We start from the raw sequence: 115,343 nt of genomic DNA on the forward strand, positions 1-115,343 counted from the left end.
AGTAATTATTTGTCTAAATGATTGCGTATAATGATACCAAAATAATAAATCTGACCCTAATTGAAATTCACTAGCATTGTACAGGGCTAAAAAATGAATATCTTTGAGTAATTTAATAATATTAATTGCTATCACTGCTTTCACAGAAGTAACAGTTTCATAACAAGTTACCTGCCAATATTGAAAATTTTCATACTCTTCAGGAACTTCTACTTCTAAATATTTGACTAACTCTGGTGAAGGTAATGGCTCATTATTAGCAGTTGGTAGGGCAAAATATTTAGAACATATCCGTTGTTTTAATTGCGCTTCAGTTTCTTTAATCCCCAAAGTTTGAGTCAGAAAATTGAGTAATTCAAGAGAAGATAGATGTCCGGGATGAACTTGTGTATGAGTACGCTTTTTGTTATTAATCGGAGTTTCTACCCATAGATAAAATGCTCCAGACTGCACAAAATCGCTATATTGGTTTGGTATCCACGAGCCATGAAGGACTTTCATCAGAACCTCCGTTGAGTCCTACCTTTGAAACAAGAGTGCCAGAATGGCGTTTCCAAAAAAGGTGACGTTTGTTGATTACTTTACCAAAAACCGTGTTCTGTGCTGCTAAAGTTAGGAAGTTTTTTACATATAGACTAGTTTTTGACTGCTATCAAGGCTCAACAGTATTCCTTAATCGCTTTTTAAGATCGCGGACGGCAGCACTTGAGTTACGTTCGTAAGCAATCTGCACACAACGAACTATGGTTTGTGCTAAATCAAAGTTAGGAAAATAACAACTATGAGTTTGCAGTTGGTAATTTTCACCTTGTAGTTGATGAATTAGTAACTGCTGATTTCTGAATAACCAAACTTCTCTTACACGATAGGGCAGATAGTCTTGCACATCAGAATAACTGGTGACATCAATTTCGATAACTAAATCAGGTGGTGGGTCTTGTCCCCAGTCGATGCGTTTTTTCCCTGAGACTGCCTGCCAATTATCAATATAAAAGCAGTAATCTGGCTCAATGCCGCTTTCTTGGGGTAAGCTCATGGTTACAGGTGTAAACGCATCATATTCTCGCTCATCGTGATCTAATAAAGCCATCACAATGTTAGCCAGTAAATGAGCATCTCGACCGTGTACTGGTAATGGCGACATCAGCAATACTTCTCCATCACGGTATTTTATACGCGGTATTGACCCATCTCCTCGTTGACTGCATAAATGCTGATATTCTTGCCAACTGGCAGGCAAACGTACTACAGCACCAGGAGGTAATTCAGTTTTGTCTGGAGAAACAAGAGCAAACATGACTTATTTCCTATTACTGCTTCATACTGCAATCTTAACAAGGATTTTCCCAACCACCTTTGTGATCGCAGATGGCAGACTTTTGTGGGCAACTGTTTTGGCTGCTTTGCGAGGTTACAGTTGGTGAAAAGACAAACGAGCGATCGCCCTTGGCTTCACTCCGCCTAACTGTGCGGCTTGCTGGTGTCGCACACTTTACTCTCTAGTCCTGAAACATTGTAGTTTGCAATACCCCTTCAATCGGGTACTGGCATTGATACATGAGCAGAGTATTTCTCTGGTATTCTCTGGTATTCACCTACTCCCGCAAGGAGTAGGTGAAGTTGACTCTGCTCTAGTTGCCCTGGAGGGTACAGAGATAGAAGTAAAAGAAATACCTCGACTACCAAGGACTAAAGTAGCTATCGCCTTCGCTCTGGGCATATGAAATTTGGAAGTGATTAAGAATATGTGCTTTATATGCTGTTGTTGGAAATCCTCTACCAAGCTTGTAAAATTAGTCACTGTGTCTGTAGCACGGTAATCAAGATGAAACTGACTATCTGTGATACCTGCGGCATGAAAAATTGCTCGTGCTTGTTGCGGCTCAATCCCAGATGAAACCCAAATTTTTATATCTGGATAAAATTGGGCAAATAGAGCCGTAAATTCTTCTTTGTCTGCACCACCACCGAGAGTAAGAATAGCTTGAGGTTGAGGAGCTTGATGATTAGCAATTGCCAAGCGTACAGGAATAGTTAGCCCTAAAACGAGGAGCAAACCCACTAGCCACAACATCAATATAGTTTTAATTCGATATGAACTAGCGTGGCAAAACTTACTAGAGAAGACGACTCTCTAGATTAGCCAAGTAAGCCTTGGGGTCTCTGCGAAATCGATACTGTTCAATTCTGGCTTTGTGGTGTTTTTGCAATTGAGAGCGTAATTCGAGCCAAGTATGAATATCAACTTGTGCTAAATCAGATGCGGTAAAAGAATGAAGCTTAGTAGCTATCGCACAGGCAAGTTTGACAGAACCACGAATAACGAGAGATGAGGGGGCAACCTTACGACCGGTACAACGACGTTGATGATAACGTAGCATACCAAAAGCGTGTTCTAAGTCATTATTAGTTCTAGGAAAATCTTCAATTTCATAACAATGAAAAAGTCCAGACCAGTAGCTGTGGGTGGTTTTTATAAAGTTATCGATTGCAGTGTTCAGGGTACCAGCTTTCTGCTTTTGTTGAGACATTTCTGTCAACAGTTGCTGATAACTTTGTTTGACCCCAGCAGCATCAAGACCTATTTTATTGTTGAGAATATTACTAGCTTTATCAACCCACTGATATGCAACCCTCACAGGTGAAAATAAAGATGCAGTAGCAGATAATCCCTTAGCTAGAAGGTGTTTTAGGTTAACTAAAGGTGGTGGTAAAGCACTTCTTTTTTCCATCCTTTCTAAGCTTTGTTCTATCAAAGTCAAATTTTCTTGTAACTTTAATCCAGATGCCTCTAACGGTGGATGTCCATCATTGGTTATAGAACTACGGACTGCCGAGCAATAATCTTCAATAATAGTCACCAAATCCTTATCTTCATTGGTAACACTACGTTCAATTTCTCGTAATCCTCTAACTTTTTTTTTTCAATTCCTTTTTTGCATTTCTATCCGCCTCATATATGGGTTTAATTGCTTCTTTCAGGTAATGGTAATGACATAAACCATGAGCAATTTTAGGTAATGCTAACCCAACAGCTTTACGAATTGATTGTTGTCCATCACTAACAACTCCATCAATTGGTACATCCAGTGTATTAGCCACTTCTAATAATAACGCTACTAAATCTTCATTCCTTGATGATAATAAAGTTTTAGCAAGTAAAATTTCTCCTGATAGACAATCTCGAATTACCCATAATACCTCATGTCCAATTTCTGGCTGCATCCCATCAATGGCTAATATCACCCGTCCTTGATTAGCCACTATTGCTTTTAATCTTTTATGGTCTTTTAGCCATAAAGAAAGTAACTCGTCATATCTGTCAATTAAGTGTGTGACCGTTCGTTTACTTATACATATACCTTTTAATTCAAGGTGAGTATGTATTTGAGGAACACTTCTATGTTCCTGGTAGCGTAATGCTCCTATATAAGCAATCACATCCAAACCAAATTCGTTCTGTGGTAGAGCGAGTGACCCTTCTTGCTCTGGTCGATATGCTTTTTTATACCGCATACATGACTTATTTTGACATCGCCGAATTTTTAGCTGTAGTTCTACTACCCCATTTAGCGTTCTTATATGTCGAGGATTATTGTATTCATTCCACATTGCTTGACCACACGAAGGGCATTTTTTTTGAACACAATCGAGTACTTCAAACGATGTTGCTTCTGGTTTTAAACTTTTTCTTACCAAGTTTTTGTACCATTATTTCGTTACAAGCTCAAGATTACAGGATCTCTGCTCCTCTCTAGTAAGTTTTGCCACGCTAGGAAATATCCCTTAAACCTTACATCAATACGTATATATTTTCCTGAATAATGCTGTTCAGCATAAGCTAATATTCGTTGTTTCGTTCTTTGCTTGACGTTATCAGGAATCTTAACTCCTCCCGAATGTGGATCATTGACCCATGTTCTCATGACTAACTCCCTACTTGTCTAAAATTTATCCCTTCTGGCTCCTGAATTCTGACTCAAGAAGTTAGATACTGCCCAATCGATGGCTGTTGACGACGCAGAGCAGTCATTGCTTTTTGCTGGATTTGGCGCACTCGCTCTCGGCTGAGATTTAGCTTTTCACCAATTTGGGCTAAACTTTGCTCTTGGTTATCCAACAGTCCAAAACGTAGGATTAATACTTCGCGTTGCATCGGTTTGAGTGATGCTAACAAATCACTTAAGTCTTGGCGCAACATTTCGTGAGTAATGTTTTCGTCTGGCGAAACGCCCTCAGAGGCTAAAAGTTCGCTTAGTTCTGTTTCTTTGTTATCCCCTATTTTCAAATCTAAAGAAATTGTCCCACTGGCAACCTTGAGGTATTCTCTAATTTGGCTAGGTTCTAACTCCAATTTTTGGGCAATTTCTGCCACAGTAGCACGACGACCCAAGGTTTGAAAAAATTCGCGCTGTACCTTTTTGATTTGATTGAGTTTTTCGTTAACGTGAATCGGTAGCCTGACTGTGCGAGATTTTTCGGCGATCGCCCTGGTGATTGCTTGCGTTACCCACCAATATGCGTAGGTTGACAGCTTGTAACCTCGGTTGGGGTCAAACTTTTCTATTCCCCTTTGCAACCCGATTGCTCCCTCTTGAACCAAATCTAAGAACTCTAAGTTACGGCGCTGATATTTTTTGGCGATAGAAACTACCAGCCTCAAATTTGCGGTGATCATCTTTTGCTTGGCTCGTTGACCAAGCTCAAGTATTTGATTGACTTGGGCTTCAGTTTTATTGAGGAAATTAGCTAATTCTAACGTTGTTGGTTCTCGCTCCAGTTTTTGAGTAAGTTCATGCTGTTGCTCTTGGAGGGCAATCATTTGCTGTACAAGCCTGGCATAAGTTATTTCTTGGTCAGAGGTTAACAAAGGGAACTGACCAATCTCTTGCAAATAGATGCGTACCAAATCCGAACTCAGGCTAGGCATACAAATATAGAACTGCTACACAACCAGGGCGAACTTAAAAGTATAAATCAACTAGCTCCATTAACAATACCAACCGAGGAATGCAATTTTGTACTTCGGTTTTCCCCACCTTATATCCCGCCACTAATTTGGAGTACCAAATTCAGTGGGGGACGAGGGCGTAATAGTTAAATTTGATAACAAGCGCTCATCATAAGCATTAACGATACTAATGTTATTATTCTTAATATTTATTCATATATTGTTAGGATTAGGCTAAATAGCAATCTAAATAAAGGTTGCAAGGAAAGTAACGCCTCATGCTCAAGCAAGGTATTTCACTGGCAGAAGCCGCAAAACGTTTAGGCGTAAGTCAGAGCGATTTGTATGTGGCTGTACAGAAAGGACAAATTCCTACCTTTAGAACCGATAGAAGAACTGTTGTTCTTCCTGGAGCTTTAAAAGATTATCAAGTTAGGCGAAGTTTGACTGGTGACTACAAGCTTTAAGTAGCAAAATTGCTTATGTTTCTACTTCCCTAGAGAAGAAAGTAACTTAACATCCCAAGTATAAACACCTTTTTCCCCTGGCACTCTGGAGAATATCCCTGTGCGATTTTCTCCCGTTAACCTGACGGTATAACGGGAGAGAACGTCACTTCCAGCCAGAATGGTATGGAGCTTACTTTGATTGCCATCAGTTTCTATTGTGACTTTCTCTTGTAAGAATTGTGTGAGCAAATAAAATAATAAAATAGCTATTCATATCTAAACTACGGCTCTATTCCTTCATCAATCCAAGTATCAATTGCTGTTTTTACGTTTAATTCAGTCACGGCACACCATTCTTTTTCGTTGATAGTTGTTTTAAATACCGCTCTTTTACCGTGACCAACTTTTTCTATTGAGTGTCCACGATACAAATTTTTAGACTTAATCATTTTTCTTAATCATCTTTAGAGAATGGTCTGCTGAATAATTCTTGGGGTTATGCTTTTGGTAGTACGTTATTTTTGGGTTGGGTATTAGCTTCTGCTTTTCCCTTATCAAGTTAGTTCCTCTGATACAAACTATATTAATGCAACATACTCACCTTGAAATTTGGCAGCACAAATACCACTTGATGTAATCTCTGCATCTAAAATAATTCTTCCCTTCCCTTTTTCATCTAAATTAGTCACAAAACTGCTCCAGCTATCTTCAACTGGAGCTATGCAATGAGCTTGAAAATCTCCTTGGAGTGGTTGGAAATAATCGACAGTATTTCTTCTGATCACAATGCGACTATTAATGAATAATTCTTGAAGTCTTACATATACTAAAGTCCAGGCTGATAAAATTGCTAAATTTGATATACTGCCACCAAATACTGTGCCGTGATGATTAATATTTGGTAATAACGGAGCAGCTAAGATTACTCCTTTTTCGTCAATAGATACTACTGACACTGCCATTTGTTGCGAAATCGGTATATTCTGATGGAGATATTGTTCTACTTGTAAACTATTCATGGTAATTTTTTATCTCCACTAATTATCAAGATTTTCTGAAGGTTAGCATTTTCCTAAAATTTACTATGTTTGAGATAAAAAATTAGTTGTATAAGGCTTTTGTGTCCAAACTATCTGGGGCATGGACGTTCTTTATCTGTTCCTAAAAAATCTGCCCATTCACGCACACGCTCATGTGCTAATCCTGCGCCTGTCCTACCGTATGCTTCCAGAGCTTGACGACTTTTCTCAACCATTTGGGCTTGGGTGAGTGGTTGGAAATTTAATGTTGTATCTATTTCACCGTAATCATCAATTTCTTCTATACTTTGAGTAGATTCATGACTGAGTAACTGCTCAAAATCTTCTAAGTCTCCATCAGTTACACTCAACCATGTTTTGAGCAGACTTTTTACCTGCTCTCCTGGCAATACCTCAAGATGCTCTAAAATTTGCTGTTTAATATTGTTGATTGTCATAGGTATTCGATTTCTAGCACGATTTCATTAAAATTCAATGTTTCACCAACATATCTAATTTTAACTTATTGGCATTGCTGATGGTGAGCCAAGCCTGAAACGCATAGCTGGGGCAGTGGCTCCTTTGGGTTGATTTTGCTTCGGGGTGTATCTCTGTAGTCTGTGATTGGCTCAAAGCGTTATAGCTCGTTAACTATAGGAAATAAATCATGTCAAAAAGATTGTTATTACTCAGTAATTCCACAAATATCGGTGAAGAATACTTATTTTATGCTCGTCAGGAAATTAAAAATTTTTTAGGAAGTTCTGTCAAGAAAATAGCGTTTATCCCTTTTGCAGCCGTTACTTCAACTTATCAGCACTATAGCGAAAAAGTTAGAAAAGTATTTCAAGATATAGGTTATGAATTTGATGCTATTCATTTAGTTGAAAGTTCTCATGAATTAATTAAAAATGCAGAAGCTGTAGTAGTCGGAGGCGGAAACACTTTTCATTTAATACATTGCTTACACGAAACTAAATTACTTGATGATATCAGAAATAAAGTTAGTAATGGAACTCCTTATATCGGATGGAGCGCAGGCTCTAATGTTGCTTGTCCTACTATCAAAACAAGTAATGATATGCCAATAATTGAACCGATAAGTTTTCAAGGATTGAATTTAGTTCCTTTTCAAATCAACCCCCACTATACAAATGCAGTAATCCCCAATCACAATGGAGAGACAAGAGAACAAAGACTGGAAGATTTTTAGTTTTAAATCCCGATATTTATGTTGTAGGATTGCCAGAAGGAACCATGTTAAAAATTGAAGATTCATCAATTAGATTGATTGGCAACAAAACGATATATTTATTCAAGTTTGGAGAAGAAAAACAAGAGTATTATCCTCATGATAATTTAGATTTTCTTCTTGAAAGAGCTTCTTTTACCTAATGATCATTTTTCAATGACTTATGGTGGGTGAGTGTCAAACCCTTCGGGGAATTCAAAAAATGGTCAATTTTCACCTACTACTTCCCTGGAGAAAGTAGCTTAACATCCCAAGTGTAAACACCTTTTTCCCCTGGCACTCTGGAGAATATCCCTGTGCGATGACCCCGTGACAATTCATTGAGTACACTGGTTTTTACTTCCTTGATTTCATCCGGGTCTAGTTCTCCATATAATGCTTCTATCACTTGCGCGACATTAAACACTTTCCCTGGGTTTTGTTGCAGCATAGTAGTCAGCGCATCAATTACAAACTTGCCTTCAAATTCCCCCACCATTGGCACAGCATTCGCTTTGGATTGAAGAGACGGTTTTTTCTTGTTTTCTGGCTGGGAAGAACTACTTTTACGATTCGACTTAAGCAATTTTAAATTTATGGTGTAATAACCCGACTTCCCAGGAACCAAAAACCATCTGCCGCTATTTTTTCCCTGAGTTAATGTTGATTGGACTCTACCTCTAACTATCTTCCAAATACTTGGCTCTAACTCACCATACAACGCACGCGCCACAAAATCCACATGACATATATTGCCTGGATGTTTTTGGAGTAGCTTTTCTACTGCTTCTATGCGGCTGAGTCCAAAGTATTCCTCCAGCATAGGAATCTCTCCCAAAGAACGCTGTTTGTCCTGAGTTTGCTGTGCGTTCTCTTGTTCGCTAGATATTGATTGTGGCTGTTGATGTTCGTTTTCGGTGGCTGTTGATGAACTCTCGGTTTCTATAATGTCTGTGGCTGCCTCGGAGACATCCTCAGTTTCTACAATGTTATTGTTATTGTCTGAGGATAAGTCCTCTTGGACAACTGTAGCTGATTCATCAATAACTAACTCTTCATTATCTTCCTGGCTTACAGATGATATGTCAGTTTCTATCGTGTCTGCGACTGGCTGCTGTATATCATTAGTTTCTTCTTGCTCTCCCTGTGTTTCTAAAGTGTCTTCCCCAGAATCTAAAGATGAGTTTTCTTGAGTCGGGTTAGATTTTACTGCGGTGGTTTCAGCTTCACTAATCGCATTGCTATTGTATGAGGATGTGGTTTCCACAGCAATAACATCTAACTGTGGGATCTCTAGCTGGACATTACTATCTTCCTGGGCTAGGGATAAATGCTCTGTTTCTACATTGTCAGTTGCGTTTAAATCGGTATTAGTTTGGCTTAACTTAGTCTCAGTTTCTGAAACTGTCTGGCTACTGTTTAAAGTGTCCTTCCCTTTTTCATTCGCAATGACCGCAGCAACCACCTGCGCTGGTGTTAAGCGATTAGTCTGTTCGCTTGACTTTGCAGGCCAGTTTGCTAGTAACGCTTCTACATGATTGAGATTATCCTTCGCTTGTGTGTACAACTTTTCATACTCTTCTACGAGGGATGCGTAATAATCACGTAATGCTAACAGTGTGGAGAGTATGTTTTGCGGCGGAGTTTTTAATTGCATCTAAGTATCATTCTAGTTGGTTATTTTATAACAAACTCCAAAAAAATCGGCTATGTTATTTAAACATCCGAATTGAATAACTGTGTTTCCAAAATATATCTGCCTTCTATCTATCGACCTATCACTTTTAGCTAAAACCGACAGAAGCCCCACTCCCTGATCAACCTGATGGTTGATCAGGGAGTGGGGTCGATGTTAGCGCAGCGTTAGCGAGTCCGCGAGCGTCGGAATCACCATTTTCTGCTTTTGGTAGTCGGTCAATCCAATCTTCTATTATCTGGGTTACAGGAGCTTTTGTTTCTGCATTCGCAATGCCAAATTGATGCGTTGTCGCAATTTTGCCATCTTGAATCAGAATGAGAGCGGCACTGCCGAGTTCTCGATCACTCGCCTGACTGAGTTTGCGAACAAGATGAGTTTCGATCGCTGTTAAATTTTCAGGCTGCACGGCTGGACGTGCAAACCAAAATGCTTCGGCGAGAACAACCGCGATCACTAAAACTGACCAAAGGATGATCAATGCTATTGTGGTCATAACTTTGCGACGCATTCTTTGAAAAAAGAGTTGTGAATGGAATTGAGGATGTTTGAACTTAGCAAATCGCTTGAATCAACACTTCGCTCTCTAAAACTGAAATGCAATGTCTCAGTCCTGATAACAGCGTAAGCGTTGCAGTAATTGTTCGCGTTCTGGCGATGGTGTGACATTCTGAGCAATGGCGATCGCAGTTTTAGTATCTCCTGTATGCACTAGATTTAAAGCAATCCTTCCCCAAAAACGGGAACGTTCTGCAATTGGTGGTAAGGAAGACTCTGAGCCATTGCGGAGGGTTTGGATGGGAATATTGAGGAGCGATCGCGCTTTGGTAAAATTGCCTTGAGTCAGATTCAGTTCCACAACTCGTAAAGCAAAGTCAAACTTTTCGCTAGGATTTCTCCCGGCGTAACCAATGAAACGGGATGCTTCTTCTGGCTGACGATTGGCGATCGCTTGATTACCTGCTAAGGCAGCAAAGTCTACTTGCTGAAGTAACTTTAATCTTTCTGCCAGTGTAAAGTAAGCCGATCGCGTTGCGTTAAATTCTGCACTGATTGATAGCAATAATTGTGCTTGCTGTGGCGATGCTTTTTCTGTTTGTATGAGTGTAACAATTCGATTCAATACCTTATCAGCTGGACGATTGGTGGAAATCAAAGCATTGGCGATCGCAGCATGAGTTGTGATGGCGGTAGGTAAAGCAGAAATGCTATTAGCTATTACTTGGCTACGAGTAAATAATTGATCGGCAAGGCTACGATTACCACGGCGATGGAAAGCTTGAGCAAACCGTAGCAATCGCCGCACATCGGTTTTTTCCCCAGCAATTCGGGCTTCTGCATCCTTGGTTTGTCCGGCTTCAAGGGCGGCTATGGCAATATTATCCAGCCAGCGATCAGTTTCATCGAAATAGCCTGCATCTATCTGTACGATCATCGGACGTGGTACCATTTGCCGAGCAGTTGTAAACTGCTTATTAGCAATCAAATCCCTTAGGACAATAGCCAAAACATTCACCGCACGCAGTTTAGCAATCAGGGCTTTAAGTTCAGGCTGATAGGCGCGAGTTTGAGATAAATTTGACATCTCGCCATACCATTCATTATCGAAGCGTCCGCCAAACTGATCATCTATTTTAGCGGCTTTGGCATCAGCAACTAAACGGGCGAGCGCAGATTCGCGGATTTCTGGCTGGTTAAATTTGCGACCTTCTGCGGCGATTGTCAACCAACTTCTAGCCCGGAAGGAATTAGGGCGTTTCATTAAAGAAACAATTTGCTGCGATCGCCTTAAATCTCCACTGGGTGCATAGTGCAGCACCAAAGTCATTAATTTAATTTCCCGTTGTTCAACATCTTTAATTGCTAGTGCGGCTTTGAGCAATGGATCGAGTAATTGCTTTGCTTTTACTGGGTCTCTAGCTTTAAAGTAGGTAGCAGCAATCTGAGTGATGGTAATATCAGGATCGTAATCTTCAGGAGAAAGTTGCTTTAGCACCTCTAAAGCTTTTGTGGGTTGGTAAATTTGGAGATATAAATTAACTATTTGTGACAAAAACTCACGTTTGGCGTAGGGATCTTTCAGATTTTTGATAGTTTGCTCAAACCCATAGTTGAGGGAAGATGCAGCTTCCGCCGGTTGGTCGAGAGCAATCCACCCTTCTGCAAGACGAATGTGCGCCGCAACTAAATCTTTAGGAGTATTGCGAATTCCTGATACCGACTCAGCCGCAAGCTGTAGCGTTTGTTGTCCTATGGTGAAGTGGCCAATTTTTCCATAGGCGATCGCAGATTCTGTCAAGATATGAGTTTTGCCTAAGCTATACCCACTCGGTAAAGGTTTAGCTAAGACCACGATTTGATCGAGAATGGTAGGAAGTTTTGGATTATCCTTATATGTCAGTGATTGTACTTGAGTAGCAATTGCCTTGAGCGCAAAATCTAATGTCTGGGTTGTAAAAGTTGTATCTCCTCGCCGTTCAGCATTTTCTAGCTCTCTGATAATTGCGGGGAGCCTATCAGTCGGGGACATTCCAGAAATTTCGTTCCAGCGTCGGGTACTTTCACCAGTTAGCTCTACACGGCAAGCTTTAGAAATTGTTATCCTAGCATCTGCCGCATAAATGGGAACAGAGTAAATTAGTTGAGAAGCAATAATCAAAGCAAGCGATAGCTTCGCTCGCCGCAGGCATTGTGTGAGCATCATAAGCTGATTTTGTATATTCGTATTCAGTTAAATTAAAGCGGTTTTAATTACTAAAAGCCTTGTATCTAATTCACTAGGACTTACACACCCCCTAACAATTCTTGGCGTTCTTCTCTACGAGACGCTGCGCGAAGGCGTTCTTGGCGGTTAGATAAATTAAGACTTTTGGTAATTTTTGCGTAAGTCCTGTTGATTTATACTCAGCACTCAGCTATTTTTTGCTAAGAATCTTGCCACTGAGATTAACAGTGTAAGTCAGTGATTTCTGAAAATTTGTCACCGTGACATTCCAACCGTCAAGGCGCTGCGTTGGTATGCAAGGTTCATTGGGTGCAGCCGTAGGACTGCGGAAACAATAGAATCTTGGTGCAACTTGGGTAATGCTGAGATTAGCAATAGGTTGCTTCAAGTCTGATTGGGCGGCGTTGAATACTGTGCGAGCGATCTCCGTTGGTAACTCATCAGTGCGGGTGGGAAGTCCGGCGATCGCTTCGGTGCGAAGATAAACTTTATCATTGCTAATCCTGTATATTTGCCGTACTTGGGACTTTCCCACCACCGTCACCCGATAGCCCCGGATTGTTTGTTGAGCGCAGGATTCGGCTAAATTCCCCAATCCTAGACAGCTATCAGTAAAGGTTTGAGGCTCAATTTTAGTAATCAGAACAACTGAGGGTAAAATTTGCAAGTGTTTGCTGGCAATACTCTTGATTTCGTTAACCACCGGAATCGGTAAGCCGCGTTCAATCACAGGATTACTACGTGCAATCAATTGTAAATCGTCGGCTGTTTCACCTTGAAATACCCAACTTTGGCGTTGGTGGGGAATGGTAATTTTCCAGCCTTGGTTAATAATCGGATCGCAAGCATAAGGGAAAGAAATATTTTCACAACCACTTACCCAAGTTGTCTTTTCAGATGAAATATCAGTTAATAGGGGTTGTCCAGGATAGCCCCACTCTTTCGCCTGTTGAATCGCTGCTGTTATCATTGCCGTTGGTGGAATTTCTTCGGCAGGTTTTCCCAGAGAATGGGTGTTTTGTCCGTTCATTTGCATCAAGACTCTAAATTTACCATTATCAGTGGTGAAATAGACCAAACTTTTATGCTGATCAGCGATCGCAATTTTCCAGTAAGGTACAGGATTGTACATCCAGATATCCCCCTTACCAATTCGAGCAACTTGAACTACTTTTGCAGTATTATCAAGTTTCTCATTGGCGATCGCATCTTGAAGCACTTGTTGAGCGATCGTCTTTGCTTGTGGTGTAGTCAAAATTTGCGGATTAGCAACGGTAGACTGTAAGGGAATTAGGGAACTAGAAAAAAGCAGGCCTCCGATAATAGTTGATTTTAATAAACCTTTGTGGGAAAAGTGTTGCAGCATATAATAATATTGATTGAAAAATATCAGTAAATCTTGCAATCTCAAGTTAGCTAATAAATACTCAGACTCAGGATTGAGTTACAGATTTGGAAACAAAATACGGATGATTTATCTCACGCAGAGACGCAGAGACGCGGAGAGAATAAGGAAAGGAGTGTAAATTTTCAATAGCTCAAAATTCATCCCCTAATTCAGCAAGCACTACATATTTCAGTAGTTGCAGTCATATTTGTATGATGCTTGACGCTTACTGCCATTGTCAGCCGGAAGAAATCTGGTTATTTCAGGCGGTAAATTCCGGTTTTTTCCGGAAAAACCCTGCTAATTATTCCCCATCACTAAGTGATAACGGTTTCTTCTGGTTCTTTGGGTATTAGGGGGAATTATTGAGAAATCCTATGTTAGAAGATAAACATCGCTTTCTAATTTAGGGTTATGAGCTTAGACGCTGGATTTCAATGGAATGCTGCTCAACAACTCGTTGATCAGTTGATGCTACAGACTACGCAAAAGCATCTGAGTGATGTTGAAATCCAAGTTTTGCAGGGTGCATGGGAAGGTAAAACCTATGAAGCGATCGCAACTGAATCTTATCTTACCGTGAAGTATGTTAGTGAAGTCGGCGGGCGGTTGTGGCAATTGCTTTCAGAAGCACTCCAAGAAGAGGTGAAAAAAACCAATTTTCGCCAAGCCCTTCAGCGACGATGGCAAACCCTTCAGCCCCAATCTTACCAGGGAATTCAGCATCAACCATCTCGATGGGAATTTTGCTGTGCAGAGATTGATAAACCGGGGGCATTACTCCGCATTAAAGCACCGATTCAGTTTGGTAAAACCACACTTATGGCGCAAGTTCTCAAGTATGCTCAAAAACAAGGGTATCGAGCGATCGCTATCAATCTCCGCGATGCGGTTGCTGATGACTTTGATAGCTTAGATAGTTTCTTACAGTGGTTTATTGCTAGTGTCACCTATGCGCTGAATTTAACGGTTGATATGGAAACTCATTGGCGCAAAAGTTTAGGCAATAGCAAAATCAAGTGTAGAACTTATTTACAAAAATATCTCTTAACTGATGATATCCCCTTAGTCATTGCCTTAGATGAAGTGGATCGCCTATTTACTCATCAATTAATTGCCGGTGAATTTCTGGGAATGCTGAGAACTTGGCATGAAGATGCTAAAACAAAATTGCTTTGGACTCAGTTACGTTTGATAGTTCTACACACTGAAGTTTACACCCAAATTGACATTAACCAATCACCATTTAACGCAGGTACAGTAATTCAACTGACAGAACTAAATTCCACAGAAATCCTCACTTTACTAAATCAGTATCAATTGCACTGGAGTCAGCAAGAGATGAAAAAATTAACTGCAATTGTTGGCGGACATCCTTACCTTGTTACCTTGACTTTAAAATTTCTGGCTCAAAATCCAACTTCCCTTGAGCAATTGCTCAATACAGCAGCAACTCCCAATAGTATCTACCGCAGCCATCTAGAAAGACAATGGCATAAGCTACAAACTCATTCTCATTTACTTGCACCATTGAAAGCGATCGCTTTAGCTGATGCTGCTATTTCCATTCAACCACATTTCCATCTCGATGATGTGGTGAAACTCTATGACTTGGGATTAATCCAGCTACAGCAACACCAAGTATCTATACGCTACGAACTTTACCGTCAATATTTTCGTGAACGTTTGGGAATTCAAACATGAACAATTACAACCATTATCAAGTCGGTGGTAGTTTACGAGAAGGTACAGAAATTTACGTTCATCGTCAAGCCGATAGTGATTTGTATACAGGACTAAAAGCGGGAATATTTTGCTATGTTCTCAACTCTAGACAGATGGGTAAATCAAGTTTAAGAGTGCGTACCATGTCGCGCTTACAGTCAGAAGGATTTGTTTGTATTGCCTTTGAAATGCGTGAACTCTGCGTTTATCAAGTGAGTGCAGATGAATTTTATGGAGGATTTGTCAGCCATTTTGCTAGTGAACTCAACATTGAAATTGATTTAGAATCTTGGTGGTCTCAAAATGCTTTGCTACATCCATTTTTACGGTTGAGTAAATTTGTGGAAGAAGTTTTACTAGCAAATATATCTCAGCAAATTATCGTTTTTGTAGATGAAATTGACAGTATTCTCAATCTAGAATTTAAGGATGATTTTTTTGCTTTTGTAAGAGCCTGCTACAACAAACGCGCTGATAAACCCCAATTTCAGAGGTTAACTTTTGCCCTATTTGGTGTGGCGACACCCACTGATTTAATCGCCGATAATAAATTTACACCACTGAATGTAGATAGTAGCGCCATCGAACTTACAGGTTTTCAATTGTCCGAAGCCAAACCCCTGGAACAAGGCTTAATTGAGGTGGCTGCAAATCCTACCAAGGTGATGGCAGAAATTTTAGCTTGGACTGGTGGACAACCATTTTTAACTCAATGGTTATGTCAACTAATTAATACAGCAAATACTTTTATTGCATCGGGATGGGAAAATTCAGCAGTAGAAGCGATTGTGCGATCGCAAATGATCGAACATTGGTTAGCAAATGACCGACAGCAGCATTTTCAAACAATTCGCGATCGCATTCTTCACAATAAATCTTTGGCTTGTTGGTCATTAGGACTTTATCAGCAATTGCTCAATAAAGGGGAACTTTCGGCTGAAGATAGCTGGGAGTTGATGCAGTTGTGTCTTTCTGGTTTGGTTGTCAAACGTCAAGGTAAATTGAGTATCTATAACCGCATCTACGCCACTGTTTTTGATTATACCTGGACAGAAAAAGCTTTGCGTGCTATCCGTCCCTATGGTGCAGAACTCGCCGCTTGGGAAATTTCTCAAGATGCTCAATATTTGCTGCAAAATGAAGCATTGCAGTGGGCGTTGGTTTGGGCAAAAGGATTGAGTTTAAGTCATAGTGATTATCAATTTTTATCTGCTAGCCAAGCCCAAGAACTAGCGATCGCCCAATCCAAAACCCAAACAGCGATACAACAAGAAACTCAAGCAATTCAGCGATTGAAAACCGTACAACATCAAACCAAAAAACGATTGCGAATTGGGGCGATCGCGCTTTCTGCGGCTGTAATTAGCACCATCGGCACGTTTTTCTACTTCCAGCAATCAGAACAGCAACTCAGAACTAATGCAGATATCTTAAATTTAGAACGCGAAGGAAGCCGAATTTTGCAAGTGCGTGCAGATGGCAATCAACTGAAGGATTTGCTAGGGGCGATGAAATTAGCGCAAAGACTCAAACAATTGACCAAACAGCATTCTTTTAAACATTTACCCACCCACACGCCTTTATTTGCCCTACAAGCTGTTCTTGCCACGATTAATGAGCAGAATCGTTGGCATTTAGATAGTCCGGCGGTAGCGATCGCCTTTAGCCGTGATGGACAAAAACTAGCAACTGGAGGAGAAGACGGGGCGATAACTCTTTGGACACTACAGGGAAAGAAAATTCAGACAATCAAAACTCACAAAACTAAAACTCTCCAAGGCTTCCCGATTTCCATTACTTCTTTGAGTTTTAGTCCTGATGGTCAGTATATTTTATCTGCTGACTCCGACTATGAAATCCAGGTTTGGCATCTCAAAACAGGTACTCTTGTCAATAAGCTAAAACTCGATCAAGAAACTCTTAGCGATGTCCAATTCACAAATGACAACAATATTGTGTTAGTCAACGACTTTGGCAGAGTTGCAGTCTTGAATTTGCAATGGAAATTACTTTACACTAGGCAGATTGCTCCACCTCAACAGGGTATTGACCTTACTATTAGTTTAGAAGGTGATGCAATTGTCTTTATCAATGCCCAAGGAAAACCGGAAGTTAGAGACATTAAAACTGGTACGTTGATCAAAACCTATCCTAACATCACCCATAATTTAGGCGATCGCCTTTGGCACAGTTTCCACACAAAAGATGGTGCTTACATTTCTGCCAATCTCAACACCCTCAAATTGTGGCATCCAGACGGAACTTTACAAGCAGAAATCAAAACTCATCAATTGCTGGTTTCTGGTTTTAGTTCTAGCTTTGATGGTTCTGTCATCGCCACGAGTCACCCAGATGGAATGCTGAAACTCTGGAAAATCCATCCTCAAAAAATCTCCACTACATTAACACCACCAATACAAACTCCCCGTGTGGTTGTGGGAAATCAACAACGCATCAACCGCATACAACTACCGGGTGAAAAACTAAAAATTGCTGGGGCAAAATCTGATGCTCAAAATAGAATTATGGATGCCACTCTGAGTCCTGATGGACAGATAATTGCTGCCACAAAATTCAATGGAGAAATGACGTTATATAAGGCAGATGGCAGCGAACTCAGAACAATACAAACTAATCTTCCGGAAAGTATGATTAAAGTTAGTCCCGATGGTTCGCGTTTAGTTTTGTTATCAATTCGTCAGCAAAAAATACAATTCAGGTTAGCAAATGGGGATTTAATTCAAGAAATGGATGCTGCTCATTATAAACCAGGAATCGAATTTAGTCCCGATGGCAAAGAGTTGGCAATCGCTGGTAATGAACCCGATAAAATTCAACTTTGGAGTAGTGAAGGTAAATTTTTAAAGACTATCAAAGATGCAGATTCGCTCTACTTTAGCCCCAACAATCAAACCTATATCACAGTAACTTCTGCCAATAACCCCATACCCACCCTGCGCCTATGGAGAAGAGACGGAAAACTGCTCAAAACCCTATCAGGACAACCCCATGAAATCACAGCAATGGGATTTTCCCCCAGTGGTCAGTTTATGGTTGGCGATCGCTTTGGTAAACTGGTAGTCTGGTCGGCTGAAGGTAATCTTATACAAACCCTCAATCATGGCGCAGCAATTATTGATATCGCTCTCCGTAACGACGGACAGCAGTTGGCGACGGTGGGAATTAATCAAAATATCAAACTTTGGCGTTCTGATGGTACATTCATTCGCACACTTGAAACCAATCAAATTGGTCGCTTTGAATTTAGCCCAGACGGGCAATTGTTGATTGCCAAGACTATTGATAGCACAATCCATATCTGGCAAGCCGACGGCACACCTATTACTCGCATCCCTATGGGTGGTGCATTTAATACATTCCTCAATTTTACCCCAGATGGCAACCGTTTGATTTCTAGCAGTGGGTCAATGCTCTATTCTTTGAACCTGAATCTTGACGATCTCCTCACCCAAGGTTGCAATTGGCTGGGCGACTATTTCCAGAACCATCCCCAGGAGTTGCAGCAACTTCCATCTTGTCATAACCAATAGCTGAAAAGGTTTCATCAAACTTTTCAGCCATGTACAGTAGGGACTTGCAGAAAATAAATTATCCAAATTTAGTCAGGGTCATCGGGTGATGATTTATGTGACTTAAAAGCTTGAAATTACGTTAACTTTTGGTCACGTTATGGTTCAAAATTTGGTCACGCAGGGGGTAAAATCACACAAAATTATTTAAACTTTTAATGCTGCATCTCTACATCTCGTTTATTCAAGATTGCCTCAACTTTAGTATTCGCATTCTCAAAAGTCTCTAACAGTTGGGGGGTTATTTTGTTGACTGTTATCTTGCCAGTCTCAACTTTCAAAAGTACATCTCCATCTTTTTGAGCAATGACTAAATCTTTGCGATCTCCGTTATAAGCCAAATCGTAAACTTTGCCCCTAACCACAGTAAAACCATCTTGGGCAGGCTGTCCCCAGACCATGCCAATCCTTTGCGCCATTTCGGTGAGCCGACTGATGTTGTGCAAGTCTTGCTTATCCTGTTGCATTGCCGCATAAGCTTTATCCGATAACGCCTGACCTGCTTTGAAAGCATTGCCTATTTCCACAATGCGTTTTTTGTATTCATCAGGCTTGCCTAAGTTATGAGCATTGTCATACCAATTCCTCAAGTCTTCAATAGTGACGGGAGGATTTGGCGAAGTCTTTTGTTGAGAATCTACAACTTGATTGTTAACTGTTGGCTCTCGATTTGATGCAATTTGATTGACTATTGACGGCTGTGACGGTTGTAAAGACTGAGGGCGGTTCGGCAGCGATCGCACCATATCCTGATACTCCTGTTGCGACTCAATCACTGCACCAAACTTCTTAGTCATCGCCGCACTAACCGACTCAGGTATAGATGAATTGACCAAGTTGAAAACCGCTAGTCCTTTTTTAGTTTCTAGGGGAACTTCGTCTGGTAGTATTTGGGCGATCGCCACATTCTTCTGCTGCAACCATTGACAGACGGTCGCCACCTTGTGATTGTCCACGGCCATGCGCGTGATGCCAAGCATTTTATCTTCAGGACTAGCGAACAATATGGTGGGACGCTCTTTGATTTTTTGCAATATCGGTGCAGTCTTTTCTAAGAGAAGTTGCTGTTCTTGGTTGAGTGCTTGAGTGCCAAAAGCCTGAGATTCCTTTGTCCAACTTTTGGGATACTTAATACTCTCTGGGTCTACTTTCAGTACAGTGGTCGAGAAATTACTTTGGAGGGTTGCTTGCACCTGTGTCAACTTTCCCGGTTGTAAAGCGCCTAGTTCTTTAAGAGCTTCCTTGTCTTTTTTGAAAAACAACACACCCAACGGCTGACCATTGAGAAACACTGCATCTTTGACCTGAGTTTGTGATACTTCTAACGTCAGCTTGCGATAGTTTTCATCATTAAATGTTTGCCCTTTGTAGTCATACTGTCCAATATTATTGATTCTTAGTAGATTTCCGTTTGGCGATTCAGCCAGCACAAATCCCAGATTTTCTTTGTCAGAAATTGTTTTTAACTTGAGGTTGAAGGGTTGACCATCTTTAACAAGATTAAATGGTTGCAGCTGTTTGATTGAATCAGCATCTAATTCCCCTAGAGTTTTACCGTCTAGTTTGATTTTCACCGTTTGACTAGGTACTGATTTTGTGCCAATCTCTAATTTCACCGACTCAGCATTGAAGGTTTGTCCTGCATAAGCGAACTTGCCAATTTCTCTGATAGTGAAATTTACCTCCGGCTTTCCTGGAACTGCAATCGTGGCATTGGCTGTGTATGTTTCACCAGGGATAATATTAGCCAGAGCTTGAGTACCAATTGGTAGCTGTCCGGTTCTTGGTTCGAGCGATGCGTATTCCTTGTACTCGCCATTAGTATCCTGTACGAATACTAATCTTGAAGCGTGGCGCTCATGTCCTCTTGGATGGTGAGATGCCCTGATTTCAATCGGGTATTTCTCGTCGGGATGCCAAACTTTATCTTTGAAATTGTTCGCCTCGCTGCCCAATGTCCCTAATGTCATTTCATCAAATTGCAATTGTCTCAGTCGGGAAACAATTTCTTCTCCAAATGCAGCAAACACAAAGTTGGGTATTTTCTTTTGGATTGCAGTTTGAGACTGTTTATTTTCCTCCTCTCCATCATTTTTACGTTCCAGTTCATCCTGTCTTGCCGCACCAACACTCCATGCGGCGGCGGCGGCTCCTAATCTCTGCTCTGATGGTATACTTTCTCGGAACTTCTGGGCGTACTGGTTTGCCTTATCAAACATCAGCTTTGTCTGACTACGGCTTAGTTCTGGCTTCAATTCCACAAGTAGAGCATTATTGGTAGCCATTCCTGGCTTGAGGTTGTAATCAGCCACTGACTGCTGACTCACTGTCCCCAGCTTGCGGTACAAGGGTTTGCCATCATCTGTCAGTTCATTATCAATTTGCGCTCTTGCTAATAATTTATGCGGTCGTTCTTTGCTGGGGTCGCTGTCTATCGTTTCCAGTTTCAGGTTTATCGTATGTGCCTTCCAAATACCGGGATGCCCATAGCGCGTGAGGTTCGTCACCTCGATTTGGGTTCCTTGACTCGTTTGGATCACCGCAGACGGCCCTTGCTCAGTTTCGCGCTTTATATCTATCCGCACTGCCGCATTGAACAGTCGGTCATACTCGAATTTGGTGGCGATCGCTTCTAATCTCTGCTGCGATGTGAACTCTACTCCTTTAAATAAATCTTGAAACTGAACGATAGGACGTGATTCTAATTGTGATTGCTGAAAATATTTATTAGTTTGGATAATTAATAATTCTACTGGGGAATAGCCTTTAGTTTTGATACCCTCGTCTAAATAAATTGTTTTTAATTTCTTATCTTTAATGTAATTAACATCTCGATATAAGTAGCGATTATTCTCCTTAATTAACCCCATTTCTGGTGTTTTAGAGCTTTTAAACAGGTCTACCGCTATCTGGTTTTGAAAACAACCTTCTTCAATCATCTTCCGGTACATTTGGCGATTAACTTTCATCGCCTGAAGTATGATTTGGGGCGCTCTCTCGGTCTGGGCTAGAGCTACAAAATCTTCCATGTATGATTTGTACTCTTGCCTAATTGGTTTAGGGCGTTCTTGGTTTTCTTGGGAGAATAATTCTTGATAGTGAGATGACACCTTATCTAAATATTCAGACTTCTGTTCTGGTGTCCCATAAGTTTTTAAGATTTCAATTTCTGATTCTAGGGCTTCCAGTGCGGTAACTTGATTATTAATTACCCCAACACTGATACTATCGCTCATGTGGATAGCTATTTCTTCAAAGGGTGGTTGTGTGCCATCGGGTAGATAAAACGATTGTTTTTTCAGTTTGACTGTGGGAGCATAAGCATTTTCAACTTGGTTCTTGTACTCGGCTTCTGCCGTAAAATTAGGGTATAAGCTTGCTAGGGCTACACCAATACAGTCACCGTCAAAGTCTCTACCCTGGCGTTCTGACTCGGTTTCTAATGGGTCTAATTCGTCGGTATCTATTCCTTGCGCTTCCAGAGTAGCAATTCTAGCCTTGATGCGAGAGTGGTCTTCATCATTTACGACAATAACACCTTTTAAATTCGCACCGTCTGGTGCAAGTCTATCTTTAACAAGTTTATTAGCTGAAACGCACAAACCGTTAGAATTGAGAAAAGGTGAACGGAAGTTTAAAACTTTTTCCCCATCATCTAACCAAGGTACGCATATTTCACCGTTTTTCAGTTCCTTTGATGGGATTATCATCCCTCGGTCAAATGTTAAAGTGCGCCCGATTGCAATATCTTTCCATTCATTCTGTACAAATCGACTCAGTTCCTTCCTTACTTTCTCAGTTTCTAAAAGCTGATTATGTCCTCCAATTAAGTCAGCTTTAATAATTCTGTACATTAACAAATCTTCTTTCGGAGATTCGTCAAGTTCATCGCTTACTTCAAATTCTTCTGATTCTTTATTCCGGGTTAGTAGTTCTAATTGTTTTGCTAATTTTCCATCAGTATTTTGTTCAGTAATTTGTTGCTGTATAGCAGCTTTTTGTTCCTCAGTGAAAGCCTTACGTTTTTCATACTTTTCACAGTAAAGTTCTGCTACTTTCCTGGGGTCTGACTGCATTTCGGCTAATTTCAGGGCTTGTGCCTCTAGTTCCTCAGCGAAGTCCTTAATCCCTTGAGTAAATGAGGCTAATAACTGAGATATCGCTGTTTTACCGCGCTCGGATTGAGACTTTTCGCCTAGCCATATTTTTTGTTTGTATAACCCTGGTCGGATCTGTGGCTTGCTTGCTCCATCAGGGCGATCCTTATCTGTGCCTTTGAAGCTGGATAGAGGGAGGATTAAATCTATTTTGGGTTCATTATTTGGGTTGGCATATTCTATTTTATCTAATCTATAGGGTCGTAGTGTCCCTTTCCCAAACCTGTATTTAGTATCTGTTCCATCAGCATCTTTCCATCCAAAGCGATGCTGAATCACATGATAACTTTTATCTGGTTGTTCTTCGTGTTTAGTTAACTTTTCATAAAGTTGGGTTGATATTTGTCCATAGCAATCTCCCACCATTTTATAGGCTAAATCATTTGATAATATATTTCCATTATCACCATTAGAATCATCAACAATTAAAATATTTAATTGTTGATGAATTGAATTTTTACAACCACCTAGAAAGATGGAGCCGTAAGCTCCTCTGTCTTTCCTATCAGGGCATAATTTATCAATTATTTCCAGGCATTCAGGTGAACCATATAGTAATCTAGTTTTGGATGATAATAACAATATATGTCCATCTGGGTGATTTTTTAAATCTTCTGGTGTACTATGTTCATCTATATGTCCAAAAGAGAATTGTTTATCTGGAAAGTAAAACTCTAGTAGAGTATTATCTAATTTTTCAGTTAAAATTGAGTCAGGATTCTTATTATCTCCGTCAGTATGAATCCATTGGTTTAGTCTGGTATCAAAATGCTTAAACTCAAGAGACATATTTTTATTTAAGTATTCAAAAATTTTCAGGAGTTTAATATGTCAGGAACAAGAATTAAACGTTGGCTAAATATGCACGGCAAAGAATTTAATCCAGATGGAACAATAAAGGATGAGGTTAGACAGCAAAAAATATCTCAAGGGAGAAATCCCGCCGCAGTTGATAGTTATGCTCAAAGATTGAAAGAAGAATTTGACGAATGGAAAAGGTTGGACGAAACAGATCCCGAACCCTGGCCCATCTTCACCGCCTACGATTTCTTTACCCCCACAGAAAAACAACAGTTCAACCCAGATGGCTCTCTCAAGCCCGAATATAGGGAGTCTGAACTGGCACGAGGAACTAGCGAAAGTTGGTTAGATGAAATGGAGCGACGTAAAAAGCTGGAGGTTGATAGCTACAACAAGGTATCTGCAAGAGATGCCGAAATAGGGATCAATTTTGGCGAACAGGAAATGAACCGATTACTTGCAACGAGCCTCACATATTTAGAACGCCACAAACAGATGGAAATCGACTTGCGAAACTGTGAAGAACCAAGCTCACTACCTTTCGACAAAGATACGCCTTGGTAGCTCATCCACACATATTTTATGCAAGCTGAAAGTGTTATTTTCCCAATACTTTCAGCATTTTTAATATTCATGTATTTTTAAGGAGCCTGCCGTTCAATAGCAGGCGGGTTCACCAGGGGCGTTGGCGATGAGCTTCGCTCCACCATAGGTGAACGCACAACGGACTTATTGGAAACGGCGGCGAGGAACGCAAACATCCCCAGAATAGCAAAAGATAAAATAACAACTTGCTGTACAGAGGCAAATACTGACCTTTCTTTTTCTTTTTGGACAGCAATGCGATTGAGTTTGTCCTGAAGTGTTGAAAAATACAAGTAGTCTAATACTTTCTCACACAAGGTTGGGTCTTCGCCAAGTTGTACTTTTTGGCACAGGAGAGTTTCTAACTTCTCTCGCCGGCGATCGCTGGTCAATAAATCGCGCTCATCCCACAGTTTTGCTTGGTTTGTATCTGAAGGTCTATCAATATTCAATAAAGTCATAATTATCGCCTCATTTAATTGTTGAGTTAGTTGAGAGAACAGGTGTAATTGATTTCTCAACTACACCAACTTCTGGAAAATCTACCTAACTCAAGAAGTTTAAATGTGCTTTCAAAAAAGAACTAGCAACTTTGGTACTGAAAAAATCGGTACTGGAGTTGCTAGTAAAATCAGCGAGTTTATGCTATTGAGAACTGGGGAAAGGAGAAGGATTTTAAATCTCCCATTCCAAGTCAGGTTCTTGAGATTGGGATGGAGATACAACCTGTGTCTTGGGTGTATCTGGCTCCAGAGGATTTGTGCCGTCCTGAAAGATTTCCTGAGCCAAAGTCCGCCCATCACCATCAATATCACTGGCTAAAAAATACTCCAGAACCTGCGGTGGCGCACCAGAAACAGCCGCTTGTGCCAGCAAAGATTTGACAAATTGAGGGGATGCCTCACTATCTGCCAGTATCTTCAAGGTCTGTTCGGCATCAGAGACAGTCATTTTGGAAATGTCTTTAACTCCGGCTTCGTCCCAAACATCCCCAAAATACTGTCGATATTGCTGATTGAAGTCTTGCTCTTGGGCAAATCTTGCTAATTCTTGTACCTGCAATTGGGTCGTTTCGGTCATATTAATTTGCTAATGTTAATTGTTCGCGTTTGTTGTTTGAGTCAACCATTTTGAGTAACTGTTGATTCAGGTAACTCTGAGCCGAAACGTAGAGGTTATCCCAAATAACTGGGTTACGACAGATTTTGCTACCAACAGTATTGAGAGCCAGTTTCTCTGACACCAAATATTTACGGTAGTAGTTATTCCACAAATGTTGTAGAAAATCCTCCGCGAAATCATCAAAAGGGATAATCCAGTTGTACTGTTCATCCAAAAACACCCGGTAGGCAGCAACAATGGGCATAGCAATATCAGCCGGCGCACTAAAACCGAACGAATATCTGCTATCGGGCAATAGTGTATTCTTGCGTGGGTCAATTGAGGCGAGGTCAACTACTCCCTTTCTTTTAGGCTTGGTGATATGCTCCTCGATTACCTGAAATAGTCGTTGCTCAATCCATAACCCCTTGGACAATAACGGTAATAGTTTCGACAGCCGTTGTCTTTCAGCCTCGCTCAATGACGGCGTATTGCTAACAGGTGGGTGTTTGGTTCTGCTTTTAGAGTCTGGATTGTATTTATTCCTATCCAAACAATTCATTAATTTGATGAGATGGTTGACGTTACACTGTGGACTCTTGGGCGCACCGCTTTGGTTCTGGTAGTATGCAACTCTGAACTTTGTTTTTTGCTCACGTTCTAGTTGTGCTAAGAACTGCTTGAGGAATTTATAGTCACCCTTGGCATTTACTTTTGAACGGGCATCCACTGGGGCAGATGTATTTGATGCCAAGGCTATATCCTTAGCCTCATCTTCAGTTAAACCAATATGAATTGTGACTTTGACTCTAGCTTCGGTTAGGTCATATTTATAATTTCTTGCTTGCTCAAAAGCTAAAACTGTATGCCCACCATTAATGATGCCATCACTACCACCCTCATTAGCTTCTAATACCTCTAACTCTAGCTGTGTCTTTTTGCTGTTGGGTTTGACTTTATTGGCACACAATACGATACCACTATGACGCTCAAAGAATTTTTCTGGTTGAGTCGTCACCGAGTCAAATATTTGTCTGTATGTTGCACTTTTCTTGTTCGGCTCACGAATATTCGGCTCTAGGGGTAGGTCGGCTGGAAATGTGTCTACATGAGCAGTAGCAATAATACAGTTAGGATTTGCATTGAAATACTGGTCTACTATTAAAGTCCAATTCTTGGGCATCTTCTTCCTTGATTGACAATAAAAATTGTTGGTTTGCTAATCATAAGGTAGCAATAATTACGAAGACATTGATTTGATTATTTTATATTTTTTACTGAAAGATATTTAGAGATTTTTCTGAGAAAATTACTAAATATTGTGAAATAATTCAATTATTAATCAATAAATTATATCTCTCAAATAGTTATTTAAAATCTTGATTAATATTTGCATCAAAAACAGCTATTTTGCCATTATCTCGTAGTACAATAGTTCTAGTAAACGGTGGAATCGTCTACTGCCAAAAGTCAAAACACACCAATTGCTTCTGGAATATTCCAGAAGCTTTTTGTCGCTAACCTCTAAAAAGCAGAATCATAAATAATATCGATATCATGACCCCGATTAAATAAATTAGATTCCAATTATTTCGGGATACATCAGTGTATATAAGCCGTTCATAACCATCTAGAATGCTTTGAATCAACAGATTGGCTTTTAATAAATCATTATTCAGTGACGAGGTTCTTTTTATCTTCCCTAGACCGGGAAATTCGCACTTGGTAAACACATTTTTGTTGTAACAGTTACATTGGGCTATCAATGCAGTTGGTAATGTTTTCCTTTGGCTTTCAGACTTCTGCCAACAGAAATCATCAGCTATGTCTGCCCCCATTTTTGATAGAAATACTAAATTTTCAAATGAGTATTTGGAAAGCATTAATTGGCTAAAAGCCTTGGCATCGGGATTACTATTGAGGTTCTCGGTTGGTTGTATTCCACCGCCAAAGACGATTTGAAAAACTAACAAGACCAGTATTATTAAGGGGGCTACACTTTGATTGGGAGCAACGGCACTTACAATCAAACCCAACACCATACTACCAAAGGATGCCAGAAACAAGGTCAAGTACATTGCTGCTGTATTAGTATCCGCGCCAGGAACATCAACTGCACCCAGCATTAGATAAAATAGCACCGCCGATTGGTATAAAGCGAGTACCCAAGCTAGAAGCAGCTTAGATATCAGATAAGGTGCTAGTCCCAAGCCGACGCTTCTTTCTCTTTTGTAGATTGGTCTTTCCTTTGCTATCTCCGGCATCATTGCCAGTGAACCAGACATTATTGCCATCACCACCACAACAAACAGCATAGAGATGGATTGCCCTGCATTCCCAGTTTTGGTACTGAACAGGTCGGATTTCCACAGTACAAAATTGAGTGACCCCAGAATGGGCGCTCCCAACAGCATTAATGCCAAGCTCAACTTATTTTTGAGCAGAATAGACAGATTACGCTGGCACAACACCACCAGTTGTTCTCTCAAATTAGGTTTATCTGCTGTAGGTGCTTGCTTCTGTTGCGGTAGCGATTGCAGGCGCTCGCTCACAAACTTTTTGTAGTAGCCCGATGATTTAAACCGTTCTTCCCATTGTGCCGGGGAGAGTTGATGTTCTACTTTATGATAGATTGCATCAAAATCTTGTACCCCGAAATAGTCTAATGCCAACTTGGGCGGCCCCACGTATGCCAGTCGTCCACCTTTGGCAAGGAAAACTACTTGATCGGCGATCCCTACATTCTTAGTTGCATGAGTAATTAAGACTACGGTACTGGCCTGATCACAAAAAGAACGCAACAACGACATGATTTGTAATTCTGTTCCTGGGTCTAGTCCAGATGTCGCCTCATCTAGAAAAAACAAACTGGGGCTGCTGATGAGTTCCACTCCTATGCTGACTCGTTTACGTTGTCCTCCACTGAGTTGCTTAACTGGGACATTCTTTCGCTCCACCAGATGCAAACGTTGTAGTATTGCTTCTACCCATTGCTGCTGTTCGCTAATTGATAGAAAGGGTACTCGAAGCTGGGCAGCAAACATGAATGCTTCCCAGACAGTCAAGTCAAGATGGACTATATCATCCTGGGGAACATAACCGATGAGGTTCTTGAATGCGTGATAGTTCTTGTACAGGTCAACCCCATCAATTAATACTTTCCCCCTGGCTTTTCGTTGCCCATTGAGTGCATCAATCAATGTAGATTTTCCGCCACCACTCACCCCAGCGATGACAATAAACTCGTTCGGCAAGAACGACAGCGAGATTTCGTTAAGTAACGTTGTTGAGGCAAGTATAGGGTGGCTATATTTTCGCAAGTCGATGGCATCTAATCTTAGTCCGGCTCTTCGCCTGGTTAACATACTGTGTGGTAAAAGGATTGTGAATTATTAGATTAAATATAGATATTAAATCTCCATAAGTTTAGGAGATTTAATCTTGTTATTTTCACACTGGGCAGATAATACAGCAATTAGCTATATAAATCATCTACCGCTATGAAAATTCATTGAACTGATAGAGTTAGCGACAATGCTCCGCCATGCTGTAGGGCGATTTCACTGGTGAGTTTATCAATACCTTTATGCAGCATAACCCTTACAGGCAAACAATTTGGGGATGTTAGACAGAGATTCTGTCTAACATCAGCAACATCTTAAACAAGAGTTTTTACTCAATTGCCAGCCAAGAGTTTAATATAACTTCTTGCTAGTTAAATATCCATTTTTCACCCTCACCTGGGCTAACGAGGAAGGAGCGGGTGGCTGAACATAATAATCAGGGACTAAAGGTTTATCTTGGCGGTCATATCTTAGATTCAAATCCAGCATTTTGATATGACTAATGTGAGATCCCCAAACATCACATACTCTATCTCCTAATCCCATTGTGTCCAGATATTTAGGAAGTTCCATCCCACCATTCCAGCACATGGGAATACCTTCATTGTCAAAATGTTGGGTTAGCTCGTGACGCACAAAACTTGCTGTTCCCCCGCAAATTAAAACCTCATCCATCGCAGCTATCCCTTTTAGCCATCGTAGTAGAGCGCGAGTGTATTCTTCACGGACTAGCGGTAATATTTTCTCAAATAACTCTACATCCAAATTTATGTCTTGTTGTTTATTTTTCCGTGATAATCGGCGCAATGAATCAAAATCTCCTTCTCCCGCTTCTACTATTGCCTTAATTAAACGTGAATCTTCTTTAGATAAGCCTACAGCAGTTCTCTCAACAAATTGACTGACTATCCAATTCATCCCTAAATCTGTCGATTCCGCTTTTGATGAGTTACCTTTCATTGAAAGTGTAAAACTAGCATTCCTATACCCCAACATCAACATTCCTATGTTCTTTTGAAAATAGTTGACGTTGACATTACGACTGCGATACGCCAATAGCCCAGACCCCTCCAAAGCCCCGTTAAAACTTCGGATTTTGCATTTGAACTTCCCTGTTGGGGTTTGTACACCTATCTTAAATACCTGTAAGAGTTGTCTGCCTAAATGATTAGCATCTGCTATTTCCCCTGGTGGCAGCAATATCTGTAAATAAATCTCCAAATCGTCTTTTATCCCCAATCCCAACCGACGACAAGCTAACCACATCAATGCGGCTATCTTTGGCATGGCATACTTGTATTTCAAGTCTTTTATCGCTGATGACCCAGCAAACATACTTTTCGACAGCGCTCCTAAGACATAGTATTCTTCACCAATACCTATCCACACTGTGTTGTCTTGCACTGAGGATTGGCTTGATAAAAACTCAATGGAACCGTAGCCTACATCTGCTATCTCCGGTTCCATTGGTATTACTATTGGCACTCCATCTGGATACACCTGTGCTAAAGCTTTAGCTGTACTCGCCCCTAAATCAAGTGTTAATGCAACTTTTGTGTACTCTTTGGAGTCCGAGTTGCTTTTTCTATTCATCTTTCTATCCCTTATTTAACAAAACTTAAGATTTTCCTAGTGTTGGTTGTTTCAACCATGCCAACCCAACATCTGATTAGCTTGTTTTAGTTCTTCTGGAATTTCCATCTGCATCAATTCATCTTCTTGGTCATTATCAGAGTTGAACTGACTTGTTTGGGATATACTTCCTAAGACGGATGCCTTTTCAGGTGATGTTGTAATGGCTATATGAGGTTTAATTAGAGAATTTATTGCCACTGGGTCATTATCAATTTCACACATTCGCCGTATAGAGCTAATTTGTGCTTCCAAATGTCCGATTACCCAAATTCCCGTTTGCTTAAGTCTTTCACCTCTGATTCCTAAAGAGATCAGTGTCATGGGCAGCCAGTACACTTTGAGCGTAAACATAACTAATTCGGGAAGATCCATTCCAAATTCAAATGGATGAGATTGTAAGTAGTTAATTACTTTTCCGTCGGTACTATCATTTGGTCTTTTAATGGAAATTACTTTCTGTTTTGGATCACTCATAGTTTTTCAAACTCTAACTATAGCAACACAGATATCTGACAATTATTACATTTTTTATTCTTTAGCTTGGTTAGGATTGAATATTTAATTATTAAAAGTTCTCATTTCTCTTCTTTTACTCACCATTAGTTCTCAAAATTGCTCTAAATATTCAAAAAAACTTTTATCGAACAATTGTTATATATTATTTAGCAGTATCAATTGAAAATTACTCCACCAAACTCTCGACAATCTTCGCTTACTCATAACTTTTTTCGCCAACTTTTATAATTATTAGCAAACCCTACTAAATAAGTGGGGTTACTGTTGTTTTACGTGTGGAAAATGTAGCGTAAATTACTATGCAAAAAGAGTCATAAATAGCTCCTAAAAAGGTGTTATCCACCACCTTTTTTGGACTAAAAATGCAGGTTTGTTATCTTTTTCTGACATTCTTGTACGTCCAAAATAGGTGTCAGACGACAGTTGTTCAACACCTTTTTTGGACTCCCTTTTTTAGGGATTAAATCGATACAGCCCTTGTCAATACTAGCCTTGAGTCTTCTTTTAGCCTCTTTTTCATTCTCAATAACTTCAAAATTATTGAGAATGCGTACTACAAAAATGTTGCAAATGAACTTCAAAAATAACTGTTTTTTCTTGTTGTGCTACAAAACACTACTAAAAATTACAAATTAGCACTGGTTAACCTTGAATCGCCGTTCAAAAATTCTGTTATCAACCATTTTATTCTGGAGTCATCCGTGAAAAATTATGTAAGCAGTCCATAAATTCTCATTAATTTAGAGTTGTTGACAATAAAATAGCCCCAAAGCCTTGATATTACGTGGTTTTTTAGCCAAAAACCCAGAAAATCAGGTGTTATGTACTTAGGCTTTAATTGTGATTATAGTGACTGTATTACTGGCAAAATCTTGTAGATAGCGGGAGAACTGCCCCAGAAGTGCTGTAGGATCGACTAAAATAGTCGTACTCACTACGTTTATCTACCCATTTTCGCATTTGAGCGATTAGGCTTCAAAAGTGGCGTAAAATCGGGGAAAAACAGCAATAATTTGCGTGATATTTGTTTCTCCCTCAGCCAGTCCAAAAACTCGTATTTCCAAATTTTAGCGTAAAGAAAAAATGGCATACGCGATCGCCCGATTAAAAAAATTAAAGCGGGGCAATATATCAGGGAGTGCATCTCACACCGCACGAGAACGTGAAACTCCTAACGCAGATCCCACCCAAAAAAATATTAGGTTCATCGGTAGCCTTGACCCGGATGAACGATTAGAGGATTTAGTCTTAGCCAAGATAGGGGACTCGGAGCAGAGGCGAAAAATTCGCACTGATGCAGTTTACTGTGTAGAGTTTTTGCTAAGTGCCTCCCCCAGTTATTTCCGTCCTGATTGCCCAACCAATGCTGGTTACTATAAACCCCAAAAATTGGATGATTGGGTAGAAGCGACTCACCAGTGGTTGGCGGATGAATATGGCGATCGCATTGTCAGAGCCGAGTTACACCTGGATGAAGCCACCCCCCATATTCACGCTTACTTTGTGCCAATTGATGATCAAGGGCAATTGCGCTGTAATCATTTCTTTGACGGCAGGCAAAAAATCCACGCCTTTCAAGATTCTTACTACAACACGATGCACCTGATTGGGCTGGAGCGTGGCATCAAGGGCAGTAAAGCCAAGCACCAGGACATCAAGGATTTTTACCGCATTGTGGAGGAGGGGCGAGATTTAGAGGTTGATGAGCTAAGTGCAGCGCAATTAAAGGCTAAAGCGGCTGACCGAGACAGAGCGACTGAGCGTAAACAGGAGATGGAAGCTACAGCCAAAGCTCTAGCGAGTGAAAATGAAGAGCTACGGCGACGAATTGAGCAATTAGAGCAAGATAATCAGCAATTACGACTCAAGAGCGAATGGTCAACTGATTTAGCTTTGGATGATGTTGCTTGGGAGTTGGGACTGTGGCGTAAAGGCAATGAGTGGGTGGGAAGAAACCACATCATTAATATAGATGGCTCTGGATTTACTGACTTTGGCAATGGTTTAGTATTGTCGGGTTATGGGGCGCTCGACTTGGTGAAACACGTTAATCAATGCAACCAAACCAGTGCCATCGCATGGTTGGGGGAACGATTTGGGAAAGCTGGCGCAGAACGTACAGCGATCGCTCATGCTAAAAAAGTTGCGGCTGACATTATCCAGACTCAAAGCGCACCCCAATTTACCCTACCCGTTGAGGAAAAATCTAACTGGTCAAGAGTTGAAAATTACCTTACCCAAAAACGGGGAATCCCCTCTGATTGCGTACAGATGCTACATAACCAAGGGCTAATTTATGCCGACTCAAAAGCAAATGCCGTGTTTGTCATGCGGGATCTCGACGGGAATACCAAAGGCGCATTTTTACAAGGGACAGCTAATACATTCTCTGGTTATGAATTAGGTACTAAGCGCCGCTCTTGTTGGTTTTACTTTTCTTTAGGTGGCAAAGCAACTGATAAAAGCTCTCAAGCAGTGCTGTGTGAATCTCCCATTGATGCTATTTCACTGTTTGTACTGGAATATCACGTTAAAGGAATACCAGACAACAGAACACTTTACATGGCAGTAGACGACACCTCAAGTTTACCTTTTGAACGATTACGTCATGTTCCTCATGTACAAGTAGCTTTTATTCAACCAAATATGGCACGGACTGTTAAAGAACTACTGCCAAAATCGAAGTTACTCAAGTGTGAAACTCTTGATTGGAATACGCAGTTAGTCAATTCCTCTCGTCAATTACAACAACGGCGTTTACAACAAAACAATCAAGAATTAGAGCTATAGTTGCGTAAAAGTCAAGCAACTCTAGTACTGTTTTTTTCAGTACCAAAGTAGCTAGTAAAGAATTTTGGGTGTCTCTATTATCAGGATGAAATTCATACAAAAGCCTGATGAATAATGAGTTAATCAAGCAAATCTTCTCTCTAATCAAACTTAACAATAAGCTGATAGCTGTCGAGTCTCCATTACAAGAAAGACTCAAACTTTTGACAAATCTTGCCAGTCAATGCCAGCAACATAACATTAACTGTTACCTATGGACGCTGGAAGATGACGCGCTACACCAGTTAGAGACTAATAAGGAGGGATTAACTTTACATCCAATTAACCAGTATCAGGCGATCGCCAAAAACCGACGCGAAAATTACTTTGAAATTCTCCAATTCTGGAAAACTACCAATTTACAAGGCATTCTCATACTTGAGGGTATATTTCCCTGGCTGGGAGAATCTACCACTGACCCTGATTTTTTCTTAACTGCCGAGTGGATCAAGTCAGCCCTAATTAACCTGAAGTTGTACAATTGCAATGCCCAAAAGACAGCAATACTTTTAGGCCCTAACGCTAGTCTGTCATCTGATATTGCACCCTATATTCCGACACTCATTCAACAACTGCCAATTATCGAGGAAATTAAAACTCACTTACCCCAAGTATTACCTGATTACAGCGCAGACGAAATTCATGCGACTGCGATCGCCTCAGTAGGAATGTACTTAGCAGATATCGACTATGGCATTCGACAGGCGATTGCGCCTGAAGTTACACCACTGGAGTTAAGACAAAAGCTTTCGGCTTACAAAATAGAACTGTTCAAGCGGATTTATAATATTCAATTTCTCCAACCCCCTAGCACTCCTATCGGTGGACTGGAACTGATGCAGCAGGCATTTAAAACTTACAAGCGCCTGTTAACGACACTGGCGAAAGCTTACAATCTGCGCTTACCCAAGGGGATTTTACTTATCGGCCCACCGGGAACTGGAAAATCATACTCGGCTAAAGCAAGTTCGGCACAGTTAGGACTGCCTCTGATTATCTTGGAGTGGGGGAATTTCCGCAGCTACGGCAATCTTGCTGAGTACAAATTAAAAAACTTACTCGCACTGGTAGACCGAATCAATCGTGTCATCCTCTATCTTGATGACTTTGATAAGGGATTCGCTGGGGATGATGATTTATCCAAACGCCTAGCTGGTATGCTTTTGACCTGGATGCAAGAGCGCACTAGTGAGGTTTTAATTATCGCTTCGGCTAACAATATTGAATGGCTACCACCAGAGTTAACCAGAAGTGGTCGCTTTGACGAGATTTTCAAAGTCGATTTACCCAATTATGGAGAACGGCACGAAATATTCAAGATTCACTTAGCCCGTTTTGATGCTCGGTTCCGCAATGGAGGTGATGGGTACACCGAACCTGAATGGAAAAGGTTGCTCAAAGCCACACAACGCTGTGTTGGTGCGGAGATTGGGGCAATTGTCGAACGTGCCGCCGTCTTTACTTTCTGTCAAATGTTCAGTGAAGATGTTTTGTCAGTTAGTGAACTTCCACCGTTAGAAATTACGCTCTCAGCATTGTTAACTGCAAGGCAGAACATGAATCCTCTGGCCATCCGTGAGGCTGACCGGGTTGAAAGTATGCGGAATAAAGCGGCTTTGCAAGGTCAAGCATCTAGTCCGGTCGATTCATCTATATATAGTCTCGGCAATATCGATATTTTTGGATAATTATGCAAATTAAGATCATTAATTCCGAGAAGGATTTATACGTTGCTGCTTTTAAGCTACTGAATATACTGGGGCCTGTCGCTGGAGTATCAATCATCATTGCTACTGTGGCGATCAGTTACGTCGAAACTCGTCCCCAGCAGTTACCCCTCACTCACATCCTCACCCAAAACAACCAGACATTTAAGCTAGAAGTCGCCTCTACGCCAGAGCAATTAGAGAAGGGGCTGAAATTTCGAGCATCCTTATCCAGAGATCGCGGAATGTTATTTAATCTGGGGGGCGAAATTTACAATGTACCTTTCTGGATGTACAAGGTAAATTTTCCATTGGACATCTTTTACATCAAGGACAATGTGGTGACAACGGTGGTTTACAACGCCCAACCTTGTCACAAACTTCCATGCCCCATTTATAAAGGTCGGGTGGACAATCAGGTGCTTGAGCTTCCAAACGGCGTTGCCAATATCAAGGTAGGGGATAGGCTCAAAATCCAGCCGTTATCAACTTTGCCCAAAAATGATATCGGTTTTGATAGCGGCGATTCTTTGAGAAGTAAGTAGATTGTCAAAGTATTGCTATCTATTTGATATCAGTGGTGCTGTCAGTGAATCAACTAATCATAATTTTCATACTAGCTCTGATTTTGGCTTGCTTGTTGTTGCTCGGAAGCAAGAAAAGCCGATATCTGCCAAAAAACATCAGGCATCAAAGACGGATTACAAAAGGTGAAGCTGTACTAGAGAGAATCAACAAAATCATTGCAGAACACCAAGAATCACTACCTGCTGTACTAGCATATCTCCGCAAGATAGATCCGCTTGTTTTTGAAGAATTGCTTCTGTCTAGTTTTCAGCGTCAGGGTTACAAAATAAAACGTAACCAACGTTACACCGGGGATGGTGGGATAGATGGTCATGTTTGGCTGCATGGTCAAATGTATCTGGTGCAAGCAAAACGTTATAAAGATTCTATTAAAGCCGAACATTTAGAGGAATTTGCTCAAGTTATTGTTCGTCACAAGGCGAGTGGTGGGTTCTTTGTTCACACTGGCACGACTCTGGCTAAGTCTAAATCTGTTTTGCAGCAGCATCCAGAAATCAAGTTGCTGAGTGGACAAAGGTTGGTGGATTTTCTTAGATGTTTATAGATGTCCGTTGCTGACTCTATTAAAAACTAGCAGTAAAATGTATGTCAATTCAGATACGTAAATAAACAACTTGCTACGTATAATCCTAACTTTAGTAGAAATTTTACCAAAATAGGTAAAAAAATTGATGTTTTACCAAACCCAATGTTAGATAAGGGTTTAGGAAAATATCTGAAAAAATAGTTTATGAAAATGGCACTTTACCAGAACTATTTTTCGCTTGTACAGTTGTGCGGGGATTGTGTGTTAATTGATAGTAGGCTTACTCAGATAAGGAAACACTTAGTCGAGTGATTGCCTACGGCAAGCGATTACGCCATCGCTACCAGTTGTCATCCAATTGGTGAGAGAATGAGGATCTGGGCTATCTGTTTTTATCAGGTAGCTAGTACGGATCATGAGAGAAGACACAACAAGGCAAATCGATTTAGTGTTGTCCACACCACTGCCGTTGACACTTCATCCGGCGGCAGTGTATTTGTCGAGTTTGAGTCCTACTTCACGGCGGACAATGGAAAAGGCATTGAATGTAATTGCACGATTGCTAACTAGCAACCAATGCGATGCAATGTCCTTAGATTGGTCAAAATTACGCTACCAGCACACAGCAGCAATCAGAGCTATATTCATTGAGCAGTATTCCCCAGCAACAACTAATAGAATGCTTTGTGCCATGCGGCGAGTGCTAAAGGAAAGTTTACGCTTGGGGTTCATGAGCGCACAAGATTACCAGTATGCAATAGACCTCAAAAGTGTGCGTGGTGATTCAGGGTTGCCAGGAAGATTAATAAAGCCAGAAGAAATTACTTCCCTGTTACGTAATTGTCTCCAAGATAATGTGATTGGCATAAGAGATGCAGCACTTATAGGAATTTTAAGTAGTTGTGGATTGCGAAGGTCTGAGGCAGTAGCCCTAGAAATGAATGATTTTAACCGTGAAGATAATTTATTAACGGTGCGGCAGGGTAAAGGAGGAAAATCGCGCAGAGTCTACTTGCCTCCTGGGGTTGTTGGTATTTTGAATGATTGGTTGAAAATCAGGGGAAAATCGTCAGGAGCTTTAATTTGTCCAGTCAAGCGTGGTGGACACATTCATATTCAACATTTAACAGATCAAGCAGTCATGGCGATTTGTCAAAAACGTGCTGACAGCACCGGAATTAAACCTTTTAGTCCTCACGATTTTCGTCGGACATTTGTCACTAGGCTGTTGGAATCCGGCATTGATGTTCTGACAGTCAGCCAATTAGCAGGTCATGTGAATTTAGCTACCACTCAAAAGTATGACTTGCGTGGTGAAGCTGCAAAACGCAAAGCTGTTGAGTGTCTCAACTTCCTCTATGAAAATTTCTTTTAATTTTTAAGTTGCTACTACCTTTCTTAAACTACAGTCTTTTATCATAAAATTACAAAAAATTCAATACCCCCTTTTTACATATACTGAGAGCATTTACAAAATATTTATACTATCAAAATGATTTGAATGCAGTTTTTGCAAATATAACCCCTGCGGTTACAGGATTTACTTTATATATACGTAGAAATAATTAGTGATAAATATTATAGCAGTACCACAGTTCTGTTTTTTTCAGTACCAGAGTACCTCGATTTTGAGGTTGACTTATTAAAGAATGTGCGTATTCCTCATTAAATCGTTCAGGAGAACGAAACCAGATGCGTACTTCTTACGGATATTCAGATTTTACTCAAGCAGCAACCCTTTCATATTCACCTAAAAATGAGATAGGTAAAAAAGGCACACTTTCACTCATGGGTGTAACGGGTGTGCTGATGATTGCAGAGATGTCCGTCCACAATATATTGATGGGTGGATTTATGATTGGGGCAGCTATCGTCATTGCCTTGCCGAAACAGTCTCAAGCGTTATTCACTAATTTTGACAAACTACAAAGAAAGTATGGAGTTAATCTCTATGCTGTTTTGTTTGCATTGTTAGCAGTGGTTTGTGTACTAGATTTTGCATCTGCTCCAGCTAATGCTCAGTTTTTTAATGGCGCTCAAACTTGGATGAAAACCGCTTTTAGCCGTGCAGGAGGTGGAGGTACTGGAAACCAAATAGAAACAGTTATTAATTTATTTTTCAATGTATTAAGAGGGTTATTCCTTTTATATGTTGGTATTAGTTTAGTTCGCATCATTCAAGCAGCCCGAAATGATGAAGATTGGCAGTCGCTAGCAAGAACTCCATTAATTATAGTTTTGGCTGTTTTTTGTGGCGATTTAATTACTACATTAATTGTAGGAACAACTACACCTTAGTACAAGAAAAGGGGAGGATTTTTATGTATATTTTCTCCCCATCAGCCCGGATTAAGTCTCTATTTAATAACTTTTTTGAGTCAAGTCGCTGCTCTACGTTCGCGGAAGCGTGTCGAAGACAGACGCTACGTGTTAAGCGTCGGCGCAGCCTCTCCGACAGGAGAAGCTATGCCGCAGGCTTTACGCTCCAATTCAAAATTATTTCCATTCTTCCTAACAGAATTTTGCATTTTGCGTTCAAAAAAGGTCAACTCGCTTCGCTCCAATTCAAAATTAAAAATTCAAAATTCAAAATTAAAGACAATTACTGGGGGCTTGTACCCACCACTAATTGTAGCCTGCGGCAACCCGTTCGCGCAGCGTCTCCGACAGGAGAAGGGTAGACCACCAAATCGGAGATTTTGGTGGGGGCTTGTACCCAAAATTATTAAATTCAAAAAAATTCTTATTCTTCATTTTGAATTTTGCATTTTGCATTTTGAATTAAAAAATGGTCAAGATGTCACAACAACGCTCTTTTCGCACGGTTAACAGAATTTTAGGAGAAAGACCAAGATTAGGGCCATTTCCCGCCGACCAAATATTTCCTTGGACATTGATAGCAGTAGGAAATGTCTTCCTGTTCAATTATTTACTTAAAGCAAGTTGGTTAGCTACTGGATTGGCGATCGCATGGGGATGGGCCTCTTGGTGGACGATATCTACAAATAAAGATTTTTTCGGCAAATTTGTTAGCACTCCACGAATTAGCCGGGGATATATGAGACACAAACCAATTCGCAATTCTGAAGAACCTTAAATTTCAGTTATTAATAAAGTTATGCCAAAGTCTTCTAAAAATTTGAAAGATAAACTAGGGAAAGGTAAGTTAGAAAATGAGCAGATTAACGTTGTTAAAATGCTCACTCCTTTTGAAGATATTATCCATTTGGCAGGGATATGTGACATAAGCTTAGGAGGGAGACAAGGGATAGGTGCATTAATTCTGAAAAAAGATGAGAGTATTCAAATTAAATTCTGCTTTGATTGCTTGGGGGTGCATCCTAATTTACCAACAGAGCAAATGTTAGCTATTTTTGAGGGGATAGAAGCGGGACTAAAAGAAATCCCAGAAGGTGAAAGCTTAACAATACATTTAGGTTCGTTTACCTCAGACTACAGCAGACAACAAGAATTATCGCTCTTAGAATCCAATTGCTCTATTGACCAGTTAAAACTATTAAGTCGTAGTGAAAGATTAAGAACTAAAGAACTAACGCAAAGTGGGATTAGAAAGAACAAGTTTCTGAGACTATGGTGTACTTATACTGTGGTGGCTGACGATGAACGGAAGAGTGATTTTATAGAATCTATTATTAGAAAATTAGAGAAGGGATGGTTTAGCTTTACAGGCGAAATTCATGCCATAAATAATACGCGGATTGAGAATATTCTCCAAAATTCATTCAATGATGGATTTTTGCAGTGGTCAGCTATCTTGGGGAATAAGATGAAATTGGGAATTAGAGTTCTCAGTGTTGATGAAATGTGGTCAGTTATTTGGCAGCAATTTAATCACTCTACTCCTCCAACAATTCCTAACCCTTTAAAAATCGACTCTGTAGAGGGACTAGTAGAAACTCAAACCAGTGATTTCCACATCAGGCATCAGATGTTGGAGAAGGAGGAGTCTGTACCATTTTTCGACAGGAAATGGGTAAAAATCCAAAATAAATATATTGGGGCGCTCAATTTCAGTCAAAAACCGGGGGGCTGGTATGACGAACAAGCACAACTACGCTATTTGTGGGAGTTAATTTCTAGGGATAGCATATATGATACAGAAATCGTTTGTCAGTTAACAAAGGCAAACCAAACTATCTCAAAAACCAACCTACAACGCATTACTAAACAGTCAATCACTAGCACTTCTTTATCTACAGAGAAAGGAAATATTGATGTTAAATCAGGCATGAATATTGAGGAAGCGGTGGAGGCACAGAAGACGATATATAAAGGTAGTGTTGTTGTACATAGTGCAGTGGCTTTTCTCGTTCACCGCAAGACGACTAAAGAATTAGATGAGGCTTGCCGATATCTAGCTAGTTATTTTCTACGTCCGGCGGTAGTTGATAGGGAAGTTGAGTGTGCCTGGAAGATATGGTTGCAGTGTTGTCCCTTCGTGTGGGAGCCACTGTTAACTAAGCCATTCAACCGCCGACTACCTTACTTTAGTTCGGAAGCGCCGGGGTTAATGCCATTGATTAGAACTGCCACAGGCGATCGCACTGGATTTGAGTTAATAGCAGAAGAAGGCGGCACACCTGTACACCTGGACTTATACCAAAACCACAAGAATCTGGCTGTGTTTGGTGCAACTCGTTCAGGTAAATCTGTGTTAGTCGCGGGGATATTAACCCCAGCCCTAGCACAAGATATTCCGGTAGTCGCACTAGACTATCCTAAACCAGACGGTACTTCTACTTTCACCGACTACACCAATCTACTGGGTGAAGATGGAGCATACTTTGACATCTCCAAAGAGTCAAACAATCTTTTTGAGCTTCCTGATTTGCGCTCTTTAGATGCAGAACTAAGAAATGAGCGATTGAACGATTTCAAAGAATTTCTTAAATCAGTGCTGATGACAATGGTGATCGGCACAAGCATGATTGGTGTTAGCCCCTCAATGATCACTAATATTGAATCAATCATTGCGTTAACATTAAAAACGTTTTTTAATGATGACGAAATTAAATTGCGGTACAAACTAGCGATAATTCAGGGGTTTGGGAGTAAGGAATGGAGCGAGACTCCCACTCTTAAAGACTTTTATAATTTTTGTTCTCCCGCATTTATACAATTAGATTCTATTGCTAGTCATAGTCAAGAAATTTCCGAAGCCTTGCAGCAAATCAGGCTGAGAATAAATTATTGGTTAAATACCAGGGTTGGGCAATCAATATCACGCCCATCCAGCTTTAGAACTAATGCCAAATTATTGGTTTTTGCTTTACGTAATTTATCAAGTGAGGCTGATGCAGCGATACTTGCTCTTAGTGCTTATGCGGCAGCTTTACGTCGCGCACTCTCATCAAAAGCTTCGATATTCTTTCTTGATGAAGCGCCAATTTTATTTCAATTTGACGCGATCGCTGACCTAATTGGGCGATTGTGTGCCAACGGTGCTAAATCTGGTATTCGCGTTATACTTTCGGCTCAAGAAGCTGAGACTATATACCAAACTAAAGCGGCACAGAAGATATTTAGCAATATCACTACTCGCTTAGTAGGCAGGATTCAATCATCGGCTGTTGATCCGTTTATTGTTCGCTTTAAATATCCCACCGAAATTATTAGGGTCAACAGCACGGAAGCTTTTTATCCGAAAAAGGAGGGAATTTATTCTAATTGGCTCTTAGATGATAATGGCAAACTCACATTCTGTAGATACTATCCGGCTTACTGTTTATTAGCTTCCGTTGCTAATAATCCCAATGAGCAGGAATTACGCAGTTTGTTTCTCAAAGAATACAAAGATAATCCTCTACTTGGTTTAGTCAAGTTTTCGGAGGATTATATCAAGATGATTAGAGGGGAAGAATTATCCCAATTAGCTAAAACTTTGCTCTCAAATTTACATTCAAAGCAGGTAGCGTAAGTCATGAAACCAATCTTGAAGAAACTAACTATTAGTGCAATAGCTTCTGCTACTTTTGGCAGTTTATTTATTGCTGCACCTAGTTATGGCATCAGCATTAATGATTTTTTTAGTTCCATTGTCTCAGATTTCCAAACTGAGATTTCCAAAATCCAAAATGATGCTAAGGAGAAAATTAATATCAGTTGGGCAGGGATTAAAACAGATGCTATCGCCGCAATTGATAGTTCTATCGGACAATTGGGTGCGCCTGATCCGATTGCTTCGGCTGATAAGTTAAAGGATTCGCTTAAGGATGATTATTCTTATCCTGTCGCTCAAGAGAATGCACAAGAACTAGAGCGTCAACTAACTCTGGCTTCTGTCAGTAGTGTTGTTAGCAAAGACGGACAACAACAAACTCAAGAAAAAATTGATACTACTGCACAAATCGCCCAGCAAGCGAAAAGTATTGCTGATGAGGCTCAGAATATGGATGCCTCTCAAAATGTACTTAAAGCGATCGCTGCTCAGAATGCTTTAGTTGTCTCAATGCTGGCACAGCAACGTACTGATTCTTTATCTGCCCGACAGGACAGTGCTTACTCTAACCTGATGCTGACACAAGTAGCAGAACACCTTGATTCTCAACGGAAAAAGGAGAACTCCGAAGAAGATGGCAGGTTATCTTTAGTGCATGAAGTCATACTTAATGCACGTTTAGATCCTACTTTTAAGTAAGAGTTATGGGTGCGCGAATGTAAAAAGTTGTTATTATCATTCGCGCACTATATCTACTGCAATTTTGTATTTTCAAAAACAGGTATTTAGGAAAGTTTTGAGTATGTACTATTTATTAGCAAAAACAACTGGCGGACAACTAGCAACTGAAGCAAACAATAATGCGATTGCTGTTGCCCAAGGATTTAACGAATTGTGGGAGCGAACTATAAGCGGTGAAGTTTACAGAAATATGTGTACTATTGGCGCTTTATTCGCTGTAGCTACGTTAACATTCTTCATGATTGAATGGACAAAGAAAATGGTGGCGGGGGACGAGCAACGGGCATATACAGATTTTATTTGGCCTTTAATAGTTGTAGTTCTACTAAGTAATAATGGAGATGTTCTAGGAAAATCAACTTTAGGAATTAGAAATTATATAAATAATGTCAACACATTACTTCTTGGGACTACTGCTGCTGGGCTTGACTTGAGAGAAGCATACGAAAAAGCAATTGGTACTGAAGCAGCGCGTAGTGCAATTGGTGTAACTATTAACAGGTGTAAAAATTCTTCATTGAGTCAACAAGAGCAGATAGAATGTCTGAATAAAGCAAAGCAAGACTTAAAAGAGAAATATCCAGATAAATTCGGTGCTGACGGGCTATTTTCTTGGTTTACTGATGCGATTGATGCTACCGTTGACGCTTTCAAAGATTTCAATGAAGATGTTAAAAACAAGAAAGCCAATGGACTAGATTTAATATTCTCTCCCATCAATGGGTTTATCGGCTCTGCCATAACAGACATTATTACTATAATTTTAGTCGGAATGAATGGAGCCTATCAATGGGGAATTGAATTAACAATGTTAGTAACAGCACTTCTTGGGCCAGTGGCGGTTGGTGGTTCTTTATTACCTTACGGAGCTAAATCTATCTACACTTGGCTAATTGGCTATTTCACTGTAGGCTTCGGAAAACTTTGTTTTAATATCATTGTAGGATTTGCTGGACAATTAGTCGCTGATTCAAAAACTTATCAACCGATGTTCTTCCTTTTTACTATCGGTATAATTGCCCCATTTTTAAGTGCAGGTTTAGCGGCTGGTGGGGGAATTGCTGTCCTTACTCAAATTAATAAAGCTGCTGAAACTTACAGTAGCATTGCTATTGAAGTTACTAAAGGTATTGTGACTAAAGGTGGTAGTTTAGTCGGGAAAATGGCTAAGTGAGCCTAGAAAATTAACTGCTTTACAAATACGAACTGCATAGCTTGCTTCCTTAAAGGGGTACTGCTAATTGTGAATTAATGTTACCCCTACTCTCTACAACTTGTTTCTTATATGCTGAATCTTAAAAAAGCCTCTTCTAGCAAGAAAGAGCCGTTGCAACTGCTTAGTTATAACAAATATGTCACAACTAGAGTAGGCATAATTTCTTTAGCTGGATTCTCAATGGCGGCGTTATCTCTAATTTTACAGTTTCTCAATTATGGTGCGATTTCTTCCTTAAATAAAAAACAAATAGCTCTGGTACAATTATCGTCAGGAGATACAATTACCGCCAGAGCAGTAGACCCAAAGCAACGGTCTGATGAAGTCATCAAAAAGTTTGTCTCAGACACATTCATCAAGATGTTTAACTGGGATGGTTTAATACAAACCTTCAACGAGAAGGGCGAACCCATCACAAAGCAGGATACTGGGATAGAAGTAGGCAGAATTGATAATAAATCTAATAGTCGAGTGGCTGAAAAAGCTTACAATGCTGCTTTTGCTTTGAGTGAAAACGGAGGATTCAGAGCCGCATTTCTGAAGAAGTTAGCATCAATCACTCCTAATGGATCATTTAATGGAGAATCACAAGTATCTTTAATCCCTAGATTTATTTCTAACCCACGCCAAATTAGAGAAGGCAAGTGGGAGATAGATTTTATTGGGACGTTAGTAACTTTTGACCGGGAAGATAACTCTGGTCGAGGAATTGCTTTTAATAAAACCATCACAGTTTCATCAATTTCTAATCCAGAATATATCCCAGCTAATACTAGTGAACTGTCTAAGAAAATTTATTTGGCAAGGAAAGCCGGATTAGAAATTACCGAAATTGTCGATTTAGATTTGGGTAAAAGAAAATGAGTATAGACAATAATAAAAATGGTTCAGGAGCGACTTTAGAGGACTTGCTTCATATCGATGATGCTAGTAGTAAAACTAATGGAAATAAAGCGCCAGAGCTAGAAAGTTTGTTAGTGCCTACTAAGCATACATTTGTCACTTCTCCTTGGTCAAGACTGGCAATAATCGCCGTCCCTTTTGGAGTGGGATTTTTAGCTATATTTTTGATGCTCAATGGTATTTTTAATCCCGCACCAGCGCCAAAAATTGCCGAAAAAGAGTCAGAAACAACAACTACTACTGAACAAGCCCAACAAACTGAAGAAAGCGATGGTGATGCCCGTGCAAAACTCGCTCTGTCTGAACAAGCCAACGAGTTAGGCAGGGTCAACGACAAAAATAAACAACCAGTACAAGTGTCCAAAACCGAAAAGGTTGTACCATCCACGCCGCCGTCGCCACGTCCTGCACCTCAACCTGTTCAGACCTCACAACCACGCCTTGTACCTCGAACTGCACCACAACCGATTAGAACCTACACACCACAAACACGGACTAGTTTTTCTCCTAGACCTTCTATCTCTGCATCTGCTCGGACAGTAACGCCCATAGATCCCATCGAACAACTTAACAAACTTCGCACCATCGGGTCTTACGGCAAAATCGCTTATGGCGAAACTAGCACTAATGACCATTCTTCATTAGACCCAGCACAAAATTTACCTAATCAACCAGATGAGCCAACTGATTTCAATAATGTCAGCAACAATCCTGTCCTTGAAACCACACCGTCCCCTTCACCGGACTCTATTGAAAAGATCCGCCCCCGGTGGCAAGCCCAACCTCAAGCTAAGTCGGATAAATATTTAGACCAGGAAAGCCAAATCATTCAGGGAAAACAAACTCGCTACCTCACCGTTGGTACTTTTGCTAGTGGTGTTCTTGTTACACCCTTAGTTCAAGCCACAGTTAATAGCTCAGTCCAGCAACAAACACCAACCCCTGATACTAGGTCGGTCGTTAGATTAACTCAAGATTTACGCGATAACTATGGGCAGGTGGCAATACAGACGGGAACTTTATTAGCGGTAGAACTAGTTTCGGTTGACGGCGGTAGTGTAGCGATCGCTCATGTTCGGGCGATTATCAAAGATAATACCGAGTACCCTATTTCGACTGGTGCGATATCTGTGACTGGAGAAGGTGGCAGACCTTTAATCGCCAATAAACTTCAAGACAGGGGTGGCGAGATTGCCCGTAATGACTTGTTCGGTGGTGCTGTATCTGCATTGGGAAAAGTCGGAGAGGTGATTAATCAACCGGATAATGAAGAAGAAATTGAGGATGAATTTACGGGCAGGATTCGACGGCGCAGCAGTGGCAATCGTCGCAATATTACTGGTGCATTACTCGAAGGGTTTTTTGGTCAAGTTAGCCAGAACGTCAGCCAACGCAATCAACGTGCTACCCAAGAAATTAATTCTCGCCCAAATGCTTGGTATATCGGGGCGGGTACTAAAGTGACCATTACAGTTAATCGCTCATTGGAGTTGCCATGAAAAAGTTTTTGATTGGTATACCGTTGGCGATCGCCGTTGCAGTTGTGCCACTATCCACAATTGCCGCCCCTGTAGTCCGCACTATCAGGCAATCGCAAGCTAGTGGAACTACTGCCAAACTGCAAACTATCAATGTTTGGAATGGTCACGGGGTAGCAATTTCCTTCTATGAAACTGGCGAAACTATCAAAAAAGTCTGGTTGGACGACCCCTCACAAATTCTCATTGACACAGATGGTTGCTTAGAAGGACTGGATCAGAATTGTCCTAATCCCGGTGCTGGACTAATTCATCTGCGACGGATCAAAAGGGTGAATATTCCAGGGCTTCCGCAAACATCAACAACTTTACTAACAGTAGTTACACAATCATCCTCTGGTGAGCGCAAGACTTACAGTTTCAGATTGGCAACCAGTAATGGCACTCCTAAATATAGCCAGGTAGTGATTACGAGTGCTGCTCCGACTGTGGCACAAAAACCTCAATTGTCTTCACTAATCGAAACGCAAAAAATTATCAACCAAATCAGGCGAGGGATGGCGATCGCTATTAAAAATCGGCAGATGAATTACCAAGATGAATTACATAAGCGCTTGCAAAAGTTCATTGGTCATTTACAACAAGGTGACGATATTTCTACTGCTGCAAAGGCGGCTTCTGTTTCTCAAGAATTAGTTAATAAATTAATCTCTTTGAGTAATAGTTCTCTTCATTTAACACAAGGTAATACTTTATGAAATCAAAATTTAATAATAACCTAGACTCACGTTATTTAATCCTTTTTGGTTTACTTGGTACTTTATTTATTCATAGCTTTATTAAGTATGGGATACTTAATCAAGTAGTTGGGTCTATCATGCCGAGAGCATCTGCACAAGTCCCGGTTATTAACTCACCCAATGGATTTGTACCTGATTGGTCGCGCCTGAAATTTAGCGACATGATTATTTCTGAAGATGGTAGTGTGACCTATCCTGGTTCAAGAGGAACAGAAACTAGAAGCTGGACGGCAGGACAAAGCATTGCAGAATTTATGGAATTGGGCGATTTTGAAACCCCTCAATTAGCCATAGAAAATCTGAACCTCTCAACTATTGCTTCAGTACAAGGAGTCAATTTAAATAGGTTAAGATTAGATGATTTTCAGTTAACAAGATGGCAAACTTTGCCAAACTTAGCCACAGCCGTTCCTGGGTTGGGTAATAGAAGTGTTGCTAGTGTGCCACCCATCCGCGATTTTGCTCGGAGATTTGGCATTAATAGCGGCACAATTGCTAATGCTAGTCGCAATTCCAGATTGCGTAATGTTCAACTTGGGCGAGGTATTAACTTAAGAAATTACGCACTCACATCTATACCTAATATTCAGAACGCATCAATTAATCGATTTGCTAATTGGCAGGACTCGAAAATTATCGGTGTGCCTGGATTATCCACTCTTACCTGGGATAATTTACCTGGACTGCGATCGCTTGACTTGTCATTTGTTGCAAAAGTGGATCTGCCATTGCGAGATATCGAAGCTAACCGTACTCGCTCTATCTCTGGTAGTTATCAAGAAGGTTTTAATGTTCCCTGTTTACAGAATAATTGCGCTCACATGGAGATGTCGGGGCTAGGCAAGACTACTGGTACACAGTGGATATCTGGGAAGTATCAAAAAGTTAATGGTGGATTTGGACTTTTAAAAGCTCTCAATGGTGGCAAAGAGCCTACTGGTCGAAACCCTTTTGGCTCCAGTTTTAAGCAAGTTGTTTGGAATATTTATGAAGGCAGTGGAGAAGTAGAAACTGCTATGTTCTTCCGTATTTGCAAAACCATTCCCTTCATTGGTCGCACTTGCAGTCCTTACTTTATTGGCCCTGTGCCTTTTATTGAGTACCGGGAGAAAGACCCTATCGTTCTCGGTAAACCAAATTCTCTACCTTAAATATGAGCCAGTCTTTTAAAACAAATAGTGCTAAAAATCAGCAATTTAGTTTTGAGCAATTGCAAAATCCTGATAATGCAATTGGCAAGTACACTCACCACTTATTTACCCCCAATGGTTTAACAGTTCTATCCTTGCTCGGCGCTTATATTCTCATGAGGGTATTTTTTGGCGACTCTAACAAGAAGAAGATTGCTACTTCTTATTGGGGTGGGGCCAAGGAAACGACGGCGGCTAAGAAAAAGGCGAAGAAACAAATCGCCAATCCTCAATGTGATAGTGCGGCACTTTACATTGGTAAGCATCAGGATAAAGGCGATGGCACTACTTTCTATATCCCTGATGTGCAACGGGGTACGGCTGTCATCGGCGCTCCAGGTAGTGGTAAAACATTCTCTGCCATCAACCCGATGATTTACTCGGCTATTGATCAGGGGTTTCCATGTATAGTTTATGACTTTAAGTATCCGTCACAAGCGAGAGTTGCTGCTTATGCCAAGTACAAGGGCTATGATGTGCATATCTTTGCACCCGGATTTCCTGAATCTGAAGTTTGCAATCCTTTAGATTTCCTCAAAGACAGTAGTGATGCTGAAACTGCCCGACAAATTTCAACTGTGATCAATAAGAATTTTCGACTTTTGGGCAATTCAACTGAAGATGGGTTCTTTGGCCCTTCAGGGGATCAGCTGACTCAAGCAATACTGATGTTAGCTAAAGAGTTCGGTCAATTTGCAGATGTTATGACTTGCGCCGCGATACTTTCAAGCGAACACATGGTCAAACGCCTCATGGCTGCTTCTCTCAATCCTTGGGTAAAAATTGCCTTTGGACAACTGTTCAGTTCTGCTGCATCTGAAAAGACTGTTGCCGGGATTGTCGCTACTGCCAGTATTATGTTTACCCGATTCATGGCGAAAAACACATTAGGCTGCTTTATCGGCAAGACAACTTTACCTCTAGAAATTAAAGGTAAGCAAATGATTATCTTTGGGTTGGATAGAGAACGTCGGGATGCTGTAGGGCCTCTCATGACTTCAATCTTACACATGACCATCGCCCGTAACATTGCCAAAAAACGAAAAGACCCACTCATCGTTGCACTGGACGAATTACCCTCAATTTATTTACCTGACTTATATCGGTGGCTCAACGAATCCCGTTCTGAGGGCTTCTGTGGTATTATCGGCTTCCAAAATATGGGTCAGCTTGAGAAGAATTATGGTAAAGAAGTTGCCAAGGCTATCCTTGGTGCTTGCAGTTCTAAATTCATTTTTAATCCTGGTGAAAATGAATCAGCGCAATTATTCTCTAGCTTTTTGGGTGATGAAGAAATTAAGTATAAACAGAAAAGCCGTTCTAGTGGTAGTAAAAATAATAGCACCTCTATTAGTGACCAAGAAAAAACTAGAAGGCTTTTTGAATCGGCGCAATTTCTCAAACTTATTGCTGGTAAATGTGTTTTCATTAATCCGGCATACGCTAATAAAAATGAGGGTTCTGTTCCACTGCTAAAGACTATTAAGATATCTGTGCCTCTCAAAAATATTGATAAATATAATCAACTTAAATGGGTGAGAATCGTTAGTTTAGCAGCTAGGAAGAGTACGCAGAAATTTCCTTCTCAGCAAGATTTAGCTTTACGGATGAATCTTGTTGAATCTCGCTTCCCCATTCCCGAAAACCCTCAAGCTATTTCTCCTAATCCTGCTCTGACAGCAAAAGATGTTCATGGCATGGTCAACACAGTTCATCCTGATAGTGGGTTGTAATAATTATGAAAATGACTATTGAAGAATTAAAGATTGATAATTTTGATGTGATTGAAATATTATCCCAAAACCATGTTTTAGCAAATGGGAGCTTTATTGATATTAATCTGCCTCCTTTGAAAATTATTCAAGAATTTCATACTTTATCTGAAGCTCGACCAAAAATTAAAAATTTGGGCATCTATACTCTCATCAGTCTAAAAAATGTTTATATTCACCTGAATCAAGAATCTTGCTGGAAAATTGTTAGTCAATATATTTATGGTATTGGTTGGCATGATTTACAATATATTTGCTTTTTAGATATTCAAAATAGCAATATCAATATACATATTATTTTTAATCGTGTTACACCAGAAGGTAAGCTCATCGACATTAAATGCGTCGGGGCTAACTGGCAGCAATATGAGATCCTGCGTCAATCTTGTTCTCTTGTCATCGATAACCCTGTTCATAACAAATATTTGCAAAGACGATTTTGTAACTGTTGTCCTTAAATCAGTTATCAGTTATCAGTGAACAGTGACCAGTTACGAGTTCTGCTCACTGGTCACTGTTCACTGTTAAATCTACAATTGCTTGACCCTTCAACCTTTTACCATGCCTAAACCTTAATAAATATGTTTGATGAAAGACATTTGCAACTAACTTCTGCTTACGCTTATAGTAGTAAGTATTTTATCCGTACTGTCATTTATCCTTTAGCCAAATATATTGATAAATATCTTCAGCAAAAAGCTGAAGATTCTATCAATAAAAAGTTATATTGGGAGACTGGTAAACAAACTTATGCTATGAGTCAAGATGGCAATGGTGGCTGGAAATGGGAAAAGTATGATCCAACAGCTAACAAGTTTGTATCTCCACCTATGGACGAACAGGGACATACCGCTTCAACATTTGCGGAAGCTGTATCTCACGACCTAAATAAAACTGCTTCATCCTCCACTGTGATAGATAACAATACAACTGATTCTATTACTCAACCGATAAAAGCTCAAACTGAAGAAATCAATTCTCTTGCCAAATCTTCAGGTCTAAAAATTCAAACTGACAATCAAACCTTTGTTACCTATCTCAAAACTAATGGCAAAATTGGCTTTTCACTAATTGATGAGCAAACTAACAAGATAGTTGCCGACCAAGAGTTTATTACCCAACTGCAAATAGATGTTAATAAATATTTATCCGAATGTTTTCAAACATTAGCAATTAATCCAGAAACCTTAAACGAAGATATTTATAATTCTTTAAAAGATTGTTTAACTAGCTTTTTATCACCCCAGACACCAACTATTGCCAAAAAAGACAATCAAATTGAAAATAGCGAGGTGAACCAATTAAAAAAAGACATTACTCAAGATATTCCCCAGTCCCCCGAACATATAGATCCACCGCATTGGCAAGAACTAGTAGTCGGTAGTGCGATCGCTCCTGGCATTGCCTCCATGAATTTTGAATCTTTGCACTTTAATCAGGCAAGAGGAGTACATGAAGCGTGGGATTTATTGATGACCAGCGACAAAATACCACGTACAAATACGGGTAGAGTCTCTGGAGGAATATTAAAAGCATATTCCTATTTAGATAATACAGATGGCTGGTGGTGTAATGCTGGCATAGATCCCAGACATTTTCAAAATTTAACCCCTGGTGAAACTGCCAACACTAAAGAATGGGGGTGTTATAAACCAGATAAGCCAAGACCGAAAACCGAGAAAAAAGATGGGTTAAGTCTAGTGGTTCCGGGTAAATTCACCAAATATGAACATCCACTAGGCACTGAAAAAAGTATTTTTTTGTTAGATGTCCCAGACAAGATTGCCCAAAATATTTACTCAAAGGCTGGAGTAAACCCCACAGATAGCGAGCGCACAAGTGGATTTTGGTATTGCGTATGGAAACATAATATTCCTGTCACAATTACTGAGGGTGCAAAGAAAGCGGCTAGTCTGTTAAGCCAAGGTCATGCTGCCATTGGGTTAGCGGGAATTAACGGCGGCTACTATAAAACTAAGAAACTGGAAAATCCCATTGACAATGAAATTAAACCCAATGTTACTGAATCCGATGCTGTAATTGAATTACTGGAAATTGAGTCCGACGAAGTTGAGGTGGTTGATGAAAATCAAGCAGACAACGCTCAACCTCAAGGTCATCCTACTCACTTTTTGCATCCTGAGTTAGCAGTTTTTGCCACAAAGGGGCGAGACTTCAAAATCTGCTTTGACTTTGACACTAAACCTGAAACCAAAAGAAATGTTGATGCTGCCACCTTACGTACTGGACAATTACTAGAGGCGACTGGTGGCAAGGTGAGTGTCATTTCTCTACCAGGGCCAGATAAAGGTGTAGATGATTTTATTGTCGAGAGAGGGCGTGAAGCTTTTGACCAATTGCTTGCCCAATCCTTACCCTTAGAACAATGGAATGATAAGTGCCATCTAGAATTACGCTCAACTATCAAGCTCAAAGATGGCACAACCAAGACCGTAGGGGATAAAAATCAGACTGTGGCAATCTCACAGGATAATGTCGCCCTCCAAACACCAATTAACCAATCTCCGCAAGAAAATTTAATTGCTCAAATACTTTCGGAGCCTGTTGATCTACCAGCACAACAAAATAAATCTCCTGATGAAAGTCCCAAAATACCTGCATCTGAATTAAATATTTCGCCATGTAATTTTCAAATTGAAACTTCTTCACCGTCTGCCGAATCTAGTCAATTACAACATCAATCTACCCAGAAAAATACTCATCCTTCATCACTAGCTCAATCAAAACAACAGCAATCTAACAACAATGCTGCCCCTCACTCTCAACAACAGCAATCTCCACCATCTAATACTACAAATATGCACTCCTCTTCAACCAATTCCACAACCCAAAACCAACAAATTCCTCAGCAACAAGAAACTGATGATAAGCGAAGTTGGTTTCCTTGGAAGAGAAAACCAATTATGGAAACTCCTCTTCCAGAAATTCCTCATTGGGCTAAAACACAGGACGTTACTCTTTATAAACAAAACTTCCAACGACGAAAACTCCACCATCAAGAGAATCAAGCGATCGCAACTGTAGCTGTGGCGCTCGTCAAGAAATACGGTGTCAAAAACAACGAATCGGGCAAAGAGCTAACTTATGTTGCTGATGCTTTCGTTATTCAAAAAAAAGGGGAAGATTACACTATTTCCCGTCGCCACGATGGTAAGGAGTTGATGAGCTTCATGGCGGATCGTTGGGGTGGAGTGAACAGAGTCAATCTAGGTCAAGACTTTAATACCAAAAATTACCCCATTAATATCCTACCTATTGAAAGACAAGAATTTTTATTAGTTGCTGACCACCTCAAAGGGGGTAAAGAATTACCATCACTTGATGATGACCCACGCAAGCTTGCTTCTGTCTTGAGTTCGGTTTCACCTAGCGGCACACACAATATTTTAGAAAATTTTAAGCAATCCCAACTGTTGCAAATCATGATGGGAACTATCCGCAATTTTGAGAAAGACGACTTAACTTTAGCTAATTACCGCATTCTTTTTCGGCAAGGCACAGGCGGAAAATCTACACTACAGTTATTCAAAGCTGAACAAAATGGTCTGATTACAAGGGAAGCTGTTCGGTTTGAATTTGAGCGTACTCCAACTGGTATGACTCATCAAGTTAAAAAAATGGCCATCAATGAAGCTGACTTGGAAAAGTTAAGTTTGCTAGCACAGAAACTACATATTAATTACAAAGCTTTGTTTGGCGACCCCAATACTAGCCGTGACATTGATTTGCCTATTCACCCTGCCATTAAGAGTCAATTAGATAAATTAACTCCCCCTCAACCTCAAGATCATCCCTCTCCCACCTCTGCATCAGTTGATTCTTTAATATCAACCAAGCAAGAGAGCAGGGGGAGAGGAGAAGCAGGGGAAGAAATAAGAGCAGGGGGGGATTTTACTAACATTTCCTCCCCAGCCTCCCCTGCTTCCCCAGCCTCCCCTGATGCGGATCAGTCTTTGTCGGATTTGCTCTCCAAACTAGAAAAGACTGGTAAACTTACTATTGGCGAACAACGTCAGATTTACCATGAACTACTTATCAAAAGTCAGCTTCAACAAGAAAATAATGGTACAACTGATATTTCCCTTCCTCCCATCAACATAGTTCTTGACGATTTAATTAAACAGCGTCAGCTTCTTATTAACGATACTTATTCTGCCAAAGTTGAAGTTGTTTCCCAACAATCTCCACAACAACACACTCCACAACAATCTGTAGCGACTAATTCACCAGAATTAGAATTTTAATTAACCGTTGTTCACCACATTTATGCCTAGCTTAGTATCGTCTTCAATCACTACCATCAACCGCGACAGTGGACTTTCTGACAACCAACTTGCCTATAGACTAGCGCTGATGATGGAAAAATATCCCCCCTCGCCGTCAATAACCCCAACCCCCGCACTGGACACCACAGAGCGCGAGAGTATTATGGCCGAGATGAGAAATACTCTATCTCTTACGCAAAATGCTCAAAGTGCTGAAGATTACAGGCAAAGTCTTAAGGAAAAATACCTTAAAGAGTACGCCCAAAAATTTGGCTTAAATAAATCTGAACAAACAACTGATATATCCAAATCCACAAGAGTTGAAAATTTAATAGCCCAGAAGAAAAAGACTTTCTTACAGGAGATATTACAGTCTAAAGAACGCAAGTTACCTTTTGTTGATCACCAAACATCTACACCAAAGCAAAGCGAAAATCATGAGGTTGCTAAAAAATCTCTTATTCCCGCATTGATGAATATTCTCATGACCAAAGGACAAGACACTATTGGCGGCCGCATTTATGAGGGGATCTCTTATCGACTAAATCTCATGATGAGAGAAGGGATGCAACGTCTGACTGTTTGGCGTAAAAGTGATAATCAAACGGCTTTTAGCGCTTATAAAGTTGATAGCAAGGAAGAATACAACGTTGTACACAATAACCTTTCACCGCAAGAAACACAAAAGCTGATCAATTTCGATATGAGACAGCAGCAGCAGCAACAAAAGTCACCACCACAGCAACAACAAAACGACCACTCTTCTGACGGCCCAGAGTTGGAATAAACTACTGAAAATAACCTATAAACAACCCCAGGAAATACACACTTATCAAGACATAACGCTTTGTTACACGCTCAAATTGTGACCAGGGCGAGATAATGACAGCTAATACTATATAAAACAGAGCTTGTAGAAAATCATTGTGTCCCAGTTTGATGATTGCTGCTATCATCAAAGCCACAAAAATTAGAAACTCCACTGCTGTTTCAATCCTGTCCCACAGTTTCACATCATATAGGTAACGCATCTTGTCTCCTGGGTGATTTAGGGGGCATCATACCATCAACCCCATATATCCCGTCATCTTTGTAAGGAAATATGATGGTGAATTTCGTTCCTTGTTTGACTACCGAATCTACTCTCATACTCAATCCATGAGCATGAGCCACGCATAAGGCGATGTACAGTCCAAGCCCCATCCCTGATTGATGTAATAAATTGCTATTTGGCGATGGCGTTCCGCCCACCGTAGGTGATCGCCATAGTGGAATAAATATATTTGATAGTTGGTCTGTAGCAATTCCTATACCCGTGTCTTCAATTTCGATCACTAAATCATCTTCTTGATTAAGCAGTCTTAAAAAGATATCTCCTCGTCTAGTGTACTTAATAGCATTTGTCACTATATTACATAGCATTCTGTCAATACTTATACTGTCACCCCGTACTTGCGTTCCATGCTTGTATGATGATTGCGTTTCATAGTGCATTTTCAACGAATGATACTGCGCTATTGGCTGGAATAAAGAAGAAGTTTTTTGTAAAAAACTCAACATATCAAATTGGGCTAACGCGACTGGTTTCACTTCCCCAGAGACTTTGTTAGCTTCAAGCAAATTCATACCCCGGTCATTAGTATCTCGTAAGGCCAAGAGAAATGGTCTGATTTCTTCTAGAGAGTATCCATAAGCACCATCAATTAACTGATTTGCAATCAACGATATTCCTTTCAACGAATTTGACACATCGTGCAGTAAAGCTAATATATCCAACTGTTTGCTTAAAACTTCCTGTTGCATAACTATACTACCAGCGAAAGATTGTTATTTTTGCTACTTTTATGACTGAATGCTAATTCAGTCTAGAAATTTTAGAATCTTTTTATTTTACCCATCAAAAAAATTCATCCAATCCAGTTTTAATCCTAAAAACCTTTCTTCTTCTATTTACCAAGAATTTTTCTTACTTGCTTATATTTTATATTTACATACACAAAAAGTAAAATACTTTACCTCAATAACCATGTTATAAATATTTAAGTATCTTACAGTCGAAGTAATTAAAACCCTATATGATTCGATTAGTAATTATTGAGGATGAGGAATTAATCCGACTAGGAATAACTACTGCTATCAATCAACAACCAGATATGCAAATGGTAGGAATTGCTCGGACTGGTCATCAAGGCATTAAACTCGTTGAGGAATTAGCTCCTGATGTGGTTTTAGTCGATATTGGCTTGCCTGACATCTCTGGGGTTGAAGTCATTAAGCAAATCAAAGCCAATACAAGCAACATTAAGATTGTTGTTCTTTCTTCTTATTATGCTCAAAGTATTGTCCAGTCTGCTTTAAATGTGGGGGCTGATTCTTACATTCTTAAGAAGAATAATGTTCCTCTGATCTTAGAGTCCATTAAAACTACCTTCTACGATTGCAAGTCTTTTTTAGACCCTGATATTAGCCGACATAATTTTTTTTTCCAACAGAAAATTAAGGGGAAGACTTACCAAGATCATCTTAGTAACACTGAGATGCAAATTATTTCTTTGATGGCGGCTGGTTTTTCTAATAAGCATATTGCCGAGCAGTTATTCATTACTCAAAGCACTGTCAAAGGGCATATAAACAAGATTTTTGCTAAGTTAGATGTTGCCGATCGCGTCAATGCTCTGATTGTAGCCAGTAAACTTGGCTACATCGAACAGGATTACCTCAAGGTCAGTTAATTACTCATCTATTTCAATCAAGCAATAGCCTTTGATTTTACTCTGCTGTGTTTGGCAAGCTTTAATTAATGCTTGATTTTTCAAGATTATTTCATACATCTGTTGACCCTCTTGGGACTTTGCCCATTGGAGAATCTTGAGATCATTACGTGATACTACTACTGACTGATTTGTTCCTAAGTTGGAAACAACATTCCATGTTGTCAATGAACCTAACAAGGTACTGCCAGCCGCCACTAATCCACACACAAGAGATACTGTCCCTAACCTCCAGCCTCCCTGCACTTTTATATCTGTATTGCTGCTAGGCTTAATGTTTTTCATCTCATCCCGTACTGCACTAGAGACAACTGTATAGTGCATTTTTTCGGCTGATTGAGTTGTTTTTTCCAGTTTTTGATCTATCATTACCGCCCAAGCGTCTATCATTGCCTCCGTTCTTGCCTGGAGGTCTATCATCGTTTCTTCATATCTACCTAACGTCGCCATCATCCTGAACATTGGATCATCTGGCGTAATTCCTAATTGATATGCGCCTTCAACTATACGTTCTTGTTCTGCAAAGGAATAGCCCTGTAATATGTCTTGTTGCGTCATTAATCTAATCCTAAATAACTAATAGCCAAGTTGTCCTTTATCACTGAAATCTGAAATTTTTTTATCCATTGATAAATGAAGCTTCTCAAAAATAAAATTAGTGAAATATCGTGACAACATTCCGAATAAGGCTTCACTAATTTATCCATCATTTGATAATGATTTCGGTGTAGCAATAGTAATTCTATTTCTGTTCCTCCTATTATTGATATCTTTTTTTGTATTTTCTTATCGTACTCTCTAAATTCTGGAGAGAAATGATAATTCTTAACTACTACATAATTAGCATTATTACTCGCTATTTCTATAATTCGATTTAAGTAATTTAGGCAATTATTCCTATGAGATATTGGTTGGAGAAATGTTAGCTTCCAGCCAAACCTAACTACTACCTCAAATAAACTAATGCTTTCAATATACTGACGAATTTTTTCGATATACTGTCCAGGCATATCAATAATAATTATATCTAGCCGAGTATTATTTAATTCATCTATTATTTGGTCAGCCTCATCATTTAATAAATTAAAATACTCAATTGGCACTAGATTTTCATAAGCCTTAAATACACCAAAAGTATCTTGGCTGTAAACCTTAGTCCGTTTTCCTTTCAGCATCAGCATTTCTAGCAATAATTTGATAACTGTAGACTTCCCTACTCGTGCATCTCCTACGGTTATAATCATTCGTTTTGATGACATTTTTATTTTCTACTTCTTATTTCAATCTGAATCAGAAGTTAGTTTAATTTACTAAACTAACTTCTGGTTCTTATTTCTACTCAGATAAAAACTTTTCTATGCCAAACAAATTCTTAATTGGTTTTATCTGCCCTTGAAAATTGTTCAGCCAGCTTAATACTCTACCATATATAGACGGATATTCATCTTGTTCAAGTCCTTGCCTAAATGTCATATTATTCACATCTAAATAGTCGTAAGATTTTTTCGCTAGTTTTGGCATATTTATGTTTGTGAATTTATGCCCTTTGGCTTTTACCCTTGTTTCCATTTCTTTTACTTCTTTTGATTTATCATAAAAAGTAAATTGTTCTGTCTCTCCATAAAACAAATTTTTTACTATTACATAATCAACATTATCACCGCAGAAACTATACAATTCCAATAATTGATTTATACAATCAATTATTGTACTTATCACTACTACTATAGTTACCTGCATTTTACATTTATCATTCACTACACCTAAAAAACCCATCTCTTTTATCAAATTCTCTAATGTAGGCAAAAATTGTGATGGGGTTTCTAACAGTATTAAAGATTGCTCTTTCAGTGCTTTTCCATCTCCTTTAGATTTGGGATACACTATCTGTTTTAAATTGTCTAGAAAATCATCCAATTTATCTGAGTTAGATATATCTAAAGGATAGATATCAGCCTTTTCTCCATAAAATCTTATCAAGTGGGGATTAGAATTATCCGCATCTAATCCGACAAACCCTACTGCATTATCCATGTAAATTTGTGCCAAGCCTCTCGCAAATGTTGACTTGCCAACACCCCCTTTATCTCCTGTTATCATTACTAATCTTCTTAATTGTTCTGGATTAGTATTTTTATCGTCATTCCCCTTATTACCTGTAGATGCTGGATTTTTAGGCTTTACTGACTCTGTGATTTTTTCTGTGGGATCGTCAGATGCTGTAACATTTGTTTTTGTACCATTAGCTCTTTGCTCTACTGGCTTATTTGGTGTTATATTTTCTGCTCCTGGAGCCTCTGGTGTTGTATTAATAGGAGTATTCTCTGTTGCAGGATTTCCAGTATTTTGCTTATTCTCTGGAAATGTGTGAATAGTTGTCATTTGCTTTTTTCCTTTTTATTGACTAATTGTTTTACAGGTAATCTGCTTGAAATATCGGTCGGATTGTCGTTCTCACCCAATGCAAGAATTTATTGATCAAGTCCGCTTCTACAATCCCTTTCAAGCTATTTATGGCTGTGAAATTTAACGTTTTTACTTTTACTACCTCTTGCTCCATAACTACATAACGTTCTTGAGAGTTGATATTTATCGGTACTACCTTTTCATTATTTAGTTTTGCTGCAACTACACTGAACACATCTTCAGCAAATATCTCTAGTCCTAACGGAGTCGAGATTACTCGAACTGTTCTACCCAAAGGGTGGTCAAATTCCCAATATGTCCATACTTTTCCCATTTTTAGATTTTTTCTTTACACTCACCCTATCTATGCCATATTCGACTCCACAAAATAAAGCTATTCAAGTACTGTTTTTTTCAGTACTGTAGTTTCTTGACTTTTAAAAAATACGTTATAGAATTACAAGTTCTGCTTTTGGGTCTCAAACCTTTGACGTGCATAATACAATAGTGCAACGAAATAACTGGGTACTCTACGCCATTGCCGCTATGTGCTTTCAATAACTGATAGTTGTGTACTAAAAAGCTGTTAAAACATGATTGCAAATTTAGAACAAATATGTATAATATTTGCAGCTCATAGTTAAGCAGTTTTAAGAAGTAGATATTTGCTTAAACAAAGAAATTGCTAATTAATTTTCATAATCAATTGTTGGAGTATTTATGAATAAAGTAGGTTTGTTCGCATCTCTTACTTTGATAGGTTTAGGATTAGGGGCTTGTCAGTCTGATGCGGATAAGGTTGCTCAAGTTGAAAATGAACTAAGACAAGCTTATGCTGCAACAACTAATGAGCAAAGCCCTAAAGATAAACAGGTACAGGAATATGTTGAGGGTACACCTGATTTGCACAGAGTCAGTTGGAAAGTCTGTGGTGATGGAAAACTTAGCGTCACAATGAATGAGGAGATCAATAAAGGCTGTAATGAAACTCGCAACGAACCAGCTAAGGGTTTTTTTCAACCTGCTTATGTCTGGGGGCCAGTTAAAGAAGTGAAATTTGTAAATAAGCCCGATCTTTCACCAAGTCTTCAAATCACAGGATTGTTTGTCAAATCCAGAGGGTGTGTCAGCTTAGGTCAACCAGGAGCGGAAAATTTTTATAGAGTATCTGAGTTTACGTTAAAGAAAGCGAGTGCTAATCTACCAAAAGATGCAAAAACTGAGGTAATTCCGAAACAAGAAAAACAAGAAATACTAAGTGCGGTAATAGGGAATGCTGAATCGGAGTTAACCTCTATCAGAAATTTTGGTGTATCATCCAATGGACTATTACCTACGGGGTCAACTTGTCCAACATTAGGCGAGTGGGAAAAAGGATTCTAGTTCCCTAAGCCTTAGATATACTAGGGCTTACTTTTATAATCAAAACACCCATTTGCATAGTCAACTTCCGGCAATCTTCCCACCCTGTATCCGATGATATGTCCGCGCTCAGTTTCAAACACTATGCGAAATTTCTTCTTTGCGGGTGTGTAAACTAAAGTATTATCTTTTGTGACAAGATTTTTAGCGTAGATTGCCTTGACCTCATCAATACTCTGTCCGACTTGAGCGCCATTGGCAGTATGCAAAGAATAGTTGCGGCTCACTTCAATAGTGGCGATGGCATCTTTGATGACCATGAACCAGACGCGCTCAAGTCCACTTCCAGTTTGTGGCTCAAGGTAATAACAGCCTTTGTTAATTAGACCACTACTGGTTATCGGTAATAGCTGAAGGCGAGATACTTCCTCCGCACGTTGGACAGTCATACCTATTTTGATTTCCCCGATACTGTCAAAATTAATTAATGATTTGCTAGTAACATTTTGCGTTGGGTGAATATATATAAAGTACAAAACAAAGATAATCCACGAAAAAAATACAGTAACAATTAATTTAGGGATATCTCTGATATAAGAAATGATGTATTGAAGTGGGTTGTTGAGAAATTCATCAAACTCATCAATCATCGACCACATATTCATACCTAGATTTATGAATAATTAGCACAGCCAAAAGGATAATTAACTTCTGGTATTTTCCCGGCTTTATAGCGAGTAATATATTCATACTCACCACTTTCAAAAATCATGCGATAGTTTTTCGCTTTTGGGGGAGCGTAGATGAAGTAGCGTTGCTTGCTATTTTTATTCCCAATGAGTTGGAAGTTCTTGATTCCATAAGTAGCGAGATTGTATTGTGAATCTCCTACTTTGACCCCTTTAGCAGTTTTTACATTTGAGCCATTGATTTCAAAAGTCACAATTTTCCCGTCTACAACCATAAATTTGACACGTTGGAATTGAAAGCCAGATTTTGGTTGCACGTAGAAACACCCGTCTTGCTGATTGCGCTTACCGTTAAGTTGCATTATTCCTATGTGTGCAACTTTTTGAGCTTGAGCAAGTGTCATACCGATTTTAATCTTGCCGAAGCTGTTGTAATCTACAGTATCAGTCAAGATACCTGTTGGTACACTAAGGGCGAAAATCAAGATGACGATAAAAATATAACTGATAATCCACTTGAACATCTCACAAGGTTTTGCTTTGTATCATTGTTGATTATCATTATTAAGCTGGTTGCTTAAATTTTGAATATTCCTCTAGACACACAGATGTGCGTTTCCTCTGGGGACTGAGAGAGGGAAACGCAATCGCCACAAAATAGGGATCTTCAAGTTGCGAACACAGTTATTGCCAGCCTCCAAATTTTTCGAGAATTACGCTTGTCCAAACTCCATCGGCAAAACATCCTCACTTAACAGCGAGTAAAATTCCGACACAGACGTTTCGAGCGATCGCACCTCAGCCTCAGCGATCGCTTCCCATTCCAGCACGACCAGCCAACGCAAGTCAGAACCCCAACGTTGGAGAATGCCTTTGATTGCTTCTAGTCCATGACAAATGCTAGAACGGAGCATTTCTACACAGTGAAGTATGGTAGTTCGGTCGGAAAGAGAAGCAGGGGAGGAATGGTTAGTAAATTCTCCCCCAGCTTCACCTGCGGCATCTCTTCCCCTGCGGCATCTCTCCCCCGGCTCCCATTCCGTAGTTCCCCCCTCCTGATAAGGGGAGTTTCCTATACCATTTGTGGGGGGGGTGAATACCACAGCTTCACCGTAGTTAGTCTGGTACTGTGCTTGATTTTCGGCTCTTTTTGCTTGTCTATGGGCGATGACTTGTAATGCAAAGTCTAGTTCTTTCTTGGACAGTGAGAATAATTTCACCTGTTGACCCCGTGGCCCCTGCTTGCGATAAGTCAGCTTCAGTCCCAGTTGATCCAATAAAATCCCCAACAGCCAGATTGGTTGACAGTTGGGGGGAACAGTGAAACCTAAAATTGCTTTAATGTGAGCAGCGCAATCAACAGCGATCGCCGACATATTTAATAGATGTGTGTCGTCCGCCCGAACTTCATCACCGGCGACGAGTCGAGTCAGAATGTGGTGTAGTCCCAGGTTAAAACGTGCCAACCACCGAGCAGAATAATTGCCCCAATCCATACAGAATGGCAGTTTATCTCGTTCGGCTCTATCTTTATTAGTGACAAGATCAGGTGGTATAGGATACTGTTTACCGTTATCATCAATGGTTGACTCTGGTGGTGAAAGGATGGCTTCAAGTGCAGCGATCGCTCCTATCAATCGACCACCGTTATCTTGTTCAACCAACTCCGGTGTTACTTCCATCCCGTAAGAATCATGAATGCGGAATTTCTCACACTCATAGATTTCTTCGGGTGAGAGGTAGTCTTTAGTTTGACGAGCGCGGTATTCACTTTTGGAAATGTTGTTGGCCTTGGCGACGGCATGATGATGAGCAGTATCGAGAGCGTCCGCCGCAGTTTTGAGTAATTCCCAAGTTGGGGCATCAAGCTCGTCACCCACTGGTACAATTTGATTGCCCATCTGCTTCAACAATTCGCGTAAGTCGGTGCGTAAGTTATTAATCGACTGATGACGAGCAGATTTGATTTTGCAGTAAGCCTCAAGCGCCCAGTCTTTTTCAGCCCCGCGCTTACCTGTTTCTCGGTCAATCCGCAGTAAGAAAGCCGTAATCTCGTTAGTTTGTAGCAGCCGTTCTTTAATCTTAGTCGGGTTAGTGTCGAGGTATCCAAATGGGGGTTTAGGGGCCACCCAAACGTGAAGCGGGACTTTTGGGCGATACCTCCAAAGCTGTTGAGCGCATTCGGTGGCTGTCTGTGAAACTCCGTGAAATACACCAAACACTGCATCAAAGTGATACTGCGAGATGTCAACCCCAGTCCCCAGGCTGGGAGAAGTGAGGAGGATATCTATATTCTTGATGGCGTTGGTGATGTCTTTGATGAAGGCTACATTTTCCTCGCTGCCTGAATTATCAGAATGAATTGACCAAACTCGTAAATTGCTTCGGCTTTGAGGTGGTGGAGAATTAGATATTGGGTTAATGTCAACCCCAGGACTCGCATCGGACTGTACCACAGTTTGTAAAGTCAATAGTGACTTTTCAAGTTTCTTAATAAATCGTTTAGAGTCAGAAACTACCATCACTTTCTGCCCTGTCATTACTGCCGCAGATATTTTGGCCACCAGGGCTGAGGAATTATCGCCTTCGTACCAATAGATAGTGCGATCGCCGTTTTGCCATTGGTTTTCCACAATATATGGTTGTTCACCAACAGGGCGCATGGCGCGAAAAAAGTCGATGGTAATATCATCTAAATGCGCGTCAGCAATGATGACTAAAGGGCAATTGTAGACAATATACTGTAGAACCTCTAAAATTTCTGCACGATGTTCTTTGCAAGTCTTACTTAGTAATAGGTGCGTGAGATACTGGCAAGCCTCATCGATGAAGACGCATCCATAGGTTAGGGCTTCGGTATTTAATTTATAAAGGCTATCAATGGTAATGGACAGGGCAATGGCCTTAGCCATACCAACATGACCCACTTCAGAATACATGAGAGTTTTCAAGCGCTGGGCTAAATTCTTGAGTAAATTGACCCGATGCCCATTGTTGAGAAATCGTTGCTCAGGGTAAATCTCGCGCCACCAAGCCATCAATTCAGTTTTGCCTGTTCCCATACCGCTTTTCAAACCAACTAATCCTGATTTTGGTAACAGTAATCTCCGGTTTTTACCCACAGGAGCGTTAGTTTCGGTTTGGTTCTGTGTTGGGGATGGAGGTAATATTTTGGGTTTTGTATGGGGAGTTTGGGGGAAAAGTTCTAGTAATAGCTGCTGTAAACCATCCTCATCAGGAGTAATATTGTTTTGTTTAAGCTGGATAAGACTTTCAACTGGCGGCGGTTGTGCATTAGGTTCATCCTCAACTACAAGTGCTTGAGTTAAGTAGCGTTCATTCACAATCAAATCTGGTTTGTACTTCCTTAGCCCCCGATGCTTGACTAAAAATGATTGCTGGTAGTCATTGAGCGATAGTGCATCCAGAGCGATCGCCGTTAGCAGTGCATTGGCATCTTCACCTCGCGCCACCACGAAATCATCCACACCTTTCTCTGGCCCTGGCAATTGAATTATCTCGCACACACATCCTGCCGCTTCAATCGCTTTGCCCGTGCGAACTGTTGCCTGATAAACTGACCAACGGGTTTTTAGCTTTGTCTCGTAGTCGAACAAAATTTGAAACTTCCGCCCCGGCTGCGCTAGTGGTAGCAAGTCTGGGTGCAGTCTCTCGTCAAAATCCCTACGTCCTACCCGTCCGTTCCAAATACCGGGGAGTGCGATCGCTACAAATCCTAAACTGAGCAAACAGGCTGCTTTCTTTTCACCTTCGCAAAGTATGACGGGAATTTGCGGATTAGCGATTACCCACTCCCAGAATATCAGTGCGTGGAGTTTATCTTGTAATCGCCGGGAGAGGGATGAGTGGTATTGCTTGATGTTGTACCTTCGTGCTACCAACCCCCAAATGTAATCCGGTACATCAAAGTATGTTACTCGGTTGGCAACTTTCGGCGGCGATTCATATTTAACTGGCTTGCCTTTTTCCCAATCAATGCGGGGATTGGAGGGTTTGAATCGTCCCCACTCCATCGGGAGCCAGTTGCGCTGCGGGTCTAGCCCGGATATCCACATCCCCCCGGCTAGTAGGTGCAGATATGCTTTTAAGAATCCGTCTGTCACTCGACCTGCGTTTTTACGCGGAATCTCAGGAGAGATGAACAGGTATTCGTAAATCGCCTCTCCCTCAATATGCTGGAAATTACGCTCAATCAACGATGGATGAATGGCGCTGCCCACCGCTAACTCATGATACTCGGCGGCGGTGAGATTGTTGGGGTATTCAATTTCTTTTGACAGCAATTGATCCCCAATACCCGACTGTGGGTATTGGTTATTTTTCACGGTAGATTCCTCCGATAACTTGGTTTTCAAGTCTCAGAGGGGGCTTTTCAATCAAGAATAATAAATTTAGGAGCCAAGAGAATTAGAGTCCCAAGATTTTAAAGGGCTATACTCTGACCGACTGTAGATATCGTCTCGCTATGTTCACAGTCTATTTCTCACACTAGTAGTGCGCTAAGTTTTGTTTAAGGAATAAAGGGTAAAGGGTAAAAGAACTCATGCTTTAGCCCTTTTCCGTTTCATCGTTCTTTTTTTACCTAGCCTTAACCGGAAATGGTTGGGTTGGCAAGCTACTAGAAAACGACTCAGGATTTATTCTGACTTCTAAACTTCTGAATTCTCTTAATTACGCTGCTTTTAACAAAAATTTATTTAATGTAAATATAATTTTTTGCCACGATGCCAAAAAAAGCCAAGCAAAAGTTGTCTTTACTTCTACTTTTATGGCTATAATGAGCATAGTAAAGCAGCGTGGTGTCTTACTGACAAGTTAGTGGTTTTAAGTCGCCAAACTATCGCCCACTTTCTCAGTCATCAGGAGATCAACCCCGCTCTGAAAATATTAAATTGTCCGAATTTCAGGCAAAGCGGCACTCCTTAGTACGTTTTGCCTAACTTTTTGTGTATTGTTTGTTCTCCTCCAGTTTTACGTATTATTGTCCCGTTTGATCTTACAAAACTTCGCGTCTTTTCGCATCTAACAAGATTATTATTGTTTACTTTCGTTACCTCCATGTTTGTTAATGGTTGTTCTTTCTCAAGCAGACAGAGGCGTGGTTGTGGTCTCTGCTTTGGGTTTGCGCTCGAAAACCTGTATTTTGGGTTCACAGCTAAGACGAACCCATATTCATTTGACTGATCGAGTTTACCAGTGATTGCTGCTACCCACTGCGGGTAATTAGTAGCAGCATCGGTCAGCTTCTTCCATACCTTCGGTTTAACTGTGACAGTAATGATGCGCCCATCACAATCGATATCAAGTTGTTGCCAATTGTTTTCTATTGTTTTGGCTTCAGGTAATTTGTTAATGTTTATAGTTACTTCTAGTTTTCCTGCAATCATGTCTACCTCTGTTATGATGCGATGGCATTCTGCTCGCCATAGGTGTTCGCTATAGGTGAGGAAGTTTGTAATGAATGTACTAGTCCTAGTGGATCTGTCATAATGTATTTTCTGATGACTGGTTGGAGAGAAAAACTAATTTCTTTGGTAAGTGGATCTTTTATAGTTTCTATTAACGATTGTTTTTCAAGTCCCTCTAATCCTCTGATTAACTCTGAAGTTGAAACTGGGTTTTCTTCTTTATTATTCATGTCAACTAATAATTCTGCAAAGCTGACACTACTTAAACTTAGCGTTAACTTCTCTGCTAGATAAATCATTATACGTTTCTGAATTTTGCTTAATAGTTGCTGGCTAAATATTTGATTAAGCATTTCTTGAAATTGATCGCTAACTAACGTTGTTGGGCTTTCAAAAAATTTTTCTGTACTGCTGGAGAAGAAATGATGAATGCGATTGACTACGGCTTTCAATTCAGAGGGATTTCCGCGATAAGTTTTAACCAATTCATTACACTCCTCTGTGTCTGTAAATCCATTAATAGATAAAATCTTTAATGCAGCGTCTACTTCTAAGCCTTCAATTCTAAGAAAACTAACAGGTAATTCAGAAGCTATCAAGCTTTCAATCACATCAGGAAAAGTTCGACTATTTAAAATGATGCAGCTTTGATTTTGTTCTTCTGCTAAACGGCGAAAAAATAATCTATACTCTAGGCGTTGCTGGAGGTTATTCTTGTGAAATAAAGCTTCCAAAGTATCTAATATTATTAAGCATCGATGTGATTGCAACTGCTTGATTAGATATGTAATCATTGTGTGAGTATCTTTAGGTAAGCTTAACTGCTGCTCTAAAGGTTGAATTAATTCTATTATTTCAGCCACTAAATCTTGAAGCAGTGGTGCATGAGCGACTGATTTCCAAATTAAGTAATCAAATTTGGGTTGAGATTCTGAACTAATTTCTGCTACTAGTTTCGCTGCTAAGGCTGTTTTCCCTATTCCTGCAATCCCTACTAGCAAAATACAACGCTGCTTGAATATTAATTCCTTTAGAAGAGCTAATTCTTTTGTCCGCCCATAAAAATTGGATACATCAGGAAGCCAAGTTCCCACTACTCGTACTAAATTGTTAGTAACCGATGTTTGCTCTTTACTTATTACATCTTGTGCTAAATACTTTTTGGTTACTTGCTCTAAAAAGTACCTTAAGTTTTTTTTCCCAATTTTTTCGCCGTTTCCCAGCAGTTTTGAGAATAGATCCCATAACGGAGGTGCTACACGTCGTTGTAAATAGTTAAGTGTATAATCTGAACTGTGTGCTATCTCCTCATATTCTTCGTTATGCCAAGCTCCCTTGATAACAAGTATTTCAGCTTCAGATAAACACTTGCGTCTGTTGGCTAATACTAATTCATCTATTACAGCCAAAGCTTCATCGAAAGTTACAGTTACTGAAAATACTTGCCCTAAAACTTTCTGCTCATGAGAAGCATTTGAGGTAAAGGCAGTAGACGGAGGTGTCGATTCAGCAGTAAAGTCCATATCTTTCTTCGGTTTGATATTGTATCAAAAATATTTGGGGTCTATGATGTTTTTGGGTTAGAAGAGGTGGCTAGTAAAATGATACTGCACTTATATGATACCTTCTATTTGTTTACAATTATTCATATAGATAAATTTTATAAGATTTTCTAATATAAATGATTATGTTTTATTTTAAGCAGGGTAAGGGGGTGAGAAAGTCCGGTGAGTTATTGTATCAATCCCTTGTGCGCTCAACGTCAAAATCCCGATGATGTTGAAACCTGTCTTTATTGTGGTACTTCACTGCTAATTAACGACCGTATCCGCTTAATCAAACCACTAAGATTGCTTACTGACAATCCTTACGAGCCGTGAAGCGTAAAGCCCCCGTATTTTTAATCGGGGGATATAAGCGAATGACCGAATTTATTCGGTCGTAACATGGTATAATTACGTCAGAGAGTTTGACGTAAAAATGCTAGTATTTGAGACAAAACTTGAAGGAACAAACGAGCAGTATCAATTGCTGGATGAGGCGATTAAAACTGCTCGTTTTGTCCGCAATGCTTGCCTCCGGTACTGGATGGACAACCAAAACATCGGCAGGTATGATTTGAGTGCTTATTGCGCTGTCCTTGCTGCCAATGAAAACTTTCCGTTCGTTGCCAAACTCAACTCTATGGCTCGACAAGCTTCTGCTGAAAGAGCGTGGAGTGCAATTGCTCGGTTTTTTGACAATTGCAAGCAAAACAAAACCGGGAAGAAAGGTTATCCACGCTTTAAAAAAGAACAGACGCATGGGAGTGTTGAGTATAAAACTAGCGGCTGGAAGCTTAGTAGTGACCGTCGTTATGTCACTTTTAGCGACGGATTTAAAGCAGGAACTTTCAAACTCTGGGGAACTCGTGACTTGCATTTCTACCAGTTGAAACAGTTCAAGAGGGTGCGGGTTGTGCGTCGTGCCGATGGGTACTACGCGCAGTTTTGCATTGACCAAGAGCGAGTAGAAAGGCGAGAACCAACGCTTAAAACTATTGGGCTGGATGTGGGATTGAACCATTTCTTGACCGATAGCGAAGGCAATACAGTTGAGAACCCTAGACACTTGCGTAAAAGCGAAAAGTCTCTCAAGAGATTGCAACGCAGATTGTCTAAAACCAAGAAGGGTTCTAACAACAGAGTCAAGGCAAGAAATCGCTTGAGTAGAAAACACCTTAAAGTAAGTAGGCAGCGTAAAGACTTCGCCGTAAAGTTGGCGAGGTGCGTAGTCCAGTCTAGCGACTTGGTAGCCTATGAGGATTTGCAGGTGCGGAACATGGTCAGGAATAGACATCTTGCCAAGTCGATTAGTGATGCAGCGTGGACGCAGTTTCGGCAATGGGTTGAGTATTTCGGCAAAGTGTTTGGTGTAGTGACTGTTGCAGTCCCACCCCATCACACTTCGCAGAATTGTTCCAACTGTGGCGAAGTAGTGAAAAAGTCGCTGAGTACAAGAACTCATGCTTGCCCTCACTGTGGACATATTCAAGACAGGGATTGGAACGCTGCACGGAACATACTTGAACTAGGACTACGTACTGTGGGACACACAGGATCTCAAGTCTCTGGAGATATCGACCTCTGTTTGGGTGAGGTAACTCCTCCAAATAAGTCGAGTCGTGGAAAGAGAAAGCCCAAGAAGTGATTCTTGGAATCCCCCGTTTTCTAAACGGGGGAGGATGTCAAAACTATTTTGATATTTTTGAAGTAGATGATGGTGGTACTAAATGGCATCCAGTGCGTGAAAAACGAATTATGAAGGTTCTGAAATGGAATACACCAAAACTTGTTGAGTTAATTGAGTCTGAATCTCTAACTTTACAATTAATTCAACACCCAAAGATTCCTCGGAGTACCCTAGATGACTATTTTACTTTTGTTCCAAGCAATAGTCTTTTAACACTGCATTGCTTAATTATGGATAAATTCGAGGGGCAAAACTTGGAGGAATGGATAGAATCTAAGGGAAAAATTTCTCAATCTTTAGGAATGGATTGGCTTAAACAGTTAGTCCAAATACTTGACACAGTACACCGTTCTGATTTTTTCCACAGAGATATTAAACCTTCAAATATAATTCTTCAGCCAAATGGTCAACTAGCATTAATTGATTTTGGAACTGCTCGGCGTGTTACTGACACCTACTTAGCGAAAGTTAGTGGGAGTGGAGGTACTGATACAGGTAGGGGAGGACGGCATGAAATTACAAGCATTGTCTCACCTCGTTATACTCCACTAGAGCAAATTAATGGGCAAGCTGTGCCTCAGTCAGACTTTTATGCTTTAGGACGGACTTTTGTGAGGCTAGTTACGGGTACTTCCTTGATGTGCTTACCCACGAATCCAAAAACAGGTAATCTAATCTGGCGCAATAAAGCACCACAGATTGACAAACCCTTAGCCGACTTCCTAGATGAACTCATGTCTTCCTTGCCAGGTCAACGTCCGCAGACTACGCGAATAATTTTGCAGCGATTGGAACGTTTGCCACTACAATCGAAAATTAATCGAGTAGTTACATCAAAGGCATTTCAAATAAGTGCGACAACTTTAGTTTTTATCGGTTGTTTGGGGTTATTTAATTTATCACGACCTGCAATAGCAGAGTATTTATTAAATCAAGGAAAAAATGCTCAACGAGAAAATCGGCTTGATGATGCTGAAAATAATTTTCGTCAAGCGATCGCTTTGGAACCGGATATGGCTAAACTAGTATCTGAATTTTATGTGCAACAGGCAGATAGACGTAGTATTCCTCTGGAAGAAGCTAAAAAATATTATGAATTAGCTATTAAATATAATTCCCAAAGTGATGTGGCTCATAATAATTTGGGGTTGGTATGTCAAAGATTACAGGACTCTCAATGCGTTGAAAATAGTTATGCAGTTTTATTTAAGCTAAAACCAAATAGTTGGGAGGCTCATTATGGGTTAGGTAATTTTTATGATGATTTAGGCAAGTATAATTTAGCCCAAGAACAATATAAATTAGCCATATTAAATAATAAATTAGCTTTAGATGCTGTTAGTAACTTAGCTAGGATAAAAAACTTGCAAAGAGAATATGATGCGGCTATAGAAATTGCTAAAGGAGGATTAACTAAAGCTAAAGAGCCTGCGTTAAGGGCAGCCTTATATAAGAGCATAGGATGGGCTAAGTTAGAACAAAAAAAGTATATAGAAGCTAAAAATAATTTAGAGAAAGCAAAAGAACTAGACTTTAAAAGAACTGATACTTATTGTCTATTAGCACAAACGCAGGAAGCTTTAAAGGAAATTAACGATGCCAGAATGTTATGGGAAGTATGCTTAATTTCTGAATCTAATCTACCAGAAGTTCAAAGATGGCGAATACAGATATTGAACAGATTACTAGGAGATATTAAGGTAGAATAGCTAGTTTTTAGTAAAAGATCATAAATTCAAAAGATAAAATATCAAACAAAATAGGTATGACAAAGAAATTTTATAAAAATAAAACATTATTCACTGTTGGGTTTACAGCTATTACATCAATAATGTTCTTTGGGAGTCTAAGTCCAGTGATGGGATCTCCTCGGACTCAAGCTCAGGTGCGTTGTATTGAACCAATAGGACGGGTTATCAGCACAGGCGATCGCTATATGCGTTCTGGCAGTTTGTTATGCCCAACAGATCAGATATCACCAAAACAGGGAGAGGAAGTTAAGGTACTTTGTTACTCTAGTAGAGAACATTTATTAGTAGAAGCAGGGAGCAATTTTCCTGTTAGAGAAATATGTAAGCCACCAGCGTTTTCTTCAGTAAGGAAATGTACACTATTGAGTCCACAAGACTGTCCAAATCGTAAAGGGCCGAATCGAAGAGAAAATGCACCTAATATTATTCAGCCTTATGGCAAAGTTATAATCAACCGTCGTCCTTTGATATCCTGGACTGCTGTACCAGGGGCAACCAGCTACACTGTGCAACTTTCTGGCGGTGAAGTGAAGTGGGAAAAGGAAGTGGTAGGCACAACACTATCCTATCCTCAAGACCAACAAGAGTTGTCCTACGGTAGTGCGAATAAAATTATAGTGATTGCAAATAAAGGTAACGATCCCATCATTGATGATACGTTGGTAGTGCATGTGTTACCTGAAGGATGGGTAAGACAAATTAATCAAGCTATTGAGCAAGTTAAAAGTTTGGGATTGTCTGCCGATGAAACAGCCTACATTGACCTAGATGCAATTTATATGTCTGAAAGACTTCTCAACGACACAATTGAGAATTTACAAGCACGAGTTGCGGCAGGCAGTTTTAATCCTACTCTTTATCGTATCTTAGGCGATCGCTATGTAGAGGTGTGGATGCCTCAACTCGCAAAAACTGCATATATAAAAGCACTTCAACTAGCTAGGTTTCAAAAAAACTCCGGTGAAGTGGAGTTGGTGCAAGAACGTTTGTCGGCGCTATCTCAGAGCCAACTGCCAACCAGAACAAATCCTGCCCAATAGTAAGGGTGTTGGTACTGAGGATGAGAAAGTAAGCCCAGTTGTGCTTGTCGCAGAGCTTCGGCTTTAGAGAGGTTGTTATTTAAACCCTTATAGAATTGTTCAACAAGCATAGCTGTAGATTCGGCATCTACTAACCACAAGGAAGCAAGTGTAGTTCTTGCGCCAGCTTGGGCCGCTACCCCGGCGATACCCAAAGTAGAGCGTTTGTTACCTTTAGCAGTTTGGCAGGCGCTGAGAACTAATAACTCAATTGGGTCTTGATTATTTTGAACTTTCAACCAGCCATCAAGTTCTTGAATGTTAATGGGTTTGTCCCAAGCTAAAAGTACTGTTTGTTCAGGGTCAGAACTAAACTGACCGTGAGTAGTAACATGAACAATAGGAAATTTAGCAGTTTTCAATTCTTGTTGAAAATTGTTGCTAGTGAATTGCTCATTCAGCAACTTAACTGATGCTCTAGTTTGTTCTTTAACATCAACTACTTCTTTTTCTACTTCTGGCAAAGCTTTTAATCCGGGAGGAGCATTTTGTGCATAGAAACTAGGGCTAGGTTGAGAAAGCCCAGCAATTAGAGCTTTTAATTGTTCTTTAAGCAAAGCTTTGGGTGGTCGGATTCGAGAACCTAGTGTGGTTGTAATACTATAATTTTTGAACAAGTAATCTTTGCCATCGTGTAGCAGACTCATAGGAATGCTTTGAAAGGAATTATCAAGAGTAAAAATGATTGTCCCAGATGATGGTAAATACTTTTTTACGGGCGCAATTAATTGCTGATATAATATTTGCGAATGAGAAATAATTACAGATTTTTGGGTATTAGCCAGCCCTTGATCTTGTAAAGTATTTAAAAAATAGTCAATATTAGTTCTGATGGTTTTTGCCTTAACGGAATGATGATGTAGTGATTGGTTCTGTGAGCGAACAATTACTTCTATACTATCCCCTAAGTCTATAATATTAATTACTGTCGGCTTATTTTTTAGATTAGCAATACTACTTATAGATATAAATTCCAGCTTGCCACATTTTAAGTAATTTTCTAACTCTGCTAATTGCAGTTGTTCGTAAGCTTGAATTACTTGATCTAGCTGAGGATGGGAACCACTAAGTAGTAAGCGTATATAATCTCGATATACAGGTTCTACTTTTTCATAAAATGAAAATTGTAAGTCTAGATTAGTTGTGGAGAGATTGTCCCGTATTTTATTAAGATTTTGAATTGCTACTTTATAATATTGAATAGCTTCCTGATATTTTCCTCGTTTTTGATATAGTTTACCTAATTGCTGTTGCCATTGATACGCTATATCCCATGCTTGAATTGATTGAGCTATACTTAGCGCTTCACTTAAATAAGTATAAGCTTGTTCTGGCTGTAGCTCTCCTAATATACCATTGCTGTACGATATTAATCGCTTGTTATTTATACTATTAGCTTTTCGTAAACTGGCTAACGCATACTTTCTAGCGAATGAGTTTAGATTTTTATCAATTTGATTCAGACTTTTAGCAAAATTTAGTTGAGCATAAATTGATTCATTTGTTGAGACTTCTTCAAATAGATGAGAATTATTCAATAAGAGATTAGCTGTCTGTTGAATTTGCTGCTCAATTTCTAGGGAAGTATTTTGAGATTTAGTATGAGTTAGCCACTGTCTATAATCCAGTAACAAGCTTAATTTTTGTAAAAGTGACTGTAACTTAACAGAAGCAGAAATATTGTTTTGATTAATAATCCTTTGGTATATTTCTAGCCCTTCTAATGCTTTTTGATGGCTTAGTTTTACTGTCTGCTGGCGAAATGTGGGTTCTTCCACTTGCAAATATTTATCCTTGAAAAACTTATAAGCATAAAATTTAGTATTACCTAAACTTAGTAATGTTGAACTAGCATTAAAATTAGGTTGCTTTTCAGAAAGTATAAGAGTTTTGCTTAACACTGTTTCTGAATCGGCGATTTTTCCTAGCCTACGCAGCGCATTACCTAAATTTTGCAATACTAATAAATCAACAGATGATGCTGTTTGTTTGTCAAAAACAGCTAATAGTTTTGTAATTTCCGCTTGTTGTGTTGGAGAAGTATTACAAATTCCAGAAGCAGAGTTTAGTTTCATTGCCTCTAGTAGTATATTACAAGCACGGGGGGATAAACCTAATGTTTGCAATGCAATACTTTGATTAATCAGGCTCCCTTTTATCCCCTGCTCGTCTTGAAGTCGTCGGTAAATCTGTGTTGCTTGCTGCCATGAGGTTAATGCTTCTGATGCTTGACCTTGATTTAACTGCTCTTGTCCTTGTTGGATCAATGATTCTGCTTGCTGTAATTGTTCATTATTCGCTTGAGCCAACATCCTTGATGGTTCATTGATAACCAAAGAACAGCTAACTATAACTATGAATAAATACTTAAGCAGGTGTTGATTTTTCATCAGGCTTTGGGTTTTGTTTGAGAATGACACTCACTCGCAGATAGAGTTGTATCTGGACTAACCTTATTTGCTTGAGCAGTTAGGGTTATTGAGCCATCTAAGTTTTTCACCCATCCTTGTGCTTCTATAATCTCATTACCTGCTGATAGTTTAATATTAGAAATATTTGTAGTTGAATTTACTTGCCACCTAGATTCAACATCTGGTAAATCTTCTGGGCTTGTTGCTAATCCTCCTGTACCAGCAACAATAAACTCATTAATTCCATTTGATCTTCCTTGGCAGGCGGAAGCAATCTGTGGTAGCTCTTGAACTGTCTGTGATTTAACTGGAGTTTCTGCTAAAAAGATATTTGCATTGATGTCAACTGTTCCGTCAATACCTCTTTGTGATTTGGAGTTTACTTGAGTATTAGGTGAAAGAAAAACGCCTTGGGCATTGATTCGGATATTGCCGCCTCTACCCTCGAAGGCATTAGCTACGATTTGGTTATTGTTTGAACCTACCAGAATGCCTGTGTTCATTCTAATGTTACCGCCGTTGCCCGTGCCTCCAGCCGTTGCTGTAATCCTGCTATTATTTAAAAATAAATTCCTAGAATTGAGAATAATATTGCCACCTTCCCCAATCGTAGTGGTGGCGTTAACTTCTCCTTGAGAGTTAATGTTTATTGTGTTCGCACTAATCCTAATATTTCCTGCATCATTAACACCTTCATTTCTCGCATTAATCAGCCCACCATTACTTATATTTATAATATCTGTATTTAAAAATATATTGCCCGCCTGACCAATAAGTAAAGGAGGTTGTCGATACAATAATTTTTGCAAATTCGGATCGACTAAAAGAAAATTTGATGAATTAATAAAACTTGGTGAGTTTGAATTAATATTCGTACCTACTACATTTATTGAATTACTTGAGTTAATGGAAATATTACCAGCCTTTCCCGCAGATAGTGTGCTACTACTTATACCTCCTCCGTTGCTAATAATTAAATTTAAAGTATTTATGTCTATGTTACCACCATTGCCATGACCAAAAGTGGATGACGTAATATTACTAGGACGTAATAATGCTGATTGTCCTGATATATCTATGTTTTGACTCTTTATAAAAACATTTCCGCCTTGCCCACTACGAATAGTGCTAGAGCCTAATGAAGCTCCACCATCTTTAATGATAAGATTTTCCAATTCTAAAAATAAATTTCCTCCTGCACCTGAACCAGATGCAACAGTATTGAAAACTCCATCTAGCCCTATGATTATATTGTTAATTTTACCTGCAATATCTCCACCCTTTCCAGAACTATAACTGAAAGTATTGATTCCACCTAAGCCATCAGGATTAGCATAAGAAGGGGTATCGCCGGAAATTTTTAAAGAATTTGAATTAATAGTGATTAATCCACTAGGGGCATTAGTAAAAGTAGTAGTTGCTATTTGTCCACCTTGAATTGTTACATCTTTTACGTCAAGTTGAATAGACTCGCCAGGAGTAAAGCCAAAATTGCTTGTATATATTGCACTTAAAGCTAGATTAGATGATCCTTGAATATTTAGGGATTGAGCATCAATTTTAACAGCACCAGTTTTAAAGCCATGATTTTGTGTAAATACTAATGAACCATCTAAAATGTTAATATTTTTACCTTGAATATCAATAGTATTACTTGTGTCTGCATTACTATTAACGAATAATAATGAATTTTTTATTAGAGTTATATTCCTAAATGTATTAACATTATTGAAATCAAAATTTATATCATTGCCCTGCTGCTCTAATCCAACGTATCCATCTAGCACACTGCCAATCTGGAATTTTCCATTTCTGGTGCTTAGTATCCCCCCTTCAAGTGAAACATTTCCGCCTATTAAGGAAATATTGTTTCCTGGTTGTACTTGTAATCCAGAAAATCTACTAGCGTCTATAGGAGTAATAAAATCGAAATTCCTATTAGCAATTCTATTTATATTATGACCGCTACCTTGAAGTCGGATCTCTCCAGAATTACCTATAAAAACTAACCCTACAGGAACGCTAACTTTTAACAAAGGGTCAAGCTGATTGCGATTAGCACTAAAATCTATATTGTTAGAAAACTTAATACTATTTGCTGTAGTAGCCAAAAAAGAACCACCAATATTTAATCTAGCACTATTACCAAAAAAAAATCCGTTGGGGTTGAGAATAAATAAATTAGCTTGACCATTGTTTCGGATTGTTCCATTAATATTAGAAATAGAATTGCCAGTTACTCTGCTAATAATATTTTGTATAATAGAAGCGTTATTAAAATATGCAGTGTCTCCATAATTAATTGAAAAATCTTTAAAGCTATGAAATAAATTCCCTCCTAATTGAGTGCCGCCCTCAATAAATATTGTATTACCTTGGACATTTACGGCACTATTATTTTGTGAGCTATTATCAGCATTTATTTGAGCTTGACACAATGGAATGAAAGTTGTGAAAATTGTAATTAAAAAAGATATTTCTGTAAATAAAATAGTAAATTTGCTATTCATATTAAAAAATTAATAAGCTACTAGAAAAGTAGAGTGTAGTAAAATATCTATACTCTGCTCCTATATTTATCATTTGCTATTCATTTAAGAAATATGGCTTCCTTTTCTTTCAACTCAGCAGGTAATGTGTCGAGAGACTGTAAATTTGCTGCAAATTCTAGTAGTATCCCATTTGGATCAAAAAAGTAAAAAGAAGACATGGGTACATCTGTATGATGCAATACTGGCGTTGTTTGTACTCCTTTTGATACAAGCTTTTCTTTGTACTCTTCTAATTTTTCTAATGGCACATGAAAGGCTACATGATTCATAGAACCATGAGCAGTTATGATATCGCCTGTCAAAAAAGCCTCTGGACGAACGGATGAGATACCAGGTACAGATTCAGGGGCTTTAGTTGACCAAAAAAAAGCTAAAGTATTATTATTTCCAATATCGATAAAAAAGTGTTTACCACCAGATGGTAAATCAATATTTTTGATTAACTTGAGTCCAAGAGTAATAGTATAAAAATCTATAGTTTCTTGAAAGTCTCTACAAACTAATGCTAGATGATTAATGCCTTTCAGTTCAAATTCTTTCATGACACTATTTATGTTCCTAGAAAAAATGGGTTTGTAAAATAGGTTTTAATACAGATTACTAAAAACCTATCTAAGAATTTTGCATATTATGAACAATTTAGCAAGCAACTATCTTGATTTTCTACTGAGAATTGAAAAATCTCATCCTAATAGAGATTTATATACATTAATTACGCTGCCAAATTAATATTACATCTATCTATAGATAGGGAAAAATATAAAATTATCTGAATAATAAGCAAAGATTTCGCTCTATATATTATGTTTATACTTATCGAAGTAAAATCATCTCTTGCTTAAAAGTACTGTTAAATATTACTGTGCATATAAGACAGATGTGTAAAGTATCTTTCAGATAGTAAGTTGTTCGTTTTAGGAAGTAATGTCTTAAGTAGAAAAAGAAAATCAATGAACAGTTTTCTTCAATTGCTGTAGAGTATGTATGCACAAGAAGTTAACAGTCTTGTCAACTTAGATAATAATCTGTATACAAATTACCGAAAGATAGAGACGATAAGCGATCAGCTACGCTGGGCGCTTGCGCCATCGCATCTCTAGCACATACTCAAGCGATCGCATAACGCCCTGTACAATCAGTCACAGAAACCATCGACACGCAGATCGCGCCAGATGTCAGAGACTTGCCAGCCGGAGTTGCCTACAGACTGCACTAGAGGAGAATCGTGGACGGGAAAATGAGGAGGAAGATACTCTGGCGTTGGGGCATTTAAATCTAGTTGTGGCTGTGGTGGTTGCTGCTCAATGAGAGGCTCATCATTAGGGATAGTGTCAACTATTGACTCTGGCTCTTGCACTGGCTGTGAATGGGCAGATTTCTTGAGACTGCGTAATTCGGGTTTTTTGATAGGTTTCATATTTGTAAAGGTAGAAAGTCTGGACTGAAAAATGAATTTAGCTTTGAGATAGGAGAAAAATAATGGCTGATCTACATTATGAGATTGAAAGAAAAGTTAATAAATGATGAGTGATAGTTGTATTCAGCACAAAAGCCGATTCATAGAAATAAACAGCCATGAAAAACCCCGGTCACAGTAGGTGAGGCGGGGATAAGTAAGACCATATCTCATACATAGTACATAAATAATCTATACTTAGACACAACGGACTTAATATTACTACCATAGATATAAGTGAATTAGTCAGTAATCTACTGAAATGTTTAACTTTAATCAACTGCTCCATCAAAAATTTCTTCTTCATCCGAAATATCTGACCACTCCTCGTCCCATGCCTGCTCGTTGTAGACCTTAGTAGCTTGAGCAATTTTCAGGCGATGAGCAACCGAAACACAATTCCTTGGTTGCCAACCGATGTTCGGGTATTTACCTTGCAGATATCTCACAGCATTCTGACAGTCATTAATTACTGGGATGTCTAAGTTTAAATGTCTTCGTAACCCAATGCCTAAACGAATTGCCTCAATCTCATGGTTGTGAAAGTAGTATTCTTCATCTTCAGGAGTAGAAATTGTGAGTATTCGTACCCAAGAATGAATATCATAGACAGCTTTTGCTACAACTACATTGAATTGTTGAGGCTTGTAGTTATCTAAAAACTTATCCACAGCAACTTCATCTTCCAAATCAATATCTACACCCTGTGCGGATATTAAATCAGAGATATCATCAAGACTTTCAACAAACGATTCACGCCAATCTTGAATGCTTTGGGTGCTAAAAAATTGAGTCGCATCATCAAATGATATTTTTTCCCAGCCTGCATCTGTAGTTATCTGCTGGCTAGTTTTAGGGATAAACAGATTCTCGTGCGCTAACCACGGGGGGACATTCTTTTGCTTTTTCTTATGTTTACCCATAGTCAGAAGAAATGCAAATATATAAGAATCAAATGAAAAACCCCAACCTAAAAAAAGGATGGGGATATATGAAAACGTTTCTACTATGATGATACAAGTAAATAGCTGTTCAACCACCTTCAGTCTGGAGGTGGTAGCATGAACCAACCTCCCAGCAAGCGCAAAAGACTCACGCCTACAACTACCGATAAACCAAAGCCAGCACTAAAGCCAGCACAAGAGGCGGAAAATCCTAGCGCAGTCACTGTTGATATAGAGGCGGTCGAAGTGCCAGAGATGACCGAGGAGGAACAGCGCGATCGCCTGAACTTGGAGCGCAAGGTAGAGAGAGCGTTTGTGGAAGCGGGGAAAGCGTTAATGGAATTGCGCGATCGCCGGCTGTATCGAAATACGCACAAAACATTTGAGGAATATTGCCGCGATCGCTTTGGATATAGCCGTGATGCTGCATACTTGAAGATGTCAGCGACGAATGTATATGAGAATATTCAGAAACATTTGCCGACCAATGGTCGGCAGATACCAATGCCGACCAATGAGCGCCAATTGCGTTCTTTGGCTAAGGCCGAGTTAGAACCGAAAGTTCAGGCTAAAGTATGGCGGCAAGCAGTCCAAGAAGCGAAAGGTAAAACCCCATCTGGTCGAATAGTTCAGGATGTTATAGACCGGATACGCGATCGCACTTCTGTACCCAATCCCTACCAAGTAGGTGAAATTTGCGTTCTGCATCCTAAAGACAACCCCGACTTGAGGGGCAAAAGTGGCTACTGGGGTGTAGTAACTCATGTAGGTGAGTATAGTTGCACAGTCAAGTGCTGGGATGGCGACTATACAGCCAAAGTTGAGCATTTGAAATCTCTGGAATTACTAGAAGATGATTGTAAATTCATGCAGCAGCTATGCGAAAGACTGCGGCGGTTGCATGAGGTAGCCGTGCGGGATGAGGCAGTAGATTGGCTGTTGCAAGGATTGGGGAAACAGTCTAAACCGTATTTGTCTGCATTGCAGGCGAAGCTGTTGGCGGCGGTGGAAAAGGAGTATAACTTGATTTGGAGGCAACAGAAGTGATGCAGGTGCGGTTCGTTCTTGCTAAGAGCTTCTAGAAAATAGAAGGGTATGAGCAAGGTATATTTTGAAAGCTACTTTCAAAATGTATAACTGTTCTTTTGATGTAGGTGAGCTAAGTAACATAGAACGGCAAGCCCTACCCTTGAAGAGGTCAAGTGACTCCCTACCTGCCCACAGTGACCATACTCGGAATTATGGAGGCTGAAGCTGGGAACAGGACGCAATCAGTTGTAAAACAAGCAGGTAACAACACTGGCGTTAACGGGGAGATGGCATGAGTAAACAAGTCCTAGAAAAGTGTCTTAACGTTAAGCTGCAACCTGGAATCAAAATGCAGACTTCATCTTCTATATTCCCGCAGCAAAACTGTATATTAGCTGCAATACCTCAAGGGGAGAAGATAGGCAAAGTGGACTGCTCTAAACCATCAAATCAATCAAAAGAACGGAACGAATAAAAACGCCATAGAGGTCTAGGGGAAGGTCGAATCCCTGGTAAGTATGACGAGATACAGAATTCCTCTATAGCGGGTAGGACAGAGCGTAACTGCTCTGAGGTGTTCAGAAAACGCGATCTGGGAGTAAAGCATGGTTAGACACAGCGCCAAAGCTAGTGAACTTTGGAAATCACTACCCTGGAAGAAATTTCGGGCGAACCTTTTCCGCTTACAAAAGAGAGTGTTTAAAGCTGTTCGAGTAGGAGACAAGCGCAAAGCTAGGTCACTACAAAAGCTGATTCTGAAATCCAAAGCAGCTAGGTTTCTGGCGATTCGTCAAGTAACTCAGCTAAACGCTGGTAAAAACACTGCTGGTATTGATGGTAAAACTGCCTTAACTCATGAGGAGAGATTTAACCTCGAAGTGCTGTTAAGACAGCAAGATTGGTATCACAACAAACTCAGGATGATACCAATTCCCAAGAAAGATGGTTCCATCAGATACCTCAAGATTCCCACTATTGCGGATAGAGCTTGGGTGCGATTCGTTGTTTAGTGAATCACGGTATAAAGTCCGTACATAACTAAGCCAACTGTAATTAAAATTACGGTTGAACTCTCAAATTGATGAAGGTGCAAGTCCTTCCCGCTAGATTCAAGCGTGACTCCTTATCTGCCCACACTGAGTAAGCTCAATTCTTACAGGGTGAAGCTGGGAACAGGGCGCAATCAGACGGCTGTTATGGGCTGACACTGGTGCTAATAGGGAGTTCCTACGGTGAAACAGAGCCTAAAAAAGTAACCCACTGTCAAGCAGGGCATAAACATTAAAAGCCTGACTTTATCAGAGTTTAAACCCGCAGCATAACCAGGCAATAGCTGCAAGAATCTTGGGTTTCTGATGGTTAAAGTGGCTACACCTAAAGGAACAAGTAATCATCTGAGGGAACGAATAAAAACGATTTGAGAGTCATGGATACGTCGATTTTCCATGTAGGTGAGGTGAGACACGGAAATCTCTCAAGCTGGGTAGGATGCAGCGTAATTGCTGCAAGGTATTCAGAAAAACACTTAGCGGAGAAGAGCATGATTAGGCACAGTGTAAAAGCTAGTGAATCTTGGAAGAATCTACCGTGGAAGAAATTTCGCAGGGATTTATTTCGCCTACAACGACGAGTGTTCAAAGCAGTTCAAGCAGGAAACAAGCGGAAAGCTCGGTTTTTGCAAAAACTTATTCTGAAATCGAAAGCGGGCAGATTTTTGGCAATTCGTCAAATATCTCAACTAAATGCTGGTAAGAAAACGGCAGGTATTGATGGTGTTAAATCCCTAGATTTTAATGGGCGTTTCGAGTTAGAAATTACGCTAAAACAATCAAGTGGAAACTGGCATCATCAAGAACTACGGGAAATCCCAATTCCTAAAAAGGACGGGACTACCAGGATGCTTAAAATTCCAACTATCGCGGATAGGTGTTGGCAATGCCTCGCCAAATACGCTTTAGAACCAGCACACGAAGCAACCTTCCACGCTCGGAGCTACGGTTTTAGGACTGGACGTGCGGCACATGATGCCCAACAATTCCTGTTTTCTAACTTAAGTTCCAAAGCAAAAAGAATATCTAAGCGAGTAATCGAGCTTGATATCGAAAAGTGCTTCGACAGGATAAACCACTCAACCATCATGGAAAATTTGATAGCCCCAAAAGGTATCAAACTTGGTATCTACCGATGCTTAAAAGCAGGGATAAATCCAGAATTTCCAGAACAGGGAACGCCCCAAGGTGGAGTGGTAAGTCCATTATTAGCCAACATCGCTCTCAATGGGATTGAAAGTATTCACAGATATCATAAAGATAATCAAAGAATCACTAACAAAACCCCGGAATCAGACATTAGATACCCATCTGTTCGGTATGCCGACGATATGGTAATAGTGCTTAGACCTCAAGACGATGCTAATGAGATACTTGCCAAAATTGAGGATTTTCTAAACGCACGGGGAATGAAGGTAAGTGCTAAGAAAACCAAGATAACCGCTACGACAGATGGTTTTGACTTCCTTGGCTGGCACATCATTGTGCAAAGCAACGGAAAATTTAACTGCACTCCCTCAGAGGAGAATTTTAAAAAGTTTCGTCAGAAGGTAAAAGCTATCGTTAATTGCTCGAATTATGGTTCGTCTGTAAAAGCCGAAAAGCTCGCACCAATAGTTAGAGGATGGAGAAATTACCATAGGTTCTGTGATATGTCAGGGTCAAGGTTCTCACTTTGGTTCCTTAGTAAACGGACACATACGGTATTTAACAAGGAAACGAAGAACGACCACGAATCAAGTATAAAACTTGCACAAAAGGCATTCCCAAAAGTTCCTTGCTTCCAAAACTCCTATGTCATGGTCAAAGGTGATAAATCACCTTACGACGGAGACTTAACGTACTGGAGCGAACGCAATAGCAAGCTCTATGACGGGGAAACCTCTAAAACTATTAAAAAGCAAAACCATACGTGTGGATACTGTGGCTTAAAGTGTACAAGTGAAGAACGAGTACACTTACACCATATAGATGGAAACCACAAAAATCGGAAACCCAAAAACCTGATTGTTGTGCATGAGTCGTGCCACGATTATATCCACATGGGCAAAAGGGTAACACCCTAAGAATATCGGAAGCTGGGTGCGGCGAAAGTCGCACGCCCAGATTTAACAGAGAGGTGCGGCGGATAATACCGCCCATCGACTCTAACCAATGCCTAGCGAAATATGCACTAGAGCCAGCACACGAAGCAACTTTCCATGAACATAGCTATGGATTTAGACCCGGACGCTCTACCCATGATGCCCAAAGTCAGATAGCCAACTATCTAGCATCCAGTAAAGGAGGCATCAACAAGAGAATCCTTGAGCTTGACATAGAAAAATGCTTCGATAGGATAAATCACTCCACCATAATGTCCAACCTTATCGCCCCACAAGGGCTAAAACAGGGAATATTCCGAGCATTAAAGGCAGGAATAAACCCAGAATTTCCCGAACAAGGAACACCTCAAGGTGGTGTGGTAAGTCCATTATTAGCAAACATCGCCTTAAATGGTATCGAGGATTTACACCAATACCACGACTGCAATTATAAGAAAATAACACCAAGTACACCGGAAAGGAACATCAAGAAAGCTTGTGTAAGATACGCCGATGATATGGTGTTCTTCTTAAGACCAGAAGACGATGCAGAAGAAATACTTGAGAAAATCAGCCAATTCCTAGCACAAAGAGGACTAAAGATCAGCGAGAAAAAGACCAAGCTAACCGCCTCGACAGATGGATTTGACTTTCTAGGCTGGAATTTCTATGTACAGCAAAACGGAAAGTTTAGATGTGTTCCCTCAGAGGAAAACTACAAAGCATTCCGTAAGAAAGTTAAGAAAATCGTCAACTGCTCGAATTATGGTGCTAAGGTGAAAGCCGAAAAACTTGCGCCAATAGTTAGAGGATGGAGACAATATCATAAGTTCTGCAAAATGGATGGGTCACGTTTCAGACTATGGCACACCAGAGATAGAGCTTTTAGAGTATTCAACAAAGAAACCAAACAGGATAGGCACTCAGCCGAAAAACTCACACAAGAGGCATTCCCCACGGTTCCTTACTCCGAAAACGCCCATATCAAAGTCAAAGGTAATAAATCGCCCTTTGATGGAGACTTAACTTACTGGAGCAAAAGAAACAGTAAATTATACGACGGCAGAACCTCAAAACTATTACAAAAGCAGCATCATACCTGTGGATACTGTGGATTAAGTATGCTCTCAGATGAGAGGGTACACCTACACCACATAGACAATAATCATAATAACTGGAAGGATTCAAACCTGATAGTAGTACATGAAAGTTGTCACGATTACATCCACATGAGCAAAAGAGGAAGTGAAATTTATCCAATTCCCTAGCGTGAAATCCCGTAATTAGGTGATAGGGAACAAAGATAGAAGGTAACTAACCCCTAAGAACATCGGAAGCTGGATGAAATGAAAGTTTCACGTCCAGATTTAACTGAGAGGTGCGGATGATAATACCTCCCATCGACTCAACCCAATGCTACAAATTAAAAGTAGTAGGAATAGCGGATTGAAATGGTCGGAGGTCGCGTTATTTTAAAAAACTCTAATTCCTTTCGTGAGCGAAAAGCTATTTAATCAACAATTAGAGTCGGGCTGCGAAGCTTGCCAAGCAACTGATGTAATCATCTACACCCCGCTAACAAACTGGGCGTATCACATGGTAGACACGAATATTTATAAGTTGGCAACTAAATTATTAAACTAAGAGTCTTATTCATTATGTAATTCACTTTGCTCTATTAATACTTTGTATGAGTAAAAATATAAAAGCAATTTCTATCGCAATGTTGATATTTGCTTCGATATTATCAAAATGGAGAGATTACAGAAAATTGTATCGAATCGTTTAATAAGGTCTGATTTACGTTCTCTGTTTTCTTCAGAATCGGAGTTTGGGGAATAGCTGCATTAATTATTTATAAATCTTTTAGAGGTAATAAGGAAATCACATCATAATGACAAAATTTAACTATAAATCATCTCTTTATCTCTTCAATACAATTTTTCTGATTTCCCTTACTACTTTGGGAACAATGGTAATGATACCATTTGCTGTTGAATCTAAGATACCAAAGAAAACCTCTAATTCCATCTCTCCTTTTTGCAAAGTATTATCGGAAAAATTTAGTCCCTTCGGTGCTGCTCCCGATTTATCAGTAGCTTTAGGTAAGGCCATTGCCGAAGGAGGTAATTTGAATCAACCCTGCGATATCTTTGGTGAAAAGTGGCTACCGCTCAACTTTTTACTATCCACAGACGAAGAACTGTCTCAGCGTTTAATCCAAACTGGGGTAAATGTAAATGCCAAGGATGGGAAAGGAGATACTCCCCTACATTATTTAGGAAAATCTGAGAAAAATGCGCGATTACTTCTGAGTAGAGGAGCAAAAGTGAATGTCGGCAACCAAAATGGTAATACCCCACTCCATAATCTTTTTGGACAGAAAACCGCTTATGTAATCAAACTTTTGATAGATCGGGGTGCTAAGGTTAATGCTAGAAATCAAGAGCAAATGACACCGCTACATTTTGCTGCTAATTCCGGAAAAGCTGATATCACGGAGCTATTAATTAGTCGTGGTGGGGATGTAAATGCTCGTAGCACTCAGAACTGGACACCACTACACTATGGAGCATCAAATTTAGAAGTCGCCAAAAAACTAATCCAAGCAGGTGCTGATCTAACTATCCAAAATCGTGAAGGGGCTGTGATTCACTCCAGCAGTTTGGAACCAGCAGTACTAAAACTCCTGCTCGATAGGGGAGTTAATGTTAATTTACGCAATCGTCAGGGGCAAACTCCACTCCACATTCATCGTTTCCAACCCGCTCTAGTGAAATTGCTATTGGCTCGAAAAGCGCAAGTTAACCTACGAGATGCTCAAGGTAAGACTCCTCTGTACGATGTTAACCTGGAAGTGGCTCGACAACTGGTTGCGGCTAATGCAGATTTAAATGTTCAAGATAATTTAGGAAGAACACCTCTGCACCAAGCAGTATTGGAGGAACAAAGTTTCTTTGGTTCGGAATTAGTAACACTATTTCTCAGTAAAAATGCTAGGGTTGACCTCAAAGATAAGCAAGGTAAGACTGCTCTAGACCTAGCTCGACAACTTAATAAAACCCAAATCATTAATTTGTTAGAGCGACATATGGCAACTAAAAATTCTCCTGGTAGTGGAACAAGCACAACCAAAGCAACAGAACAACTCCAGCAGTTCCTCAAGTCTAAAAACTGGAGTGCTGCCGATCAAGAAACCCGCCGTCTCTTATCACCTCAAAAAGATCTCTTTGGACTTAACGCTGCCACCATACCTCTAGATTTAATTCAAGAGATTGATCGAGCTTGGTTAGTAGCTAGTGATGGAAGGTTTGGACTCAGTGTCCAAGCAAAGATTTGGCAAAAGGTAATAGCATCTCATCCGAACAATTCCGAAACTGCCGCCAATACCTTTCGCGATCGAGTCGGTTGGAAACTCAAAGTTGCTCGAACCGAAAACGATTTTATCAGCAGCGACTGGCTGAATGAATCCGAACTCAATTATTCACTGCAAGCTCCTGTCGGACACTTACCCTGGGCTGGTGTTTCAGACGCATCTGTACTATCGCTTGCAGTTCCTCCCCCTGGAGAACACTGTGGTAGCTGTACCATCGATGCAATGTTTCTGCGAGATGGGCGATTTTATAAATATCTGCCTCAACTTTTTGCACGGGTTAAAATGGCATTGAATATGAATGTCAGTAGACCGAAAAGTTTGGCGATCGCTAAAAAATAGTAGCCTGTGATACCGTTTTTGGAGAGAAGTGTAAAAGCGGATTGCTTGGCATAAGTGATAAGTTTAGCTTATTAAAAACCCCAAAAACCAAGCAAAATTAGCCGGACGGTAAATAAACTTCGCAGGCTACTCCATAGCTGCGATCTACGGCTTGGCGTAAAAATTCAAGCATCTGTTTGAGGGTAAATAGATCAGAAAAAACTTGTCTGGTGCTTCTTTTTAAACGGCTAATAAAATGCCATACCAGATAAATCCAAACATTAATAATTAAGAATGCCAAAGCTACAAATAAAAGCCGAATGGTAGGATTTTTAATAGTAGTTTTGATTCGGCACTGGTTTTTCATACGATAACTACTCTCAATCCCGAAACGTAGACGATAGTCATCATGTATAAGCGACAAAGTTAACTTAACTTTATAGACAGCATAAACAAAAAATTCCCGTCCATGCTCTCGTCTTTTACCATTTTTATATGTGCAAACTATCCACACATTAAAAGTTACTGAACCATATTTATCGCTGTTTAAAGTGTAACTGGTTTTGTAACTCCGCCTATCTCTAATTAATTGTTTAGTTCCACCATTTTTGCCCCGGATAATAGCTGGCATTTCAAATGGAATATCCAAAGCTTGTAACCATCTGATGACATTTATAAAATTCCCTACAACACAACACCAACATAGTTCTGGTGCAAGAATTCCTCTTACCTTTTTGGCTGATTAATTAGCTTTACTTATGTTATGAGTCCAAATGAGCTATTCAATACCAGTATTTAAAAGCACAGTTTGGAGGCAAAAAGTTACTGGCACAGCTATTCATCATAGAGTGATCGCCAAACTTTTCGGTCTACTGAATGTACGTTAGTGGGGTACAGCCGGGATAAGCTGTCGTATAGCTAGATTGTATGATATGACATTAAACAGCTTATGTGAGTTGGAGTTTGGAAAGCCGTAAATACGTCAACATAGCTAAACATCTTGGCTAAACGACAGCCTGAAACCCTCGCTATCCGTAGGGCATTTTTAATTCACATAAGGCGTATTAAGTAAGCCAGGTTCGTAAAAATGATGGACAATTGCTAATACCTCACACCTCACGTTAGATCATGTCCGATTTGAACCTCACACGACTTGAAGTCGCGTGATTCCTGCTTCAACGATCTCTGCCTGAATTGCTCCAGGACTGACGAGTTCTCCACAGGCGTTTAGAGCCTCCGGGATACCCACGGCGGCTATTAATCTCAATCCCTCACCTAATATGTTCAACGCTGCGTTATTGTCTCTCAAATTGTAACCACTACAACCAGGACAAGCCCATTCACGTAACTTTAAATCTTTGACCAAAGGGTTGATAAAACCACAATGATTACAAGTCTGAGAGGAGGGATAAAACGTACCAACCTTCTGCACAATTCTGTCATGCCAAAAAGCTTTATATTCAAGCATGGCAACGAACTTAGACCAACTAGCGTCTGAAATACTCAATGATAATTTATGGTTTTTTACCATGTTGGCAACTCGCAAATCCTCAATACAGATAATACTGTTTTCTTTGATTAGACGAGTTGACAGCTTGTGCAGAAAGTCATCTCTGAGATTGGTAATTCTTTCGTAGCTACGAGCCAGCTTGATTTTCGCTTTGACTCGATTAGTACTGCCTTTTACACTGCGGGATAATTTTTTATGTGCTTTACGTAATTTACGAGTTTGAGTCCGGTAATATTTGGGATTATCTACGACTTCCCCATTACTAGTAACGAGATAAGACTTTATGCCTAAGTCTATGCCAATATTTTGACTAACTTGGGGATGTTTCTCAATCTCTGTATCACACAGAATACTAGCAACATATTTACCAGAAGAAGTCCGAGTTATGGTAACGTTTATAAGCTTTCCGGTAACTTCTTGGGACTTATGAAACTTCACCCACCCTAACTTCGGAAGCTTTAAACGATTCTCTATTACCTGGATGTTACCGTTTGTTAAATTCGTCTTGTAAGACTGCTTGCAACCATGCTTCTTTTTAAACTTGGGAAAGCCTACTCCTTTTTTGCCTTTGACCTTCTTTAAGTCAGCAAAAAAGTTTTTGTATGCTGTCTCTAAATTCTTGAGCGAATTCTGTAAGGCAAACTTATCTACTTCCTTCAACCATTCAATTTCTTTCTTGAGTAAAGTTAAACGTTGACTACAAGCGTTATAGTTTAATGTTTTCTGTTCGGACTGATATAGCTCTTGCTTTAATGCCAGAAAGTGGTTATACACAAACCTTGCACAACCAATACTCTTATTGATTAAGACCTCTTGATTGTGATTAGGAATGAGTGTAACTTTAAACGCTCTCTGCATTTTGGTTTTCTATGTACTTTTTGACTTGTGCTTCTGTATTATCTGAAACAGTACTTACAAAATAACTAGGATTCCAGAGATGACCTCCCCATAGCTTTTTCTTGAGTTGAGGAAACTTTAAAAACAATTTCCTAGCTGATATTCCCTTTAGCATTTTGACTATATTAGGGATGGTGTGCTGAGGCGTTGCAGACACTAAAACATGAACATGGTCTTCTACTACCTCAAGACTCTCAACCTTGAATTTGTAAAGAATTGCCGTCTCAACTAGAACTTCTTTCAGAAAGTCAGCTATTTCATCTTTCAGTACCTTATGCCTATACTTAACACACCATACGATATGATACTCATTGCATAAACGTAACCTCTACCGTGCTTTACTTCCATAATTCATCTTACCATGTGCATGACCATAGTAAGACAAAATATGGAAATATGGAGCGCCTAACTCATGACTAGAAGTCACGAGTGTGCGGCTTGCAGAAATCAAGGTTGATACGGTTATCTGCATTAACGGCACTGTCCTAATCGTTTACTATACCCCTGGACAGTGCTGGCAGTTCCGCATTATCAGCCGTTCAGGTGGCATATTTGGCGAACAGAAGATTTACTACAGTGCGGCGGCGGCGTTGCGGACAGGATTGGAGTGGATGAGGGATGAATGGTAACTTTACGAGCCGTGAAGCGTAAAGCCCCCGTATTTTTAATCGGGGGATATAAGCGAATGACCGAATTTATTCGGTCGTAACATGGTATAATTACGTCAGAGAGTTTGACGTAAAAATGCTAGTATTTGAGACAAAACTTGAAGGAACAAACGAGCAGTATCAATTGCTGGATGAGGCGATTAAAACTGCTCGTTTTGTCCGCAATGCTTGCCTCCGGTACTGGATGGACAACCAAAACATCGGCAGGTATGATTTGAGTGCTTATTGCGCTGTCCTTGCTGCCAATGAAAACTTTCCGTTCGTTGCCAAACTCAACTCTATGGCTCGACAAGCTTCTGCTGAAAGAGCGTGGAGTGCAATTGCTCGGTTTTTTGACAATTGCAAGCAAAACAAAACCGGGAAGAAAGGTTATCCACGCTTTAAAAAAGAACAGACGCATGGGAGTGTTGAGTATAAAACTAGCGGCTGGAAGCTTAGTAGTGACCGTCGTTATGTCACTTTTAGCGACGGATTTAAAGCAGGAACTTTCAAACTCTGGGGAACTCGTGACTTGCATTTCTACCAGTTGAAACAGTTCAAGAGGGTGCGGGTTGTGCGTCGTGCCGATGGGTACTACGCGCAGTTTTGCATTGACCAAGAGCGAGTAGAAAGGCGAGAACCAACGCTTAAAACTATTGGGCTGGATGTGGGATTGAACCATTTCTTGACCGATAGCGAAGGCAATACAGTTGAGAACCCTAGACACTTGCGTAAAAGCGAAAAGTCTCTCAAGAGATTGCAACGCAGATTGTCTAAAACCAAGAAGGGTTCTAACAACAGAGTCAAGGCAAGAAATCGCTTGAGTAGAAAACACCTTAAAGTAAGTAGGCAGCGTAAAGACTTCGCCGTAAAGTTGGCGAGGTGCGTAGTCCAGTCTAGCGACTTGGTAGCCTATGAGGATTTGCAGGTGCGGAACATGGTCAGGAATAGACATCTTGCCAAGTCGATTAGTGATGCAGCGTGGACGCAGTTTCGGCAATGGGTTGAGTATTTCGGCAAAGTGTTTGGTGTAGTGACTGTTGCAGTCCCACCCCATCACACTTCGCAGAATTGTTCCAACTGTGGCGAAGTAGTGAAAAAGTCGCTGAGTACAAGAACTCATGCTTGCCCTCACTGTGGACATATTCAAGACAGGGATTGGAACGCTGCACGGAACATACTTGAACTAGGACTACGTACTGTGGGACACACAGGATCTCAAGTCTCTGGAGATATCGACCTCTGTTTGGGTGAGGTAACTCCTCCAAATAAGTCGAGTCGTGGAAAGAGAAAGCCCAAGAAGTGATTCTTGGAATCCCCCGTTTTCTAAACGGGGGAGGATGTCAAATGAGTAATAAAACATAACTGACGTAGTGTTACTGAGGTTAAAGTGTATAGTATAAAACGTTATTACTTGTGTTTCCCCCTATGGCGTTGACTTTTAAGTAACAAAGGAGCGCTAGCTAAAGCAAATGCCAACATCACAGATGTAGTCTTGTTTTCAGTCACAGTGATTGTTTGGACTTGCAAAGTAGTAATTGGGAAGAGATAATTAGTATCAAAAATAGAATAAACTTGAAAACTGCCTACAACTGGACTAAAAGGAATATCACCCGTGAAAGCTCCTCTCACAAAAGAAGCTTCGTAGAGGGCCGGATCACTACTAAGTTGAGGAGTTAAATTTGCACCTTGAAATTGATGCTGTTGGCGAAGTCAAAAGTAGACAGGAATTCCGTAGAGTGTCACTCTAAGATTGGCACTATATATACCCAGGAGCGCAAGGGATATGTCACTAAAACCACAACCCATCAGTCCTGTGCCAGAGGAAACAGTTCGTGTCGCCCGTGCTGCCTTCCCCAAAGGAAACCTTTATCTCACGCTGCGAGATGAAATTGGCACACTTTACAGTGATAGTGACTTTACCGCCTTGTATCCCACTCATGGTCAACCAACAGTTACACCTTGGCGACTGGCATTAATCTGTGTGTTGCAATTTATTGAGGATTTGCCAGATCGACAAGCTGCTGAAGCTGTCCGTAGTAGGATTGATTGGAAATATGTTTTGGGGTTGGAATTGACTGACCCAGGGTTTGACTTCTCTGTATTATGTGAATTTCGCACCCGATTGATAACTGGTGGTGCAGAGCAACAACTGCTAGACACTTTACTCAAGCAATTCAAAGAGCGCGGATGGCTCAAAGAAAGAGGAAAACAGCGCACGGACTCTACTCATGTGCTGGCTGCTATTCGCAACTTGAACCGACTAGAAGGGGTAGGTGAAACCCTACGTGCAGCCCTCAATGACCTAGCTACAGTTGCGCCAGACTGGTTACGTTCATGGGTGCCAGAGGAATGGTTTGAACGCTACGGTCGTGCCATAGAAGAGTATCGCCTACCCAAAGGCATTGCTGCTCGTAAAGAATATGCTGAGATGATTGGCACAGATGGTATGCAATTACTGATATCTGTGTGGGCAGAAGATGTCCCAGATTGGCTCAGGCTTGTACCAGCAGTCGAAATTTTGCGACAGACTTGGATACATCAATATTATGTGGAGAATGAGCAAGTAAGATTGCGGGCTGCGAGCGACTTAGCTCCTTCTGGTAGTCGTTTTGACTCTCCTTATGACATCGATGCTCGCTTTGGTAATAAACGGAGTGTGACTTGGACTGGGTATAAAGTGCATCTGACGGAAACTTGTGATGAGAACCAAGTCCATTTAATCACTCATGCCATTACCACTCAAGCTCAGGTTTCAGATGTTACCCAGACTGCACTTATCCACGAGGCATTGGCCGCCAAAGACCTGCTCCCCAGTCAACACATTGTTGATGCTGGCTATATCGATAGTAATCTTATCGTCACCAGTCGTAAGCGTTATCGAATAGATTTAGTTGGGCCAGTCCGCCCGAATGGTAGTTGGCAAGCTAAAACTCCAGGCGGTTACGACATCAGCCAGTTTACCGTGAACTGGAATACAAAACGGGTGACTTGTCCTCAAGGTAAAAAAAGTACCAAAAAGTGGGTACCGACTCAGGATAAATGGGGCAATGCAGTGATTAATGTGAGATTTCCTCGCAAAACTTGCCGACTTTGCAACGCCCGTGCTTTATGCACTCGCTCAAAAACTGAGCCAAGAGAACTGACACTACGTCCAAAAGCTGAATACCAAGCACTGCAAACCGTGCGACAACAACAACTTTCCACTGACTGGAAAAAGCTCTATGACACCAGAGCAGGAGTTGAGGGGACGCTATCTCAAGGAATTGTCACTTTGGGGTTGCGGCAAGCTCGCTACATTGGTTTAGTTAAAGTTCGACTCCAGCACTTGCTGAGCGCCGTAGCTCTCAATGTGGTACGTATGGTCTCTTGGCTACATGGTCGAACTCATGCAAAAACCAGGATTTCTCGATTTGCTGCTTTAGCTCCAGCTTGAAACAAGAGCTTTCAATCTAGATTACCAAGAATATCTATTAAGCTCATCCTTTTCCATGTAATACAACCATAAGGTTCTGCTGCATAATGAGCTAAAATTGCGGTGTAATACATGGGGCATCAGTTATGAAACGGGATATCCAGGGGAAGTTTGCGTTGAAAAACGAAGACTACCGTTTAGTTCGCTCACTCAGACTAACTGATTCCACTTGGGTTACTTTGGGCATTACATCTGAATGCTTAGGTCTTACTAGGGCTGACTATTTAGAACAGATCATTCGTGAAAATGCTCTACCAAACACGGGGTGTCCAAGTAATACACGGCAAAACATGGAGTCTCTACCGAGTAATACACGGTATGAGGAAGAAATAGAATTACTCAAACTAGAAATACAAAATCTCACTCAAAAGAATGTTGCATTGATGGAGCGAACAGCAATTACTTTCTCCCAAGTAGAACTTGAGCTTTTACGCGATCGCATTTTGCTTGACTTGAAATTAGGCAAGCAAGCCCCTGGATACAAAGCTGTTCAAAAAGCTCTCAATCGTTTTATTGCTGAATTGACTGACCCAAACAGGAGCGTTTTTTGACTTCGCCAACAGCATCTGAAATTGTAGGAAAAGTTGAATACGTTCGTAGCCACTAGCATAACAAAGGTATTGAGGTTCTCCTGTTTGGGAATCGATAATATCAATGCCACCAGAACAAGTCTCAGAATTAACATTGATAGTTCCACTACCAGATTGAAAGCTAGCTCCACCAGAAAAGCTTAAAAGTTTAAAGAAATCATTGTCAGGGTCAAAATTAGAAAAAACTTCGCCAGTACGAGTATCCAAGCGAAAACTGCCAGCATCTGTATTAAATTGTAATAAGGCAGCGTAAGATGGTGCTATAGCGGCAATGCTGACAAACGCTGCACCTATGGAAGGCATTGTTAAATTGAGCAATTTGAGCATATGACGAATGACGGTATAACTATATGCACAGATGAAGATAAGACGAAAGTTGTGCAATCTGCTATCTAGCTGAAGTAGGAATTAGGTCAAATTGCTCCCATGCGATCGCTCTTGGTGTAATAGCGACCCCTACCGAGTAGGTGAAATCTGCACACTTCAACCCAAGGATAACCCCGACTTGCGGGGCAAAAGTGGTTACTGGGGTGTGGTTACTCATGTTGGTGAATATAGTTGCACAATCAAATGGTGGGACGGCGACTATACAGCAAAAGTAGAACACCTGAAATTATTGGAATTACTGGAGGAGGATTGCCGATTTTTGCAGCAGCTATGCGAAAGGCTGCGGCGGCTGCATGAGGTAGCCGGACGGGATGAGGCGGTTGATTGGTTATTACAGGGATTGGGGAAACAGGCTAAACCGTATTTGTCGGCATTGCAAGCAAAACTGTTAGCGGCGGTGGAACGGGAGTATGGGATTGACCCCAAGTTCAAGAAGTAAATTGACAAGTTTTATGAAACAGGTTGATATTCACTCTAAGTTAATAGAACAACTTGAGAAAGTAGCGCATTAGTTTCCGCGCAATATATGGGTTCTAATATAACTAAGGATAGGAAATTTAATTCAAGGTGTTTTGAAAATGGAAGTTCCCTCAGTTGCGAACACAGCAAGAATTATTGATTATTGGTTAGGAGGTTCTCATCACTTTCCTGTGGATGAAGAAGCAGCCAAAGTATTTGAGCAAGTATACCCCAAAAGTCCAGAAGTATTCCAAGAACTTAGAGCATATATCGGAAAAGTATCGCGTTATATTGAATCTCAAGGAATCAACCAGTTTGTGGTTTTTGGTGCGGGGCTACCAACTTGTGGCAATGTTCATGAAGCAGCATCACAGTCAAAAGTAGTATATACAGATATAGATCAAGCTAATATTGAAATAGGACGTACCTTGCTAGAGAATAATCCTCAAGCTGATTATACATTTTGTGAGTGTCAAAAAGCAGATTTTAGCTCAAGATATAGTTCTAATGTACTATATTGAGGAAACAATTTTCGGATATAAAGACGAGTTACAAAGTTTTTTGCTGGTAAAGTTAGCTGTCTCAATATTGGATGTCATGAACTACCAGACCAAGAAGATTATCCATGTTGATATGGACGCTTTCTACGCATCAGTAGAGCAACGAGACAATCCACAGTACCGGGGCAAGCCATTGGTAGTAGGAGGAAGCCCCAACCAAAGAGGAGTGGTAGCCGCCGCCAGTTATGAAGCGAGGAAATTCGGTATCCACTCAGCCATGCCATCAATAACAGCGATCGCTCTTTGCCCCCGATTAATATTTGTCAGACCGAGATTTGATGTCTACCGAGAAGTGTCTGCCCAAATCCACGAAATATTCAAACGCTACACTGACGTAGTAGAAGGGGTAGCCTTGGATGAGGCATATCTTGACGTTACCGAAAACAAGGTCAAGTGATTCAATTGCCATTGTTTGAATATGTGGCAAGTGTCCAGAGCGGGTGTATGTGATTGGTTTCTGGTTTATCTTAATTCCACAGGAGCAAAGCTGCCCTAGTAAAAATCCAGAACAGCTTTTGATTGTTAATGCTAAACTAGCTCGTATTTTTAATTTTAAAAAATCCGAATGCGACAGCTAAACATGACTCTGGGTAAAAAAAAATAGCTAGGTAAAGAACAGGATTGCTAAGACCCAGTTGAAGCAAAATCTTGATGAATAAATCCAGCAGCACTACGAGATGCTTCCAAAATAGTGAGTAAACCACTGCCGGGATGAACAGCGCCACCAATCCAGTACAGTCCGGCAATATTTTCCGAACGGATGGGTGGACGAAAGGGCCCAAGCTGAGTCAAATTGTGGCTGAGATTAAACACAGCACCCAAATGAACGCGATAATCATCAAGCCAAGATTGTGCTGTGTAACAACTTTGGGTAACAATGTGCTGTTCAATATTGTGATATCCCAGCAAATGTAAACGTTTAAGAATAAAATCTGTATAGCTTTTTTGTTTAATATCCCAGTCAACAGCATAAGAAGTGTTGGGAATTGGTACTAAAACAAATAAAGTGCTGTGGCCGGCAGGTGCATTACTGGGGTCGATAATTGTAGGATTACAGACATAAAATGGTGGATCAGTTTCATCTAGTGCTGAATCATCAACCCAAGGACGTTCAAGTCGGCGAATATTGTCTGATAAATAGATTTGATGATGAGGTAAATCTTCGTAGCGGCGATTGATACCCAAATAAAGCATGAAGGTAGAGCATGAGAATTGCATTTGCCCAAGCTTGTTATCAGTGTAACGACCGCGTGCTGAAGTTGGTAACAGATGACGAACAGCATAGGCAAAGTCAGCATTAATCACTACTGTATCAAACTGATGGCGAGAAGCATCAGCCAGTTCCAAACCACGAACTTGCCCTTGTTCAATCCAGATTTGGTGAACAGGCGAATGCAGATGAATTTTCACTCCTAAGTCTTGAGCGGCATTAGCCAAGCCCTGAGCTAATGCACGAAATCCACCGACTGGATGCCATACTCCTTGGGAAAATTCTAAGAATGGAATCAGGCTAAAGACACTTGATGCCACAGTTGGGTGCATTCCCAAATATTTTGACGGATAGCTCAGAGCATAGACTAAACGCTCATCTTGAAAAAATCGCCAAAAGTGTTGATATAAATTTTCCCAAGGACGAAAAGACAAAAACTTCATCAGTTCATCTGGGCGCAAGTAACCAAAAATAGAGCGTGCAGGGCCGGCTAAATAGGGTTTGTAACCTAACTCATATTTACGGATATGCTCACTATACCAGCGATCAAATGCTAATGGTAAATCGGAGCGTAAGGTTGCCAGTTGGGTTTTAAATGACTGTAGATCCGAAGTGATATCCAGTTGAGTACCATCCCAAAATTTCAAACGTGTATATGGTTCTAAACGTTTGAGTTGAACATAGTCGGCAAAATTTAAACCAGCCTCCTCAAAAAGCTCTTTATATAAGTGTGGTAGTTGGAGAATAGTGGGGCCAGTATCAAAGGCGTAGGAATCAACTTCAAAACCGCGCATTCTTCCACCAACACGTTCAGCCGCCTCAAAGATTTCTACTTGATACCCAAGTCCAGCAAGACGGATAGCTGTAGCTAAACCGCCAGGGCCTGCGCCGACAATCGCAACTTTTTTAGACATAGATGAACTCCTCGTTTACTTAGGCAGCCTATATTTTTTAAACACTTGCTGAAGACAATCAAGGAAATTTGTTTAGTTTGGGTGATAAATTTGCGTCATAAATTCTCATCTTTTCATTTTTCGGTTGATTTTCACCAAGAAAAATTTTGCTCTTTTAATTCGCAAAAGACTAAATTGTAGAGCGATCGCTCATTCGTCACAGCAGATTTAGTACAATCTGTCAGTAGACCCCACTGACCAGTAGGAACAGCAATTGAACCCTAGTTCACCCATTCCCCCAAGCCGAACCTTGAAAATAACCATCCTCACAATCGGTTCGAGAGAGGACGTACAACTTGCTAATGAGGTTGGGGGTAAGTCCAGCGCTAATACCGTATAAGAACGTGACAGAGGAAACTTTACCCCCAGCAATTAAGGTAGTGTTGAGTGATGAAGTGATGCGGTTGAAAGCCCAGGACTTAGGCGAGAAGAGTCGGAACGAGGATGATGTGGCAAATGCCGTGGCAGCGTTTCATCGGTATTTGGGGCCGATTGGTTGAGTTGGTATCACGAAGGGAGTAAATTTTACATTTTTTGCAATTGAGGAATATCTTCTTTTAAAAGAGGGCAAACGACTAGGGGTTTGAGATCGTCTCCATGAATAATCGCCTTTTCTCCAGAGATAAACATAACCCCGTAGTTACTTTCCCCACCGAAAAATTCTGCCAGTGGAATATCGTGACGATCTTCAACAATTAATACAGAATGCTGTTTGTATCTACCGTGATTAACTTCTGCAATCGTACCTTCTTTGATCAAACCCATGAATTTATTCTCCTCAAAAATAATTTAGAAGAAAGCTAGATACTTGCAGGTGTAATTTTGAGGCTTGGTACTGATAGTAGCTATGATAGCAAATACAACAGGGATATTTACTTAAGATTTCGATGTTGTGTTATGAAAACAGTTCAAGCACAAGCCAAAGTTAAGTTTGATGATTAGATGCAGAAAACTTACATTTGTAATCAATTCATAAGTTGAGATAACGCTACCCTGAAACAAACCCATGTCCCAAATTAAGGTTGATACAGTCCTTTGTATCAACGGCACTGTTCTAATCGTCTATTACACCCCCGGACAATGCTGGCAGTTCCGCATTATCAGCCGTACAGGGGGTATATTTGGCGAACAGAAGATTTACTACAGTGCGGCGGCGGCGTTAAAAACTGGGTTGGAGTGGGTGAGGGATGAATTATAGGGAATGCGGTTAGAATTGTGGCTCGTTGTATGATTAGTAAGCAATGAGGAACCCAGGAAGAACCGGAACTATTTTGGGAGCGATCGCCGCAGGAATAGGATTAATCGTAGTTGTGATAACTATGGGACTGATAATTTTCCAGGTCAGGAATTTAAAGCTTATCAGGAAGAACTAAACTGATGTTATGAAAATCCCAGAGTGCGATCGCTGCCTCCTTTACTCTCACAATCCCCACATCATCTGTGCCGTACATCCAGATGGGGTAGACGGTGATAGCTGCCTCGACTTCAGAGAAGACCCCAACGCCCAAGTAGAGAAACTATGGCAACTAGAAGGGGCAACCTACTATAACGGCGAACTGATTTTACAGCCCCGCCAGAGATGGACACTAGAGGAACAATTAGAGTTACTTGATTGGCATCCTTTATTTACTGGTAAGTGTCCCCAATGTGGTGCTGAGTATGAGCGTGACTATATCTCAAGGGTGCATTGGGATTGCCCAAACTCAGAATGCGGCTGGATGGATGATAGTGTTTGACGATTTCTAGCTACTGTTGTGCCTTGGGGGTTTGGGTTGGCGAATGTGTAATTTCTCCCTCAGCGTAACCTAAATCATACATACTCGCCGCTTGAGCATTTTGTTCTGGTGGCACTTTGGGTTTTCCCGCCCAGGCATCAGATTTTCCTAAGCTAAACCAATCTTCATCAGCCATCACAGAACCGATTCTGTTGTTTGTTGTTTTATTCATCGATGCAGTTGTGAGTGGTTAAGGTTTGGCTGCGGCTATAATTTATGATGTTTGCACTACGGTTTGACCAAAACCTGTATCTAGAGGAAGAACAAGCATATTTACTGTGAATACTAATTTCTCACATTCTCCTGAACTAATAAAACTGATTTTACTTTTCGTTTAATGGGATTTCCTTGTAAATCAAATTTTCCATAAAAGGCTTTGCCATTGTAATACAGCGAAGAAGAACTACCTCCGTCTAAGTTCATTGCTGCGGATGCACCCAACTTTTTCATCAAATCTGCTAATTGCACTAGAGATATGCCAGAATTTTTGGGTTTTGAAGGTTTTTGAGCAACCATTACTAAAATAATGCTGCCCTCACTGGTAATACCTACAGCAGTTCTAGCGTTAAGCTGTTTACTCAAGAGTGCATCGCGTCCTTTGGCATTATCTACAAAACCTTCTGGTACTGATGTCAGTTTTGGTAATAAGCGTGGGCCAGCACCTATAGCATCAACTAAGCGACAATTTGCTGGTGGTGATTCATTGTGCAAAGTAATATCATAACGGGTAGTTTGCCCACATAAATAGCGACGAAATTCACTGCGATTAAAAATGAGATTGAGGTAAGGCTTTAATTGCGGATTGTTTACTAGGCGCTCATTATCTTTAGGGTCAGCAACCATCTGACCAGTCACCACTACATAGGATGTTGATTTTTGATTGGCTGGGTCAAAAAAGCCTGCGTTGAAGATAGCAAAAGCTCGATGCTTCTGGGCAAATTCCTCTACAGTGCTTACCTTCGCTGATAATGCTCCAGTTACTACAAATGGGCTATTGGCTGGAATCAATAAAATGTGAGCCATACCTTGGGGCAAGCTACGCTCTATGTAGCGGATGGTTTTTGGTGGTGAAGGAGTAACTGTTGGTATAGCAGAGGATATTGACGGTAGAGAAGAACGCACACCTAAGCAAGACAGTAACCCTAAACTAATTAGTACCAAAACCAACACCCTAATTTTTCTCACTTTTACCCCCAAACGTATCTAGCATACTATTCACAAATGCTAGTTTAAGCTTCCTCTCTCACTTCCCTGTCATGTAAGATAATCACCTAAATGATTACTAAATGTTAATGTAATGTTTACAGTATTTTTACCTCTGCTTACATAACTAAATTTATTTTGTAATCGCTAAGTTTTACTGAATTTCTGTAATTCCAACAGAAACAATTGTAATTAGTTTAAACAAACAGTCACAAATGAATAAGTCTAACTTTCTCAGGAATATTCTACCTATTGCTGCTGGTACAGCAATATTTTTCACTTTTAATTATCTCCAAAAGCCCCTAAATGCCCAAATTACAAATGTTCATTTGACGATGGGAAATCCTACTAATGCTAACACTAGCTTTAGTAATTTCTTACTAAGTAAGGTTCAGTACGCAACCTCTCATAACTGTTTCCGAGGAACACCAAATTGGGTGAGTTGGCAGTTAAACCAATCATGGCTCGGAAGTGCGCCTCGTCAAGATGATTTTCGTGCAGATACTACCTTACCTTCTGGCTGCTATCGAGTCACATCTTCTGATTACACTGGTAGTGGATTTGATAGAGGACACATGGCTCCTTCGGCTGATAGAACAAATACTATCGCCAATAATTCTGCTACATTCTTAATGACAAATATCATTCCTCAAGCCCCAGATAATAATCAAGGTATATGGGCGAATCTAGAAAATTATTCTAGAAATTTAGTCACCGGACAGAATCGGGAACTCTACATCATTTCAGGTGCCTATGGCACTGGTGGTACAGGGTCGAATCAGAACAACACTACTACAATTGCTGGTGGTAAAGTTACTGTTCCAGCCCGAACCTATAAGGTGATTGTGGTTTTAGATAGACCAGGTTTGGGAGTGAGTGGTGTCACTACTAATACAAGGGTAATTGCAGTTGATATACCCAATACGCAAGGTGTGAGAAACGCGGATTGGAGAAATTATCGAATTAGCGTTGACACTCTAGAAGCAAGACTTAGGAATGCAACAGGAACTACCTATGATTTTCTTTCTAATGTTCCTACCTCTATTCAAAGTGTAATTGAGGCTAGAGTTGACAATTTATAAGGATAGTTAGCTTACCTAAAACTCAAAGCCTGTCTATAATTTACAGACAGGCTAATCAATTAGCTAAAACCGACAGAAGCCCCACGACTCACCCGAAGGTCAGTGTGGGTAGTTCACGTTTCTATAACTTTAGTAAAAATTCCGGCTAAATCACCAGATGGAGTTTTACCAACAATATAGACATCTATATCTATCGTACCTAAACGATAAACTTTGATATCTGTAAGATTATCCTTGAGCTTTGTAACAAGCGTTTGAAATTTCTGCACATCTTGTTTTTGTATGTCATCGTGCCATTCTTTTTCTACAGCACAGTTACGAAACAAATAATCGAGGTCTACGGTTTCAACTGATGTTTCTGGGGGATGTCCTGTTAATTCAAGCAGTTTTTGATTGGTCAACGGTTCTTGTGCTTGATTAGACCACAAAAACACTTCAAAGGGATATTCTGACTCACTCATCATTAACAAACCATCAGAGGCTTGTTTAAGTTTTTCCGTAATTTCATTAGTCATAGAATTTATATAGAAAAAATTACAACATCATGGCAACAAGTTACTTAAGTTGTAACACTAGCCCAATGACTTAAGCGATGGCTGCACCCCACTGTAGGTCATCGCCAGATCCGGCACCGGGACAATTATCCCCAGGCTTTCTAGCAATCAATAACCGCTTTGGTTAATCATGTCCCAAAGCGTTTGTACCTTTTTCTTCCTTCTGCCTAGCTTGACGGCAACGCTTCCGTGAACTGCCCACTGCAAAGCTGCCTTTCTTCTATCAATTATTTTCTTGAAAATTTAGAAGCAGAATGCAGGTAGAAAATGTTAGTCCTCCGGCAAGACAACTAAGGTTAAAAAAGTTAGCTATTTCTTGATTTGTTGCTATGTAGAAAGGATGTGTTTCGGAACACCAATTGCAAGAACCAAATTCACCAGCCTTTGCTGCCCAATCGAGAAACGACTTGGAATAGTAGGTAGGAAAAGAGAAGACGAAGATTACCATCGCAATCAGGGTGATTTTCAGTTTTATGTATGCCATCTCAAATAGTACAAATTTCTTGTTCCCTGACGAGCGATCGCTTACTAATTGTGCCAGCTTTATTGAACCAAACTCAATTGCTTCCCGTACTCTTGCTCCAAACACTCCACCTTGGGCCTAAAGAAACACACGCAGAAGCGATCGCCCACCACCCGATCAATCCCATGCGGCTGTTTGTTGTCAAAAGCAATACAATCGCCTTCCTCCAACCAATATGATTCCATCCGCCGAGTATCTTGGCAACCGGAGATTGAGAACTTCGCCCTACCCATAATGTTGATTTGCGCTGCTCCTGATGTGTAAGCCGGAGAATCCCGATGTACTTTAATCCTTTGGTAAGATGCAAATAGATTGGTAGCTGCTAACCATGAACCGTTAGGCGTTTCTGAATAACCAGCAATCTTTTGTCAGATAGAATTAATATTGATATGAATGAAGAATCACTTTTTAAAGCACTAAAGCGACAAACTAAGGCAACTTTACTTGAGTTGTTATACTCGGCATATTACGAAACAAATACTCAACAAAGGCGGCATATATTTGGTGATCTAATGAAGAATTGTAACCCATCAAAAAGCTTAGAGCAGGACATTATAAAAGAATCAAAAAAATTCTATAAAGACTCATTAGCTGGGGCATACTATGCGCCATTTGATATTAATTCAAAGAACTTTTCTCATATTCCTCAAGAAACAGAAGAATGGTTTGAGAAGCTAGGCGACCTTTTACAATCTAGCTGCCAGTTAACAAAACAGAAAAAACATACATCTGCTGTAGAATCTTTCGAGATTCTCTACGAACTGATTACGAAAATGGAAGATGGTGAAGAAATTATCTTTGCTGATGAATATGGGAGTTGGATGATTCCTGGTAATGAAAAGGAATTTCTGGATGCTTACATTTCTTCATTAGCTGAAGTTAAAAAACCAGAGGAATATACAAAAATAGTGATACCTTTAATAAAAAGGGATAGCTATACATCATTTTGCAATAAAATCTATTTCCTAGCATTAAGGTATAGCAATAAGGAGCAAGAAGAATTTTTAATGGAGGCAATCAAAGAACAAAATATTAAGATCGAATCAAGCCGATAGATAGCGTAATGTGGCGATTGGAATAATACCTATTAGTTTTTTTCGTAATTATTTTGGTTGATGACTTATTGAACAAGAATCCAGAATGCAGAAATCAGAATAATTGGCGATAGAGAAACTTAAGTTCAGCATTTTGTACAGTATTTTGATAAATGACAAATTTCCGGGTAATTTTCTCTCTTTTTCTGGCTTTTATGACATCGAAGATGGTATTTTTTCTAACGAAACTAAACCATTGTCCTCAAAATCTATGCCTAGATGATATCCATTCATCATTCCAGTTCCCAATAAAGGCTTATTAGCAGAAGCCAAAACGAAAACTACTTTTTCTACATTGTCCCAAACAATCGTTGTCAAATGTATAGATGATAAAACTTGGCTACCATCAGCTAATATTGCAGGTATAGTGCTATGTAAGGGAAGGTTCATTGCACTGATAGCTTGTGGTGGTAAGGTAAGGTAGCCATTAAATCCAGTATCAATGACAAAATCCAGTGAAAAATCTGGTTGTCCAGGTAAACGAAAAATTACTGGAACTGTTGCCCTACCAGCAATTAACCGTCCGTCAATCATTCGGCTATACGCTCCATATTTCCACCAAAACCAAATGCAGCGTTATAACCTATTCGCATCATAAATAATCTAGCATTTGGGTTTTTCTGCTTTAACTTAAATCCTGGTTCTATACCAATTTCATCAATTCCATACTCCCCAGTCTCAGCATCAATCACAATCATCTTGCCAATATTATCGCCATGCTCAACCTCTTGGCGAATACCATTTTCATAAAATTGATTAGCTCTTTGGGCAACTTCTTCTACAGTCCAAAAAATAGCCTGCATAATCACACCTGGTTTATGCTTTTGACTTAATTATAGCTAAACCAAACTCAATTGCTTCCTGTACTCTTGCTCCAAATACTCCGCCTTGAGCCTAAAGAAGCACACACACCAGCGATCGCCCACCACCCGATCAATCCCATGCGGCTGCTTGTTGTCAAAAGCAATACAATCGCCCTCCTCCAGCCAATATGATTCCATCCGCCGCACATCCTGGCAACCAGAGATTGAGAACTTCGCTCGACCCATGATATTAATTTGCGCTGCTCCTGAAGCATAAGCTGGTGAATCCCGATGTACTTTGATTTGTGTCCCAGCCGGATAAAACAACACTAACGCTTGATGAAAGTCCGGCAACAGCTTCTCGCCCAAAGCCTCAATTACCTCAGCACCAGCATAACGCCCCGGCTCAACCAACTTTACCTCAGCCTTCTTACCAGACTTGGCACTAGCCAAACTAACGAAGCGCCGCAGATGCAACTCTAGACGACCATCCGCGTATTGTGAGACTGAGGGAAACATCTGCGACTTGACGGATTTGCACCAATCCTGAATCTGTGACAACTCAGCACCCTCCAACTTGCCCAGGCGAGTAATCAGTTCGGGGGATTCGGGTTGTGCGACAGGTGGTGGTGCTACTTCTGGAACTTGAGGAGTTGCCACTGCCGCCAAGGATGGCACAAGGCGTGGACGATAAAATTCATGTTGCAGTCCCGACAACACCCCCAGCACGCCCAACTCTGACCAATCGCCCAAATCCTCCCCATGCAGAGATACCCGATAGTAGCCACAAGTTAGGCGATCGCACCTTACAGCCAACCCAGTGTCAAAACATTTCGCCAGTAGCGTTTGAACAACAGGTGGATAAGTGGAGTTAATTGAAGTAGTGTCGTTTGGCGTAAAGTTGTCAGTTTTGGTAATGCTAGAGGTATCGGTTGAGTCGTGACCCTTCTCTATTTGCGTGGGCTGCCTGTTGGAAGGCATTTGACCAACCAGAGATCCGATTTCACCACCCCAAAGTTCATGTAAATACTTTTGTACTACTTCTTCTCCAATCTGATATCGATGGCAGAAATCCCCAGTTTTTTCAAAGCAGCACAAAGTCATATCCACAGGCTTGTCCTTCTGTTTCCCCACCCACAACTGGATCAACTGCTGCCGGGAATCTAAAATCTCGCGGAAACAGCGCTTGTATTCTTCCTGTGCGATCGCATCTTTGGCGCTAGATTTCCACCAGTGCAGTAGTTCAGGAGTAGGGGCGAACAGGAGTAAATGCTTGCCAGTCCACCCCTTGGGCGGATAGAGCGAAATAGAAACAGCCTCCCCCTTGATTTCGCCCTTATAGTACGAGGTAAAAATCATACGACCTCCGTTAAATCATGAGGTGTGACCCAAGCAAGGCGATTGATAAACTTATCCTTTTGTGTAGACTTCGGGAAAATACCTAGCGTGGCAAAACTTACTAGAGAAGACGACTCTCTAGATTAGCCAAGTAAGCCTTGGGGTCTCTGCGAAATCGATACTGTTCAATTCTGGCTTTGTGGTGTTTTTGCAATTGAGAGCGTAATTCGAGCCAAGTATGAATATCAACTTGTGCTAAATCAGATGCGGTAAAAGAATGAAGCTTAGTAGCTATCGCACAGGCAAGTTTGACAGAACCACGAATAACGAGAGATGAGGGGGCAACCTTACGACCGGTACAACGACGTTGATGATAACGTAGCATACCAAAAGCGTGTTCTAAGTCATTATTAGTTCTAGGAAAATCTTCAATTTCATAACAATGAAAAAGTCCAGACCAGTAGCTGTGGGTGGTTTTTATAAAGTTATCGATTGCAGTGTTCAGGGTACCAGCTTTCTGCTTTTGTTGAGACATTTCTGTCAACAGTTGCTGATAACTTTGTTTGACCCCAGCAGCATCAAGACCTATTTTATTGTTGAGAATATTACTAGCTTTATCAACCCACTGATATGCAACCCTCACAGGTGAAAATAAAGATGCAGTAGCAGATAATCCCTTAGCTAGAAGGTGTTTTAGGTTAACTAAAGGTGGTGGTAAAGCACTTCTTTTTTCCATCCTTTCTAAGCTTTGTTCTATCAAAGTCAAATTTTCTTGTAACTTTAATCCAGATGCCTCTAACGGTGGATGTCCATCATTGGTTATAGAACTACGGACTGCCGAGCAATAATCTTCAATAATAGTCACCAAATCCTTATCTTCATTGGTAACACTACGTTCAATTTCTCGTAATCCTCTAACTTTTTTTTTTCAATTCCTTTTTTGCATTTCTATCCGCCTCATATATGGGTTTAATTGCTTCTTTCAGGTAATGGTAATGACATAAACCATGAGCAATTTTAGGTAATGCTAACCCAACAGCTTTACGAATTGATTGTTGTCCATCACTAACAACTCCATCAATTGGTACATCCAGTGTATTAGCCACTTCTAATAATAACGCTACTAAATCTTCATTCCTTGATGATAATAAAGTTTTAGCAAGTAAAATTTCTCCTGATAGACAATCTCGAATTACCCATAATACCTCATGTCCAATTTCTGGCTGCATCCCATCAATGGCTAATATCACCCGTCCTTGATTAGCCACTATTGCTTTTAATCTTTTATGGTCTTTTAGCCATAAAGAAAGTAACTCGTCATATCTGTCAATTAAGTGTGTGACCGTTCGTTTACTTATACATATACCTTTTAATTCAAGGTGAGTGTGTATTTGAGGAACACTTCTATGTTCCTGGTAGCGTAATGCTCCTATATAAGCAATCACATCCAAACCAAATTCGTTCTGTGGTAGAGCGAGTGACCCTTCTTGCTCTGGTCGATATGCTTTTTTATACCGCATACATGACTTATTTTGACATCGCCGAATTTTTAGCTGTAGTTCTACTACCCCATTTAGCGTTCTTATATGTCGAGGATTATTGTATTCATTCCACATTGCTTGACCACACGAAGGGCATTTTTTTTGAACACAATCGAGTACTTCAAACGATGTTGCCTCTGGTTTTAAACTTTTTCTTACCAAGTTTTTGTACCATTATTTCGTTACAAGCTCAAGATTACAGGATCTCTGCTCCTCTCTAGTAAGTTTTGCCACGCTAGGAAAATACAAACGCCTTCATCAGTTGGTAGTTTGAGCGCTGGGGATTTCCACTCGACCTGAAACAGCCAAGCATTGTTAATAAGCGACATCCCCAAAATCATGCGAATCTTCGGCCCATCATTAGCGAATCGAAAGTTCACCAACTGACCTAAACGAAAGTGAGGTTTTGAGATGACCAGGGGGTAAAGCTGACCCCTAGCGATGATTTCACTATCTGGGACAGAGATGATTCCGCGATCGCTCTCGACAGAATAGTTCCAGCCGTCATCACTCCACTCAACGCCGCAGCAGTAACCGGCGACTTTGGAAGAGGGCAAGTAGACTTTTTCGATGAGACTGACGGCAAGAGGTGAGAGTTGCTGACCCCAAGGCGGGGAAATGTACCAGCACGTTTCCAGGGTATTGAGAGGGTTAGTCATGATGCCTCCTTTTCAAAAAGTAAACTGCATAGATAGTCAATGCGTTTCCAAGCAACGGCGGCCTGTCGCGGAGAGCAACTCAATCCGTAAGCACGACGGGCATCATAGTTACCAGGGATGTTTTTAGCTACTCCAATGGAAATCCGAGAAGCCACCTTAGAAATTCCGGGTTGATAGCTTCTTGTTTCGAGAGAGAGCCGCACTTCCTCAATGTGATTTCTAATTTGGTTTGTCCAGGGGGTCGGCTGTTGACTGTTGAATAAGCCATTGGGGTAGGCAATGATGAAGATTCGTTTCCTTTCGTGCGGCAAGCCGACTTGTTGTGCAGAGATACAGTTCCATCCGCCCATGTACCCGATGCTGTCAAGGTCACAGATGATTTGGTCAAGTCCGCGATAGAGTAAACCTGTGGGGTTCTCGATGAGAGCGATCGCGGGTCTGGGATCAGTGAGTCCTTGGCGGTTGCCAGAGTTACTTGTACCGGCGCAGGGAAAACCCCCACAGACGATATCGAATTGTCCCCTGTGGCAGTTATAGGTGGTAATGTCTGAGTGAATGGGGGTTTGGGGTTGTTCATGACGTAGTTGTGATTGAGAGTAGGGTGAGATTTCGACAAATTGTTTGACCTGGAATTTATGAGACAGACCCGCCGCAGCGATACCGTGATGGCACAGTCCGCCGATGCCAGAGAATAGGGAGAGGACTGATTTCATGCGGCTGCCTCCTGAACCAATTCATCAGGCACATCAAAAAGTCCCAATTGTCCGATGTAGGGAATGGGGGTAATTGTGCGTGGATTGTCCAGATGCCAGTGAAACTGCTGTGGCATCCCCCAACCAGAACCAGTTTCTGAAAACTGACAACCAACAACTCTAACGACACCGATGATTTGACCGCGACTGAGAGTGTTTAGTTCTGGTACGGAAACACCAATGCTTTGACAAAATTCTTTGGCTTGCAGATATTCTTTTTTGGTGCATTTTTGAGCGGCGTGGATGAGAATATCACCCCGGTAGTGAATGGGCCAAACTCTGTTTTCAATATTTTTATTGGCGTAGATGATAGCCCATGCCCAAGGCTGTCTGACGGTGAGTGCTTTCATTTATCTTAAAACTCCAACAGTTGTATATATGCTTCGAGAGCAGCAATAGCTGGGTGTGGATGAGGCTGTGACCGTAGTCCGTTACAGATAGTAGCGATGGCTCGCTGATCGTCAAAGCTAAAGCTGATGCTGGAGTGCCTAATAGCGCAGTAGTGCATGATAGTGAGCAGCACAAAATTGAGTTGCACCAGCACTGTGCTTTGGTCATTAGCCAAGCGCCAAGCAATGTTGTCAGATGTCACCAAACGCCACGCATTATCTGAATTACGCTTTTCGATGGTTGGCAAAATCCTGACTTTGAACTTGTGGTTGTGGTCAGCTTTTAAGCATTCATCAGGCGCAAGAGTAGACCATTTGAAGAGTAATTGTTGGTAGGTTATGTTTGTCATATAGTGTTAAGTTTTGAAGGGATAATGTTGAACAACATCACAAGTTGTAAAGAAGAAATACAAGGTGATGAGCTAGAGAAACCGTGTTGATCAACAATTGCTGGGTGTTGTCCAACTCGATGTGGGCGATCGCCGTTTGCTTTCAACAAGAAGGGCAACTTGAGAAATATCTGTGCGGATGCAATGAGGACAGTTGCATATCGCAATACTTGAGCATAGTCGGGTATGTTTTAGCATCCAACTATTGGCAGTAGTCAAAAACTCTCCAATCACTAATGGCGTACCCCAACGCTTTTCACTTAAACACAGTACCCAAATAACCAAGTGTTCTGGAGTAAAAATATATTGCAGTGGGACTTCATAGCCATTGGGTTGAAACACTAGGTAATTGCCGTCTAACTTCCAGTAATTCATTAAAATCCTCGACCACGAGACAAATTCTTGAACTTGGTAAACTGATGATCCAGCAGAAGCTTTGCAGTACCAGTTGGCCCATTCCTCTGCTTGCGGATGATTAACTCAGCGATGCCACGATCAGGGGTATCAGGGTTATAGATTTCATCGCGGTAGAGCATGATGACCACATCACTGTCTTGCTCAACTTGTCCACTGGAGCGCAAATCACTGAGTATGGGTCGTTTATCGTTACGGCTCTCAACTTCGCGGCTTAACTGAGACAAAGCTAATACTGGGACATCCAAATCCTTGGCGATGCGTTTGAGTCCCCGGCTGATTTGGGCCACACGCTCAGTCATATTTACTTTTGAGTCCACCAGCCCCTCGGCCATCAGTTGCAGGTAATCCACAATGACAAGTCCAACGCCACCATAGGCAGAACTGGCACGGCGGATTTGGCTACGAATATCGCCCAGAGTGGGACAAGAATCGTCGTTGATAAAAATGGGTAAATCGCTTAGGTGACAAATCGTTTCACTCAACGGTTGCCACTGGTTATCAGAAAGTCGTCCACTGTCAAGGAAACTGTTCTCAATGCCAGATTCACTGGAGAGAAAACGCTGCACATATTCGTCAGTAGTCATCTCGACGCTAAAAATCGCAACAAGCTTGCGGCTGTTTCGGGCGATATGCAGCGCGATATTCCCCGCCAAAGCAGACTTACCAACAGAAGGACGAGCAGCCAGGACGTACAAACGTCCTTTGCGAAGTCCTCCACCCAGCAAAGTGTCCAAGTCATAAAATCCAGTGGGTAGCGCTGGGGAAACAGTACCCAAGTGACGGGCTTCAATTTCACTGAAGGTATTGGCCAAAGAATCAGAAATGTGAACTAAATCAGCTTCGGAGTTCTCGGCGGTAATGCCATAAACTTTTTGTTCAGCTTGGTCAAGAACTACAGGTAAATCAGTTTCAGTTTGATAGCCAAGGTGGACAATTTCATTGCCTGCTTTAATCAGCTGTCGTCGTTGGTATTTCTCCATGACTAAATCGGCTAAGGCATCGATGTTGATAGCTGACACAGTGCGGTCTACTAGGGTGGCCAATTTACTGCGCCCACCAATGCGGAATAACAGTCCATGATCTGACAACCAGTTGGTAATCGAAAGCAAATCGGTGGGTTTGCCTTGCCCGTAGAGTCTATGCGCGGCTTGGTAAATATCTTTGTGAGCGCCAACGTAAAATGCTTCAGAAATTAAGCGATCGCCTATTCTACTCATGGCTTCTGGGTCAAGCATGATACCGCCGAGTATTGCTTCTTCAGCTTCAATGCTTTGCGGGGGTAAACGGTCATTACTGGGTGTAAAGTCTAAATCTTGCGTCATAGTTTTTCTCTGTAAAAATTTAGGATTCAGGGTGAATGAGCAACAAAGAGGTGGTTGAGAGATTTTTCTTCTGTACCTCGGTTTTTTTCAAGCCGCTTGTTGATGTAAATAGGCATACATTTGGGGATGATTTGTTTCTAACCAGCTCAACCAGTTAGTCGTCGCGCCTGTGTGTTGTTGGTCATATCGGGTAGTGAATTGTGCGATCGCGCTTTCCCTTCCGACTCGATCTACAAGGTCTAGCAATTCGTTAAACGTGCCTTTGTGCCAGTCAAGGGAGCGAGAGGAGTAATAGCCAATTGGTTCGTCGTTAGCTTTAGAGTCAGGGTTTGCAGTGTTTTGGGACTCCACAACTTTTGACCAATAGCCCAGCAGTTGCTCCAAACCGACCTTGCTGTTTTCCCAACTGCCAATGGATTTGATGACCGTGGGAATCTTCATTTGCCAACTGGTCTTGTCCCAATCGGCTCTTTCTTTGGCAATCAACTCGACAAGCTGGCGATCGCAAGTCTGATAAACCTTGTCTCTGGTGAGTGTGCGCCAGGGGAAACGCCAAGAACGTAATTTGATTTCGTTTTTGTAGACGGAGGGTAATGACTCAGATGCCATAATGCCGGGGTCAAGTAAGACCTGGTTAAGTAAATCCTCAACCGACTGAAATTTAATTTGGGGCTGTTTATTCGCTTGTTCGGCTTTATCGAATGACCCCGCCGGAATGTTTGGTCTGGATGAGGGATTTTCGGTTTGAGGTAAAGACTCGGATTTGTTTAACAACGAAGTGAGAGATTTAGGGGTGGGTTGAACTTGGTTTTGTGGTGAAGTTAATTCAGATTTTTCTTCAAACACACATTCCTGGGTGGGGGGTGCGCCGGGTTTAGGGGGCGCTTTTTCTATGTGTTTTTCTTCTAATTGTTTTTCTTCTAATTGTTTTTTTATATGAGGGGTGGATGCTCCAACGTTGGATAGCCCACCGTTGGGTGAGCCACCGTTGGGTAAGCCACCGTTGGGTGAGCCATCGTCGGACAACCCACCTATGGATAAACCATCTATGGGTGAGCCATCATCGGATGATCGACCTATGGACGACTTACTTGTGGATAAGTGATTTTCAAGGAAAAACTGTGTGTCTTCTTTGCTGGTAAAAATATAGTATTGCCAGTCGAACTTACCATTGTTTGGGTTATGTTCTTGGACTCTAACTAAGTAGTCGTTTTGTTCAGCATTTTTGATAGCACTACGAATTTTGTCTCGTTTGTATCCTAAATACTTTTCAATGACTGAAAAGCTAATATCAAAGTTTTCATCGTGAGAAGCTACCCAACAAATTAATCTAAATGTTGAATCAGTGAGATTGTAATCGCGTATTAAACTATTAGGAATTGCTGTGAACTGTTTGGATGGTTTACCATTACGAAATCCCATATACTTCTCCTTGAGTTACTGTCTCGTGGTATATTTATTCCGAAGCTGTGTTAAAGCTTTAAGTAAAAATCATTCAAAATCTCATTGATATAAACACCAACCGCCCTCAGTTGTGGTAAACAGCATGAGGGTTTTATTTCACTTTTTTTTATGACTAATAAAACACCTAAAACTGAATACGATTCGCCTTGGAAGCAGATGTTGCAACTGTATTTTCAGGACTTCATGCAATTCTTCTTTCCCCAAGCTCATGCTCAAATTGATTGGAGTCGTGGTTTTGTATTTCTAGATAAAGAATTGCAACAGGTAGTCCGCGATGCCGAGTTAGGAAAACGACTGGTTGACAAATTGGTGAAAATTTATCGCATTGGGGGTGAAGAATCTTGGTTGTTGATTCATGTTGAAGTTCAAAGCCAAGAAGAAGACGATTTCCCCAAACGGATGTTTGTTTACAACTATCGAATTTTCGACCGTTATGATCGCTCTGTTGCATCCTTAGCGATATTGGGAGATGACAACATTGAATGGCGACCAAATCAGTTTGGGTAC

100 protein-coding genes and 5 pseudogenes (2 of these 105 only partly in view) are annotated in these 115,343 nt (G+C 40.5%); 50 read left to right on the forward strand and 55 right to left on the reverse strand.

Translation table 11 applies throughout. The annotated features are described in order from the left end of the window. Nucleotides 1-501 carry the start of a DEAD/DEAH box helicase gene (locus ACN222_RS27675; RefSeq protein ID WP_010999729.1) on the reverse strand. 2,667 nt of this gene lie to the left of the window's left edge, so 501 of the gene's 3,168 nt are visible here — the first part of the coding sequence; it begins with the start codon at nucleotides 499-501; its stop codon lies beyond the left edge, outside the window. A gap of 151 nt (nucleotides 502-652) precedes the next feature. Further along, nucleotides 653-1,297, reverse strand: coding sequence for a Uma2 family endonuclease (locus ACN222_RS27680; protein ID WP_010999730.1), 645 nt, complete (start codon nucleotides 1,295-1,297; stop codon nucleotides 653-655). Between the two features lie 71 nt (nucleotides 1,298-1,368). Between ACN222_RS27680 and ACN222_RS27685 the strand changes: the two genes are divergently transcribed. Continuing rightward, nucleotides 1,369-1,503 carry a hypothetical protein gene (locus ACN222_RS27685; RefSeq protein WP_269083617.1) on the forward strand — a complete coding sequence of 45 codons (135 nt, stop codon included), beginning with the start codon at nucleotides 1,369-1,371 and terminating at the stop codon, nucleotides 1,501-1,503. Nucleotides 1,504-1,591: 88 nt separating this feature from the next. Here the strand turns inward: ACN222_RS27685 and ACN222_RS27690 are convergent, their stop codons facing one another. The 3 genes from ACN222_RS27690 to ACN222_RS27700 form a co-directional block, all read right to left on the reverse strand. Then, nucleotides 1,592-2,074 carry a YdcF family protein gene (locus ACN222_RS27690; RefSeq protein ID WP_044523616.1) on the reverse strand — a complete coding sequence of 161 codons (483 nt, stop codon included), beginning with the start codon at nucleotides 2,072-2,074 and terminating at the stop codon, nucleotides 1,592-1,594. A gap of 43 nt (nucleotides 2,075-2,117) precedes the next feature. Then, nucleotides 2,118-3,612, reverse strand: a protein-coding gene (locus ACN222_RS27695) for a transposase (RefSeq protein ID WP_010999504.1) whose coding sequence is annotated in 2 segments (ribosomal slippage) — nucleotides 2,118-2,924 and nucleotides 2,926-3,612 — 1,494 coding nt in all. Because the reading frame shifts where the segments join, the coding sequence is not laid out codon by codon here. Between the two features lie 367 nt (nucleotides 3,613-3,979). Next, nucleotides 3,980-4,930 carry an RpoD/SigA family RNA polymerase sigma factor gene (locus ACN222_RS27700; RefSeq protein WP_010999734.1) on the reverse strand — a complete coding sequence of 317 codons (951 nt, stop codon included), beginning with the start codon at nucleotides 4,928-4,930 and terminating at the stop codon, nucleotides 3,980-3,982. 299 nt (nucleotides 4,931-5,229) lie between these two features. On the opposite strand from ACN222_RS27700, the gene ACN222_RS27705 reads away from it, so the two are divergent. Further along, entirely contained in the window at nucleotides 5,230-5,418 is a 189-nt protein-coding gene (locus tag ACN222_RS27705; RefSeq protein ID WP_010999735.1) for a helix-turn-helix domain-containing protein, read from the forward strand. Between the two features lie 21 nt (nucleotides 5,419-5,439). Here the strand turns inward: ACN222_RS27705 and ACN222_RS27710 are convergent, their stop codons facing one another. The 4 genes from ACN222_RS27710 to ACN222_RS27725 all read right to left on the reverse strand — a co-directional run bounded on the left by ACN222_RS27710 (nucleotide 5,440) and on the right by ACN222_RS27725 (nucleotide 6,877). Next, a complete protein-coding gene (locus ACN222_RS27710) occupies nucleotides 5,440-5,649 on the reverse strand; it encodes a hypothetical protein (protein ID WP_126987672.1) in 210 nt (69 codons plus the stop codon). Between the two features lie 32 nt (nucleotides 5,650-5,681). Next, nucleotides 5,682-5,849, reverse strand: coding sequence for a hypothetical protein (locus tag ACN222_RS27715; protein WP_010999736.1), 168 nt, complete (start codon nucleotides 5,847-5,849; stop codon nucleotides 5,682-5,684). A gap of 129 nt (nucleotides 5,850-5,978) precedes the next feature. Then, nucleotides 5,979-6,419, reverse strand: coding sequence for a YiiD C-terminal domain-containing protein (locus tag ACN222_RS27720; RefSeq protein ID WP_010999737.1), 441 nt, complete (start codon nucleotides 6,417-6,419; stop codon nucleotides 5,979-5,981). Nucleotides 6,420-6,529: 110 nt separating this feature from the next. Continuing rightward, nucleotides 6,530-6,877: a hypothetical protein gene (locus ACN222_RS27725; protein ID WP_010999738.1), complete on the reverse strand. Its 348-nt coding sequence runs from the start codon at nucleotides 6,875-6,877 to the stop codon at nucleotides 6,530-6,532. A 209-nt stretch (nucleotides 6,878-7,086) separates the two neighbouring features. Here ACN222_RS27725 and pepE point away from each other — a divergent pair, with 209 nt between their 5' ends. Next, on the forward strand, nucleotides 7,087-7,632 hold the full coding sequence (gene pepE / locus ACN222_RS27730) for a dipeptidase PepE (protein ID WP_010999739.1): 546 nt from the start codon (nucleotides 7,087-7,089) through the stop codon (nucleotides 7,630-7,632). A 259-nt stretch (nucleotides 7,633-7,891) separates the two neighbouring features. On the opposite strand, the gene ACN222_RS27735 is transcribed toward pepE, so the two are convergent. From ACN222_RS27735 to ACN222_RS27750, 4 genes are all read right to left on the reverse strand, one after another. Continuing rightward, nucleotides 7,892-9,307 (reverse strand): hypothetical protein, encoded by a 1,416-nt coding sequence (locus tag ACN222_RS27735; protein WP_096637287.1) that lies wholly within the window; start codon nucleotides 9,305-9,307, stop codon nucleotides 7,892-7,894. Nucleotides 9,308-9,467: 160 nt separating this feature from the next. Further along, nucleotides 9,468-9,842 carry a hypothetical protein gene (locus ACN222_RS27740; protein WP_044523618.1) on the reverse strand — a complete coding sequence of 125 codons (375 nt, stop codon included), beginning with the start codon at nucleotides 9,840-9,842 and terminating at the stop codon, nucleotides 9,468-9,470. A gap of 111 nt (nucleotides 9,843-9,953) precedes the next feature. After that, nucleotides 9,954-12,050 (reverse strand): hypothetical protein, encoded by a 2,097-nt coding sequence (locus tag ACN222_RS27745; RefSeq protein ID WP_010999742.1) that lies wholly within the window; start codon nucleotides 12,048-12,050, stop codon nucleotides 9,954-9,956. Between the two features lie 211 nt (nucleotides 12,051-12,261). Next, nucleotides 12,262-13,437, reverse strand: a complete 1,176-nt coding sequence (locus ACN222_RS27750; protein ID WP_010999743.1) for a hypothetical protein — start codon at nucleotides 13,435-13,437, stop codon at nucleotides 12,262-12,264. 435 nt (nucleotides 13,438-13,872) lie between these two features. Here ACN222_RS27750 and ACN222_RS27755 point away from each other — a divergent pair, with 435 nt between their 5' ends. Next, a complete protein-coding gene (locus ACN222_RS27755) occupies nucleotides 13,873-15,162 on the forward strand; it encodes an AAA-like domain-containing protein (protein ID WP_010999744.1) in 1,290 nt (429 codons plus the stop codon). Continuing rightward, the gene (locus ACN222_RS27760; RefSeq protein WP_010999745.1) at nucleotides 15,159-18,734 is read left to right on the forward strand and encodes an AAA-like domain-containing protein; all 3,576 of its coding nucleotides are present in this window, start codon (nucleotides 15,159-15,161) and stop codon (nucleotides 18,732-18,734) included. The genes ACN222_RS27755 and ACN222_RS27760 overlap by 4 nt, the downstream gene beginning before the upstream one ends. Nucleotides 18,735-18,928: 194 nt before the next feature. Here the strand turns inward: ACN222_RS27760 and ACN222_RS27765 are convergent, their stop codons facing one another. Then, complete coding sequence (locus ACN222_RS27765; RefSeq protein ID WP_010999746.1) at nucleotides 18,929-23,719, reverse strand: hypothetical protein; 4,791 nt, start codon at nucleotides 23,717-23,719, stop codon at nucleotides 18,929-18,931. Nucleotides 23,720-23,758: 39 nt separating this feature from the next. Here ACN222_RS27765 and ACN222_RS27770 point away from each other — a divergent pair, with 39 nt between their 5' ends. Then, nucleotides 23,759-24,295 (forward strand): hypothetical protein, encoded by a 537-nt coding sequence (locus ACN222_RS27770; protein ID WP_010999747.1) that lies wholly within the window; start codon nucleotides 23,759-23,761, stop codon nucleotides 24,293-24,295. 77 nt (nucleotides 24,296-24,372) lie between these two features. On the opposite strand, the gene ACN222_RS27775 is transcribed toward ACN222_RS27770, so the two are convergent. The 6 genes from ACN222_RS27775 to ACN222_RS27800 form a co-directional block, all read right to left on the reverse strand. Next, nucleotides 24,373-24,777: a hypothetical protein gene (locus ACN222_RS27775; RefSeq protein WP_010999748.1), complete on the reverse strand. Its 405-nt coding sequence runs from the start codon at nucleotides 24,775-24,777 to the stop codon at nucleotides 24,373-24,375. 214 nt (nucleotides 24,778-24,991) lie between these two features. Then, nucleotides 24,992-25,396, reverse strand: coding sequence for a hypothetical protein (locus ACN222_RS27780; RefSeq protein ID WP_010999749.1), 405 nt, complete (start codon nucleotides 25,394-25,396; stop codon nucleotides 24,992-24,994). Nucleotide 25,397: 1 nt separating this feature from the next. Continuing rightward, the gene (locus tag ACN222_RS27785; protein ID WP_010999750.1) at nucleotides 25,398-26,600 is read right to left on the reverse strand and encodes an AIPR family protein; all 1,203 of its coding nucleotides are present in this window, start codon (nucleotides 26,598-26,600) and stop codon (nucleotides 25,398-25,400) included. Nucleotides 26,601-26,934: 334 nt separating this feature from the next. Next, complete coding sequence (locus ACN222_RS27790; RefSeq protein WP_010999751.1) at nucleotides 26,935-28,782, reverse strand: ATP-binding cassette domain-containing protein; 1,848 nt, start codon at nucleotides 28,780-28,782, stop codon at nucleotides 26,935-26,937. 330 nt (nucleotides 28,783-29,112) lie between these two features. Continuing rightward, nucleotides 29,113-30,354, reverse strand: coding sequence for a hypothetical protein (locus ACN222_RS27795; RefSeq protein WP_010999752.1), 1,242 nt, complete (start codon nucleotides 30,352-30,354; stop codon nucleotides 29,113-29,115). A gap of 51 nt (nucleotides 30,355-30,405) precedes the next feature. After that, nucleotides 30,406-30,870: a hypothetical protein gene (locus ACN222_RS27800; protein ID WP_010999753.1), complete on the reverse strand. Its 465-nt coding sequence runs from the start codon at nucleotides 30,868-30,870 to the stop codon at nucleotides 30,406-30,408. Between the two features lie 1,125 nt (nucleotides 30,871-31,995). Here ACN222_RS27800 and mobV point away from each other — a divergent pair. The 18 genes from mobV to ACN222_RS27890 all read left to right on the forward strand — a co-directional run bounded on the left by mobV (nucleotide 31,996) and on the right by ACN222_RS27890 (nucleotide 55,693). Beyond that, nucleotides 31,996-33,702, forward strand: coding sequence for a MobV family relaxase (mobV, locus tag ACN222_RS27805; RefSeq protein ID WP_010999754.1), 1,707 nt, complete (start codon nucleotides 31,996-31,998; stop codon nucleotides 33,700-33,702). A gap of 107 nt (nucleotides 33,703-33,809) precedes the next feature. After that, nucleotides 33,810-35,429, forward strand: coding sequence for an ATP-binding protein (locus ACN222_RS27810; protein WP_010999755.1), 1,620 nt, complete (start codon nucleotides 33,810-33,812; stop codon nucleotides 35,427-35,429). A 2-nt stretch (nucleotides 35,430-35,431) separates the two neighbouring features. Continuing rightward, complete coding sequence (locus ACN222_RS27815) at nucleotides 35,432-35,992, forward strand: DUF192 domain-containing protein (RefSeq protein WP_010999756.1); 561 nt, start codon at nucleotides 35,432-35,434, stop codon at nucleotides 35,990-35,992. Between the two features lie 44 nt (nucleotides 35,993-36,036). After that, the gene (locus ACN222_RS27820) at nucleotides 36,037-36,579 is read left to right on the forward strand and encodes a restriction endonuclease (protein WP_044523624.1); all 543 of its coding nucleotides are present in this window, start codon (nucleotides 36,037-36,039) and stop codon (nucleotides 36,577-36,579) included. Nucleotides 36,580-36,976: 397 nt separating this feature from the next. Next, complete coding sequence (locus ACN222_RS27825) at nucleotides 36,977-37,936, forward strand: tyrosine-type recombinase/integrase (RefSeq protein WP_010999758.1); 960 nt, start codon at nucleotides 36,977-36,979, stop codon at nucleotides 37,934-37,936. Nucleotides 37,937-38,253: 317 nt separating this feature from the next. Next, nucleotides 38,254-38,859, forward strand: coding sequence for a hypothetical protein (locus ACN222_RS27830; RefSeq protein ID WP_010999759.1), 606 nt, complete (start codon nucleotides 38,254-38,256; stop codon nucleotides 38,857-38,859). Between the two features lie 499 nt (nucleotides 38,860-39,358). Then, the gene (locus ACN222_RS27835; protein ID WP_011316312.1) at nucleotides 39,359-39,658 is read left to right on the forward strand and encodes a hypothetical protein; all 300 of its coding nucleotides are present in this window, start codon (nucleotides 39,359-39,361) and stop codon (nucleotides 39,656-39,658) included. 21 nt (nucleotides 39,659-39,679) lie between these two features. Further along, a complete protein-coding gene (locus tag ACN222_RS27840; protein WP_190449784.1) occupies nucleotides 39,680-42,499 on the forward strand; it encodes a type IV secretion system DNA-binding domain-containing protein in 2,820 nt (939 codons plus the stop codon). A 3-nt stretch (nucleotides 42,500-42,502) separates the two neighbouring features. Further along, a complete protein-coding gene (locus tag ACN222_RS27845) occupies nucleotides 42,503-43,219 on the forward strand; it encodes a hypothetical protein (protein ID WP_010999762.1) in 717 nt (238 codons plus the stop codon). Nucleotides 43,220-43,283: 64 nt separating this feature from the next. Then, nucleotides 43,284-44,435, forward strand: coding sequence for a hypothetical protein (locus ACN222_RS27850; RefSeq protein WP_231865581.1), 1,152 nt, complete (start codon nucleotides 43,284-43,286; stop codon nucleotides 44,433-44,435). 111 nt (nucleotides 44,436-44,546) lie between these two features. Then, on the forward strand, nucleotides 44,547-45,341 hold the full coding sequence (locus ACN222_RS27855; protein WP_010999764.1) for a hypothetical protein: 795 nt from the start codon (nucleotides 44,547-44,549) through the stop codon (nucleotides 45,339-45,341). Then, nucleotides 45,338-46,879: a TrbI/VirB10 family protein gene (locus tag ACN222_RS27860; protein WP_010999765.1), complete on the forward strand. Its 1,542-nt coding sequence runs from the start codon at nucleotides 45,338-45,340 to the stop codon at nucleotides 46,877-46,879. Before ACN222_RS27855 ends, ACN222_RS27860 begins: the two co-directional genes overlap by 4 nt. Further along, nucleotides 46,876-47,616 carry a hypothetical protein gene (locus ACN222_RS27865; protein WP_010999766.1) on the forward strand — a complete coding sequence of 247 codons (741 nt, stop codon included), beginning with the start codon at nucleotides 46,876-46,878 and terminating at the stop codon, nucleotides 47,614-47,616. Before ACN222_RS27860 ends, ACN222_RS27865 begins: the two co-directional genes overlap by 4 nt. Continuing rightward, on the forward strand, nucleotides 47,613-48,809 hold the full coding sequence (locus tag ACN222_RS27870) for a hypothetical protein (protein WP_010999767.1): 1,197 nt from the start codon (nucleotides 47,613-47,615) through the stop codon (nucleotides 48,807-48,809). The genes ACN222_RS27865 and ACN222_RS27870 overlap by 4 nt, the downstream gene beginning before the upstream one ends. 2 nt (nucleotides 48,810-48,811) lie before the next feature. After that, a complete protein-coding gene (locus ACN222_RS27875) occupies nucleotides 48,812-50,581 on the forward strand; it encodes a type IV secretory system conjugative DNA transfer family protein (protein WP_010999768.1) in 1,770 nt (589 codons plus the stop codon). A gap of 5 nt (nucleotides 50,582-50,586) precedes the next feature. Continuing rightward, nucleotides 50,587-51,078: a relaxase/mobilization nuclease domain-containing protein gene (locus tag ACN222_RS27880; protein WP_010999769.1), complete on the forward strand. Its 492-nt coding sequence runs from the start codon at nucleotides 50,587-50,589 to the stop codon at nucleotides 51,076-51,078. A gap of 123 nt (nucleotides 51,079-51,201) precedes the next feature. After that, nucleotides 51,202-54,885, forward strand: a complete 3,684-nt coding sequence (locus ACN222_RS27885; RefSeq protein WP_010999770.1) for a DUF3854 domain-containing protein — start codon at nucleotides 51,202-51,204, stop codon at nucleotides 54,883-54,885. A gap of 22 nt (nucleotides 54,886-54,907) precedes the next feature. Next, entirely contained in the window at nucleotides 54,908-55,693 is a 786-nt protein-coding gene (locus ACN222_RS27890) for a hypothetical protein (protein WP_010999771.1), read from the forward strand. Between the two features lie 227 nt (nucleotides 55,694-55,920). On the opposite strand, the gene ACN222_RS27895 is transcribed toward ACN222_RS27890, so the two are convergent. Continuing rightward, entirely contained in the window at nucleotides 55,921-56,709 is a 789-nt protein-coding gene (locus tag ACN222_RS27895; protein ID WP_096637284.1) for a sensor histidine kinase, read from the reverse strand. Between the two features lie 272 nt (nucleotides 56,710-56,981). Between ACN222_RS27895 and ACN222_RS27900 the strand changes: the two genes are divergently transcribed. Continuing rightward, on the forward strand, nucleotides 56,982-57,638 hold the full coding sequence (locus ACN222_RS27900; RefSeq protein WP_010999774.1) for a response regulator: 657 nt from the start codon (nucleotides 56,982-56,984) through the stop codon (nucleotides 57,636-57,638). Here ACN222_RS27900 and ACN222_RS27905 read toward each other — a convergent pair whose 3' ends face one another. The 4 genes from ACN222_RS27905 to ACN222_RS27920 form a co-directional block, all read right to left on the reverse strand. Beyond that, nucleotides 57,639-58,235 carry a DUF6753 family protein gene (locus ACN222_RS27905; protein WP_010999775.1) on the reverse strand — a complete coding sequence of 199 codons (597 nt, stop codon included), beginning with the start codon at nucleotides 58,233-58,235 and terminating at the stop codon, nucleotides 57,639-57,641. Beyond that, nucleotides 58,235-58,936, reverse strand: coding sequence for a hypothetical protein (locus tag ACN222_RS27910; protein ID WP_010999776.1), 702 nt, complete (start codon nucleotides 58,934-58,936; stop codon nucleotides 58,235-58,237). Before ACN222_RS27910 ends, ACN222_RS27905 begins: the two co-directional genes overlap by 1 nt. 76 nt (nucleotides 58,937-59,012) lie before the next feature. Continuing rightward, the gene (locus tag ACN222_RS27915; RefSeq protein ID WP_010999777.1) at nucleotides 59,013-60,059 is read right to left on the reverse strand and encodes a hypothetical protein; all 1,047 of its coding nucleotides are present in this window, start codon (nucleotides 60,057-60,059) and stop codon (nucleotides 59,013-59,015) included. 31 nt (nucleotides 60,060-60,090) lie between these two features. Beyond that, nucleotides 60,091-60,417, reverse strand: a complete 327-nt coding sequence (locus ACN222_RS27920; protein ID WP_010999778.1) for a hypothetical protein — start codon at nucleotides 60,415-60,417, stop codon at nucleotides 60,091-60,093. 386 nt (nucleotides 60,418-60,803) lie between these two features. On the opposite strand from ACN222_RS27920, the gene ACN222_RS27925 reads away from it, so the two are divergent. Next, nucleotides 60,804-61,466 carry a hypothetical protein gene (locus ACN222_RS27925; RefSeq protein WP_010999779.1) on the forward strand — a complete coding sequence of 221 codons (663 nt, stop codon included), beginning with the start codon at nucleotides 60,804-60,806 and terminating at the stop codon, nucleotides 61,464-61,466. A gap of 20 nt (nucleotides 61,467-61,486) precedes the next feature. On the opposite strand, the gene ACN222_RS27930 is transcribed toward ACN222_RS27925, so the two are convergent. From ACN222_RS27930 to ACN222_RS27950, 5 genes are all read right to left on the reverse strand, one after another. Further along, the gene (locus ACN222_RS27930) at nucleotides 61,487-62,095 is read right to left on the reverse strand and encodes a hypothetical protein (RefSeq protein ID WP_149028810.1); all 609 of its coding nucleotides are present in this window, start codon (nucleotides 62,093-62,095) and stop codon (nucleotides 61,487-61,489) included. A gap of 23 nt (nucleotides 62,096-62,118) precedes the next feature. Beyond that, a complete protein-coding gene (locus ACN222_RS27935; protein ID WP_010999781.1) occupies nucleotides 62,119-62,658 on the reverse strand; it encodes a hypothetical protein in 540 nt (179 codons plus the stop codon). Between the two features lie 189 nt (nucleotides 62,659-62,847). Further along, a complete protein-coding gene (locus tag ACN222_RS27940; RefSeq protein ID WP_010999782.1) occupies nucleotides 62,848-66,480 on the reverse strand; it encodes a plasmid replication protein, CyRepA1 family in 3,633 nt (1,210 codons plus the stop codon). 597 nt (nucleotides 66,481-67,077) lie between these two features. Continuing rightward, complete coding sequence (locus ACN222_RS27945; RefSeq protein ID WP_199315910.1) at nucleotides 67,078-67,542, reverse strand: hypothetical protein; 465 nt, start codon at nucleotides 67,540-67,542, stop codon at nucleotides 67,078-67,080. An 11-nt stretch (nucleotides 67,543-67,553) separates the two neighbouring features. Beyond that, nucleotides 67,554-69,086 carry an NB-ARC domain-containing protein gene (locus tag ACN222_RS27950; protein ID WP_010999783.1) on the reverse strand — a complete coding sequence of 511 codons (1,533 nt, stop codon included), beginning with the start codon at nucleotides 69,084-69,086 and terminating at the stop codon, nucleotides 67,554-67,556. A gap of 204 nt (nucleotides 69,087-69,290) precedes the next feature. Between ACN222_RS27950 and ACN222_RS27955 the strand changes: the two genes are divergently transcribed. The 4 genes from ACN222_RS27955 to ACN222_RS27970 all read left to right on the forward strand — a co-directional run bounded on the left by ACN222_RS27955 (nucleotide 69,291) and on the right by ACN222_RS27970 (nucleotide 73,585). Beyond that, complete coding sequence (locus ACN222_RS27955) at nucleotides 69,291-69,443, forward strand: 4-Cys prefix domain-containing protein (RefSeq protein WP_010999784.1); 153 nt, start codon at nucleotides 69,291-69,293, stop codon at nucleotides 69,441-69,443. Nucleotides 69,444-69,543: 100 nt separating this feature from the next. Beyond that, complete coding sequence (locus tag ACN222_RS27960; RefSeq protein WP_010994068.1) at nucleotides 69,544-70,752, forward strand: RNA-guided endonuclease InsQ/TnpB family protein; 1,209 nt, start codon at nucleotides 69,544-69,546, stop codon at nucleotides 70,750-70,752. Continuing rightward, nucleotides 70,749-72,503: a protein kinase family protein gene (locus ACN222_RS27965; RefSeq protein WP_010999785.1), complete on the forward strand. Its 1,755-nt coding sequence runs from the start codon at nucleotides 70,749-70,751 to the stop codon at nucleotides 72,501-72,503. The genes ACN222_RS27960 and ACN222_RS27965 overlap by 4 nt, the downstream gene beginning before the upstream one ends. A gap of 149 nt (nucleotides 72,504-72,652) precedes the next feature. Beyond that, nucleotides 72,653-73,585: a hypothetical protein gene (locus ACN222_RS27970; protein ID WP_231865608.1), complete on the forward strand. Its 933-nt coding sequence runs from the start codon at nucleotides 72,653-72,655 to the stop codon at nucleotides 73,583-73,585. Here ACN222_RS27970 and ACN222_RS27975 read toward each other — a convergent pair. The 5 genes from ACN222_RS27975 to ACN222_RS27995 form a co-directional block, all read right to left on the reverse strand. Continuing rightward, nucleotides 73,546-76,014: a CHAT domain-containing protein gene (locus ACN222_RS27975; protein WP_010999787.1), complete on the reverse strand. Its 2,469-nt coding sequence runs from the start codon at nucleotides 76,012-76,014 to the stop codon at nucleotides 73,546-73,548. The two genes, ACN222_RS27970 and ACN222_RS27975, sit on opposite strands and share 40 nt — an antisense overlap. After that, nucleotides 76,014-78,545 (reverse strand): filamentous hemagglutinin N-terminal domain-containing protein, encoded by a 2,532-nt coding sequence (locus ACN222_RS27980; RefSeq protein ID WP_010999788.1) that lies wholly within the window; start codon nucleotides 78,543-78,545, stop codon nucleotides 76,014-76,016. Before ACN222_RS27980 ends, ACN222_RS27975 begins: the two co-directional genes overlap by 1 nt. A gap of 80 nt (nucleotides 78,546-78,625) precedes the next feature. Beyond that, entirely contained in the window at nucleotides 78,626-79,129 is a 504-nt protein-coding gene (locus tag ACN222_RS27985; protein ID WP_010999789.1) for a VOC family protein, read from the reverse strand. 593 nt (nucleotides 79,130-79,722) lie between these two features. After that, a complete protein-coding gene (locus ACN222_RS27990) occupies nucleotides 79,723-80,004 on the reverse strand; it encodes a hypothetical protein (protein WP_010999790.1) in 282 nt (93 codons plus the stop codon). A gap of 311 nt (nucleotides 80,005-80,315) precedes the next feature. Further along, entirely contained in the window at nucleotides 80,316-80,966 is a 651-nt protein-coding gene (locus tag ACN222_RS27995; RefSeq protein WP_126987702.1) for a hypothetical protein, read from the reverse strand. Between the two features lie 138 nt (nucleotides 80,967-81,104). Between ACN222_RS27995 and ACN222_RS28000 the strand changes: the two genes are divergently transcribed. The 6 genes and pseudogenes from ACN222_RS28000 to ACN222_RS28025 all read left to right on the forward strand — a co-directional run bounded on the left by ACN222_RS28000 (nucleotide 81,105) and on the right by ACN222_RS28025 (nucleotide 88,864). Beyond that, on the forward strand, nucleotides 81,105-82,034 hold the full coding sequence (locus tag ACN222_RS28000) for a hypothetical protein (RefSeq protein ID WP_010999792.1): 930 nt from the start codon (nucleotides 81,105-81,107) through the stop codon (nucleotides 82,032-82,034). 274 nt (nucleotides 82,035-82,308) lie between these two features. Continuing rightward, nucleotides 82,309-82,491, forward strand: coding sequence for a hypothetical protein (locus tag ACN222_RS28005; RefSeq protein ID WP_044523631.1), 183 nt, complete (start codon nucleotides 82,309-82,311; stop codon nucleotides 82,489-82,491). A gap of 130 nt (nucleotides 82,492-82,621) precedes the next feature. Continuing rightward, nucleotides 82,622-83,008: pseudogene (locus tag ACN222_RS28010) on the forward strand (reverse transcriptase N-terminal domain-containing protein); the annotation flags it as partial. A 548-nt stretch (nucleotides 83,009-83,556) separates the two neighbouring features. Continuing rightward, nucleotides 83,557-85,131 carry a reverse transcriptase domain-containing protein gene (locus ACN222_RS28015; protein WP_044523747.1) on the forward strand — a complete coding sequence of 525 codons (1,575 nt, stop codon included), beginning with the start codon at nucleotides 83,557-83,559 and terminating at the stop codon, nucleotides 85,129-85,131. Further along, the gene (locus tag ACN222_RS28020; RefSeq protein WP_010999795.1) at nucleotides 85,089-86,417 is read left to right on the forward strand and encodes a group II intron reverse transcriptase; all 1,329 of its coding nucleotides are present in this window, start codon (nucleotides 85,089-85,091) and stop codon (nucleotides 86,415-86,417) included. Before ACN222_RS28015 ends, ACN222_RS28020 begins: the two co-directional genes overlap by 43 nt. A gap of 710 nt (nucleotides 86,418-87,127) precedes the next feature. Then, entirely contained in the window at nucleotides 87,128-88,864 is a 1,737-nt protein-coding gene (locus tag ACN222_RS28025) for an ankyrin repeat domain-containing protein (protein ID WP_011316300.1), read from the forward strand. Nucleotides 88,865-88,961: 97 nt separating this feature from the next. Here the strand turns inward: ACN222_RS28025 and ACN222_RS28030 are convergent. From ACN222_RS28030 to tnpA, 3 genes and pseudogenes are all read right to left on the reverse strand, one after another. Beyond that, nucleotides 88,962-89,519: pseudogene (locus tag ACN222_RS28030) on the reverse strand (ISH3 family transposase); the annotation flags it as partial. Between the two features lie 468 nt (nucleotides 89,520-89,987). Beyond that, nucleotides 89,988-91,211 (reverse strand): IS200/IS605 family element RNA-guided endonuclease TnpB, encoded by a 1,224-nt coding sequence (tnpB, locus tag ACN222_RS28035; protein WP_010999798.1) that lies wholly within the window; start codon nucleotides 91,209-91,211, stop codon nucleotides 89,988-89,990. Beyond that, nucleotides 91,195-91,598: pseudogene (gene tnpA, locus ACN222_RS28040) on the reverse strand (IS200/IS605 family transposase). The gene tnpB and the pseudogene tnpA overlap by 17 nt, the downstream one beginning before the upstream one ends. A gap of 83 nt (nucleotides 91,599-91,681) precedes the next feature. On the opposite strand from tnpA, the gene ACN222_RS28045 reads away from it, so the two are divergent. Together ACN222_RS28045 and ACN222_RS28050 are read left to right on the forward strand one after the other, a co-directional pair. Beyond that, a complete protein-coding gene (locus tag ACN222_RS28045; protein ID WP_010999800.1) occupies nucleotides 91,682-91,879 on the forward strand; it encodes a hypothetical protein in 198 nt (65 codons plus the stop codon). Nucleotides 91,880-91,994: 115 nt separating this feature from the next. After that, nucleotides 91,995-93,203 carry an RNA-guided endonuclease InsQ/TnpB family protein gene (locus tag ACN222_RS28050; RefSeq protein ID WP_010994068.1) on the forward strand — a complete coding sequence of 403 codons (1,209 nt, stop codon included), beginning with the start codon at nucleotides 91,995-91,997 and terminating at the stop codon, nucleotides 93,201-93,203. Between the two features lie 104 nt (nucleotides 93,204-93,307). On the opposite strand, the gene ACN222_RS28055 is transcribed toward ACN222_RS28050, so the two are convergent. After that, nucleotides 93,308-93,529, reverse strand: a complete 222-nt coding sequence (locus ACN222_RS28055; protein ID WP_010999801.1) for a hypothetical protein — start codon at nucleotides 93,527-93,529, stop codon at nucleotides 93,308-93,310. 154 nt (nucleotides 93,530-93,683) lie between these two features. Between ACN222_RS28055 and ACN222_RS28060 the strand changes: the two genes are divergently transcribed. The 5 genes and pseudogenes from ACN222_RS28060 to ACN222_RS28080 all read left to right on the forward strand — a co-directional run. Continuing rightward, nucleotides 93,684-95,333, forward strand: coding sequence for an IS1182 family transposase (locus tag ACN222_RS28060; protein ID WP_010999802.1), 1,650 nt, complete (start codon nucleotides 93,684-93,686; stop codon nucleotides 95,331-95,333). 125 nt (nucleotides 95,334-95,458) lie between these two features. Next, nucleotides 95,459-95,923, forward strand: coding sequence for a hypothetical protein (locus ACN222_RS28065; protein WP_010999803.1), 465 nt, complete (start codon nucleotides 95,459-95,461; stop codon nucleotides 95,921-95,923). Nucleotides 95,924-96,380: 457 nt separating this feature from the next. Further along, nucleotides 96,381-96,788 (forward strand): hypothetical protein, encoded by a 408-nt coding sequence (locus ACN222_RS28070; RefSeq protein ID WP_084789151.1) that lies wholly within the window; start codon nucleotides 96,381-96,383, stop codon nucleotides 96,786-96,788. 139 nt (nucleotides 96,789-96,927) lie between these two features. Beyond that, nucleotides 96,928-97,329, forward strand: a complete 402-nt coding sequence (locus tag ACN222_RS28075; protein ID WP_010999806.1) for an SAM-dependent methyltransferase — start codon at nucleotides 96,928-96,930, stop codon at nucleotides 97,327-97,329. 112 nt (nucleotides 97,330-97,441) lie between these two features. Then, a pseudogene (locus ACN222_RS28080) lies at nucleotides 97,442-97,756 on the forward strand (DNA polymerase IV); the annotation flags it as partial. A 236-nt stretch (nucleotides 97,757-97,992) separates the two neighbouring features. Here the strand turns inward: ACN222_RS28080 and ACN222_RS28085 are convergent. Continuing rightward, the gene (locus ACN222_RS28085; protein ID WP_010999808.1) at nucleotides 97,993-99,492 is read right to left on the reverse strand and encodes a phytoene desaturase family protein; all 1,500 of its coding nucleotides are present in this window, start codon (nucleotides 99,490-99,492) and stop codon (nucleotides 97,993-97,995) included. A gap of 383 nt (nucleotides 99,493-99,875) precedes the next feature. Here ACN222_RS28085 and ACN222_RS28090 point away from each other — a divergent pair, with 383 nt between their 5' ends. Next, nucleotides 99,876-100,031, forward strand: a complete 156-nt coding sequence (locus ACN222_RS28090; protein WP_158303731.1) for a hypothetical protein — start codon at nucleotides 99,876-99,878, stop codon at nucleotides 100,029-100,031. A gap of 25 nt (nucleotides 100,032-100,056) precedes the next feature. Here the strand turns inward: ACN222_RS28090 and ACN222_RS28095 are convergent, their stop codons facing one another. Continuing rightward, nucleotides 100,057-100,296, reverse strand: coding sequence for a hypothetical protein (locus tag ACN222_RS28095; protein ID WP_044523643.1), 240 nt, complete (start codon nucleotides 100,294-100,296; stop codon nucleotides 100,057-100,059). A gap of 241 nt (nucleotides 100,297-100,537) precedes the next feature. On the opposite strand from ACN222_RS28095, the gene ACN222_RS28100 reads away from it, so the two are divergent. Beyond that, nucleotides 100,538-100,729, forward strand: coding sequence for a hypothetical protein (locus ACN222_RS28100; RefSeq protein ID WP_010999810.1), 192 nt, complete (start codon nucleotides 100,538-100,540; stop codon nucleotides 100,727-100,729). Between the two features lie 184 nt (nucleotides 100,730-100,913). Continuing rightward, the gene (locus tag ACN222_RS28105) at nucleotides 100,914-101,267 is read left to right on the forward strand and encodes a hypothetical protein (RefSeq protein ID WP_044523646.1); all 354 of its coding nucleotides are present in this window, start codon (nucleotides 100,914-100,916) and stop codon (nucleotides 101,265-101,267) included. 10 nt (nucleotides 101,268-101,277) lie between these two features. On the opposite strand, the gene ACN222_RS28110 is transcribed toward ACN222_RS28105, so the two are convergent. Together ACN222_RS28110 and ACN222_RS28115 are read right to left on the reverse strand one after the other, a co-directional pair. After that, a complete protein-coding gene (locus tag ACN222_RS28110; protein ID WP_010999811.1) occupies nucleotides 101,278-101,478 on the reverse strand; it encodes a hypothetical protein in 201 nt (66 codons plus the stop codon). A gap of 113 nt (nucleotides 101,479-101,591) precedes the next feature. Further along, nucleotides 101,592-102,491: a phosphodiester glycosidase family protein gene (locus ACN222_RS28115; RefSeq protein ID WP_044523647.1), complete on the reverse strand. Its 900-nt coding sequence runs from the start codon at nucleotides 102,489-102,491 to the stop codon at nucleotides 101,592-101,594. Between the two features lie 233 nt (nucleotides 102,492-102,724). Between ACN222_RS28115 and ACN222_RS28120 the strand changes: the two genes are divergently transcribed. After that, nucleotides 102,725-103,591 carry a DNA/RNA non-specific endonuclease gene (locus ACN222_RS28120; RefSeq protein WP_010999814.1) on the forward strand — a complete coding sequence of 289 codons (867 nt, stop codon included), beginning with the start codon at nucleotides 102,725-102,727 and terminating at the stop codon, nucleotides 103,589-103,591. A 113-nt stretch (nucleotides 103,592-103,704) separates the two neighbouring features. Here the strand turns inward: ACN222_RS28120 and ACN222_RS28125 are convergent, their stop codons facing one another. Next, nucleotides 103,705-104,106: a nuclease A inhibitor family protein gene (locus tag ACN222_RS28125; RefSeq protein WP_010999815.1), complete on the reverse strand. Its 402-nt coding sequence runs from the start codon at nucleotides 104,104-104,106 to the stop codon at nucleotides 103,705-103,707. A gap of 516 nt (nucleotides 104,107-104,622) precedes the next feature. On the opposite strand from ACN222_RS28125, the gene ACN222_RS28130 reads away from it, so the two are divergent. Further along, complete coding sequence (locus ACN222_RS28130; RefSeq protein ID WP_044523649.1) at nucleotides 104,623-104,847, forward strand: hypothetical protein; 225 nt, start codon at nucleotides 104,623-104,625, stop codon at nucleotides 104,845-104,847. A gap of 210 nt (nucleotides 104,848-105,057) precedes the next feature. Then, nucleotides 105,058-105,723 carry a hypothetical protein gene (locus ACN222_RS28135; RefSeq protein ID WP_010999817.1) on the forward strand — a complete coding sequence of 222 codons (666 nt, stop codon included), beginning with the start codon at nucleotides 105,058-105,060 and terminating at the stop codon, nucleotides 105,721-105,723. Between the two features lie 192 nt (nucleotides 105,724-105,915). Here the strand turns inward: ACN222_RS28135 and ACN222_RS28140 are convergent, their stop codons facing one another. The 11 genes from ACN222_RS28140 to ACN222_RS28190 form a co-directional block, all read right to left on the reverse strand. Next, entirely contained in the window at nucleotides 105,916-106,296 is a 381-nt protein-coding gene (locus ACN222_RS28140; protein ID WP_010999818.1) for a clan AA aspartic protease, read from the reverse strand. Further along, a complete protein-coding gene (locus ACN222_RS28145; RefSeq protein WP_044523651.1) occupies nucleotides 106,293-106,565 on the reverse strand; it encodes a hypothetical protein in 273 nt (90 codons plus the stop codon). The genes ACN222_RS28140 and ACN222_RS28145 overlap by 4 nt, the downstream gene beginning before the upstream one ends. 36 nt (nucleotides 106,566-106,601) lie before the next feature. After that, complete coding sequence (locus ACN222_RS28150; RefSeq protein WP_010999820.1) at nucleotides 106,602-107,924, reverse strand: hypothetical protein; 1,323 nt, start codon at nucleotides 107,922-107,924, stop codon at nucleotides 106,602-106,604. A gap of 100 nt (nucleotides 107,925-108,024) precedes the next feature. Beyond that, a protein-coding gene (locus tag ACN222_RS28155; RefSeq protein ID WP_010999504.1) for a transposase occupies nucleotides 108,025-109,519 on the reverse strand; the annotation gives its coding sequence in 2 pieces (ribosomal slippage) (nucleotides 108,025-108,831 and nucleotides 108,833-109,519; 1,494 coding nt in all). Between the two features lie 107 nt (nucleotides 109,520-109,626). After that, complete coding sequence (locus tag ACN222_RS28160; RefSeq protein WP_010999821.1) at nucleotides 109,627-110,103, reverse strand: DUF1392 family protein; 477 nt, start codon at nucleotides 110,101-110,103, stop codon at nucleotides 109,627-109,629. Further along, entirely contained in the window at nucleotides 110,100-110,816 is a 717-nt protein-coding gene (locus ACN222_RS28165; RefSeq protein ID WP_010999822.1) for a DNA cytosine methyltransferase, read from the reverse strand. The genes ACN222_RS28160 and ACN222_RS28165 overlap by 4 nt, the downstream gene beginning before the upstream one ends. Continuing rightward, entirely contained in the window at nucleotides 110,813-111,205 is a 393-nt protein-coding gene (locus ACN222_RS28170; protein WP_010999823.1) for an ASCH domain-containing protein, read from the reverse strand. The genes ACN222_RS28165 and ACN222_RS28170 overlap by 4 nt, the downstream gene beginning before the upstream one ends. Before the next feature lie 5 nt (nucleotides 111,206-111,210). Then, entirely contained in the window at nucleotides 111,211-111,594 is a 384-nt protein-coding gene (locus ACN222_RS28175; RefSeq protein WP_010999824.1) for a hypothetical protein, read from the reverse strand. 90 nt (nucleotides 111,595-111,684) lie between these two features. Then, nucleotides 111,685-112,008 (reverse strand): hypothetical protein, encoded by a 324-nt coding sequence (locus ACN222_RS28180; RefSeq protein WP_010999825.1) that lies wholly within the window; start codon nucleotides 112,006-112,008, stop codon nucleotides 111,685-111,687. Beyond that, nucleotides 112,008-113,372, reverse strand: a complete 1,365-nt coding sequence (gene dnaB / locus ACN222_RS28185) for a replicative DNA helicase (RefSeq protein WP_010999826.1) — start codon at nucleotides 113,370-113,372, stop codon at nucleotides 112,008-112,010. The genes ACN222_RS28180 and dnaB overlap by 1 nt, the downstream gene beginning before the upstream one ends. An 87-nt stretch (nucleotides 113,373-113,459) precedes the next feature. Then, entirely contained in the window at nucleotides 113,460-114,794 is a 1,335-nt protein-coding gene (locus tag ACN222_RS28190; RefSeq protein WP_126987696.1) for a helix-turn-helix domain-containing protein, read from the reverse strand. A 150-nt stretch (nucleotides 114,795-114,944) separates the two neighbouring features. Here ACN222_RS28190 and ACN222_RS28195 point away from each other — a divergent pair. Beyond that, nucleotides 114,945-115,343, forward strand: a pseudogene (locus ACN222_RS28195) (cytosolic protein); its annotated part runs 225 nt beyond the window's last position; the annotation flags it as partial.

This window comes from Anabaena sp. FACHB-595, from assembly GCF_048568275.1.
GTDB lineage: Bacteria > Cyanobacteriota > Cyanobacteriia > Cyanobacteriales > Nostocaceae > Trichormus.

Coding starts and splice junctions, on each gene's coding strand:
- ACN222_RS27680 (WP_010999730.1), bottom strand. CDS start 1,297: ATGTTTGCTCTTGTTTCTCCAGACAAAACTGAATTACCTCCTGGTGCT.
- ACN222_RS27685 (WP_269083617.1), top strand. CDS start 1,369: ATGGCAGACTTTTGTGGGCAACTGTTTTGGCTGCTTTGCGAGGTTACA.
- ACN222_RS27690 (WP_044523616.1), bottom strand. CDS start 2,074: ATGTTGTGGCTAGTGGGTTTGCTCCTCGTTTTAGGGCTAACTATTCCT.
- ACN222_RS27700 (WP_010999734.1), bottom strand. CDS start 4,930: ATGCCTAGCCTGAGTTCGGATTTGGTACGCATCTATTTGCAAGAGATT.
- ACN222_RS27705 (WP_010999735.1), top strand. CDS start 5,230: ATGCTCAAGCAAGGTATTTCACTGGCAGAAGCCGCAAAACGTTTAGGC.
- ACN222_RS27715 (WP_010999736.1), bottom strand. CDS start 5,849: ATGATTAAGTCTAAAAATTTGTATCGTGGACACTCAATAGAAAAAGTT.
- ACN222_RS27720 (WP_010999737.1), bottom strand. CDS start 6,419: ATGAATAGTTTACAAGTAGAACAATATCTCCATCAGAATATACCGATT.
- ACN222_RS27725 (WP_010999738.1), bottom strand. CDS start 6,877: ATGACAATCAACAATATTAAACAGCAAATTTTAGAGCATCTTGAGGTA.
- pepE (WP_010999739.1), top strand. CDS start 7,087: ATGTCAAAAAGATTGTTATTACTCAGTAATTCCACAAATATCGGTGAA.
- ACN222_RS27735 (WP_096637287.1), bottom strand. CDS start 9,307: ATGCAATTAAAAACTCCGCCGCAAAACATACTCTCCACACTGTTAGCA.
- ACN222_RS27740 (WP_044523618.1), bottom strand. CDS start 9,842: ATGACCACAATAGCATTGATCATCCTTTGGTCAGTTTTAGTGATCGCG.
- ACN222_RS27745 (WP_010999742.1), bottom strand. CDS start 12,050: ATGATGCTCACACAATGCCTGCGGCGAGCGAAGCTATCGCTTGCTTTG.
- ACN222_RS27750 (WP_010999743.1), bottom strand. CDS start 13,437: ATGCTGCAACACTTTTCCCACAAAGGTTTATTAAAATCAACTATTATC.
- ACN222_RS27755 (WP_010999744.1), top strand. CDS start 13,873: ATGAGCTTAGACGCTGGATTTCAATGGAATGCTGCTCAACAACTCGTT.
- ACN222_RS27760 (WP_010999745.1), top strand. CDS start 15,159: ATGAACAATTACAACCATTATCAAGTCGGTGGTAGTTTACGAGAAGGT.
- ACN222_RS27765 (WP_010999746.1), bottom strand. CDS start 23,719: ATGTCTCTTGAGTTTAAGCATTTTGATACCAGACTAAACCAATGGATT.
- ACN222_RS27770 (WP_010999747.1), top strand. CDS start 23,759: ATGTCAGGAACAAGAATTAAACGTTGGCTAAATATGCACGGCAAAGAA.
- ACN222_RS27775 (WP_010999748.1), bottom strand. CDS start 24,777: ATGACTTTATTGAATATTGATAGACCTTCAGATACAAACCAAGCAAAA.
- ACN222_RS27780 (WP_010999749.1), bottom strand. CDS start 25,396: ATGACCGAAACGACCCAATTGCAGGTACAAGAATTAGCAAGATTTGCC.
- ACN222_RS27785 (WP_010999750.1), bottom strand. CDS start 26,600: ATGCCCAAGAATTGGACTTTAATAGTAGACCAGTATTTCAATGCAAAT.
- ACN222_RS27790 (WP_010999751.1), bottom strand. CDS start 28,782: ATGTTAACCAGGCGAAGAGCCGGACTAAGATTAGATGCCATCGACTTG.
- ACN222_RS27795 (WP_010999752.1), bottom strand. CDS start 30,354: ATGAATAGAAAAAGCAACTCGGACTCCAAAGAGTACACAAAAGTTGCA.
- ACN222_RS27800 (WP_010999753.1), bottom strand. CDS start 30,870: ATGAGTGATCCAAAACAGAAAGTAATTTCCATTAAAAGACCAAATGAT.
- mobV (WP_010999754.1), top strand. CDS start 31,996: ATGGCATACGCGATCGCCCGATTAAAAAAATTAAAGCGGGGCAATATA.
- ACN222_RS27810 (WP_010999755.1), top strand. CDS start 33,810: ATGAATAATGAGTTAATCAAGCAAATCTTCTCTCTAATCAAACTTAAC.
- ACN222_RS27815 (WP_010999756.1), top strand. CDS start 35,432: ATGCAAATTAAGATCATTAATTCCGAGAAGGATTTATACGTTGCTGCT.
- ACN222_RS27825 (WP_010999758.1), top strand. CDS start 36,977: ATGAGAGAAGACACAACAAGGCAAATCGATTTAGTGTTGTCCACACCA.
- ACN222_RS27830 (WP_010999759.1), top strand. CDS start 38,254: ATGCGTACTTCTTACGGATATTCAGATTTTACTCAAGCAGCAACCCTT.
- ACN222_RS27835 (WP_011316312.1), top strand. CDS start 39,359: ATGTCACAACAACGCTCTTTTCGCACGGTTAACAGAATTTTAGGAGAA.
- ACN222_RS27840 (WP_190449784.1), top strand. CDS start 39,680: ATGCCAAAGTCTTCTAAAAATTTGAAAGATAAACTAGGGAAAGGTAAG.
- ACN222_RS27845 (WP_010999762.1), top strand. CDS start 42,503: ATGAAACCAATCTTGAAGAAACTAACTATTAGTGCAATAGCTTCTGCT.
- ACN222_RS27855 (WP_010999764.1), top strand. CDS start 44,547: ATGCTGAATCTTAAAAAAGCCTCTTCTAGCAAGAAAGAGCCGTTGCAA.
- ACN222_RS27860 (WP_010999765.1), top strand. CDS start 45,338: ATGAGTATAGACAATAATAAAAATGGTTCAGGAGCGACTTTAGAGGAC.
- ACN222_RS27865 (WP_010999766.1), top strand. CDS start 46,876: ATGAAAAAGTTTTTGATTGGTATACCGTTGGCGATCGCCGTTGCAGTT.
- ACN222_RS27870 (WP_010999767.1), top strand. CDS start 47,613: ATGAAATCAAAATTTAATAATAACCTAGACTCACGTTATTTAATCCTT.
- ACN222_RS27875 (WP_010999768.1), top strand. CDS start 48,812: ATGAGCCAGTCTTTTAAAACAAATAGTGCTAAAAATCAGCAATTTAGT.
- ACN222_RS27880 (WP_010999769.1), top strand. CDS start 50,587: ATGAAAATGACTATTGAAGAATTAAAGATTGATAATTTTGATGTGATT.
- ACN222_RS27885 (WP_010999770.1), top strand. CDS start 51,202: ATGTTTGATGAAAGACATTTGCAACTAACTTCTGCTTACGCTTATAGT.
- ACN222_RS27890 (WP_010999771.1), top strand. CDS start 54,908: ATGCCTAGCTTAGTATCGTCTTCAATCACTACCATCAACCGCGACAGT.
- ACN222_RS27895 (WP_096637284.1), bottom strand. CDS start 56,709: ATGCAACAGGAAGTTTTAAGCAAACAGTTGGATATATTAGCTTTACTG.
- ACN222_RS27900 (WP_010999774.1), top strand. CDS start 56,982: ATGATTCGATTAGTAATTATTGAGGATGAGGAATTAATCCGACTAGGA.
- ACN222_RS27905 (WP_010999775.1), bottom strand. CDS start 58,235: ATGACGCAACAAGACATATTACAGGGCTATTCCTTTGCAGAACAAGAA.
- ACN222_RS27910 (WP_010999776.1), bottom strand. CDS start 58,936: ATGTCATCAAAACGAATGATTATAACCGTAGGAGATGCACGAGTAGGG.
- ACN222_RS27915 (WP_010999777.1), bottom strand. CDS start 60,059: ATGACAACTATTCACACATTTCCAGAGAATAAGCAAAATACTGGAAAT.
- ACN222_RS27920 (WP_010999778.1), bottom strand. CDS start 60,417: ATGGGAAAAGTATGGACATATTGGGAATTTGACCACCCTTTGGGTAGA.
- ACN222_RS27925 (WP_010999779.1), top strand. CDS start 60,804: ATGAATAAAGTAGGTTTGTTCGCATCTCTTACTTTGATAGGTTTAGGA.
- ACN222_RS27930 (WP_149028810.1), bottom strand. CDS start 62,095: ATGATTGATGAGTTTGATGAATTTCTCAACAACCCACTTCAATACATC.
- ACN222_RS27935 (WP_010999781.1), bottom strand. CDS start 62,658: ATGTTCAAGTGGATTATCAGTTATATTTTTATCGTCATCTTGATTTTC.
- ACN222_RS27945 (WP_199315910.1), bottom strand. CDS start 67,542: ATGATTGCAGGAAAACTAGAAGTAACTATAAACATTAACAAATTACCT.
- ACN222_RS27950 (WP_010999783.1), bottom strand. CDS start 69,086: ATGGACTTTACTGCTGAATCGACACCTCCGTCTACTGCCTTTACCTCA.
- ACN222_RS27960 (WP_010994068.1), top strand. CDS start 69,544: ATGCTAGTATTTGAGACAAAACTTGAAGGAACAAACGAGCAGTATCAA.
- ACN222_RS27970 (WP_231865608.1), top strand. CDS start 72,653: ATGGGATCTCCTCGGACTCAAGCTCAGGTGCGTTGTATTGAACCAATA.
- ACN222_RS27975 (WP_010999787.1), bottom strand. CDS start 76,014: ATGAAAAATCAACACCTGCTTAAGTATTTATTCATAGTTATAGTTAGC.
- ACN222_RS27980 (WP_010999788.1), bottom strand. CDS start 78,545: ATGAATAGCAAATTTACTATTTTATTTACAGAAATATCTTTTTTAATT.
- ACN222_RS27985 (WP_010999789.1), bottom strand. CDS start 79,129: ATGAAAGAATTTGAACTGAAAGGCATTAATCATCTAGCATTAGTTTGT.
- ACN222_RS27990 (WP_010999790.1), bottom strand. CDS start 80,004: ATGAAACCTATCAAAAAACCCGAATTACGCAGTCTCAAGAAATCTGCC.
- ACN222_RS27995 (WP_126987702.1), bottom strand. CDS start 80,966: ATGGGTAAACATAAGAAAAAGCAAAAGAATGTCCCCCCGTGGTTAGCG.
- ACN222_RS28000 (WP_010999792.1), top strand. CDS start 81,105: ATGAACCAACCTCCCAGCAAGCGCAAAAGACTCACGCCTACAACTACC.
- ACN222_RS28005 (WP_044523631.1), top strand. CDS start 82,309: ATGAGTAAACAAGTCCTAGAAAAGTGTCTTAACGTTAAGCTGCAACCT.
- ACN222_RS28015 (WP_044523747.1), top strand. CDS start 83,557: ATGATTAGGCACAGTGTAAAAGCTAGTGAATCTTGGAAGAATCTACCG.
- ACN222_RS28025 (WP_011316300.1), top strand. CDS start 87,128: ATGATACCATTTGCTGTTGAATCTAAGATACCAAAGAAAACCTCTAAT.
- tnpB (WP_010999798.1), bottom strand. CDS start 91,211: ATGCAGAGAGCGTTTAAAGTTACACTCATTCCTAATCACAATCAAGAG.
- ACN222_RS28050 (WP_010994068.1), top strand. CDS start 91,995: ATGCTAGTATTTGAGACAAAACTTGAAGGAACAAACGAGCAGTATCAA.
- ACN222_RS28060 (WP_010999802.1), top strand. CDS start 93,684: ATGTCACTAAAACCACAACCCATCAGTCCTGTGCCAGAGGAAACAGTT.
- ACN222_RS28065 (WP_010999803.1), top strand. CDS start 95,459: ATGAAACGGGATATCCAGGGGAAGTTTGCGTTGAAAAACGAAGACTAC.
- ACN222_RS28075 (WP_010999806.1), top strand. CDS start 96,928: ATGGAAGTTCCCTCAGTTGCGAACACAGCAAGAATTATTGATTATTGG.
- ACN222_RS28085 (WP_010999808.1), bottom strand. CDS start 99,492: ATGTCTAAAAAAGTTGCGATTGTCGGCGCAGGCCCTGGCGGTTTAGCT.
- ACN222_RS28095 (WP_044523643.1), bottom strand. CDS start 100,296: ATGGGTTTGATCAAAGAAGGTACGATTGCAGAAGTTAATCACGGTAGA.
- ACN222_RS28100 (WP_010999810.1), top strand. CDS start 100,538: ATGTCCCAAATTAAGGTTGATACAGTCCTTTGTATCAACGGCACTGTT.
- ACN222_RS28105 (WP_044523646.1), top strand. CDS start 100,914: ATGAAAATCCCAGAGTGCGATCGCTGCCTCCTTTACTCTCACAATCCC.
- ACN222_RS28110 (WP_010999811.1), bottom strand. CDS start 101,478: ATGAATAAAACAACAAACAACAGAATCGGTTCTGTGATGGCTGATGAA.
- ACN222_RS28120 (WP_010999814.1), top strand. CDS start 102,725: ATGAATAAGTCTAACTTTCTCAGGAATATTCTACCTATTGCTGCTGGT.
- ACN222_RS28125 (WP_010999815.1), bottom strand. CDS start 104,106: ATGACTAATGAAATTACGGAAAAACTTAAACAAGCCTCTGATGGTTTG.
- ACN222_RS28130 (WP_044523649.1), top strand. CDS start 104,623: ATGCCATCTCAAATAGTACAAATTTCTTGTTCCCTGACGAGCGATCGC.
- ACN222_RS28135 (WP_010999817.1), top strand. CDS start 105,058: ATGAATGAAGAATCACTTTTTAAAGCACTAAAGCGACAAACTAAGGCA.
- ACN222_RS28140 (WP_010999818.1), bottom strand. CDS start 106,296: ATGATTGACGGACGGTTAATTGCTGGTAGGGCAACAGTTCCAGTAATT.
- ACN222_RS28145 (WP_044523651.1), bottom strand. CDS start 106,565: ATGCAGGCTATTTTTTGGACTGTAGAAGAAGTTGCCCAAAGAGCTAAT.
- ACN222_RS28150 (WP_010999820.1), bottom strand. CDS start 107,924: ATGATTTTTACCTCGTACTATAAGGGCGAAATCAAGGGGGAGGCTGTT.
- ACN222_RS28160 (WP_010999821.1), bottom strand. CDS start 110,103: ATGACTAACCCTCTCAATACCCTGGAAACGTGCTGGTACATTTCCCCG.
- ACN222_RS28165 (WP_010999822.1), bottom strand. CDS start 110,816: ATGAAATCAGTCCTCTCCCTATTCTCTGGCATCGGCGGACTGTGCCAT.
- ACN222_RS28170 (WP_010999823.1), bottom strand. CDS start 111,205: ATGAAAGCACTCACCGTCAGACAGCCTTGGGCATGGGCTATCATCTAC.
- ACN222_RS28175 (WP_010999824.1), bottom strand. CDS start 111,594: ATGACAAACATAACCTACCAACAATTACTCTTCAAATGGTCTACTCTT.
- ACN222_RS28180 (WP_010999825.1), bottom strand. CDS start 112,008: ATGAATTACTGGAAGTTAGACGGCAATTACCTAGTGTTTCAACCCAAT.
- dnaB (WP_010999826.1), bottom strand. CDS start 113,372: ATGACGCAAGATTTAGACTTTACACCCAGTAATGACCGTTTACCCCCG.
- ACN222_RS28190 (WP_126987696.1), bottom strand. CDS start 114,794: ATGGGATTTCGTAATGGTAAACCATCCAAACAGTTCACAGCAATTCCT.